Annotated in this window: 118 protein-coding genes and 1 other annotated feature (1 of these 119 running past the window's edge); of the genes, 102 read left to right on the top strand and 16 right to left on the bottom strand. The window is 42.0% G+C overall.

The window, feature by feature from the left end; genetic code table 11:
• Positions 1-98, top strand: partial view of a YlaH-like family protein gene (locus BMZ22_RS07590; protein WP_090083838.1) — the 3' portion only. It extends 208 nt beyond the left edge of the window; only the last 98 of its 306 coding nucleotides appear in the window; its start codon lies beyond the left edge, outside the window; the stop codon is at positions 96-98.
• Positions 99-123: 25 nt separating this feature from the next.
• Here the strand turns inward: BMZ22_RS07590 and BMZ22_RS07585 are convergent, their stop codons facing one another.
• A complete protein-coding gene (locus tag BMZ22_RS07585; RefSeq protein WP_090083836.1) occupies positions 124-327 on the bottom strand; it encodes a YlaI family protein in 204 nt (67 codons plus the stop codon).
• A 135-nt stretch (positions 328-462) separates the two neighbouring features.
• Between BMZ22_RS07585 and BMZ22_RS07580 the strand changes: the two genes are divergently transcribed.
• Positions 463-774 (top strand): hypothetical protein, encoded by a 312-nt coding sequence (locus BMZ22_RS07580; protein ID WP_090083833.1) that lies wholly within the window; start codon positions 463-465, stop codon positions 772-774.
• 87 nt (positions 775-861) lie between these two features.
• On the opposite strand, the gene BMZ22_RS07575 is transcribed toward BMZ22_RS07580, so the two are convergent.
• Positions 862-1,464, bottom strand: a complete 603-nt coding sequence (locus BMZ22_RS07575) for a YhcN/YlaJ family sporulation lipoprotein (RefSeq protein WP_090083830.1) — start codon at positions 1,462-1,464, stop codon at positions 862-864.
• 170 nt (positions 1,465-1,634) lie between these two features.
• Positions 1,635-2,132 carry a hypothetical protein gene (locus tag BMZ22_RS07570; protein ID WP_342710237.1) on the bottom strand — a complete coding sequence of 166 codons (498 nt, stop codon included), beginning with the start codon at positions 2,130-2,132 and terminating at the stop codon, positions 1,635-1,637.
• A gap of 159 nt (positions 2,133-2,291) precedes the next feature.
• On the opposite strand from BMZ22_RS07570, the gene BMZ22_RS07565 reads away from it, so the two are divergent.
• The 3 genes from BMZ22_RS07565 (at position 2,292) to pyc (ending at position 7,379) form a co-directional block, all read left to right on the top strand.
• Complete coding sequence (locus BMZ22_RS07565; protein WP_090083824.1) at positions 2,292-2,576, top strand: Fpa/YlaN family protein; 285 nt, start codon at positions 2,292-2,294, stop codon at positions 2,574-2,576.
• A 187-nt stretch (positions 2,577-2,763) separates the two neighbouring features.
• A complete protein-coding gene (gene ftsW / locus BMZ22_RS07560; RefSeq protein WP_090083822.1) occupies positions 2,764-3,969 on the top strand; it encodes a putative lipid II flippase FtsW in 1,206 nt (401 codons plus the stop codon).
• Positions 3,936-7,379 (top strand): pyruvate carboxylase, encoded by a 3,444-nt coding sequence (pyc, locus tag BMZ22_RS07555; RefSeq protein ID WP_090083819.1) that lies wholly within the window; start codon positions 3,936-3,938, stop codon positions 7,377-7,379. The genes ftsW and pyc overlap by 34 nt, the downstream gene beginning before the upstream one ends.
• Before the next feature lie 45 nt (positions 7,380-7,424).
• Here the strand turns inward: pyc and BMZ22_RS07550 are convergent, their stop codons facing one another.
• Positions 7,425-8,342 carry a COX15/CtaA family protein gene (locus BMZ22_RS07550; protein WP_090083816.1) on the bottom strand — a complete coding sequence of 306 codons (918 nt, stop codon included), beginning with the start codon at positions 8,340-8,342 and terminating at the stop codon, positions 7,425-7,427.
• 503 nt (positions 8,343-8,845) lie between these two features.
• Between BMZ22_RS07550 and cyoE the strand changes: the two genes are divergently transcribed.
• The 7 genes from cyoE to BMZ22_RS07515 all read left to right on the top strand — a co-directional run bounded on the left by cyoE (position 8,846) and on the right by BMZ22_RS07515 (position 15,462).
• A complete protein-coding gene (gene cyoE / locus BMZ22_RS07545; protein ID WP_090083814.1) occupies positions 8,846-9,787 on the top strand; it encodes a heme o synthase in 942 nt (313 codons plus the stop codon).
• Positions 9,788-9,849: 62 nt separating this feature from the next.
• A complete protein-coding gene (gene coxB, locus BMZ22_RS07540) occupies positions 9,850-10,905 on the top strand; it encodes a cytochrome c oxidase subunit II (protein WP_090083811.1) in 1,056 nt (351 codons plus the stop codon).
• Positions 10,906-10,938: 33 nt separating this feature from the next.
• Entirely contained in the window at positions 10,939-12,792 is a 1,854-nt protein-coding gene (gene ctaD / locus BMZ22_RS07535) for a cytochrome c oxidase subunit I (protein WP_090083808.1), read from the top strand.
• A gap of 1 nt (position 12,793) precedes the next feature.
• Entirely contained in the window at positions 12,794-13,417 is a 624-nt protein-coding gene (locus tag BMZ22_RS07530; RefSeq protein ID WP_090083805.1) for a cytochrome (ubi)quinol oxidase subunit III, read from the top strand.
• 3 nt (positions 13,418-13,420) lie between these two features.
• Positions 13,421-13,744 carry a cytochrome c oxidase subunit IVB gene (gene ctaF / locus BMZ22_RS07525; protein WP_090083802.1) on the top strand — a complete coding sequence of 108 codons (324 nt, stop codon included), beginning with the start codon at positions 13,421-13,423 and terminating at the stop codon, positions 13,742-13,744.
• Between the two features lie 221 nt (positions 13,745-13,965).
• Positions 13,966-14,871, top strand: coding sequence for a cytochrome c oxidase assembly factor CtaG (ctaG, locus tag BMZ22_RS07520; RefSeq protein WP_090083800.1), 906 nt, complete (start codon positions 13,966-13,968; stop codon positions 14,869-14,871).
• Positions 14,872-15,006: 135 nt separating this feature from the next.
• The gene (locus tag BMZ22_RS07515; RefSeq protein WP_090083797.1) at positions 15,007-15,462 is read left to right on the top strand and encodes a DUF420 domain-containing protein; all 456 of its coding nucleotides are present in this window, start codon (positions 15,007-15,009) and stop codon (positions 15,460-15,462) included.
• A gap of 26 nt (positions 15,463-15,488) precedes the next feature.
• On the opposite strand, the gene ytvI is transcribed toward BMZ22_RS07515, so the two are convergent.
• A complete protein-coding gene (gene ytvI / locus BMZ22_RS07510) occupies positions 15,489-16,547 on the bottom strand; it encodes a sporulation integral membrane protein YtvI (protein ID WP_090083795.1) in 1,059 nt (352 codons plus the stop codon).
• Positions 16,548-16,753: 206 nt separating this feature from the next.
• A complete protein-coding gene (locus tag BMZ22_RS07505) occupies positions 16,754-17,119 on the bottom strand; it encodes a YugN family protein (RefSeq protein WP_090083792.1) in 366 nt (121 codons plus the stop codon).
• A gap of 147 nt (positions 17,120-17,266) precedes the next feature.
• Here BMZ22_RS07505 and BMZ22_RS07500 point away from each other — a divergent pair, with 147 nt between their 5' ends.
• The 6 genes from BMZ22_RS07500 (at position 17,267) to BMZ22_RS07470 (ending at position 20,964) form a co-directional block, all read left to right on the top strand.
• Positions 17,267-17,695, top strand: a complete 429-nt coding sequence (locus BMZ22_RS07500) for a CBS domain-containing protein (RefSeq protein ID WP_090083789.1) — start codon at positions 17,267-17,269, stop codon at positions 17,693-17,695.
• A gap of 122 nt (positions 17,696-17,817) precedes the next feature.
• Positions 17,818-18,885 carry a CAP domain-containing protein gene (locus tag BMZ22_RS07495; RefSeq protein ID WP_245745258.1) on the top strand — a complete coding sequence of 356 codons (1,068 nt, stop codon included), beginning with the start codon at positions 17,818-17,820 and terminating at the stop codon, positions 18,883-18,885.
• A 614-nt stretch (positions 18,886-19,499) separates the two neighbouring features.
• Positions 19,500-19,895 (top strand): YlbD family protein, encoded by a 396-nt coding sequence (gene ylbD, locus BMZ22_RS07485; RefSeq protein WP_090083784.1) that lies wholly within the window; start codon positions 19,500-19,502, stop codon positions 19,893-19,895.
• Between the two features lie 10 nt (positions 19,896-19,905).
• Complete coding sequence (locus BMZ22_RS07480; RefSeq protein WP_090083781.1) at positions 19,906-20,139, top strand: YlbE-like family protein; 234 nt, start codon at positions 19,906-19,908, stop codon at positions 20,137-20,139.
• Between the two features lie 58 nt (positions 20,140-20,197).
• Entirely contained in the window at positions 20,198-20,632 is a 435-nt protein-coding gene (locus BMZ22_RS07475; RefSeq protein WP_090083778.1) for a YlbF/YmcA family competence regulator, read from the top strand.
• 56 nt (positions 20,633-20,688) lie between these two features.
• On the top strand, positions 20,689-20,964 hold the full coding sequence (locus BMZ22_RS07470; RefSeq protein WP_090083775.1) for a YlbG family protein: 276 nt from the start codon (positions 20,689-20,691) through the stop codon (positions 20,962-20,964).
• Positions 20,965-20,982: 18 nt separating this feature from the next.
• Here the strand turns inward: BMZ22_RS07470 and BMZ22_RS17095 are convergent, their stop codons facing one another.
• Positions 20,983-21,189 (bottom strand): hypothetical protein, encoded by a 207-nt coding sequence (locus BMZ22_RS17095; RefSeq protein WP_218144027.1) that lies wholly within the window; start codon positions 21,187-21,189, stop codon positions 20,983-20,985.
• A gap of 113 nt (positions 21,190-21,302) precedes the next feature.
• Between BMZ22_RS17095 and rsmD the strand changes: the two genes are divergently transcribed.
• Positions 21,303-21,869, top strand: coding sequence for a 16S rRNA (guanine(966)-N(2))-methyltransferase RsmD (gene rsmD, locus BMZ22_RS07465; protein ID WP_090083773.1), 567 nt, complete (start codon positions 21,303-21,305; stop codon positions 21,867-21,869).
• On the top strand, positions 21,870-22,352 hold the full coding sequence (gene coaD / locus BMZ22_RS07460) for a pantetheine-phosphate adenylyltransferase (RefSeq protein WP_090083770.1): 483 nt from the start codon (positions 21,870-21,872) through the stop codon (positions 22,350-22,352).
• A 122-nt stretch (positions 22,353-22,474) separates the two neighbouring features.
• Here coaD and ylbJ read toward each other — a convergent pair whose 3' ends face one another.
• Entirely contained in the window at positions 22,475-23,683 is a 1,209-nt protein-coding gene (gene ylbJ / locus BMZ22_RS07455) for a sporulation integral membrane protein YlbJ (protein ID WP_090083767.1), read from the bottom strand.
• 232 nt (positions 23,684-23,915) lie between these two features.
• Here ylbJ and BMZ22_RS07450 point away from each other — a divergent pair, with 232 nt between their 5' ends.
• Positions 23,916-24,944: a SepM family pheromone-processing serine protease gene (locus BMZ22_RS07450; RefSeq protein WP_090083765.1), complete on the top strand. Its 1,029-nt coding sequence runs from the start codon at positions 23,916-23,918 to the stop codon at positions 24,942-24,944.
• Between the two features lie 267 nt (positions 24,945-25,211).
• Here BMZ22_RS07450 and BMZ22_RS07445 read toward each other — a convergent pair whose 3' ends face one another.
• Positions 25,212-26,423 (bottom strand): nucleotidyltransferase, encoded by a 1,212-nt coding sequence (locus BMZ22_RS07445; protein ID WP_090083762.1) that lies wholly within the window; start codon positions 26,421-26,423, stop codon positions 25,212-25,214.
• Between the two features lie 171 nt (positions 26,424-26,594).
• Here BMZ22_RS07445 and BMZ22_RS07440 point away from each other — a divergent pair, with 171 nt between their 5' ends.
• From BMZ22_RS07440 to BMZ22_RS07425, 4 genes are all read left to right on the top strand, one after another.
• Positions 26,595-27,119, top strand: coding sequence for a YceD family protein (locus BMZ22_RS07440; RefSeq protein WP_090083759.1), 525 nt, complete (start codon positions 26,595-26,597; stop codon positions 27,117-27,119).
• A 30-nt stretch (positions 27,120-27,149) separates the two neighbouring features.
• The gene (gene rpmF, locus BMZ22_RS07435) at positions 27,150-27,326 is read left to right on the top strand and encodes a 50S ribosomal protein L32 (protein ID WP_090083756.1); all 177 of its coding nucleotides are present in this window, start codon (positions 27,150-27,152) and stop codon (positions 27,324-27,326) included.
• Between the two features lie 158 nt (positions 27,327-27,484).
• On the top strand, positions 27,485-28,246 hold the full coding sequence (locus BMZ22_RS07430) for an enoyl-CoA hydratase/isomerase family protein (RefSeq protein ID WP_090083754.1): 762 nt from the start codon (positions 27,485-27,487) through the stop codon (positions 28,244-28,246).
• A gap of 97 nt (positions 28,247-28,343) precedes the next feature.
• The gene (locus BMZ22_RS07425) at positions 28,344-28,826 is read left to right on the top strand and encodes an RsfA family transcriptional regulator (protein WP_090083752.1); all 483 of its coding nucleotides are present in this window, start codon (positions 28,344-28,346) and stop codon (positions 28,824-28,826) included.
• A 76-nt stretch (positions 28,827-28,902) separates the two neighbouring features.
• On the opposite strand, the gene BMZ22_RS07420 is transcribed toward BMZ22_RS07425, so the two are convergent.
• The gene (locus tag BMZ22_RS07420; RefSeq protein WP_090083749.1) at positions 28,903-29,391 is read right to left on the bottom strand and encodes an N-acetyltransferase; all 489 of its coding nucleotides are present in this window, start codon (positions 29,389-29,391) and stop codon (positions 28,903-28,905) included.
• A gap of 178 nt (positions 29,392-29,569) precedes the next feature.
• Between BMZ22_RS07420 and BMZ22_RS07415 the strand changes: the two genes are divergently transcribed.
• From BMZ22_RS07415 to BMZ22_RS07230, 38 genes are all read left to right on the top strand, one after another.
• Complete coding sequence (locus BMZ22_RS07415) at positions 29,570-29,950, top strand: DUF3397 domain-containing protein (protein WP_090083746.1); 381 nt, start codon at positions 29,570-29,572, stop codon at positions 29,948-29,950.
• 110 nt (positions 29,951-30,060) lie between these two features.
• Positions 30,061-31,686, top strand: a complete 1,626-nt coding sequence (gene bshC / locus BMZ22_RS07410; protein WP_090083743.1) for a bacillithiol biosynthesis cysteine-adding enzyme BshC — start codon at positions 30,061-30,063, stop codon at positions 31,684-31,686.
• Between the two features lie 225 nt (positions 31,687-31,911).
• Positions 31,912-32,343, top strand: coding sequence for a division/cell wall cluster transcriptional repressor MraZ (mraZ, locus tag BMZ22_RS07405; protein ID WP_090083741.1), 432 nt, complete (start codon positions 31,912-31,914; stop codon positions 32,341-32,343).
• 42 nt (positions 32,344-32,385) lie between these two features.
• Positions 32,386-33,366: a 16S rRNA (cytosine(1402)-N(4))-methyltransferase RsmH gene (rsmH, locus tag BMZ22_RS07400; protein ID WP_090083738.1), complete on the top strand. Its 981-nt coding sequence runs from the start codon at positions 32,386-32,388 to the stop codon at positions 33,364-33,366.
• Complete coding sequence (ftsL, locus tag BMZ22_RS07395; RefSeq protein WP_090083736.1) at positions 33,363-33,740, top strand: cell division protein FtsL; 378 nt, start codon at positions 33,363-33,365, stop codon at positions 33,738-33,740. Before rsmH ends, ftsL begins: the two co-directional genes overlap by 4 nt.
• A gap of 16 nt (positions 33,741-33,756) precedes the next feature.
• A complete protein-coding gene (locus tag BMZ22_RS07390; protein WP_090083733.1) occupies positions 33,757-35,955 on the top strand; it encodes a penicillin-binding protein in 2,199 nt (732 codons plus the stop codon).
• Between the two features lie 133 nt (positions 35,956-36,088).
• Positions 36,089-38,017, top strand: a complete 1,929-nt coding sequence (locus tag BMZ22_RS07385; RefSeq protein ID WP_090083730.1) for a stage V sporulation protein D — start codon at positions 36,089-36,091, stop codon at positions 38,015-38,017.
• Positions 38,018-38,174: 157 nt separating this feature from the next.
• The gene (locus tag BMZ22_RS07380; RefSeq protein ID WP_090083727.1) at positions 38,175-39,644 is read left to right on the top strand and encodes a UDP-N-acetylmuramoyl-L-alanyl-D-glutamate--2,6-diaminopimelate ligase; all 1,470 of its coding nucleotides are present in this window, start codon (positions 38,175-38,177) and stop codon (positions 39,642-39,644) included.
• Between the two features lie 95 nt (positions 39,645-39,739).
• Complete coding sequence (locus BMZ22_RS07375; protein ID WP_090083723.1) at positions 39,740-41,104, top strand: UDP-N-acetylmuramoyl-tripeptide--D-alanyl-D-alanine ligase; 1,365 nt, start codon at positions 39,740-39,742, stop codon at positions 41,102-41,104.
• 51 nt (positions 41,105-41,155) lie between these two features.
• A complete protein-coding gene (gene mraY / locus BMZ22_RS07370) occupies positions 41,156-42,124 on the top strand; it encodes a phospho-N-acetylmuramoyl-pentapeptide-transferase (RefSeq protein ID WP_425434274.1) in 969 nt (322 codons plus the stop codon).
• Positions 42,121-43,470 carry a UDP-N-acetylmuramoyl-L-alanine--D-glutamate ligase gene (gene murD / locus BMZ22_RS07365; protein ID WP_090083718.1) on the top strand — a complete coding sequence of 450 codons (1,350 nt, stop codon included), beginning with the start codon at positions 42,121-42,123 and terminating at the stop codon, positions 43,468-43,470. The genes mraY and murD overlap by 4 nt, the downstream gene beginning before the upstream one ends.
• A gap of 166 nt (positions 43,471-43,636) precedes the next feature.
• Positions 43,637-44,746 carry a stage V sporulation protein E gene (gene spoVE / locus BMZ22_RS07360; protein WP_425434271.1) on the top strand — a complete coding sequence of 370 codons (1,110 nt, stop codon included), beginning with the start codon at positions 43,637-43,639 and terminating at the stop codon, positions 44,744-44,746.
• A gap of 496 nt (positions 44,747-45,242) precedes the next feature.
• Complete coding sequence (locus BMZ22_RS07355; RefSeq protein ID WP_245745254.1) at positions 45,243-46,088, top strand: cell division protein FtsQ/DivIB; 846 nt, start codon at positions 45,243-45,245, stop codon at positions 46,086-46,088.
• Positions 46,089-46,303: 215 nt separating this feature from the next.
• Entirely contained in the window at positions 46,304-47,584 is a 1,281-nt protein-coding gene (gene ftsA / locus BMZ22_RS07350) for a cell division protein FtsA (protein WP_090083709.1), read from the top strand.
• Positions 47,585-47,680: 96 nt separating this feature from the next.
• Positions 47,681-48,820 carry a cell division protein FtsZ gene (ftsZ, locus tag BMZ22_RS07345; protein WP_090083707.1) on the top strand — a complete coding sequence of 380 codons (1,140 nt, stop codon included), beginning with the start codon at positions 47,681-47,683 and terminating at the stop codon, positions 48,818-48,820.
• Positions 48,821-49,054: 234 nt separating this feature from the next.
• On the top strand, positions 49,055-49,975 hold the full coding sequence (gene spoIIGA / locus BMZ22_RS07340) for a sigma-E processing peptidase SpoIIGA (protein WP_090083704.1): 921 nt from the start codon (positions 49,055-49,057) through the stop codon (positions 49,973-49,975).
• A gap of 43 nt (positions 49,976-50,018) precedes the next feature.
• Positions 50,019-50,738: an RNA polymerase sporulation sigma factor SigE gene (sigE, locus tag BMZ22_RS07335; RefSeq protein WP_090083702.1), complete on the top strand. Its 720-nt coding sequence runs from the start codon at positions 50,019-50,021 to the stop codon at positions 50,736-50,738.
• Between the two features lie 119 nt (positions 50,739-50,857).
• Positions 50,858-51,637 (top strand): RNA polymerase sporulation sigma factor SigG, encoded by a 780-nt coding sequence (gene sigG, locus BMZ22_RS07330; protein ID WP_090083701.1) that lies wholly within the window; start codon positions 50,858-50,860, stop codon positions 51,635-51,637.
• 890 nt (positions 51,638-52,527) lie between these two features.
• The gene (locus BMZ22_RS07325; protein ID WP_090083699.1) at positions 52,528-52,800 is read left to right on the top strand and encodes a YlmC/YmxH family sporulation protein; all 273 of its coding nucleotides are present in this window, start codon (positions 52,528-52,530) and stop codon (positions 52,798-52,800) included.
• A 56-nt stretch (positions 52,801-52,856) separates the two neighbouring features.
• Positions 52,857-53,666, top strand: a complete 810-nt coding sequence (gene pgeF / locus BMZ22_RS07320) for a peptidoglycan editing factor PgeF (RefSeq protein ID WP_090083696.1) — start codon at positions 52,857-52,859, stop codon at positions 53,664-53,666.
• A gap of 26 nt (positions 53,667-53,692) precedes the next feature.
• Positions 53,693-54,364: a YggS family pyridoxal phosphate-dependent enzyme gene (locus BMZ22_RS07315; protein ID WP_177183371.1), complete on the top strand. Its 672-nt coding sequence runs from the start codon at positions 53,693-53,695 to the stop codon at positions 54,362-54,364.
• A 17-nt stretch (positions 54,365-54,381) separates the two neighbouring features.
• Positions 54,382-54,816 (top strand): cell division protein SepF, encoded by a 435-nt coding sequence (locus tag BMZ22_RS07310; protein WP_090083694.1) that lies wholly within the window; start codon positions 54,382-54,384, stop codon positions 54,814-54,816.
• A 6-nt stretch (positions 54,817-54,822) separates the two neighbouring features.
• Positions 54,823-55,086 (top strand): YggT family protein, encoded by a 264-nt coding sequence (locus BMZ22_RS07305; protein WP_090083693.1) that lies wholly within the window; start codon positions 54,823-54,825, stop codon positions 55,084-55,086.
• A gap of 13 nt (positions 55,087-55,099) precedes the next feature.
• Positions 55,100-55,876 (top strand): YlmH family RNA-binding protein, encoded by a 777-nt coding sequence (locus BMZ22_RS07300; RefSeq protein WP_090083690.1) that lies wholly within the window; start codon positions 55,100-55,102, stop codon positions 55,874-55,876.
• 112 nt (positions 55,877-55,988) lie between these two features.
• Positions 55,989-56,516 carry a DivIVA domain-containing protein gene (locus BMZ22_RS07295; protein WP_090083688.1) on the top strand — a complete coding sequence of 176 codons (528 nt, stop codon included), beginning with the start codon at positions 55,989-55,991 and terminating at the stop codon, positions 56,514-56,516.
• A gap of 47 nt (positions 56,517-56,563) precedes the next feature.
• Positions 56,564-56,790, top strand: a binding site (T-box leader).
• A gap of 110 nt (positions 56,791-56,900) precedes the next feature.
• Positions 56,901-59,657 carry an isoleucine--tRNA ligase gene (gene ileS, locus BMZ22_RS07290; protein ID WP_090083685.1) on the top strand — a complete coding sequence of 919 codons (2,757 nt, stop codon included), beginning with the start codon at positions 56,901-56,903 and terminating at the stop codon, positions 59,655-59,657.
• 625 nt (positions 59,658-60,282) lie between these two features.
• Positions 60,283-60,777, top strand: coding sequence for a signal peptidase II (gene lspA / locus BMZ22_RS07285; RefSeq protein ID WP_090083684.1), 495 nt, complete (start codon positions 60,283-60,285; stop codon positions 60,775-60,777).
• Positions 60,746-61,648 (top strand): RluA family pseudouridine synthase, encoded by a 903-nt coding sequence (locus BMZ22_RS07280; protein ID WP_090083682.1) that lies wholly within the window; start codon positions 60,746-60,748, stop codon positions 61,646-61,648. Before lspA ends, BMZ22_RS07280 begins: the two co-directional genes overlap by 32 nt.
• A gap of 172 nt (positions 61,649-61,820) precedes the next feature.
• Positions 61,821-62,363: a bifunctional pyr operon transcriptional regulator/uracil phosphoribosyltransferase PyrR gene (gene pyrR / locus BMZ22_RS07275; RefSeq protein ID WP_090083983.1), complete on the top strand. Its 543-nt coding sequence runs from the start codon at positions 61,821-61,823 to the stop codon at positions 62,361-62,363.
• 158 nt (positions 62,364-62,521) lie between these two features.
• Positions 62,522-63,910 (top strand): uracil-xanthine permease family protein, encoded by a 1,389-nt coding sequence (locus BMZ22_RS07270; RefSeq protein WP_090083681.1) that lies wholly within the window; start codon positions 62,522-62,524, stop codon positions 63,908-63,910.
• A 33-nt stretch (positions 63,911-63,943) separates the two neighbouring features.
• Positions 63,944-64,864, top strand: a complete 921-nt coding sequence (locus tag BMZ22_RS07265) for an aspartate carbamoyltransferase catalytic subunit (protein WP_090083679.1) — start codon at positions 63,944-63,946, stop codon at positions 64,862-64,864.
• Positions 64,824-66,125, top strand: a complete 1,302-nt coding sequence (locus BMZ22_RS07260; protein WP_090083678.1) for a dihydroorotase — start codon at positions 64,824-64,826, stop codon at positions 66,123-66,125. Before BMZ22_RS07265 ends, BMZ22_RS07260 begins: the two co-directional genes overlap by 41 nt.
• A gap of 105 nt (positions 66,126-66,230) precedes the next feature.
• On the top strand, positions 66,231-66,983 hold the full coding sequence (locus BMZ22_RS07255; protein WP_090083676.1) for a dihydroorotate dehydrogenase electron transfer subunit: 753 nt from the start codon (positions 66,231-66,233) through the stop codon (positions 66,981-66,983).
• The gene (locus BMZ22_RS07250) at positions 66,980-67,891 is read left to right on the top strand and encodes a dihydroorotate dehydrogenase (RefSeq protein ID WP_090083675.1); all 912 of its coding nucleotides are present in this window, start codon (positions 66,980-66,982) and stop codon (positions 67,889-67,891) included. Before BMZ22_RS07255 ends, BMZ22_RS07250 begins: the two co-directional genes overlap by 4 nt.
• Positions 67,891-68,607: an orotidine-5'-phosphate decarboxylase gene (pyrF, locus tag BMZ22_RS07245; protein ID WP_090083673.1), complete on the top strand. Its 717-nt coding sequence runs from the start codon at positions 67,891-67,893 to the stop codon at positions 68,605-68,607. Before BMZ22_RS07250 ends, pyrF begins: the two co-directional genes overlap by 1 nt.
• On the top strand, positions 68,591-69,205 hold the full coding sequence (gene pyrE, locus BMZ22_RS07240) for an orotate phosphoribosyltransferase (protein ID WP_090083671.1): 615 nt from the start codon (positions 68,591-68,593) through the stop codon (positions 69,203-69,205). The genes pyrF and pyrE overlap by 17 nt, the downstream gene beginning before the upstream one ends.
• A gap of 123 nt (positions 69,206-69,328) precedes the next feature.
• Positions 69,329-70,189: a LysR family transcriptional regulator gene (locus BMZ22_RS07235; RefSeq protein ID WP_090083670.1), complete on the top strand. Its 861-nt coding sequence runs from the start codon at positions 69,329-69,331 to the stop codon at positions 70,187-70,189.
• A gap of 61 nt (positions 70,190-70,250) precedes the next feature.
• Positions 70,251-70,682: an organic hydroperoxide resistance protein gene (locus tag BMZ22_RS07230; protein WP_090083668.1), complete on the top strand. Its 432-nt coding sequence runs from the start codon at positions 70,251-70,253 to the stop codon at positions 70,680-70,682.
• Positions 70,683-70,775: 93 nt separating this feature from the next.
• On the opposite strand, the gene BMZ22_RS07225 is transcribed toward BMZ22_RS07230, so the two are convergent.
• Positions 70,776-72,482, bottom strand: a complete 1,707-nt coding sequence (locus BMZ22_RS07225; RefSeq protein ID WP_090083667.1) for an Rqc2 family fibronectin-binding protein — start codon at positions 72,480-72,482, stop codon at positions 70,776-70,778.
• Between the two features lie 202 nt (positions 72,483-72,684).
• Here BMZ22_RS07225 and BMZ22_RS07220 point away from each other — a divergent pair, with 202 nt between their 5' ends.
• The 4 genes from BMZ22_RS07220 to rpoZ all read left to right on the top strand — a co-directional run bounded on the left by BMZ22_RS07220 (position 72,685) and on the right by rpoZ (position 76,638).
• Complete coding sequence (locus BMZ22_RS07220; protein WP_090083665.1) at positions 72,685-75,339, top strand: cation-translocating P-type ATPase; 2,655 nt, start codon at positions 72,685-72,687, stop codon at positions 75,337-75,339.
• A 193-nt stretch (positions 75,340-75,532) separates the two neighbouring features.
• Positions 75,533-75,799: an extracellular matrix/biofilm regulator RemA gene (gene remA / locus BMZ22_RS07215; protein ID WP_090083663.1), complete on the top strand. Its 267-nt coding sequence runs from the start codon at positions 75,533-75,535 to the stop codon at positions 75,797-75,799.
• A gap of 11 nt (positions 75,800-75,810) precedes the next feature.
• Positions 75,811-76,425, top strand: coding sequence for a guanylate kinase (gene gmk, locus BMZ22_RS07210; RefSeq protein ID WP_090083662.1), 615 nt, complete (start codon positions 75,811-75,813; stop codon positions 76,423-76,425).
• A gap of 9 nt (positions 76,426-76,434) precedes the next feature.
• Positions 76,435-76,638, top strand: coding sequence for a DNA-directed RNA polymerase subunit omega (gene rpoZ / locus BMZ22_RS07205; protein WP_090083980.1), 204 nt, complete (start codon positions 76,435-76,437; stop codon positions 76,636-76,638).
• A gap of 106 nt (positions 76,639-76,744) precedes the next feature.
• On the opposite strand, the gene BMZ22_RS17090 is transcribed toward rpoZ, so the two are convergent.
• A complete protein-coding gene (locus BMZ22_RS17090) occupies positions 76,745-76,945 on the bottom strand; it encodes a hypothetical protein (RefSeq protein WP_218144026.1) in 201 nt (66 codons plus the stop codon).
• Positions 76,946-77,003: 58 nt separating this feature from the next.
• On the opposite strand from BMZ22_RS17090, the gene BMZ22_RS17250 reads away from it, so the two are divergent.
• Genes BMZ22_RS17250 through BMZ22_RS17085 form a run of 12 tightly spaced genes read left to right on the top strand, consistent with a single transcriptional unit; the run spans position 77,004 to position 88,580 of the window.
• Complete coding sequence (locus BMZ22_RS17250) at positions 77,004-77,207, top strand: hypothetical protein (protein ID WP_245745264.1); 204 nt, start codon at positions 77,004-77,006, stop codon at positions 77,205-77,207.
• 38 nt (positions 77,208-77,245) lie between these two features.
• Positions 77,246-78,454, top strand: coding sequence for a bifunctional phosphopantothenoylcysteine decarboxylase/phosphopantothenate--cysteine ligase CoaBC (coaBC, locus tag BMZ22_RS07200; protein ID WP_090083660.1), 1,209 nt, complete (start codon positions 77,246-77,248; stop codon positions 78,452-78,454).
• The gene (gene priA / locus BMZ22_RS07195) at positions 78,451-80,859 is read left to right on the top strand and encodes a primosomal protein N' (protein ID WP_090083659.1); all 2,409 of its coding nucleotides are present in this window, start codon (positions 78,451-78,453) and stop codon (positions 80,857-80,859) included. Before coaBC ends, priA begins: the two co-directional genes overlap by 4 nt.
• Positions 80,860-80,891: 32 nt before the next feature.
• The gene (fmt, locus tag BMZ22_RS07190) at positions 80,892-81,833 is read left to right on the top strand and encodes a methionyl-tRNA formyltransferase (RefSeq protein WP_090083657.1); all 942 of its coding nucleotides are present in this window, start codon (positions 80,892-80,894) and stop codon (positions 81,831-81,833) included.
• Positions 81,834-83,180: a 16S rRNA (cytosine(967)-C(5))-methyltransferase RsmB gene (gene rsmB / locus BMZ22_RS07185; RefSeq protein ID WP_090083656.1), complete on the top strand. Its 1,347-nt coding sequence runs from the start codon at positions 81,834-81,836 to the stop codon at positions 83,178-83,180. It begins immediately after the preceding gene.
• Between the two features lie 45 nt (positions 83,181-83,225).
• A complete protein-coding gene (locus BMZ22_RS07180; protein ID WP_090083977.1) occupies positions 83,226-83,981 on the top strand; it encodes a Stp1/IreP family PP2C-type Ser/Thr phosphatase in 756 nt (251 codons plus the stop codon).
• Positions 83,981-86,011: a Stk1 family PASTA domain-containing Ser/Thr kinase gene (gene pknB / locus BMZ22_RS07175; protein ID WP_090083654.1), complete on the top strand. Its 2,031-nt coding sequence runs from the start codon at positions 83,981-83,983 to the stop codon at positions 86,009-86,011. The genes BMZ22_RS07180 and pknB overlap by 1 nt, the downstream gene beginning before the upstream one ends.
• Complete coding sequence (gene rsgA / locus BMZ22_RS07170) at positions 86,012-86,893, top strand: ribosome small subunit-dependent GTPase A (protein WP_090083650.1); 882 nt, start codon at positions 86,012-86,014, stop codon at positions 86,891-86,893.
• Between the two features lies 1 nt (position 86,894).
• Positions 86,895-87,557 carry a ribulose-phosphate 3-epimerase gene (gene rpe / locus BMZ22_RS07165; RefSeq protein ID WP_090083646.1) on the top strand — a complete coding sequence of 221 codons (663 nt, stop codon included), beginning with the start codon at positions 86,895-86,897 and terminating at the stop codon, positions 87,555-87,557.
• Entirely contained in the window at positions 87,466-88,209 is a 744-nt protein-coding gene (locus BMZ22_RS07160) for a thiamine diphosphokinase (protein ID WP_090083644.1), read from the top strand. The genes rpe and BMZ22_RS07160 overlap by 92 nt, the downstream gene beginning before the upstream one ends.
• Before the next feature lie 47 nt (positions 88,210-88,256).
• A complete protein-coding gene (gene spoVM / locus BMZ22_RS07155; protein ID WP_010530495.1) occupies positions 88,257-88,340 on the top strand; it encodes a stage V sporulation protein SpoVM in 84 nt (27 codons plus the stop codon).
• Positions 88,341-88,367: 27 nt separating this feature from the next.
• The gene (locus tag BMZ22_RS17085) at positions 88,368-88,580 is read left to right on the top strand and encodes a hypothetical protein (RefSeq protein ID WP_218144025.1); all 213 of its coding nucleotides are present in this window, start codon (positions 88,368-88,370) and stop codon (positions 88,578-88,580) included.
• Positions 88,581-89,033: 453 nt separating this feature from the next.
• Here the strand turns inward: BMZ22_RS17085 and rpmB are convergent, their stop codons facing one another.
• On the bottom strand, positions 89,034-89,222 hold the full coding sequence (gene rpmB, locus BMZ22_RS07145; protein ID WP_068440940.1) for a 50S ribosomal protein L28: 189 nt from the start codon (positions 89,220-89,222) through the stop codon (positions 89,034-89,036).
• Positions 89,223-89,461: 239 nt separating this feature from the next.
• On the opposite strand from rpmB, the gene BMZ22_RS07140 reads away from it, so the two are divergent.
• On the top strand, positions 89,462-89,824 hold the full coding sequence (locus BMZ22_RS07140; protein ID WP_090083638.1) for an Asp23/Gls24 family envelope stress response protein: 363 nt from the start codon (positions 89,462-89,464) through the stop codon (positions 89,822-89,824).
• A 57-nt stretch (positions 89,825-89,881) separates the two neighbouring features.
• On the top strand, positions 89,882-91,546 hold the full coding sequence (locus tag BMZ22_RS07135; protein WP_090083635.1) for a DAK2 domain-containing protein: 1,665 nt from the start codon (positions 89,882-89,884) through the stop codon (positions 91,544-91,546).
• 38 nt (positions 91,547-91,584) lie between these two features.
• Here BMZ22_RS07135 and BMZ22_RS07130 read toward each other — a convergent pair whose 3' ends face one another.
• On the bottom strand, positions 91,585-92,868 hold the full coding sequence (locus BMZ22_RS07130) for an NCS2 family permease (RefSeq protein ID WP_090083632.1): 1,284 nt from the start codon (positions 92,866-92,868) through the stop codon (positions 91,585-91,587).
• A gap of 143 nt (positions 92,869-93,011) precedes the next feature.
• Here BMZ22_RS07130 and sdaAB point away from each other — a divergent pair, with 143 nt between their 5' ends.
• The 9 genes from sdaAB to rnc all read left to right on the top strand — a co-directional run bounded on the left by sdaAB (position 93,012) and on the right by rnc (position 101,494).
• Entirely contained in the window at positions 93,012-93,674 is a 663-nt protein-coding gene (gene sdaAB, locus BMZ22_RS07125; protein ID WP_090083630.1) for an L-serine ammonia-lyase, iron-sulfur-dependent subunit beta, read from the top strand.
• 136 nt (positions 93,675-93,810) lie between these two features.
• Positions 93,811-94,686: an L-serine ammonia-lyase, iron-sulfur-dependent, subunit alpha gene (sdaAA, locus tag BMZ22_RS07120; protein WP_090083626.1), complete on the top strand. Its 876-nt coding sequence runs from the start codon at positions 93,811-93,813 to the stop codon at positions 94,684-94,686.
• A gap of 33 nt (positions 94,687-94,719) precedes the next feature.
• Positions 94,720-96,753: an ATP-dependent DNA helicase RecG gene (gene recG, locus BMZ22_RS07115; protein WP_090083624.1), complete on the top strand. Its 2,034-nt coding sequence runs from the start codon at positions 94,720-94,722 to the stop codon at positions 96,751-96,753.
• Positions 96,754-96,932: 179 nt separating this feature from the next.
• Complete coding sequence (fapR, locus tag BMZ22_RS07110; RefSeq protein ID WP_090083621.1) at positions 96,933-97,526, top strand: transcription factor FapR; 594 nt, start codon at positions 96,933-96,935, stop codon at positions 97,524-97,526.
• Positions 97,510-98,514, top strand: coding sequence for a phosphate acyltransferase PlsX (gene plsX, locus BMZ22_RS07105; protein ID WP_090083618.1), 1,005 nt, complete (start codon positions 97,510-97,512; stop codon positions 98,512-98,514). Before fapR ends, plsX begins: the two co-directional genes overlap by 17 nt.
• 1 nt (position 98,515) lies before the next feature.
• Positions 98,516-99,457, top strand: a complete 942-nt coding sequence (fabD, locus tag BMZ22_RS07100) for an ACP S-malonyltransferase (protein WP_090083615.1) — start codon at positions 98,516-98,518, stop codon at positions 99,455-99,457.
• Positions 99,457-100,197 carry a 3-oxoacyl-[acyl-carrier-protein] reductase gene (gene fabG, locus BMZ22_RS07095; protein WP_090083612.1) on the top strand — a complete coding sequence of 247 codons (741 nt, stop codon included), beginning with the start codon at positions 99,457-99,459 and terminating at the stop codon, positions 100,195-100,197. The genes fabD and fabG overlap by 1 nt, the downstream gene beginning before the upstream one ends.
• A 78-nt stretch (positions 100,198-100,275) precedes the next feature.
• Positions 100,276-100,512, top strand: a complete 237-nt coding sequence (gene acpP, locus BMZ22_RS07090) for an acyl carrier protein (protein ID WP_090083611.1) — start codon at positions 100,276-100,278, stop codon at positions 100,510-100,512.
• A gap of 298 nt (positions 100,513-100,810) precedes the next feature.
• Positions 100,811-101,494, top strand: coding sequence for a ribonuclease III (gene rnc / locus BMZ22_RS07085; RefSeq protein WP_090083608.1), 684 nt, complete (start codon positions 100,811-100,813; stop codon positions 101,492-101,494).
• Positions 101,495-101,625: 131 nt separating this feature from the next.
• Here the strand turns inward: rnc and BMZ22_RS07080 are convergent, their stop codons facing one another.
• Positions 101,626-101,850: a DUF1128 domain-containing protein gene (locus BMZ22_RS07080; RefSeq protein ID WP_090083605.1), complete on the bottom strand. Its 225-nt coding sequence runs from the start codon at positions 101,848-101,850 to the stop codon at positions 101,626-101,628.
• A 151-nt stretch (positions 101,851-102,001) separates the two neighbouring features.
• Between BMZ22_RS07080 and smc the strand changes: the two genes are divergently transcribed.
• From smc to ylqF, 12 genes are all read left to right on the top strand, one after another.
• Positions 102,002-105,568 (top strand): chromosome segregation protein SMC, encoded by a 3,567-nt coding sequence (gene smc, locus BMZ22_RS07075; protein WP_090083603.1) that lies wholly within the window; start codon positions 102,002-102,004, stop codon positions 105,566-105,568.
• Between the two features lie 15 nt (positions 105,569-105,583).
• Positions 105,584-106,585, top strand: coding sequence for a signal recognition particle-docking protein FtsY (gene ftsY, locus BMZ22_RS07070; protein WP_090083600.1), 1,002 nt, complete (start codon positions 105,584-105,586; stop codon positions 106,583-106,585).
• Positions 106,586-106,652: 67 nt separating this feature from the next.
• Positions 106,653-106,970, top strand: coding sequence for a putative DNA-binding protein (locus BMZ22_RS07065; protein ID WP_090083597.1), 318 nt, complete (start codon positions 106,653-106,655; stop codon positions 106,968-106,970).
• Between the two features lie 13 nt (positions 106,971-106,983).
• Positions 106,984-108,327, top strand: coding sequence for a signal recognition particle protein (gene ffh / locus BMZ22_RS07060; protein ID WP_090083594.1), 1,344 nt, complete (start codon positions 106,984-106,986; stop codon positions 108,325-108,327).
• Positions 108,328-108,445: 118 nt separating this feature from the next.
• On the top strand, positions 108,446-108,712 hold the full coding sequence (rpsP, locus tag BMZ22_RS07055) for a 30S ribosomal protein S16 (protein ID WP_090083592.1): 267 nt from the start codon (positions 108,446-108,448) through the stop codon (positions 108,710-108,712).
• Between the two features lie 20 nt (positions 108,713-108,732).
• Positions 108,733-108,960 carry a KH domain-containing protein gene (locus BMZ22_RS07050; RefSeq protein ID WP_090083589.1) on the top strand — a complete coding sequence of 76 codons (228 nt, stop codon included), beginning with the start codon at positions 108,733-108,735 and terminating at the stop codon, positions 108,958-108,960.
• Positions 108,961-109,038: 78 nt separating this feature from the next.
• Positions 109,039-109,428, top strand: coding sequence for a YlqD family protein (locus tag BMZ22_RS07045; protein ID WP_090083586.1), 390 nt, complete (start codon positions 109,039-109,041; stop codon positions 109,426-109,428).
• A gap of 11 nt (positions 109,429-109,439) precedes the next feature.
• Positions 109,440-109,952 carry a ribosome maturation factor RimM gene (gene rimM / locus BMZ22_RS07040; RefSeq protein ID WP_090083583.1) on the top strand — a complete coding sequence of 171 codons (513 nt, stop codon included), beginning with the start codon at positions 109,440-109,442 and terminating at the stop codon, positions 109,950-109,952.
• Positions 109,952-110,674: a tRNA (guanosine(37)-N1)-methyltransferase TrmD gene (gene trmD / locus BMZ22_RS07035; RefSeq protein ID WP_090083579.1), complete on the top strand. Its 723-nt coding sequence runs from the start codon at positions 109,952-109,954 to the stop codon at positions 110,672-110,674. Before rimM ends, trmD begins: the two co-directional genes overlap by 1 nt.
• 124 nt (positions 110,675-110,798) lie before the next feature.
• Positions 110,799-111,143 (top strand): 50S ribosomal protein L19, encoded by a 345-nt coding sequence (gene rplS / locus BMZ22_RS07030; RefSeq protein WP_090083576.1) that lies wholly within the window; start codon positions 110,799-110,801, stop codon positions 111,141-111,143.
• Between the two features lie 134 nt (positions 111,144-111,277).
• Positions 111,278-111,838, top strand: coding sequence for a signal peptidase I (gene lepB / locus BMZ22_RS07025; RefSeq protein ID WP_090083574.1), 561 nt, complete (start codon positions 111,278-111,280; stop codon positions 111,836-111,838).
• 11 nt (positions 111,839-111,849) lie between these two features.
• A complete protein-coding gene (ylqF, locus tag BMZ22_RS07020) occupies positions 111,850-112,704 on the top strand; it encodes a ribosome biogenesis GTPase YlqF (protein ID WP_090083571.1) in 855 nt (284 codons plus the stop codon).
• 80 nt (positions 112,705-112,784) lie between these two features.
• On the opposite strand, the gene BMZ22_RS07015 is transcribed toward ylqF, so the two are convergent.
• Positions 112,785-114,647 carry a DUF2207 domain-containing protein gene (locus BMZ22_RS07015; RefSeq protein WP_090083569.1) on the bottom strand — a complete coding sequence of 621 codons (1,863 nt, stop codon included), beginning with the start codon at positions 114,645-114,647 and terminating at the stop codon, positions 112,785-112,787.
• Between the last annotated feature and the right edge of the window lie 696 nt (positions 114,648-115,343).

The raw sequence follows: 115,343 nt of genomic DNA, 5'->3' as shown, positions 1-115,343 counted from the left end.
TTGGTTATCCAATCACTGACAGTTTAATCGTGATTTGTTTTGTCCTTGGCATATATCGTTTCAGGCTCCATCGGCAGCGAAAATCACAACACGCCTAAAAAAACTCCCGAAAATGGGAGTTTTTTAAATTAGATCACGTTTTTTCTTTTTTGTGTCATATAAGTGAAAGCTTCCAGTGGCATGTCTCTTTTTTGTATTATTATCGATGCGTTCATAACATTCAGGGCAGAGGTACATCCGGATTCTGCGGTTTCTGAGACGTTTAGCTTGGAGTGAATTATCTTCTATATCGTTAATCTCGTCACATAATACACATTGGACTTTCATATTTTCACCTCAGTACATAGGCTTATTCAACAATAATCATAACATAATGGAAATGTGCAGGAAAGATGATGTTTTACGACAATCCTTATGGGGAAAAGATTTTTAATACTACAATTAGCAGGAAAGGACGATTTGATGAGAAAACGTTATATAGCCTCGGCAGCGGCCGGAGCAGCTGGCGCGAGTATTGCGGGGTATTTTCTGAGAAACAAGGAAAACCGTGATAAAGTTAAATATCAATTAAAGACTGCCGCAGATAAGGTAAGGAATGGAAAGAATCAGGAAGATCTTGATTCGACTTTCGAAGATGCGGGCGCACCGGGCCAGACTGATAAAAAAGATAGAACGCAAATGGAAAATTCAAAAATGGTGTCAGAAGGATCTCAGTTTGGCGTTCACTATTATAATGATGTAAAAGAAGAAGCAAACGAAAAAATGAACAGTTGATGCACATGATGAGGGTGCCTCCCAAGTAATGCGGGAGCCACCCTTCAATTTTGAAAACGGGCAACGATAGCTTTTTTAGTGCCATGATTATTCTTTGTTATGGTGATTTGATTGTTCTTCTTCGATATCATCCAGTTTCTGCTCATCTTCTTCTGGGATTGATTCTTTATTTTGATCGCCTTCTTTTGGCCGATCTTCATTGATTGGAAAGTCCGGCATATATCTGCCTACGATAGCTGATAGTTCATCCACTACACCCTGCACCGGATAACCCTGGGCCATTTTATCTGCCATTGACCTTATTCGCTCTACCACGTCGCCATCAGCTACAACAACCGCTGTTTTACCATATGGGTCCTTTTGCAATGCCTCAAGCACGGTATACTTGATGCTGCCGACTCGGGACCGATCCAAATCTTGATCAACGTCAATGCCAACCACCGCATACGGTCCCGCTACAACTGATGTGGCGTTCTTGACATCGGGAACATCTGCGGCAACATTTGATAGATGAGCTGCAATCTCAGTGTTGGATAAACGTTGCTGTTCAACCGGGTCGGAGTCTTCAACCTGCATGAGCCGGCCATTTTCCTCTGTTTCTTCCGGAAGTGATTGTTCCTTATCGTTTTGCTGGCAGCCGATTAATAGCGCCATACTTAAAAAAGACAGTATAATGAAGCGTAACAGCATGTCTATTCCTCCTTTGTTATAAACACGAAAAGGATTGTTTGTTTAGTTTGTTTAACTAGATAGAAATTATACGAAAAAGGCAGTACACATTTTAGCGTGAACTGCCTTTTTCGTGACAAGGGCATGCATGCTAATGGGCGCTTATCTACTGTCCGCCTTTACCATCACCATTACTCAATAATAATTTTATTAATGCCTTTAATAGGCGCGTCACGGTTCGATCCGTCACGATATAACAAGTGCACAGGACCGTCTTCTTTCAATGGCTTGCCGTTTAAAGCAAATAACAGATAGCTGTCTTCAAGTGCTTTTAAAGAGATAATTTCCTCATTGTTATCTGTTACAAGTACAGCTTTTTGAGCATCCTCTTTAACACCGGCATTGCTTAGAAAGTTTTCGATAGGCATAACGTAGGAATTTTCAAGGATTTCTTTTCCTTCACTTTTAGTGATGTTTTTATTTCCCGCCAGCAATTGTTTCTCTGCATTTACTGCGCGATCCCATCTTTCTGAAGCTTTTTTTAAGTCATCGTTTTCCTCTTCTTTTTGGCTGTCGTGGGTAAATGCTTTTTCGAGCAAAATTTTTCGGTTATCAAAAATCCAAACCGTTGGATCTAAGGTTATGGTATATGCAACATTACCAGTAATTGGAAGAATCAAGATTATCACCTCAAAAAGTTATGTATGTTAAACAAGGATAGCAGATTTTATACTTTTTTTCATTTCCCCGCATTTAATGTTGTACGGATTTGCTGAATTTTATTTGCATTTTTATAAGACAAACGATAATATAAAGTATAAGGAAGTGGTTTATATGGAGGGATATTTTTGATTCCAGAGGTGAGTGAAACCCATCGCGAAAAAGCTTATGCCCTTCTGAAGGCTGATGCTGCTAAGATACTTAAACTTATAGAGGTACAAATCGATAATCTGACGATGCCGCAATGTCCTTTATATGAAGAGGTTCTCGATACACAAATGTTTGGTCTCTCAAGAGAGATTGATTTTGCTGTACGTTTAAATTTGATCGATGAGGAGGAAGGGAAAGCACTCCTCGATAATTTAGAAAGGCAGCTTAATAAATTGCATGAGGCAGCACAGAATTCTGTGTAAAACTGGTTTGATGCAGTAAAAACTTTGCCTGATAGTACAGCGCAAGGTTTTTTTATTTAAGCCACTCAATGATTTAGTGTGGCAAAGGACGGGGTTAATGTGATATACTATTCAAAATATATGACATCCTCAATGCGAAATTTGTTTTCATCTGCTGCCATGATTACATACTCTGGGGAGAAATAGAATGATAAAGAAATTAAAAGATTATGATTTTACCCTAATGATTACACCAGTTCTTTTAACGGCGTTTGGAATTGTCATGATCTATAGTGCGAGCATGGTCTTAGCAGTCGTGGAAGGGCTTGAAAGCACACACTATCTGGTGCGGCAGCTTCAATGGTTTTTTTTAGCACTGACAGGATTTGTTTTGACGAGTATTTTTCCATATAAGTATTATCAGAAAATGATTAAACTGATAATTATACTTATACTTGCTATGTTAGGCTTAGTACTTGTATTCGGAACTACCGTTAATAACGCCAGGTCGTGGTTCGACTTTGGACCTGTCAGCCTTCAGCCGGCAGAATTTGCAAAATTGGGTTTAATTATTTACCTTGCTTCTGTCTATTCAAAAAAGCAAGCCTATATTAGCGAGTTTAACAGGGGTGTGTTACCCCCGCTAATTTTGACTGCCGTCATCTTAGCATTAATCGTTCAGCAGCCTGATATTGGAACAGCAGCTATTATTTTCTTGATTGCTTGTTCTGTCATATTCAGTTCTGGAATCCGTTTCAAACATTTGTTTATTCTAATTTTTGTTGGGCTCTCTATGGTTGCATTTGCTATCCCCAGCATGACAACAGATGAACGCATAAGCAGGTTTGCAGGTGCTTTTCAGCCATTTGAGGATCCGGCCGGTGATGGGTATCATTTAATTCAGTCCTATCTGGCCATTGGAAGTGGCGGGTTAACCGGTGAAGGTCTGGGAGCCAGTGTCCAAAAACTCGGGTTTCTGCTGGAGCCGCATACAGACTTTATTATGGCAGTTATTGCCGAAGAACTGGGATTTATCGGGGTAGTTATTGTTGTCGGAATGCTATCAACGATAGTGTTACGAGGCTTATTTATAGCCCGGAAGTGTTCTGATGGTTTCGGAGCATTGCTTGCCATAGGTATATCATCTATGGTAGGTATTCAAGCCTTCGTCAATTTAGGTGCTATCAGTGGTCTTCTCCCAATAACAGGCGTACCGCTGCCATTTGTGAGTTACGGCGGCTCATCGTTATTGGTTATGATGATAGCTATGGGGATTATGAATAATATTGCAAAATCCGTTAAACAGAACGAGGGAGAACCAGAACCTTACAGTAAAGAAAATTCCGACAGCAATAAAAACAACACGCGAGGAGGAAAAACATGGGAGAAACAAACCAAATCAATAAAATCTTAGTCGCAAATCGTGGTGAAATCGCTATACGCGTTTTTCGCGCCTGTACAGAGCTGAATATTCGTACAGTCGCGGTTTATTCACAGGAAGACATTGGTTCATATCATCGCTATAAAGCTGATGAAGCGTATTTGATCGGTGAAGGCAAAAAGCCAATTGATGCCTACCTGGATATTGAGGGAATCATTGAACTTGCTAAAAAAGTTGACGTCGATGCGATTCATCCAGGGTATGGTTTCTTATCTGAGAATATTGAGTTCGCCCGACGCTGTGAAGAAGAGGGAATTATCTTTATTGGCCCAACAAGTGAACATTTAAACATGTTCGGTGACAAGGTTAAAGCGAGAACGCAAGCCGTAAATGCCGGCTTACCGGTAATCCCCGGAACGGATGGCCCTGTTTCTTCATTGGCTGAGGTAAAAGCATTTGGCAAGGAACACGGGTTTCCGATCATCATTAAAGCTTCACTCGGTGGCGGCGGCCGCGGTATGCGGATTGTTCGTAATGAAGAATCGCTGGATGAAGCGTTTGACAGAGCCAAATCCGAAGCAAGGGCTGCTTTTGGCAGTGAAGAAGTGTATGTTGAAAGATTAATAGAAAACCCGAAACATATTGAGGTTCAAATTATAGGCGACACACACGGTAATATCGTTCATCTGCATGAACGTGACTGTTCTGTACAGCGTCGTCACCAAAAGGTAGTTGAAGCTGCACCGAGTGTTTCACTCCCGGAAAATCTCAGGGAAGAAATGTGTCAGGCTGCCGTTGATCTGATGAAAAATGTTGGCTATATAAACGCCGGGACTGTTGAATTTCTTGTAACAGAGGATGATTATTACTTTATTGAAGTTAATCCGCGGGTCCAAGTTGAACATACCATCACCGAAATGATTACTGGTATCGACATCGTTCAAACCCAGATTAAAGTCGCTGGTGGCGAGAATATTCACGATCATTCAATTGGTATTCCACAGCAAGAAGGTATTACAACGTTGGGTTATGCTATTCAGTCGCGTGTAACGACTGAAGATCCGCTCAATAACTTTATGCCGGATACCGGAAAGATCATGGCTTATCGGACAGGCGGTGGTTTTGGTGTCAGACTTGATGCCGGCAATGGTTTCCAGGGAGCGGTTATTTCGCCGCATTATGATTCCTTGCTCGTTAAAGTTTCAACATGGGCGCTTTCCTTCGAGCAGGCCGCACAAAAAATGGTCAGAAACTTGAAAGAATTCCGGATACGCGGCATTAAGACGAATATTCCATTTTTGGCAAACGTCATTTCACACGAAGAGTTTTTATCGGGGGCGTACACGACGACCTTTATTGATCAGTCGCCGGAGTTATTCGTATTCCCGAAACGAAAAGACCGTGGAACTAAAATGCTGACCTATATCGGCCATACAACTGTAAATGGTTTCGAAGGATTGCCAAATAGAGAAAAACCTTCAATGATTACACCACCAATCCCGGAATTTGACCCGGAGGCAAGTATTCCTGATGGGACAAAGCAGATTTTGGATAATTATGGGCCGGAATATTTAGCTAAGTGGCTTAAAGATAAAGAAAACGTCATGCTTACTGATACAACTTTTCGTGACGCTCATCAGTCACTGTTGGCAACACGTATCAGAACAAAAGATCTTGTAGGTATCGCTGAACCAACAGCACGTATGCTTCCAGAGCTGTTTTCTGTGGAGATGTGGGGAGGAGCGACATTTGATGTGGCTTATCGTTTCCTTAAGGAAAATCCATGGGAGCGTCTCTTGAAAATGCGTGAAAAAATGCCGAATGTATTGCTGCAAATGCTTCTGCGCGCGAGCAACGCAGTCGGTTACAAAAACTATCCGGATAATTTGATTAATGAATTTGTGGAGAAGAGTGCCACAGCAGGTATTGATGTTTTCCGCGTTTTCGACAGTCTTAACTGGGTTGAGGGCATGACGCCGGCAATCCAATCTGTAAGGGAAAATAATAAAATTGCCGAAGCAGCGATGTGCTATACCGGTAATATTCTCGATGTTGGCAGATCGAAATATGATCTTACTTACTATCAAAACCTGGCTAAGGAGCTTGAACAAGCAGGCGCACATATTCTCGGCATCAAAGATATGGCAGGGCTGCTAAAACCTGAAGCTGCTTATCAGCTAATTTCGACACTTAAAGAAACAGTTGATGTCCCGGTTCATTTGCATACACATGATACAAGCGGCAATGGCATTCATATGTATTCAAGGGCAATTGATGCAGGTGTGGATGCAGTTGATGTTGCAAACGCACCGATGGCTGGCATGACTTCACAACCGAGTGCTCAGACATTGTATCACGCACTGGAAGGAACGAGTCGTCAGCCTCAGGTTAATATCGATGCATATGAACAGCTTGGCCATTACTGGGAAGGAATTCGTAACCATTATCAGGATTTCGAAAGCGGCCTGAAAGCCCCGCATTCTGAAATATACTTCCATGAGATGCCGGGCGGTCAATACAGCAATCTGCAGCAGCAAGCCAAAGCGGTTGGTCTTGAAGCACGCTGGAACGAAGTGAAGTCTATGTTTAGACGGGTTAATGATATGTTTGGTGATATTATTAAGGTAACACCTTCATCTAAGATTGTTGGTGACATGGCGCTGTTTATGGTACAAAATGATTTAAATGAAGATGATATTTATGAACGCGGCGAATCAATCGATTTTCCTGAATCCGTCATTGAATTTGCACAAGGCTTGATTGGACAGCCATATCAAGGTTTTCCAAAAGAACTGCAGCGGATCATTCTAAAAGGAAAAGAACCTATTACGGTACGTCCGGGCGAATTGCTCGAGCCGATTGATTTCACGCAAATGCGTGATTCGCTGTTCAAATCCCTTGATCGGCAAATAACTGATTTTGACTTGATTTCTTACGCACTATATCCAAAAGTGTTTATGGATCATCATAAATTCCAGGAAACGTATGGTGATGTATCGGTACTCGATACGTTAACATTCTTTTACGGTATGAAATTGGACGAAGAAATTGAAGTGGAAATCGAACAGGGTAAAACATTACATGTCAAACTGATGTCAATTTCAGAACCACGTGCAGATGGCACACGGGTCATATATTTCGAATTAAATGGCCAGGCCAGACAAGTGGTTGTGAAAGATGAGAATGTGAAATCGGAAGTGGATGTCCGACCGAAAGTTGACCAAGATGACGAGAAGCATATAGGTGCAACCATGCCGGGCACGGTCGTTAAGGTTATCTGCAACAAGGGAGAAAAAGTTCAAAAAGGTGACCACTTGCTGATAAATGAAGCAATGAAAATGGAAACAACTGTTCAAGCACCGTTTTCAGGTGTCATTAAAGACGTTTATGTAAAAGATGGCGATACAATTGCGGTTAATGATTTGTTGATCGAAATGGAATAAAGGGGGAACAAAGGAAAAAGAAAAAGGGTAACGGTCTTTATGCCGTTACCCTTTTTCATAATGGGCACTTCTGGATGAAAGCAATACGAAATAAGTCAGCATTGCAAAGTAGAGTGAGATGATAAGTGCGTGCATCAAAGCAATACCAAGGTTAAGCATGGTAAATATAATCATGGCACCGAAAAACACCTGTAGTGCTATGAGTGAAGCCGTTACTATCCAGCCCCAGTACATAATGTGGTGATCACGGTAGTGCCTGACAAGCCTGATGGCGAGAATTATAGTCCAAACAAATAGCAACGCCGCTGCTAACCTGTGTCCCATTTGGATCCATTGTTCAACGCTATAGTTTGAAAATGCCAATGGCGCGTTATTATTGCAAAATGGCCAGCCACCGCAGACCAAATTAGCTTCAACGTGCCGCACCAGAGCACCTGTGTAAACAACAGCCATTGTATAGATCGTGATGGCATATATCTCAACCCGGTGTTTCTTGTGAATAATTAGTGACGGTGCGTCAAACTTTTTATCGATTTCAAAAATTATCAGCATCAGCAAAAATACCGCCGCAAAAGAGATAAGCGATATCCCGAAGTGGGTTGCCATTACAATGTCGGACTGATTCCACATGACAGCTGCTGCCCCAATCAATGCTTGCAGAATCAGAAAAAATGAAGACATGAATGACAGGAATTTTACTTCACGCACATGTCCGAAGACAATCCATGACAAAATTGATAATGCCAGAACGACGACGCCCATTGTGGCTGATACAAGACGGTGGCTCAATTCTATTACGAGTTCAGGTGTAATATTTTTCGGCAAAAACTGCCCTTCGCATAGCGGCCAGCTTTCCCCGCACCCTAAACCGGAGCCGGTTTTTGTCACAAGAGCTCCCCCAATTAAAACAAACACCATCCCCAAGGAAGCAACTACAGAGAGCCACTTTAAAATTCTAATCATAACAATTGCCTCGCTTTATTTCGAGTTATCCTCCACGTATATATCATAATATGCGTATTTAAATGCTTCAACTAAAATTTATTAACGTTTAATGACGTTTAATCTGTTTTCACTATTGAAATGTAAAAAACCCTTGCATTGTTGTGCGTTGTTTGCTAGAAATATTGTAGGGGATATTTGCTGGCATTCATGCCTTAAAACCCGAAGTCATGGAGGCCTGTATACATTAAATGTGATTTTTTGCAAAGGCTTTTTAGCCTTTCATTTTATTTTCGGCAACTTTTTCACAAATTTGTCACATTTACTTTGTGGAAACTTACTAATGTGACAAGTGCAACATGAGGATCGTGAAAAATGTGATAAAATAGAATGTAATTTTAATCCATGTTACAATTGGGTTAGTGTGCAGGATACTTTCGGGCGCTACGAGGTATGATAAGCAGTATGCAAGTGATTTATTACCAGGAGCCTTTTGATTGGGATAAAAAGGGGGGATGAAGGAAATGGATAAAGTGGAGACTACCTCTTCACCAATTATTGATAAACCCGATGTCAGTAAGAGTAAGGCTGCGACATTTTTTGCAGATCTTAAGGCATTAACAAAAGTCGGGATTGTAAATTCAAATTTAATTACAACATTCGCCGGTTTCTGGCTGGCGATACACTTTATAAATGCCTCTTTTATTGCTAATTGGGATATCTTCCTCTTGACGATGGCAGGGACTGCTCTGGTTGTTTCAGGCGGGTGTATTATGAATAATTGGTATGATGCTGATATCGATCCTGTTATGTCACGGACAAAAAAACGTCCGACCGTAACCGGAAGCATATCTTTGAATCGTGCTCTTACAATGGGGATTTTATCAACCGCCCTCGGTTTGGTCCTCTTGACGCTGACCACGATTGAAGCAGCTTTAATTGCTTTTTCAGGCTGGTTTATTTATGTTGTTTTCTACACCATATGGTCCAAACGGAGGTATACACTAAACACAGCAGTCGGCAGTTTTTCAGGGGCTGTCCCGCCTGTTATTGGATGGGCGGCAGTTGATCCCGGGCTCCACACGACAGCTTTTGTGCTATTTTTAATTATGTTTATATGGCAGACACCTCATTTTCTGGCACTTGCTATGAAAAAAACCGATGAGTATAAAGCTGCTGCTATACCAATGCTGCCTGCAGTCCATGGCTTTGGGATGACCAAACGACAAATCGTCGTGTATATTGCATGTTTACTGCCACTCCCATTTTTTATGGCGTCACTGGGTACAGCTTTTTTAATCATTGCAATGATCCTGAATGCTGGTTGGCTGGTATTAGGTATCAGCGGTTTTTTCACTAAGAATGATCTGAAATGGGCAAACCGGATATTTATTTATTCATTGAACTATTTAACGATTTTATTCTTGACGATGGTACTTGTGACACTTGAATTCCCCTTTGGTTAAGCTGAGTCAAATGATTACAAAAATCTATAATAATTCATCAAAAGAAAGAGAGGTAAGAACATATGAAAGGTTGGATGGGAAAACTCCGGGCTTTTGCATTATTAGGTTTAACAGCAATTGTTCTTTCTGCATGCGGTAAAGAGAATCTTACAGCCCTGGATCCAAAAGGCTATGGGGCTGACCAATCACTATACTTAATCATCCTGACTACCGTTATCATGCTGTTTGTACTGGCTATCGTAATGATTGTTTATACAATTGTCCTGATCCGTTATCGTAAAAAGAAAGGTCAGGAAGACTTTATTCCAAAGCAAGTTGAAGGTAATAAAACGTTGGAAACAGTCTGGACAATTATTCCAATCATTTTACTTTTAATCATTGCAGTGCCTACGATAACGGCCACATTTGATTTAGCAGATGAATCTGCTGCAAGCGACAGCCTTAATGTTGAAGTGACCGGTAATCAGTATTGGTGGCACTTTAACTACGAAGGTCAAGAAATACAAACAAGTCAGGACTTATATGTCCCGGTTGGTGAAAGAGTCTACTTAAATATGATGTCTTCCGATGTTATTCACTCATTCTGGGTGCCTACGATTGCAGGTAAAATGGATGTGAACCCGGAAAACGAAAACACGATGTATATTGAAGCACAAGAAGAGGGTGTCTATTGGGGTAAATGCGCAGAATTCTGCGGTCCTTCTCACTCACTTATGGACTTTAAAGTCATTGCTGTAAGCCAGGAAGAATTTGATCAGTGGGTAGAGGATATGCAGAACGTTGACCCTGAAGCTGAGCCAGAGAGCACAGTCGCACAGGAAGGCCAGTCTTTATTCCAGGAGAATAATTGTATGTCCTGTCATGCGATTGGTTCGTCACCGGCACAAATTGGCCCGAACCTAACTAACTTTGGTGATCGGTCAACGCTTGCAGGGGTTGAGGATATGACAAAAGAAAATCTGGTTCAATGGATTATGGATCCTGAATCAATGAAGCCGGGGAACAAAATGACCGGCAACTATCCTGAAGTATCTGAGGATGACGCGGGTAAAATTGCGGAATACTTGATGCAATTGGAACCGTCGGAAATCACGCCTGAGAGTGCAGGCACTGAATAAAAGGGTGGAAAATTATAAAGGGAGGTTAATATTTTGAGTACAGTAGCTTCTCAAAAAAGAGGTTTCGGCGAAGTATTGTGGGATTACCTGACAACAGTCGACCATAAAAAAATTGCGCATTTGTACCTCATAGGCGGTGGTTTTTTCTTCCTGCTTGGCGGACTCGAAGCCATGGCTATTCGTATCCAATTGATAAAGCCTGAAAATGACTTTGTCAGTGCAGGTTTTTATAACGAGCTTTTAACAATGCATGGTACCACCATGATATTTCTGGCAGCCATGCCGCTCATATTTGCTTTAATGAATGCGGTTGTGCCGCTTCAAATTGGTGCCAGGGATGTTGCGTTCCCGTTCTTGAATGCATTAGGGGTATGGTTGTTTATACTTGGCGGTATACTATTGAACCTAAGCTGGTTTCTGGGAGGAGCACCTGATGCGGGGTGGACAGCTTACACACCGTTATCGGTGACATCTCCGGGCCACGGGGTTGACTTCTATGTACTTGGACTCCAGATTACCGGGGCCGGAACACTGATGTCAGGGATTAACTTTCTGGTGACCATTATTAACATGCGGGCGCCTGGTATGACATACATGCGTATGCCATTGTTTTCATGGACAACGTTTGTAACAAGCACACTGATTTTGTTTGCATTTCCGGCATTAACAATTGGTTTGTTCTTGTTAATGTTTGACCGTATGTTTGGTTCAGCATTTTTTGATGTTGGTTTAGGTGGTAACTCCATTATCTGGCAGCATTTATTCTGGATATTTGGACACCCGGAAGTTTATATTTTGATTTTACCGGCTTTTGGTATATTCAGTGATGTTATCGCAACGTATTCCAAGAAACGGTTGTTCGGTTATACAGCAATGGTATTTGCAACGATTTTGATTGCATTCCTAGGCTTCATGGTCTGGGCTCACCATATGTTTACAGTTGGTCTCGGCCCTGTAGCGAACTCAATCTTTGCCATTGCCACAATGGCAATTGCGGTGCCAACAGGTATTAAAATCTTTAACTGGCTGGCCACGATGTGGGGCGGTCGGATTGAAATTAATTCGGCAATGCTCTGGGCACTTGGGTTTATTCCTTCATTTACAATCGGGGGGATGACCGGTGTTATGGTTGCATCAGTTGTTGCTGACTACCAGTACCATGATACGTATTTCGTTGTAGCACACTTCCACTACGTTATTGTTGGTGGTGTTGTATTTGGTATTTTGGCAGGTCTTCATTACTGGTGGCCGAAGATGTTCGGACGTGTCCTGCATGAAGGTATGGGTAAGTTGACATTCTGGACGTTCTTTATCGGTTTCCACCTGACGTTCTTTATTCAGCATTTCCTCGGCTTGATGGGTATGCCGCGTCGTTACTGGGTATTCCTGGAAGGTCAAGGACTTGATACTGGAAACTTAATTAGTACAATTGGCGCTTTCTTTATGGCGTTTGGTGTCATTGTAATGCTTGTTAACGTTGTTTATACCGCTGTTAAAGGTGAGAAAGCGGTGGCTGATCCTTGGGATGGCCGTACACTTGAGTGGACGATTGCTTCCCCGCCTCCGCATTATAACTTTAAACAGACACCGCTTGTCAGAGGACTTGATCCGCTTTGGATCGAGAAAACAGAAGGAAAAGGCCATGTCACACCTGCAGAACCGCTGGATGACATTCATATGCCTAACTCATCAATCCTGCCATTTTTGATGTCAGTTGGTTTGTTTATCGCCGGTTTCGGTTTCATTTATCAGGTTGACTATAACTGGGCGTACATTTTATTGTTTGGCGGAATGGCCATGACATTAGTATGTATGCTGATCCGGTCATTGAAAGATGACCACGGCTATCATATACCAAAAGTCGAACTGGAAAGGGAGGCTGACTAATATGAGTCATGATCATTCCTTGAACCCTGAAACAATGCCAAATGAACCTGAAAAAGCCACCTTGGAAGGCAAAAACAAATTTCTGGGTTTTTGGTTCTTCCTCGGTGGTGAAACGGTTCTTTTCGCAAGTTTGTTTGGTACTTACATTGCACTGCGAAATTCGACAGCTGATGGTCCGACTGCGAATGAACTGTTTGGGCTGGAACTTGTATTCATTATGACGATGCTCCTTTTAACAAGTTCTTTAACAAGTGTTTATGCAATGTACCATATGAAAAGTAATGATTTTAAAAAGATGCAATTATGGCTGGGAATAACTGCTATCCTTGGGTTTGCATTCCTGGCACTTGAGATCTATGAGTTCACGCATTATATTGTTGACTATGATTTCACGTTCCGCTCATCTGCATTTGGCTCTGCTTTCTATACGTTAGTTGGATTCCATGGTGGTCACGTAACCTTTGGTCTGGCTTGGTTGATTGCGATTATGGTCCGTAATGCAAAGCGTGGTTTAAACTTGTATAATGCTCCGAAGTTCTATACATTCAGTTTGTACTGGCACTTTATCGATGTTATTTGGGTATTCATCTTCACTGTTGTATACCTGATGGGAAAGGTGGGTTAATCAATGGCAGATAACACCAATTCCAATAAAGCTGATTCATTCCAAAAGCAAAAAAATAAAGAAGAGATGCAAAAACAGCTCATAACCTTTGCATTAATGATTTTGTTTACAATTATTGCTTTTGTTATCGTAGCGACAGGCGTGATGGACGCCATGTTCGTCATTCCTATCATCATTGTATTGGCGCTTGTTCAAGTAGGTTTTCAGTTATACTATTTCATGCATATGAAAGACAAAGGTCACGATATGCCTGCTGTGATGATGTACGGCGGTATATGGGCTGCCGTATTGACACTTGCTGGACTTGGTGTCATTTCGTGGTGGTAATTATTTAAGAAGACCGGGTCGGTACCGTGCCGACCCGGTCTTTTTTGATTTGCACTTGTTGTTTATTTTTGTTTCGCATTCTACTGGAAATATCATTAGGTATGCCTCCAGCGGGCAGGGATTTGTTTTTAATTTGTCACATATGATTATGTGCAGTAGTGCTAAATGCGTTATAATATAGAATGAAATATAATTTGTATAAGTATATGGAGTGGGTTTTTATGTGGCTCGAACTTCAAATATTCGGATTTCGTGCATTATGGAGTCCCTATTATCTTTTATTTGTTTTAGGGATTGCTTTGTTATATTTTATGATCACTGGACCCTATCGTCATAAGTTTGGGGGAAAAGGAGAAGCCGGTCCTACTGGGCTGCAGCAGTTCTTTTTCTATGGAGGACTTGTCATTCTTTATGCAGTTAAAGGCGGCCCCGTCGATTTATTATCACATATAATGCTGACGGCACACATGATTCAAATGGCACTGTACTACATTGTGTTTCCGATCTTTATTATAAAAGGTATTCCAACTTGGCTATGGAAGAAAATGGTGTACCGTCCGGTTGTCCAGCCGGTTCTGAAGTTTCTTTCTATACCGCTCATCTCTTTATTATTATTTAATACACTTTTTTCGCTCTATCATTTGCCGGCGATTTTTGATTTTGCTAAGTCGTCGCAAGCAGCGCATTCTTCCATATCCGTCATTATATTGATTGCCGCTTTTATTGTATGGTGGCCAATCTTGACGCCTCTAAAGGAATTTGATCGTATTTCGCCTTTGGGTAAAATATTTTATATTTTTGCCAACAGTGTACTTATAACGCCTGCGTGTGTTTTGATTATTTTTGCAGATACACCGGTTTATGCAGCTTACACGCAGGATGGGGCGTGGCTTCAAGCGCTGGCGCTTTGTGTGCCTACAGGTGTTTTGCAAGGGTTGACACCAGCTATTTCTGGACCGGAGATGTTCTCTCCTATGTCCACACTGGAGGATCAGCAATTAGGCGGTATAATTATGAAAATAATGCAGGAAATCACATATGGCATCATATTGGGACGTGTTTTCTTTAAATGGTTTACATCAGAAAGTTTGCGTGTAGATCCACTGCCTGCAAATTCAAGCGAATAAAATTATAAAAATATAGCGGGGTCCTTAAGAAAGGAGGAGCCCCTGTTTTTTATCATTCATTAGGTTATGAATTAACGGATGCCTTAATATGGTTGGTTATAGACTAGACGAAGAGAAAGGAAAGGAATTTTTCATATGCCGTTACTCCCCACAATAAGTACGCTATTTATCATAATAAGTGCCGTTCTGGTGGCAGTCGGTTGGCGCTTTATTATGAAAGGGAAAGCATCAGCACATAAGAAAACGATGATTTCTGCAGCAATTAGTGCTCTGCTATTTTTTATCATTTATGTATCCAGAACTGTATTTATTGGCAACACAAGCTTTGGCGGTCCGGAAGACCTGAAAATCTACTACACAATATTTTTGATTTTCCATATCACCTTAGCTACCACAGGTGCCATATTCGGGGTTGTGACAATCACATTGGCACTCAAACGGAAAATAAGAATTCATCAAAAAATTGGTCCTGCCACCGCCATCATTTGGTTTTTTAGTGCAGTGACTGGTGTTATGGTTTATCTGTTCCTATACGTCTTTTTTGACAGTGGCCAAACAACCAGCATGATAAAGGCAATATTGGGAGGTTAAAAAAAGTGTGCGGTTATCCGCACACTTTAAAATTTTATATTGAGTTTTATAATGCCCGCTTCTCTGGCTGAATTAAATGCGATCAGCAGCAGTGGGCCTAGAATAAAGCCAAGCAGGCCGAGCAACTTAATCCCTAGAAACATTGCAATCAACGTGGCAAGCGGTGACAGGCCAATGTGCTGTCCCATTACCTTTGGTTCAACAGTCCTGCGAATAGCGAGTAATATGATTGCCAGTACTGCCAACTGTATGCCCAGTATGAGGTCTCCTGCAATGAGTGCAAAAACAGCCCATGGTCCAAGAACTGCAATCGACCCGATAATCGGAATGAAGTCGACCACCCAAATAATAATCGACATAATTATTGCAACGTCAGGTGTGAAGAGCAACAGACCGATCAGTGTGACGATAAAGATAATGATACTCACTAGAAACTGTGCTTTAAAGAATCCTAAAATGACCTCGGCCAAACGTTTGTTCATAAACGAAACTTTTTCGGCTGTTTCTTTTGTCATAAAATTATATAGTTTCGATTTCAGTATAGGAAGCTCCAGCATAAATAAAAATAATGCAATTAAGTAAACGATAAAACTGATTAAATATTGAGGGATCCCCGCTACAAATTGCGCAATTCTGTCAATTGTAATGGTTTCTTTTAATGTTTCACTCATTGATGTCAGTTGTGATTCAATTGTGCTGGTTACTTGTTCATAAAATTCATCAGGAATATTTTCTGTATATTGCTGAAAATCGGATTCCCAGTTAGCATAAATTGAATTTAATTCAGTCACGTAAGAGGGGATTTCCTCAACAAAATTAACGACTTGGGTAACAGCCTTCGTTACAACAAATGTGCCACTGATACCTAAAAAAACCATAAATAAAAGGAAAACAATAATGACTGATGCCTTTCTGCTTAAGTTTATCTTTTTCTGAGTAAGCCGAACGAGCGGGTTAAGAATCCATGCAGTTATTAGTGCAATGACCAACGGCACCGATATAGGCAATATAAAGAAAAAGATAATCAGCAGAAAAATGGCCAGAAAAATAAGAGTCCATTGGCGCTTAGTAATTGACCTAAACAAGATAAGTGGAAGTCTCCTTTCGATATATACCCGAAAAATAACGATATAAGTTAGAAAGATATAGGTAAGTATCTATGGTAGTTGCAGATTAAGATTAGCATTTTTCGTTTAATGTTTAAAAATAAGAGGAGATCATTTATTTTTCTGCAGAAAAAGCCAACTACTTTTTTCACCGGTTAAAGCAGTTGGCTCGGCATTGAAAAACATTATTTTTTATGCTGATTAACCTCATCTTTAACTTTTGAAACAAGGTTCGCAGCCCGATCAACAAGATTTTTCGGAAAATTTTCTTCTTCGCCGTATTCTACACCATGTGGATAATAATGCTTGCCGAGAAGTGGTGTCTTTAACTGAATAACGGCGTTTCCGCGGTCCACATCACCTTCGATGGCGTAACCTTGTATTCGGATGTAATATGTAATGTTTTTTTCTTTCGATTCAATTCTATAGTCATATGTAACACGTTCATAGTCCCATTGCCCGGCACGGATGAAAGCATGGTTTCCCATTAAGCGGTCTAAAGGTTTTAAGTCAATGATCGCTTCTTCAATTCCTGTGTTTTCCAGATACATATTTATCCACCTCACAAAATTATCCTAACATCTTAATAATAGTAAAAATGCATGCAACTTGCAATCGAAAAGGATGTAAAATCCGTATGCAAGATATTTATGTTTTGGGAAAGGTTATAAATGATAGCACTTTAAGGAGGCGATAGTATGAAAAGTATTAAAGAAGTTATGAGTGAAGATGTTGCTGTTTGCCAAAAGGAAGATACACTGTTTGATGCAGCTTCAAAAATGAAAGCCCAGAATGTTGGTGTGATTCCGGTATGTTCCGAAAATAAAGAGCTATTGGGAATGGTAACAGACCGTGATCTGGTTCTGAGGGGTTACGCTGAAAAGAAATCAGATTCTGCAACGGTACAGGAAGTAATGAGTGACAGGCTCTACCATATCTCGGCAGATGCTTCAGTTCAAGAAGCTAGTGATATGATGGCACGCGAACAGATTCGTCGGTTGCCTATTGTGGAAAACGGCAAGCTTGCCGGGATTGTTTCACTTGGGGACTTGTCGTTGGACGATAAGTCAAATGAAGCTGCAGGAAGAGCACTCGAGGATATTTCAGAAAGACCAGAGCTACATTAATGTAGTATAATTAAAGCAGCCAATTTTAAATTGGCTGCTTTTTCGATTGATAATTATCATGTATTTATTTTTTCTTCATATAAATAGTTTACATAACGATTGTTTTAATAGAAGGGAAGAGTATGATGCGGTTTATACCACTATTCGTTATAGTCTCATTAGCACTCACCGGTATTATTTATCTATTTGAAGGAAGTGAGTTATTAGAGAAAGATTCAATAGAGCATCACAGTCAGGCTGTCGAAAAAAGTGGTAACAAGCTCGAATCAAAACTCGCACCGGGAAATCGTCGAACTGTTCCATTTGAAGGCAGCCTTTATCAGTGGATGGATAAATCCACAAGTGAATTGCTGGAAACATTTGGGGAACCTCAAAGAAAAGATGCGAGTCCTTATGGGTATCAGTGGTGGCTTTATACAGATGGGAAAGACCAGTTTATTCAATTTGGTGTGGAGAAGGACAAGGTGGTATCAATTTATGCGCTGGGAGAGAAGTTATCCATTAAGCCTGCAAAAATCGGAATGAGCTATGCCGCTGCTGCGGATGTCTTTTCTATGTTGAATGAAGTAACGTATAACAACGATTTATCTTCTTATACGTTTAAGCTAAGTGATAAGGAATTACTGGAACGTCCCTTGGTAAAGGTTAATGGCAACATTTTTTTACAGCTCTATTTTGATACAATCACTCAGAAACTCTCAGCTGTTCGTGTGCTGACAGCCGATAAGCTGCTGCAGCATCAGCCGTATGAAATGCATTACCGGGGCGAACTGCCTGGAACTCAAGAGCTGACAGATGCACAATGGGAAAAAGTAGAAGACGGGGCGGAAAAGCAAATATTTCATATGACAAATGTGATCCGCAGCCAATATGGTCAACCTGAGCTGAAGTGGGAGGACAAAGCCAGTGAGGTGGCATATCTGCATAGTGCGGATATGGCTCAAAATAACTATTTTTCACATTATACTCAAAATGGTGATGGCTTAAAAGACCGACTGCAAGCAAAAGATGTATTTTTTCAATCTGCCGGGGAAAATATAGCCGCCCAGTACCCTGATGCACAGGCTGCGCTTCATGGATGGCTGAATAGTGAAGGACACCGCGAAGCTTTGCTGAAAGAAGACTTTACACATTTAGGGGCCGGTGTTTACCGTTATCATTATACCCAAAACTTTCTTAAAAAAGAGTAGTCATTTCTTTAAAACTATTTTCGCATAGCTTGTTATTATCTGTCTCGAACTGGATGTAAACTGCGAACCAGTTAAAATTCTTCCTTCTTAATTTCGGTAAGCATTAAAAGCCGCTCCGGCAATATACTTCGCTTTCCATGGGCACGGCCTCAACCTCCTCAGAAAGCAAAGACCGCTTTCTTGCGGGGTCTTCGGACACGTGCTGTTCCCATAGGAGTCTGCGTATATTGCCTACGCTAAAAAGTGCTTACTGTAGTTTTGTCTGTTTAACGAGTAATGCAACGTTATTTAAACACTCACGTAAGCAGCTGGAATATGCGAGACTCCTGTGGGACAGCGAGCCTAAGAGACCCCGCAGTGAGCGGTTTTTGCTCACGAGGAGGCTCGTGGGGAGCCCACGGAAAGCGAGTATATTCCAGCTGCGTCTCAAGAAAGTTTCCCAAACGATCCAATCAAACTTTACGTCGCAGTTTATGGATATTACGAAGATTACAAAGCAACAAAGTTTACAAAATGAGCCTTTATTAACGACGCTAGATTTGCTGGTGATTCACAATGAGTGCCTAATTTTCATAAATTATTAGTAAGCGTTATTGTTTACTGAGGTGAAAAAAATGAGTGATAACCTCCATCCAAGTGTGAAAGAGTTTAAAGCTTTTTTGCAGAGGCATCCGGAGCTGGTTAAAGAGGCAAGAAAACATGGAAAAGGGTTTCAGACGTACTATGAAAAATGGGCTCTGCTCGGCGAGGATGATCCATTTTGGGATCAATATAAAGGTAAGGACAACGGAACTACTTCGGATAATAAAAATGATGGCAAAAAAGAAATAATAGAGCGGCTTGTCAGAATGTCTGAGAATATTGACATGGAAAAACTTCAAAAGCAAATGGATAATGTTAATCAAACAATCTCAACGGTCCAGGGGCTTCTTGGACAGTTTCAATCGTCTCAACATCAGTCTAAACCGCCATTTAGAAACCATCACCTGTTTGACAGTTTTAAGGATTAGAGGTGGTTTGATGCAGGCATCAGTACACAATTATCTACAGCAAAACCCAAAATACGCCCATTTTGTCCGACTTAATCCGATTTGGTATCGTTACTTGACCAGAGAGCCATCCAGGGTCAATGAGCTTGAAAAGGCGTCAAGATATTTTTATGGTGAAACGTTCTCTCAGAAAGTAGATAAAATCGGCAGTCACGTACAAATGCTCAACATGCTGATTAATTTCACCGAAATCATGAAAGACTAGCTCTGCTCCTATTTTAATCTTCATGATTACATGATAAGATAGGAGTGGAGGTGAGACAATGATAGGAACATTGGAATATGCCGATATTCTTGATCATTCGGAAGTCGTCAGTAAGATGGTCCTGAAATCTGATGTCATGGAATCCTATCAAGGTGCACGGAAAGCTCTTGATGAAGATGCAGAAGCACAAAAGCTGATTAAAGCTTTTAATGATATAAAAGAACAGCACGAAGAAGTTCAGCGATTCGGGAGATACCATCCTGATTATAACGAGATCATGAAAAAAGTGCGCACGACAAAACGTGAGATGGACATGAATGAAAAAGTAGCTGAGTTTAAAATAGCCGAGCGCAACTTACAGAAAATGCTCGATGATATAAGCGAATATATTGCTTTCAGCGTCAGCGATGAAATTAAAGCACCAAAAGACGGTGCGGCTTTAACCGATGTTGGTTGCGGTCATGGCGGAAAATGCGGATGCAGTGCATCTTGATGGACGGCTGATATTCTGATAAACTGACTGAAAAATCATGTTAGTGAGGATAAGCAATGAGAACGAAACGTCAAGGTTTGATTGTTTGGTTTCAACATATGAAGAATATTAGGCACATTAAGCGTTATGGACACTTGATTTATTCATCGAAAAAACTGAAATATGCGGTCATTTATGTGGATCAGGCTATTCTTGAAACGGTGGAAACCAAATTATTGAAATTGCCATTTGTTTCAAAAGTAGACCGTTCGTATAAGCCTTATTTGCAGACAAATTTCGAGAACGCCAAGCCTGATAAAGCAAAACAATATGACTACAAAATGGGAATTTGACCTTTGCAGCATTACATATTATAGCTGCAAAGGCTTTTTCTGTTTTATACCGCCTTTTTTATAGCATAGAAAAAAACCTGCAGAATATTTTTCTGCAGGTCCCTTTGTTTTCTTGTAAGAAAACAAAAAGGCAAAGGGAGAGGAGAAACCGGAGGAAGAACTTATGGGGAAGTGTAAGTCTTCTCCGTGTTTTAGAAACAGCCAAGCAATTTTGTGCTGTTTCATTATGTTATTATGGACAGTGGAACGTTTTATATACATAAATTCTCTAAATGATTTGCGGCAGATACTTGCGAATTTATAAAGATACGCTTATTATAACTTATTGAGGTGGTTGTATGCGTGTGGTTGCCGGTATACATAAAGGGCGTCAGCTGGCATCAGTTCCGGGAAAAACAACAAGACCTACTTCGGATAAAGTGAAAGAGGCAGTATTCCAGGTTCTGGGGCCTTTCTTTAATGGTGGAGACTGTCTTGATTTGTTCGCCGGAAGCGGGGCACTTGGAATAGAAGGATTAAGCAGGGGGATGAACAAAGGCATATTCGTGGACAAGCATCCGAAAGCTATACATACCATTCATAAAAATCTTAAGGCACTGAAGTTGAACCATCGTGCCGAGGTATTTCGTACAGATGCCTTTCGCGCTTTAAACGCTGCCTTTAAAAGAGGGTTGGCTTTTGATTTAATATTGCTGGACCCGCCTTATCAACTGGTAAGTTACAAGGAGTTGCTTGACTTAATTTATGATCTCCGGTTACTAAAAGAGGGCGGCCTGATTTATTGCGAACACAATAGCTTAGAGCAACTACCCGTAACACCCGGCCAGTTTTCAAAAGTGAAACAGGAAGCGTATAATGACACAACGGGAATCACCATCTATCAAAATGCAAAGGGGAGCGTTTGAATGAACCGATTGGCGATTTGTCCGGGCAGTTTTGACCCGGTTACATATGGACATTTAGATATCATTGAACGAGGATCCAAAATTTTTGATGAATTGATTGTTGCTGTATTTAATAACCAATCCAAGGCGCCTTTATTCACAGTTGACGAGCGAGTTGAACTTTTGGAGGAAAGCACACGGTATCTTCCAAATGTCTCTGTTGATACGAGTGATGGACTTTTAATTGATTATGCGCGTGAGCATAAGGCTGATGCTATATTACGCGGGTTGCGTGCTGTGAGCGATTTTGAATATGAAATGCAAATTACAGCCATGAACCGGAAGTTGGACGATAACATCGAAACACTTTTTATGATGACGAACAACCAGTACTCCTTTTTAAGTTCGAGTATTGTTAAAGAGGTTGCCAAATATAAAGCAGATGTTGCCGACCTGGTGCCGGGTCCAGTTGAGAAAGCATTGAGGTCTAAATATAACAAATGATCAAAGAGGTTGGGAAATAACAAAAAAGAGCATTGGGAAAGATGAACGCCGGGCGTATTTATGGAGCGGGTGATTTGCACTTAATTCGGATTTTTCCATGTATCTTTTTTATCCCGACCTCTTTAAATTTTTTTAATCCTGTTTAACAAAATTAATCCGGCTAAAGCGAGAGCGACCAATGTTATAAAAGGTCCTAAATCAGCCAGGCGGTGTAAGACAGCAAGCCACGATTCTTCGTCAGCACCATTTGAGACAGGCACCCCTTTAAAGTCAAAAGAGGTTCGATTTAAATATAAAGGTGTGTAAAACAACGCTGTCAAAATTGCCGCAAATATGCCGTGGAGAATTCTTGCAAAAAAGTATGGGGCAAATCGAATATCGGTTGGTGCAAGAATGCTTGCTACCTGAGCTTGGACCGACAGACCGTTAAATCCCAGTATAAAGCTGACAACGATGATTTTCTCCAGTAAATTGGCGGATTTCTCCTGGGAAATTAAATTCGCACCGAGTGTAATCTCAAATAACCCTGAAAATAAAGGCAAAGCTAAATCAACCGGCAGCATGAAAATTTGTAGCAAATACTGAAACAGGGTTGCAATAATTGGCGAAATGCCGGCAATATATAAAAGTTTTGTAAAAACAGAGAACAAAATAATAAAACCGCCGACCATCACTAATGTTTGAATTGAATTCAGCACGGCATCACCGACGATTTTACCAAAGGGCCGAGGGTCGTTAATTCTAGTACGATGCATTTCACGGAACGCTCGAATAATGGATGCTGACGGTTTCTTTGATTTTGGTACTTTCAGTTCAGCCCGTCTGCCGTAAAACCGCATACATACTCCGACAAGCGCATTCCCAATATAATGAGAGGCAGCCAGTACAATCCCCAGCTTAACATCATAAAAAAAACCAACTGAAACAGCTCCGAATATAAAAAGAGGACTTGATGCATTTGTGAAGGAGACAAGACGCTCAGCTTCTATTTGGGTTAATTGGCCTTCCTCGCGGAGACGCGCTGATATTTTTGCCCCGGTGGGATAACCGCTTGCCATCCCCATTGCCCAAGCAAAACTCCCTGATCCAGGAACATTGAATAGTGGGCGCATAATTGGTTCAAACAGCACACCAATAAATTTCACAAAACCGAAACCAATCAGCAGTTCGGCGGTTATAAAAAATGGCAAGAGGGAAGGGAATACGATTTCCCACCACATGTTCAATCCCCTGATACTCGCCTCTAATGATTGATCGGGATATTTAATCAGGCAAAATGCAATAAATGTTGTCACGCCTGACAAGAGCAATGTTTTCAATTTTTGTACCATTGAGCAGCCCCCTGTAGAATCTGTGAATCCTGTACTTCTTAATTGACAAGTAGTAAAATAATGCTAGTTCTATATTTTTTTACACTCAATTAGCGTCAGCATTTAAACGTGAGTGGTCGTTTCGATTGGTTGTACGAGTCTATATCAATATACGCACATACAATATGTTTTTATGACATACACTTTTGCGACACGACCTTTTGAATGCTTTGGGACGGAAAGGTGATTATTCTTGAGATTTACAAAAAAACATATTATTTATCTGATTTTAGTGGTTGCTATCGCATTATTTATATCCGCATACAAACTCCCTTTTTATGTCTATAAACCGGGAGGCGCCGATGCACTTAATGCAATAGTTGAAGTAGCGGAAGGGCATCAGAGCGAAGGTGATATGCACCTCGTTACGATTCGCGGAGGACAAGCTACTCCTGTTCAATATATAATGGCTAAAGTTATGCCCCATCAGGAGATAATGCCGCTGCGTGAAGTCAGACCAGAAGGCGTATCAGAAGACGAATACTTTCATGCTCAGCTGCAAATGATGGAAAGTTCTCAGGAAGCTTCAACCGTTGTAGCTTATGAAGCGGCCGGAGAAGACATTACGATCGATTATAAGGGTGTCTATGTTGTCTCAGTTATTGACGGAATGCCGGCAGATGGTGTCTTACAAACAGGAGACAGGATTACGGCTATTGATGGAAACGAAATCGATGAGTCAAATGATTTAATTGATTATGTTGATAACAAACAGGCGGGGGACACGATTACAGTAAAAGTCGAACGTGAGCAGGAGGTAATTGAGAAGCGTATTCAACTAAAAGCTTTTCCGGATATGGATGAGAGAGCGGGTGTCGGCATCCAGCTTGTAACCGACCGCAATGTGGAAGTTGACCCTGAAGTGAACTTTTCCAGCGGCAGCATCGGAGGTCCGAGCGCTGGTTTAATGTTTTCTTTGGAAATATATGATCAGTTGACTGAAGAAGACCTAACAAAAGGGTATGAAATCGCCGGGACCGGCGAGGTGGATTATCAAGGAAATGTGCATCAGATTGGCGGTGTCGATAAAAAGGTGATTGCTGCAGACAGGGAAGGCTGTGATGTCTTTTTTGCTTCCGATAACAAGGAGGCTGAAGATTCGAACTATGAGAATGCTGTAAAAACAGCTGAAGAGATCGGTACCGATATGAAAATTGTTCCTGTTAATACGTTTCAAGACGCCTTGGATTATTTGCAAAACCTTGAACCTGCCCAAACATAAACCACTAGGTGCCAAAAAGAGGTTGGGACATAACTTATATATCCAATATAAAAGACGAACGATAATGAAGCTTAGCGGAGGAAATATGCGTAGACTCCTGCGGGAAGAGAGGCATAGGTGAGACAAGGAAGTGCCTTGGCACGAGTTGGCTCACCAGCCGCCCGCGGAAAGCGAAGCATATTTCCGGAGCGGTGTATCCCGCTTCCTTTCCTAATAATCGTTCGTCTTTTCCTTTACTTTCAAACCTTTTGTCCCAGCCTCTTTAAATTAAATCATAATCGGCGGCTGAAGTTCTTGCCGTCGAAATTCATTTCGCTTACGAGGTGGCAGTATACTGTAATAAGCGCTGCTTGCTTTTTCCTCTGTTTGAGCCATTGTGTCGTTCGTTTGGTTAAGTGCTGTGATCAGTGGCACATCCATTTGTTTCTTTCGGGAATTTAAATATTCCTGACCTTTTTTGGTCATGCCAAGAAGTCTCACATAAGGAACTGATGGGTCAGCTTTTACTTGGCTCATCTCTGCTTTAGCAGTATTGGTTAAAATATGAGCGAAAACACGTTGCAATCTGGTCCATGTGTAACGTTTGGTTTTAATGGCACGCATCCATTCATGAAAGGATGTGACGTTGTTTGCGTATTTTTTAATCCGATATTCAAGTCCTTCATCTACACCATGGATGGCCGCAAGTTCTCCAGTTGACATCGTCATTACGCGATATTGCACTAAGCCGAAATACTGCTCCCACGAATGCCAGCTATTTGCCATTTGTTTATAATGCAGCAGCTGGGAGATGGTTTCTTCCGGAAGTGCACTCTGCGCTTGCTTTGTCAGCTCACCTGAGTTTAAAAGCTCTTCACGGATGCTTGTTGCACTTGCGATAGATCCAGTGATCGTTTGGTCATGGTAATTGCTTTTTATCCGGTTAATGGTTAAGGGTTCGATTGGCAGCTCATTATCCATTATTGATTTCACATAGCCGAATCCAAGGATGTTGTTTGGTTTTGCCAAATCCATCTTGTCGGTGGTTAATCCAACTTGTTTATAAGCCAGGCGGCTGGCTTCAGGGAACGATGTGCCCTTATCGAGTTGTTCATGCAGTGCCGTTTGATAAGTTGCCTGATTATTTTTAAGTGCGTGATAGCCATGAATGAAATAAGAGATATCACCAGACTCACTGCCGAAACAGATGGTTGAAACACCTGCCTTATAGAGTGTCTTGACAGCCCCCTCAGCGAATAAATCACTGCTCTGGACAGCGTAGAGGTAAGGCAGCTCAAGTACAACATCAACCCCGGCTGATAACGCAGCTTTCGTCCGGTGAAACTTATCAATGATAGCTGGCTCACCACGCTGCAGAAACGAGCCACTCATAACAGCTATGATACAATCAGCGCCGGATGTTTTCCTGGATTCTTGTATATGATAAGCATGACCATTATGAAATGGATTATATTCAACTATTAAGCCACAAGCTTGCATGGTCTCAGCCCCTCTTTCAAGTTGCTATTAATTGTACCAAAAAAGGATGTATATGCATAATTGGTTAAGAACTAAAAGGGTAGACTCATTATAAGCTGGCGTGTAAAGAAAAAATGTTGACAAAACTGCTTTTTCCTTTTAAAATTACTCTTGTTGCCTTGAGGTGATAATATGAAAATTTCGTTAGGACAAATTAAAAAAAATTCAGGGAACGAACCTTTTACGTTCGATGAACAGGTTGATGTTTCAGAACTGGAATCAATGAATAATGATATCCGGCAAATCGGTTCGGTCCACGTACATGGAAATGCGTCAGATCAGGGTGAAGAAATTATATTCACCTTAAATATTGACGGCAGGATGATTCTTCCTTGTGCCCGCACATTGGCCGATGTGCCTTATACATTTGATATCAATACAGTCGAAGTGTTTTCTGAGTCACCTTATGAGGATGATGACTCCGATGACGAAATTCATCCAATCGATGGGGAGGTACTTGACTTAACTCCCTTGATCAAGGAAAATATTTTATTGGATGTTCCGTATCGTGTATTTTCGGATGACGCCAATGCAAAAAAACAAGCCCCTACAGAAGGGGAAGGCTGGGAGTTTGTATCTGAGGAGCAAAAGGAATCAAAACCAGACCCGCGTTTAAAGAAACTGGAATCTTTATTGGATGATAAAGAAGAAAAGTAGAAATGGTTTCATTTGAAGGAGGTGTAAGTGATGGCAGTACCAAAAAGAAGAACGTCAAAAAAGGTGAAAAACCAACGTCGCACGCATAAAAAATTGCACACGCCCGGCCTGGTTGAATGCTCAAATTGCGGTGAACTTACAAAACCGCATCATGTTTGCAAATCTTGCGGGCATTATGATGGAAAAGAAGTCGCAGCAAATGACTAATCACAAATTAAAGCTTCTCTGAAACAGATCACTGAATTAAGTGATCTGTTTTTATATACGCTGCTTTTCTCTGTGTGAATGTGGAGCCCGCAATTTGTACGATCACGATTGTATTGTATGATAGATATAACGATGAACAGGAAAGGGAGAATGAGCAGATGTCCGAATTAGTCACATACCGATATGATGAGCAAGGTTATGGCGAGATAACGCTGAACCGGCCGGAAAAAATGAATGCAATTTCAAATGAGATGACCCAATCCTTCAGTGAAGCGCTCAATAAGGCAAAACAGCAATCAATCAAATTTCTGATTATCACAGCTTCCGGTGACCGGATGTTTTGTGCGGGTGGAGATCTAACCGATTTGCATGGCGATTTGGATACTGAAGAGGCGTTTTCAGTGTTATATCCAATGAAAGAGGTACTCTACAAAATCGCATCATTTCCCGTCCCGGTTATATGTTTATTAAATGGTGATGCAAGGGGCGGTGGCTGTGAAATTGCCACTGCGTGCGATTTTCGTATTGCAAGAAGCGGGACCCGTTTTGGCTTTGTGCAGACAAAGCTTGGTATCACACCCGGATGGGGTGGCGGGAGACTGTTATATGAAAAAGTTGCGTCTGTTTTTGCGTTTCAATGGCTTATGGAAGCAAAAATTTATGAAGCGGAATACTTGCGGACTAAGGGCTGGGTCCACAGTATAGCTTCTGAAGATGAATGGAAAGACAGGGGAATCTTATTAAAACCGTATCTTGCTAAATCAGTTGAACAGATGAAGGTACTGAAAAACCAATATTTACGTCAAATTTCTATTTTACCGCTTTCTGCTCAAATGGATGAAGAGGTGAGAAATTGTGCTAATCTATGGGAAACTGCCGAACACAAGGAAGCAGTTAAGCAGTTTTTCTCACGCAAATAAGCATTTCCGATCTATCATGAAAATTTTGTGTCTGAACAAGTCTATTACCCCTATCTTTTGCATACATTGATAGCAAAAGTGTTAGGAGGGGTGTGTTATGAATGCAACACGGCAGGATGCATGGACACAAGATGAAGATATATTATTGGCAGAAACTGTCCTACGTCATATAAGGGAAGGTAAGACGCAGCTTGAAGCGTTTAAAGAGGTAGCGGAAAGGTTATCAAGAACATCAGCAGCATGTGGCTTCCGCTGGAACGCCTCCATCAGAAAACATTACGAGGAGGCTATTGAAAGTGCTAAAGAAGACAGAAAGCGTAATAACCGCCAAAAAACATTAACGCATTACGAGTCAAAAACTGTAGCTGCCGAAGACCCGCTTGCGGCTGCTATCTCGCTTCTTGAAAAAATACGCACAAGCCCATCGGTGGAAGACCCCGTATTACCGGAAAGTCTTGAGGCAGCACATAAAAAGCTGGTTCAGGAAAATGAAGCGTTGAAGAAACAGCTGACACGATACGAGCAGGCTTGGGAAGAAATGGGGAAGCTATGGAATTGGGTTAATGAACAAGAAAAATAAAAAAAGAGACATGAATGCCAGTTAATCCGCCATTCATGTCTTTATTATGTTATAGTCATGATACTTTACGATTATATTATTGACCGGTGTCTTTTTCTTCAACACCTTCAGGCATCCAGATAAGAGGATTCTCGCCCCGGTCCCTTTCCATGTCATATTGAGCTTTTTGGAAGCCCATTTTTTCCCAAAAATTATGTGAGTTGATTCGCGGGTTTGTTTTAATCGGCAGCTCGAAGCTTTTGGCAAAATCAACGAGAGCTTTTCCATAATATCTCCCCCGATAATCAGGTAACACTTCAAGCTTCCACAGTTCCAGATAATCCTGAGGTGGGTCGAAGTAATTATCATATTTGGCGCGGACTCTATATAAACTCATGCGTGCTATTAAATTATGGCCGATATAAATCCCGTAAAATGGTGATTCACTATTGTTTTCAATAATATTGTTCTGAAAGTCTTCCAGCATTGAAAGCTCCTGGTTGCCATATTCTTTGAAACGTTTAAACTGCTCCAATGTTTTATAATTAATTAGGAGTCTTTCAACTTGTATATTATTATTCGTCATTTTTTCAGCCCCCCAAAACAAAGGTATTTAGAATTCCTCCATTATTAATTATAATATAAAAAGACTGGGAATGGAATGAAAGCGAATAATAATTATGCGTTTTCAGCAATAAATTCCTTTCTCTGTGTTGGACACTTTAGAAAAATACGGATTTGCAGAAGGGAATTAATGACCGAATATGATATGGGATATAATTGTTTATATTATGGGCATCCTCATTACCATACCTTTTATGGCAACCGCTGCTGTTTATTTTGCCAGCAAAAAACTGAATAGGAATGAACGTAGAGCCGTTCATGCTGCTGTGAATTGGACAACACTTTTTTACATTATTGCAGTGCTCGCAATGTTGGAGACAATTGTTGGCAGATCGTTCCTAAGCTATATCATTGTACTGCTGCTAAGTATGTTTACTGTTATTGTGGTGTTTCAGTGGAAAAGATATACTGAAGTTGTTTTTAATAGGGTGTTTAAAGTCTTTTGGCGTGCCTGCTTTTTAATTTTTCTTTTGCTTTATGTTCTTCTGGTTTTAATTGGTGTTTTTGTATACATAATATAACATCTTCAACTTCGAAGTAAGCGTTAATAAACAGAATGGGTGCAAACCTATACTGATTTATGTACAATCATAATGGATAGTTTTGATTACGGTAAAAGGAGCATAGACATATGCACATCACACCAATTAAATTACAAAAGCAAAATGCACTAATCGATGATTATCGAAGGCAGGATTCAACTATTTTAGAGCATTTTGACTATGATCCATATTCTGAGGAAACGTATCTAACCAGAAGGCAGCAACTCAAGCAAAAGCAAATCGACCGTGACCAGCTTGCAGAGGTGTTGACCAATATGAATAAGCGGTGGAATGCGCCACAGCATACATATCAAAATATTGAACGTCTTAAAGATGAAAACAGTGTTGTAGTGATCGGGGGTCAGCAGGCGGGACTTCTCACCGGGCCAATGTATACGATTAACAAGATTATATCAATTATCCAGATGGCTGAGCAGCAGGAGGAGAAACTTGAAGTTCCTGTTATACCCGTTTTTTGGGTCGCCGGTGAAGATCATGATTTTGATGAAATTAACCATATTCATGTTCAAAACGAGAATGGTTTCACGAAACATATATTGAGTCAAAAAGTCACCGATAAAACCTCCGTTTCAGATGTTGAGATTGATAAGGATGCTGCGGTTCAATGGATTGATGAGTTATTTCAACAGCTTACCGAAACTGAACACACCAAAACTTTATATGAGACGGTTTGCAATTGTTTAGATCGTTCTTCTTCATATGTTGATTTTTTTGTGCAAGTGGTTTATCAATTGTTCGGTGAAGAAGGAATAATTCTGGTTGATTCCGGTGCTGAGGAACTGCGTGACATCGAACGCGACCATTTTATAACGTTGATTGAAAATCAGCAGGAAATCAGTCGCGGCGTCTATACATCGATACAACAGCTGAATCAAAAAGGTTACACGATTTCGCTTGAAGCAGCACCTGACGAAGCACATCTTTTCTACCACAAAGACAATGATCGGGTATTAATGGTACGACACTCTGATGGTGATTGGTCAGGGAAACAGAACGAAATCAGCATGACCACTGAAGAAATGAAAGAAACAGCCAGACATCACCCGGGACTCTTAAGCAACAATGTTGTGACAAGACCGGTTATGCAGGAGCTTTTATTTCCTACGCTTGCATTTATCGGGGGACCAGGCGAAGTGGGTTATTGGTCAGCTTTAAAGTCAGCCTTCCATGCGATCGGTCTGGAAATGCCGCCGGTTCTGCCCCGGCTTTCCCTGACGTTTATCGACCGCCATATCGATAAATCAATGCAAAAATACGGCATATCCGCTGAGGAAGCGATTAACCAGGGAACCGACGCGTTCAAAACAAAATGGCTCGCTTCTCAAAGCAGCGCACCTATCCATCAGGTAGCCTCAGAAGTGCGACGGGCTGTTGGCAATGTGCACGAGCCATTACGGGAACTTGCCCGGGAAACACGTTCTGATTTAGGGGATTTAGCAGATAAAAATTTATATTATTTAAACGAGAATATTTCTTATCTCGAAAACCGTATTATAAAAACGATTGAAGAAGATTACAGTAAACAGCTGCTTGAATTTGACCAGGTCCATCAAGCGGTGCATCCTTATAATGGATTGCAGGAACGTATCTGGAATCCATTGTTTTGGCTCAATGCTAATGGTATTGATTTTATAAAAAAGATCGTCCGGGAACCGTGTTCTTTCCAGGATGATCATCATGCAGTTTATTTATGATGGTGAACCCTCCACCTTCTACCACATTTATTCAATATGTGGCAGAAGGTGGTTTTTTTTATGCCGAAAAACAGTCTGTTGCGCTTGTGAAACACATCTGGCCGATAATATTTAACTTACAAAGAGTGAACCAGTTTGAAATGTTTTATACAAAATTTTAAAGTTTTGGTGGTGAATAGTGGGGGAATGTGGTAACATGTGTTATAAGAAAGTGGGGCGGACTTTATGTTCATGGGTGAATTCCAGCACAATATCGATACCAAAGGAAGAATTATTGTGCCCGCCAAGTTTCGGGAGGAGCTTGGAGACAATTTTGTTGTCACCCGTGGACTGGACAAATGTTTGTTCGCCTATCCAATGGATGAATGGAAAATACTTGAAGAAAAGTTAAAAAAACTCCCGCTTACGAAAAAAGACGCCCGTGCATTTACAAGATTTTTCTTCTCTGGAGCCGTTGAATGTGAAGTAGATAAGCAGGGGAGAATAAACATACCCCAGCCACTGAGGAATTATGCTGCTTTGGATAAGGAATGTGTTGTCATAGGCGTGTCCAATCGGGTTGAATTCTGGGCTGACGAAAACTGGCAAGACTATTTCAATGACTCAGAAGAATCATTCGGTGAAATTGCCGAGAACCTGATGGATTTTGATATTTGATTGATAGTAGGTAAATGAAAAGACAGAAACCAGGTGTAATTAATGTTCGATCACTACAGCGTATTAGAAGAAGAAGTCATCGATGGGCTGGCAATCAAGTCTGATGGTACATATGTTGATTGCACAGTTGGCGGCGGCGGTCATGCAGAACGCATTGTGTCCCAATTAAGCGAGGCGGGTTTGCTCGTTGCTATGGATCAGGATCATGAAGCTTTGGATGCTGCACGGAAAAAGTTACAGCAGCATCATGACCGGACGCTTTTTGTTCAGGCAAATTTCAGGCAGCTGGAAGAAACATTCGTGACGCATCAAATCACTAAAGCTGATGGTATTTTGTTCGATCTTGGTGTTTCTTCGCCCCAGCTGGACCGTGGAGAAAGAGGGTTCAGCTATCAGCACGATGCGAAGCTGGATATGCGCATGAATCAGGCTCAGCATCTTGACGCACATAAAATTGTAAATGAGTGGCCGTATAATCAGTTAGTAAAAGTATTTTTCGGTTACGGTGAGGAAAAATTTTCTAAACAAATCGCCCGAGAAATTGAAAACGCGAGAAAAAACCAATCGATCGATACAACATTTCAGCTGGTTGAAATTATAAAAAAGGCTATCCCGGCGCCGGCGCGTCGAAAGGGCGGACACCCGGCAAAGCGAATATTTCAGGCGTTACGAATTACTGTCAATGACGAATTAGCGGCATTCAATGACGCACTTCATCAAGCAGCAAGAAACATTGGAATTAATGGAAGAATCGCCGTTATAACATTCCATTCACTGGAAGACAGGATCTGCAAGCAAGCATTCCGAAAATGGACAACTGCCAAACCGGTCCCGCGTAACTTGCCAATAATACCGGATGATCATCAGGCGCCGTTTAAACTGGTAAATAAAAAACCGATTGTACCAAGCGAGGATGAACTCGATGAAAATCGCCGCTCACGGTCAGCCAAGCTAAGGATTGTCGAAAAAACAGGAGAATGGCATGAAGATTTCACATTTGAAGAAGGGTGGAAAAAGTCATGAACGAGAATCTGGCACGAAGCTGGGAAAAATCGTATGCGTCAAATGTACAAGAGCAAGACCAACAGCAATTAGTTAAAGTCCGGAAGAAAAGCTGGATAACAAAGGGTGAGAAGGTCTTGTATTCGCTGACAGCTTTTATGCTGATAGCGGTCTGTATTTATGTCGTAACATTTGCTTCCGCAACAGATGCACTGAACAGGGATGTGGAGTCACTTAATCAAAAAGTCGAGCAGCAGGAAGTTGCCAATGAAGGACTTGTTTATGAAAAAAAGCAATTAGAGCGACCTGAAAGAATTATTCGAATCGCTAAAGAAAATGGCTTGAAAATACAAGATGCCCAAGTTAAACAGGCAACAGCTTTTAACACTAACTAAACAAGGCGGATGAGTCATGAAGAAAAACAGGAACACCAACATCATGACCGGGATTCTGATTGTGTTGTTTGTTGGCATATTTTTACTCATATCAGGGAGGTTTCTTTATATTCAGGCAACTGGTGAAATTGATGGCGTGTCTTTAGAACAGTTGGCTGAAGAGAAGCGAACTGCATCCTACACCCTTGATGCGGAACGCGGTGAGATTTATGATCGAAATGGTATGACATTAGCTTATGATCGCCCTACATACCGCATTCAGGCAATTACCAGCGAATCGTATACACAGGATGAAGAGGAGCCATTGCATGTCGTTGACCCGGAAAAAACTGCGGAAAAGCTGGCTCCTTTGTTGAATGCCGATAAACAATATTTACTTGAACAGCTGAATGAAGGCATTAATAATGACCAATTTCAAGTGGAGTTCGGGAATGCAGGGAAAGAAATCTCACAGGATACTAAGGAAGAGATTGAGGCATTGGACCTGCCCGGTATTGAATTTACTGAAGAGCCTATTCGTTATTACCCAAACGGCATGTTTGCTTCCCAAATCATCGGCTTTGCACAAAAGAATGAAAACACCATCAGTGGTGTAACTGGGATTGAAAACGAAATGAATGAGCTGCTAAGCGGGGAAAATGGGTCTATTTCGTACGAACGTGATCAATATAATACGAAGTTGCTGAACCCAAATGAAGTGGTTAAGCAGCCGGAAAATGGCGGAAATGTTTATTTGACAATTGATCAGAAAGTCCAGACGCTTCTCGAAGATGTCATGACGCAAATGGATAAAGAATATAGCCCCGAGCGAATGACCGCTATTGTTATGGATCCAAAAACCGGTGAAGTGCTGGCGATGAGTAACAGGCCAAGCTATAATCCGAATGAATTGGAAAGCGTCGAGAATTGGTACAATGATGCAATTTCCACACCTGTTGAACCTGGCTCCACTGTAAAGATGTTCACGTGGGCGGCTGCGATTGAAGAGGGTGTGTATAAAGGTGATGAATGGTTTGAATCGGGCAAGTATAAAATCAGTGACCGCGTGAGTGCAGTCAGAGACCATAATGGCGGTGAAGGCTGGGGTTCGATAACATATGATGAAGGGTTTGCCCGCTCTTCAAATGTGGCAGCTTCTAAGCTTGTATGGGAAAAAATCGGTACAGAGACCTACCTGGATTACTGGAACGCATTTGATTTTGATGAAAAAACGGGCATTGATTTGCCGGGAGAAGAAGCTGGACAGCTTGTTTATAACTACCCGCGGGATAAAATCACAACATCCTTTGGTCAAGCAAGCACCGTTACGCCAATTCAGCAAATGAAAGCTGCAACAGCGATAGCAAATGACGGGAAAATGGTTAAACCGTATGTTATTTCAAAAACAGAAAACCCAAATTCTGGTAAACCAATACAAGAAAAATCGCCTGAGGTTATTTCGGAACCAATTTCAGAAGAGACATCCGATCAAGTGATGGATTTGCTGGGCTCAGTCATTACATCTGAACATGGAACCGGCAAAGAATACAATCTTGAAGACTATTCAGTTGCAGGCAAAACGGGAACAGCCCAAATCTCTGAAAATGGAAGCTACCTGTCGGGCCATGGCAATCACATGTACTCATTTCTTGGCATGGCGCCGAAAGAAGACCCGCAGCTGATGATGTATGTATCCGTTAAAAAGCCTGACATCGAGGCAACCGAAACCGGTTCGGCTCCTCTTTCATTCATATTCAAAAATGTCATGAAAAACAGCTTGCAATATCTCAATATCGAACCTGATAAAGAAGCTTCTGAACAAGTAGATTATGTAGAATTACCGCAAATCATTGATCAAAAAACAGCTGAGGTTAAGAAAAAATTAGCCGACAGTGGCATAAAGGTTTCAGTTATAGGTTCGGGAAATACGATTAAAAAAGCGAGTGCAGCTAAAGGTGAAAAACTGCTGCCTGGAGACAGACTTATTCTGGTAACAGATGCACCGGAAATGGTGAACATCATTGGTTGGTCACTGCGGGACGTTCTTGAATTATCAGATTTGGTTGGGTTGAAGGTTGAACCAATGGGGTATGGTTACGTTAAGACACAAAGTATTGAAGAAGGTACACCGCTCAAACAAGGTGATTATTTAGGGGTTGAACTGGAACCGCCAAATGCTGAGACAGAAACCACAGATGAAGAAACAGAAGAGGAATCCAATGATTCAACCGACTAATTAACAGGAACAGAAGCGTGCCAAACTTTGCGGAAGTTGGCACGCTTTTGCTGTTACAGTCATGTTCTATTCTTTTTTTTGTGTTCATATAGTGGATACAAGCCTATGTATGAATACGAAAAGGGGAAAGAAAATGAAACGTGTATCTTCAGTTACTGTACGAAAGCGAATCATCACGGTTTTTTTGATTGGTCTGTTGTTTTTTACAATTATTGACGTGCGGCTCGGGTATGTCCAATTTGTAATAGGCGATGATCTGATGAAACTTGCCGATGAATCATGGAGCAGGGATATAACGTTTGAGCCCGAACGTGGCAAAATATTGGACAGGGAGGGAGAAGTGCTGGCAGAAAATGTGTCTGCTCCTTCAGTTATTGTTGTTCCCCAACAAGTGAAAGACCCCCAGAAGACAGCAAATGACATCGCGGATGTATTGAATATATCTGAACAAGTTGCCTATGATTATGTCACTGAAGATGCTGTCTACACACGTATTCACCCCGAAGGCCGAAAGATAACGGAAGAACAGGAATCGGCTTTCAGAAGATTAAATTTGGATGGTGTTTATCTTGCGAAGGATTCGAAACGCCATTATCCTTTTGATGATTATTTATCACATGTTTTAGGGTTTGCCGGAATTGATAATCAAGGACTAACGGGGCTTGAGCTGTTTTATAATGATCGTTTGAGCGGAGAGGAAGGAAGTTTATCTTTTTACTCTGATGCTAAGGGTAAAGAGCTGGAACAATTGGCAGATGATTATAAGTCACCCGAAGATGGGCTAAATTTGAAAACGACGATTGATTCCAGAGTCCAAACGATAATGGAGCGCGAACTGGACCTTGCTGAGTCGCGTTATAATCCCGATGGTGCTATGGCAATTGCTGTAGATCCTGACACGGGTGGTGTTATGGGGATGGCTTCACGTCCTAATTTTCATCCTGAAGATTATCAAAATGTGAACTCAGAGATATACGACCGGAATTTGCCAATATGGAGTACCTTTGAGCCAGGATCCACATTTAAAATTATTACATTGGCATCTGCCTTGGAAGAGAACACGGTGGACCTTGAAAATGATCATTTTCATGATGATGGCGATATTTCAGTAGGCGGAACGGAATTGCACTGCTGGAAAAGCGGCGGACATGGTCACCAAAGTTATCTGGAAGTGGTTCAAAATTCGTGTAACCCTGGTTTTGTAGAGATGGGTACCGAGCTTGGTAAAGAAAAGTTATTCAGTTACATTGAAGACTTCGGGTTTGGCCAGAAAACCGGGATTGATCTTCGTGGCGAAGAAAATGGGATTTTATTTGAACCAGATAACATCGGTCCGGTTGAGCTTGGTACAACATCGTTCGGGCAGGGTGTTTCGGTGACGCCAATACAACAAGTGATGGCTGTAGCCGCTGCCGTTAACGGCGGTGAGTTATATGAACCTTATATTGCCAAAGAATGGGTGGACCCAAAGACCAGTGAAGTGGTTGATGAAGTTAAGCCAACATTAAAAGAAAATGTGATATCTGAATCCACTTCCGAAGAAATTCGCTATGCGCTTGAGAGTGTTGTGGCAAAAGGGACCGGACGACCGGCCTACGTGGATGGTTATCGCGTTGGCGGCAAAACAGGTACAGCCCAAAAAGTCGGCCCTGACGGCAATTATATGGCGAATAATTACGTCGTATCTTTTATGGGATTCGCTCCTGCTGATGACCCGGAAATTGTCGTTTATGTTGCCATTGATAACCCGAAAGACACCGTACAGTTTGGCGGTGTAGTTGCCGCACCAATTGTCGGAACAATCATAGGAGACAGTCTGCGTGCTATGGGGGTAGAGCCGAGCGAGGAAGGTCCTGATAAAGACTATGTTTGGCCTGAACAGCCAAAAGTTGAAGTTCCGGATTTGACTGGACTGAAGACTAAGGAACTGACTGAGTACCAGACGACACTATCGATTGAATCGAGCGGTTCCGGTGATTATATTATCGACCAGGCGCCAAGCCCTGGCACAAAGCTCGAACAAGGGGAAACAGTCAGAATATATCTATCCGATAAAAATTGATCGTGAACAAGTTATAAATCTGCTATAATACATTCAGTGGTGTGGTTTAATTTGCTGAGTGTGACTCCAACAATCCCGGACCCGAGAGTCAGTTTAGATGTGACTTAAAGGGGAACATGTTGACAGTTGAAGTATAAATTAGAATAGGGTGTTTGTAATGAATTTATCGAAGTTACTATCAGTGCTGCCATTTTATAACGTGTCAGCATCTATTGAGGACATATCAATTAATCAAATCGAAGCAGATTCCAGAGAAATTGATGAAGGAAGCTTATTTATTTGTATTGAAGGTTTTACAGTTGATGGCCATGAGTTTGTCACTCAGGCCGTGGACAATGGCGCTGTGGCCATTCTTGCGGAAAAAGATATAAATGCCCAAGTGCCGGTTATACGTGTTGCTGATACTACTAAATCAATGGCGATGCTTGCTGCAAAGTTTTATGGTTATCCCACACATGACATGCCGCTAATCGGTGTGACCGGCACGAACGGGAAGACAACTACAACTTATTTACTTGAATCAATTTTTAACCAATATAATCGAAAAACAGGAGTAATCGGGACCATCCAGATGAAAATCGGCGATGAGGCATACCCTGTTCATAATACGACGCCCGATGCACTGAGTTTACAAAGGTCATTTTTTAAGATGAAAGAGGAAGAAGTTGAAACTGCTATCATGGAAGTTTCCTCACATGCGCTTGATATGGGGAGATCCGATGGGTGTGAGTTTGATATTGCTGTATTCACTAACTTATCCCAGGACCATTTGGACTATCATGCAGACATGAAAGAATATCTGCATGCAAAAAGTCTTTTGTTTGCCCAGTTAGGGAATAATTATAATGATGAGCGTACGAAATTTGCAGTCATTAATCACGATGACCCGCATCATTTATTCCTGGAAAAAAGCACTGCACAGCATGTTATCACGTATGGCCTTCAACGTGATGCACAGGTAAAGGCTGTAAACATTAACCTTGAAGTAACGAAAACAGCGTTTACAATGGAGACGCCGGTTGGATCAATTGATATAACCAGTACGCTTATCGGTAAATTTAATGTCTATAATATGCTTGCTGCAGGGGCAGCTGCTGTCAGCGCAGGTGTGCCACTCGACACAATCAAGACGGCATTTGAATCAATTGAAGGTGTTGATGGCCGTTTTCAGCCGGTTGATGATGAACAGGAATTTGCCACACTCGTGGACTATGCTCATACACCTGATTCTTTGGAAAACGTTATGCAGACGATTAAAGAATTTGCCGAAAACAACGTGTATGTTGTGGTTGGCTGTGGCGGTGACCGTGACACATCAAAACGCCCACTTATGGCTTCCATTGCCATGCAGTACGCTGATGAGGCCATTTTCACTTCCGATAATCCGCGTACAGAAGACCCGCATGCTATTTTAAACGATATGATAAATGGCCTTGAAGAGGACCATTACAAAGTGATTGAAAATCGCCGGGATGCTATTTTTTATGCGGTCGATAAGGCTGAAAAAGGCGATATCATTTTAATTGCCGGAAAAGGGCATGAACCCTATCAGGAAATCGGTCAAACGCGGTATGATTTTGATGATCGCTTAGTAGCAAAAGAAGCAATTAAGCAAAAAGATTCGTAAAAAGGCGGAAAACATCCGGTCCGGTGGCGTTCCTTTTGGCAAAACACTGGATCGTGATCGCTTTTTAAGCCAGGAACATTAAGGAGAATCAGGGAATGTTATTTACGACAAAATGGCTCGGTGCTATTTTTGATAATGTTAATGAACATGCAAGTGATTCAATCTATATAAATGAAGTAACGACTGACAGCCGAAAAAAAACAGATAAGTCACTCTTTATACCGATAATTGGTGAGAAGTTTGATGGTCATCATTATATGGAAGAGGCATATAACCAGGGAGCGGTTGCGGCCATATGGGATAAACGAAAAGCGGTGCCTGATTTTTTGCCGGATGATTTTCCGTTGTTTTATGTTAATGACACGCTGGCTGCCATGCAGCAGCTTGCGCAATCCTATCGTGAAAGCGTCGCCCCGACGGTGATTGGTGTGACGGGATCCAATGGCAAGACAACGACTAAGGATTTGATTGCCGCCGTCCTTTCGCCATCGATTAAAACGCATTATACGAAAGGCAATTTAAATAATCATATCGGTGTGCCATTGACCATTCTATCGATGCCCTCTGATACAAAAGTTTTAGTAGTGGAGATGGGCATGAATCATCCCGGTGAAATTGAATCCCTAAGTAAATTAGCAAAACCGGATTATGCCGTCATTACGAATATCGGCGAATCACACATCGAAAATTTAGGTTCAAGAGAGGGCATTGCTGAGGCAAAGCTGGAAATTGCTCAGGGAATGAACAATGATGGACACTTATTAATTGATGGCGACGAAATACTATTGAGGCAGTGCCGTCATCAGAAGCATGTTATTACCTGTGGTTTTGAATATACGAACGATGTCCACATAAAAAATGTTAAACTTTTTCAGGATTCTACACAATTTCAGCTTGCAACCGGTGAGGAATATAAACTCCCATTGCTGGGAAGTCATCATGCGCTGAATGCCGCCTTCGCAGTCACCATTGCAAAACGCTTAGGAATTGAAATAACAAAAATTAAACAAGCGCTGACCGAACTGGAATTAACTTCAATGCGGTTTGAAATGATCGATGGGAAGAATGGAGCGTCAATCATCAACGACGCCTATAACGCATCACCGACCTCAATGAAAGCGAGTGTTGATGTTGTTAAAACACTCGATGGTTTCAAGCAAAAGGTACTTGTTTTGGGTGATATGTTTGAACTGGGTGATCAATCGAAATCCCTTCATCAAACTGTCGCCGAAAGCATTGATGACTCGGTGGATGCAGTGTTTACCATTGGGGAAGACTCGCGGGAGATTACATCACGTGTGAAAACGCAGCATCAATCAATTGATTGCAGACATTTTACTTCCAGAGAAGAATTATCCGCAGCTTTAAAAGACTATATTAATGAGGGAACATTAATCTTATTCAAAGCTTCGAGGGGTATGAAGCTTGAAACATTTGTGAATGAAGCTTCTGCAAATTAGGCATGGACGGTTGCTGTAAGAGGAGGAAAATTAGTGAATATATACGTTCTAATGTTGACAATTGCAATAGCATTTCTGATTACCGTCCTTTTGTCACCAATTTTCATTCCATTTTTACGTCGTTTGAAGTTTGGTCAAAGCATTCGGGAAGAGGGTCCAAAGTCACATATTAAAAAGACAGGAACACCGACGATGGGCGGCATCATGATTGTTATAAGCGTCATTATTACGACAATTATTATGACGGGCAAATATAATACTGAATCAATGGGCTATGAAATGTGGCTCCTTATTTTTGTGATGGCAGGGTACGGTATTTTGGGTTTTTTAGATGATTTTATTAAAGTTGCTATGAAACGTAATCTTGGATTAACGTCAAAACAAAAAATGATCGGTCAATTGGGGATAGCACTTGTTTTTTATTTTATTTTGCATGTTAATGATTATGCCACTTATATTCAAATCCCTGGAACATCCATTCAATGGGAGTTGGGATGGGGCTACGCTTTGCTGACCATTCTTATGCTCGTGGGAGCTTCCAACGCCGTGAACTTGACTGATGGACTGGATGGGCTGCTCGCAGGCACTGCAGCGATAGCATTCGGAGCGTTTGGTATATTAGCCTGGTATGGATTCCCGCAAAGCGAAGTTATGATCTTTTCATTGGCAGCAGTCGGAGCACTGCTAGGCTTTTTAGTGTTCAATGCACATCCTGCTAAAGTATTCATGGGAGATACTGGTTCACTGGCGCTCGGTGGTGCACTTGCTGCGATCGCCATTTTGACAAAACTCGAAATAATATTGGTTGTTATCGGTGGGGTATTTGTAATTGAAACATTGTCGGTCATTATACAGGTTATATCTTACAAGACAAGAGGCAAACGTGTATTTAAAATGAGCCCGTTACACCATCACTATGAATTATTGGGATGGTCAGAGTGGCGTGTGGTGGCAACTTTCTGGCTGATAGGCCTGATTTTTGCAGCGCTCGGGGTTTATATTGAGGTGTGGATAGCTTGAAGGAACTAATAAATTTTCCCTATCGTCATGTACTCGTATTAGGATTGGCGAAAAGCGGATCTGCCGCTGCCAAACTTTTGTTGCAAAACGGAAAATACGTACGGGTGAATGATAAAAATACAAGTCAAACCGATGATGATGCCCGGGAGTTAATGGTACTCGGGGCAGAAGTGATCACCGGTTCTCATCCGCTATCAGTACTGGATGACATTGAAATCATCGTAAAGAATCCGGGCATCCCTTATGAGATGCCTCTGTTGGAAGAAGCGCTTAGGCGGAAAATTCCAATTATAACGGAGGTTGAACTTGCCGGTAATCTATCAACGTCGGACATGATTGGGATAACAGGATCGAACGGAAAGACAACAACGACAACGTTGACAGCTGAAATGCTGAATGAAAGTCAAAAGCCAGCAAAAATTGCAGGAAATATAGGTTATGCAGCTACAGAAATTGTGCAGTCGCTGGAAAAAGATGAGCGAATGGTGCTCGAGTTGTCCTCATTTCAATTGCTGGGAGTCCAAACGTTTAAACCCCGCATTGCTGTCCTGCTGAATATTTTTGAGGCTCATCTTGATTATCATAAAACATTTGAAAACTATAAAAATGCTAAGTGCAACATATTTATAAATCAGACCGAAGACGATTTCCTAATTTATAATGCGGATAACACCACTGTTTCAGAAGCTGTTAAAGAAGCGAAATCAGCCAAAGTACCATTTTCGCTGAAAAAAAGTGTTACAAATGGTGCATGGACAGACGATACAAGTGTTTATTTTAAAAACGAAAAGCTCATCGAGAAAAAAAATATCGTGCTTCCGGGAGCGCACAATTTAGAAAATATTCTTGCCGCCATCTGTGCAGCTAAATTGAGCGGTGTTTCCAATCAAGCTATTTTCAATGTGTTAACGACATTTAAGGGAGTGCATCACAGACTTCAGTTTGTCACCAGTGTCAATGGTCGATTGTTTTATAACGATTCGAAAGCAACGAATGTGCTGGCTACCCAAAAAGCATTATCTTCATTCAAACAACCTATTGTACTGATTGCCGGCGGGCTTGACCGGGGCAATGTATTTGATGATTTGAAACCGTATATGGAAAATGTAAAAGGTGCGGTTCTTATCGGTGAAACACAGGCAAAATTGACCCGTGCGGCTCGCGAAGCAGGTGTTTCGGTTATCGAAACTGCAGAAAGTATGAAAGATGCTGTTGAAAAGGCATATCATCTCTCGGATGTTGATGATGTTGTTTTACTGTCCCCCGCATGTGCGAGCTGGGATCAATACAGCACCTTCGAACAAAGAGGTGACATGTTTATACAAGCCGTGCATACATTATTGTAGGGGCTTGTATAAGTAATGAAATCGCACAGGGTACTGAATTGACCGGCAGAATAAGTTACTGGCTGAAAATTAGTGAACCTGGATTCGGACAAACTCAATGGTGATAAGCGATATAAAAGCAAAAAAGCCCCTATTCCAAAACAAACTGGATGTGGGGTGTTTTTTGTTGCAACGTTTATTTAAATCCAAAAATATACCGGATTTAGTACTGGCCGCAGTGATTCTATCATTACTGGTGGTTGGTGCAGTGATGGTTTACAGTTCGTCGTATGTGTGGGCTGAATATAAATACGGAGATCAATTTTTTTATCTTAAGCGTCAGTTGTTATTTTGTGGTGTCGGTTTAATAGGGATGCTCTTTTTTACTGTCCTCCCCTATAACACATGGAAAAAATACAGCAAACTGCTTTTACTTGCCTGTTTCTTGCTGCTGCTTATTGTGCTTATTCCAGGTATTGGTATGGAACGCGGCGGGGCTCAAAGCTGGATAGGAATCGGTGCATTTAGTATCCAGCCATCTGAATTTATGAAATTGGGTTTAATTATTTACTTATCAGTCTATCTTTCAGTCAATCAAAAATATATCACTTCATTTAAAAACGGCTTTCTCCCGTCACTCGTTCTAGTTTTTGCTGCATTCGGGCTGATTATGCTGCAGCCTGACCTTGGAACTGGGGTAGTTCTTGCCGCGACATGTATGGTGATGATTTTTACTGCAGGGGCCAGGCTGAGTCACTTTTTAGGGCTTGCCGTCATTGGACTCATCGGCTTTCTGTTTTTAATCGTGTCGGCACCATATCGGATAAGCCGGATAACGGCCTTTATTAATCCGTGGGAAGATCCATTGGGAGATGGTTTTCAGATTATCCAGTCACTCTATGCGGTCGGTCCTGGAGGTCTGATGGGTTTAGGGCTTGGCGATAGTATTCAAAAATATTTTTATTTGCCGGAACCGCAAAACGATTTTATATTCTCGATTGTTGCTGAAGAACTTGGTTTTCTAGGCGGTACGTTTGTAATTAGTTTATTTGCACTGCTGTTCTGGCGCGGGATAAAAGTGGCGCTGGAAGCACCAGACGTGTACGGAAAATTTCTGGCGCTTGGTATCGTGTCAATGCTTTCGATACAGGTGATGATTAATATTAGTGTGGTTATCGGTTTGATTCCCGTAACAGGAATTACGCTTCCATTTTTGAGCTATGGCGGTTCCTCATTAACATTAACACTTTGCTCTGCCGGTATTTTACTGAATATCAGTAGATTCTCAAGATTGTAGGTTAAAGGCGGAAAAGTGAATTCCGCCTTTAATTGAAGTTTCACTTTACCCCGCATATAATGGTCAGTAACTCGCCGGAAAACGGCGAGTAACTGTCCCTAAATGCCCGATTCTGTTCAACTAACAATCAGTGGGGAAGAGCACCCCACTGATTGAAGTTTCACTTTACCCCGCATATAATGGTCAGTAACTCGCCGGAAAACGGCGAGTAACTGTCCCTAAATGCCCGATTCTGATCAACTAACATTCAGCGGGGAAAACCATCCCGCTGAATGAAGTTTCACTTTATGTAATATTTTTAATCAAATTGTTAGATGTTTACTACGTATAACATTTAAATATATGATATAATTCAACTACCTATTGATAGCGGCATGGGATAATGCCGTTTTATCCCGCATGTAATGGACAGTAATCCGCCGAAGAACGGCGGATAACTGTCCCTAAATGTCCGATTCTGTTCAACTAACATCCAGCGGGAAAAGCATCCCGCTGAATGAAGTTTCACTTTATTGTTTGCAATTATATTGATAAGACAAAGGAAGAAATAGAAATGGGGAAAAAAAATGTCGTTTCAATTGAAGATCGGATACCAAAGTTAAAACAGGAGCGGAAAAAGAAGGCAAACCGTCGCCTGATTTTTTATCTTTCTATTTTTTTCTTTTTAATTTCCATCATTGTCTACCTTCAATCACCATTAAGCTATGTTAGGACGATTGAAGTTTCAGGAAATTCCTTTGTTGAGGATGATGTGATAATTGAAGCGAGCACGATTGGAAAAAAAACAAATATCTGGTCGGTAAGTGAGTCAGAGGTTAGCCAGGCAATTAGTGAAAACCCGGTCATTCAAAAAGCAGAAGTCAACCGGAATTTACCCTGGACAATTGATATTAACGTCAGTGAATTCAGTCATGTTGGTTATATCAAACGAGATGACCGCTATTCCCCTGTTTTAGGAGATGGCAAGGTGCTTGAAAATGTAAAACAGCGTACTGTTGATGGCAACGCACCGCTTCTCATGGGATTTTCAGAGACAAGCTATTTAAATCAAATGTCTGAGGAGCTGAAAAAGCTGCCGGAAAGTGTTTTGCAGCTGATCTCAGAGATACACTGGCAGCCAAGTGAAAAAAATGAGCATAAAATATTACTCTATATGAATGATGGTTACATGGTAGATGGGACTATCAGAAATTTCGCTGATAAGATGCGTGTTTATCCTTCAATTGTTTCGCAGCTTGACCCTGAAAGCAAGGGAGTAATACATATTGGTGCGGGTGTTTACTTTGAGGAATTTAACGCGGATACGGATAATCAGGAATCCAGTAATGAATCAGCGCAGTAAGGAAAAATTTCCACTATTAAAATAGATTAAATTAAAGGATTTTCCTCTTTTATTGTAGAATTAACCTATATATATTTTCTTTTATGGCAAATTGCTTTAAAATTAATGATTATAGACGAAAACAATATCTAGAAATCTTGAAAACTAAATTGACAAACCATCTGATTGATCAAAGGCAAACTATCAGATGCTTCTGAGCCGGGAGGTGCCTTTCTTTGAACAACAGCGAAATACTAGTAAGTCTTGATATAGGAACATCAAAGATTAAAGTAATAATTGGAGAAGTGTTAAACGATTCCCTCAACATTATAGGCGTTGGCACTGCTGAATCAAATGGTATGAAAAAAGGAGCAATTATTGACATTGATCAAACTGTTCAGTCAATCAGAAGTGCAGTAGAACAGGCTGAGCGAATGGTTGGTATGCAAATTGACAGTGTAGTAGTCGGGGTCAACGGCAAACACGTACAATTACAGCCTTGTCACGGTGTTGTTGCCGTCCAGAGTGATAACCGTGAAATCGGTGATGAGGATATTAAACGGGTGATTGACGGGGCACAAGTCGTGTCAATTCCACCTGAAAGTGAAATTATTGACGTTATTCCAAAACAATTTATCGTGGATGGGCTGGACGAAATAACTGACCCGCGGGGAATGATTGGCGTAAGACTTGAAATGGAAGGAACAATTATCACATGTTCCAAAACGGTACTGCATAACTTGCTTAAATGTGTTGAACGTGCAGGATTGCAAATTTCCGATATTTGTTTGCAGCCACTTGCGGCAGGGACAGTTGCTTTATCCAAAGACGAAAAGAACTTGGGCGTCACTTTAATTGATGTGGGCGGCGGCTCCACAACTGTTTCTGTGTTTGAAAATGATCATCTGGCGGGTACAAGTGTAATTCCATTAGGCGGGGACAACATTACAAAAGATTTATCCATCGGTCTAAGGACATCAACAGAGGAATCCGAAGATATTAAATTGAATTATGGCCATGCATTTTATGATGACGCGCGGGAAGATGAAACATTCCAAGTATCTGTTATAGGCAGCAATCAAAGTGAAACGTATAATCAGCTGCAGATTTCTGATATGATAGAAGCCAGAATGGAAGAAATATATGCATATGCTGAACGCGAAATCAGACGAATGGGTTACCAGCAATTACCTGGGGGATATGTGCTGACAGGTGGTACAATGAAAATGCCAGGGGCGATGGAGCTTGCCCAAGATTTGTTCCAGTCGAATGTTCGTATTGCTATTCCTGATTACATAGGTGTAAGAGAACCCCAGTTTACTGCGGGTGTTGGCATCTTGCAATTTGCTTATCGTAATGCGAAAATACAAGGAAAAGAACTATTACCGTCTGTTGCCGGCAACAGCAGTGAGATGAAGTCAAAACGACCGAAAAATCCGGAGAACTCTGACGCCCCGGCTAAAGCAGAGAAAAAGGAATCAAAGATTGCAAATTTATTTAAATATTTCTTTGATTAAAATTGGTTTAATGCCGGGGGGACCCGGGTATTCCCAATGATTGGCATAATTAAAATCTAAAGCGTTGTAATTCAGCATATTAGGAGGAACGGATGTATGTTAGAGTTTGAAACAAATATGGACCAGCTTGCGACGATAAAAGTAATTGGTGTCGGCGGTGGTGGCAGCAATGCAGTCAACCGCATGATTGAACATGGTGTGGAAGGTGTTGAATTCATTGCTGTCAACACCGATGCACAGGCATTAAATTTGGCAAAGGCAGAAACCAAATTACAAATAGGCGGAAAGTTAACACGCGGGTTAGGCGCCGGAGCAAACCCTGAAGTCGGAAGAAAAGCCGCTGAAGAAAATAAGGAACAATTGGAAGAGGCGCTTCAAGGTGCTGATATGATATTCGTAACTGCCGGGATGGGCGGCGGCACGGGAACAGGTGCAGCTTCTGTTATTGCGCAAATAGGTAAAGAGCTTGGTGCGCTCACAGTGGGTGTGGTTACACGACCGTTTACATTTGAAGGAAAACGAAGATCAACACAAGCTGTGTCAGGTATTGACTCTCTAAAATCGAGTGTCGATACGTTAATCGTCATTCCGAATGATCGTCTTCTTGAAATTGTTGATAAAAATACCCCAATGCTTGAGGCGTTCCGCGAAGCCGATAATGTATTGCGTCAAGGTGTCCAGGGTATCTCCGACCTTATTGCAAAACCAGGCTTAATTAACGTTGACTTTGCTGATGTGAAGACAATTATGTTTGATAAAGGTTCAGCATTGATGGGAATCGGTATTGCGACTGGAGAAAATCGCGCAACTGAAGCAGCTAAAAAAGCTATTTCGTCACCACTTCTCGAAACATCAATTGACGGCGCTCACGGTATTTTGATGAATATAACCGGCGGCAGTAACTTGAGTCTCTATGAAGTTCAAGAAGCTGCTGACTTAGTGACATCAGCTGCCGATAACGAAGTGAATGTGATTTTCGGATCTGTTATTAATGAAAACTTGAAAGATGAAATCATTGTGACCGTTATAGCCACTGGTTTTGATGAAAGTAAAAAAGAAGAAACTCAGCCGCGTCAGCGCCCGGCTATTAATCATAATCAGCAGGCAGCTGCAAGACCTTCTGATGAAGCACCTCGGGAACAAGAACAGAGCATGAACAAGCAAAGTCGCCCAAATCAGCAGGAAGACGAACTTGACATTCCTACCTTCTTGCGTAATCGGAATCGGAATCGTTAAAACAGCGGCAGCAAGCTAATGTTGAAAAAGGGCAACCAGATTTTTAAATCTGGTTGCCCTTTTTGTTGTGTGATTACATCCTGCCGGCCCTCCGGAAGAAATCATTTACAATGTGACAAACAAGCTGATAAGTCGTTAAAATTAGCCCCCTTCATTTTTCATGATGTGACAGACTTTGCTCTTTGTTAGCACTATACTTCCTGTAAGGGATTTTTAAAGGAGGAAGAAATAAGTGTGACGATTTATCTTGATGCTGTCTGGCTTTTAAATTTTTTCCTGGATTTGATGCTTCTTATGCTGACACAGACTTTAGCAAAGGACAGCACAAGAAAGCTCAGAATTGTAGTTGGAGCTTTTATTGCTTCATTGGCGGTTCCGCTGACCATTTATTATCCCGATTCGTTTATTGCGAGTTTGATAGGTAAACTGATGTTTTCGATCATCATTATTGTTTGCAGTTTTCATATCCGTTCACTCTATCAGATGATTAAGTTACTGCTCTTATTCTATTTTGTAACTTTCACTATAGGGGGTGGATTGATTGCAATACATTTTCTATTTCAAAGTCCGTTCAGTATAACTGCAAATGGCATTTTGACAGTTAGCAGCGGTTATGGTGATCCGGTAAGCTGGCTATTCGTCGTGATTGGTTTTCCGGTTGTCTGGTACTTTACGAAAATGCGGATGGACAAGCACGCCACCGAAAAAATTCGTTATGATCAATTGTGCCAAGTGACGATTCAAATTGAGCAGGTAAGCAAAACGACTACTGCATATATTGACAGCGGCAATCAGCTCACAGATCCTATCTCAAACAAACCCGTTATTATATGTGATGAATATTTTCTAAAACAATGGTTTACAGACGACGAATGGGATATGTTGAAGCAGGCTCACACGCATCTGGATTTTGAAAAGCTGCCGGCCGGCTGGGAAAAAAGAATACAGATTGTTCCTTTTCAAGGAGTGGAAGGCAATCGTACGTTTATGATGGCTATCAAACCGGATAATGTCTCCATCGTTTACAACACTGAAGAAATTATGACGCGTAAAGTATTGATCGGTATCCAGTTTGCGGTGCTAACGAAAGATCAATCTTATCACTGTTTGCTTCATCCTAAAATTATAAAAATGGCAACTAAGGTTTCGGCATAATTGAAGCACATTGAAAAACTATTTATAAAAGGGGCGAGTTGATGTGAAATTTGTTAGACTTCGTTTGCGTTTGTGGTGGTATAAGCTGCTCTTCAAGCTCGGTCTGAAAACGGATGAAATTTATTACATAGGCGGCAGTGAAGCGCTTCCACCACCGCTTTCGAAAGATGAAGAAAAACGGTTGCTTGAATTGCTTTCAGAAGGTGATAAATCGGCAAGAGCCGTATTAATCGAACGAAATTTGCGCTTGGTTGTATACATTGCACGAAAATTTGAAAATACTGGCATTAATATTGAAGATCTCATCAGCATTGGAACAATTGGTCTTATTAAAGCGGTTAACACCTTTAATCCTGAAAAGAAAATCAAACTTGCGACATACGCTTCACGATGTATTGAGAATGAAATATTAATGTATTTGAGAAGGAATAATAAACTAAAGTCGGAAATTTCATTTGATGAACCGTTAAATATCGACTGGGATGGAAACGAGCTATTACTCTCAGATGTACTCGGAACTGACGAAGATATTATAACGCGGGATATTGAAACCAATGTTGATAAACATTTATTGAAAAATGCGCTTTCTCAGTTGAACCCACGGGAAAAACAAATTATGGAACTTCGATTCGGCCTTGTTGGTAAAGAGGAAAAGACCCAAAAAGATGTAGCAGATATGCTAGGCATTTCCCAGTCTTATATTTCCCGACTGGAGAAGAAAATAATACGCCGCCTTAAAAAAGAATTTAATAAAATGGTATAAGCCGCTATAGCATATTTTCAACCCAATTTTGCATAATAATATCCCAATCCTCTCTGCATAAAAAACCTCCTACGGGGAGATACTGCTCATGAACAGCATCTCCATCAGGAGGGTAGAACATGACAAAGCATAAAGTTGAAATATGTGGAGTAGATACATCAAAATTACCAGTACTAAAAAATGACGAAATGCGTGAGTTATTTAAACAAATGCAGGCTGGCGATATAACCGCCAGAGAAAAGTTGGTAAATGGCAATTTGCGTCTTGTTCTAAGTGTGATCCAGCGTTTCAATAATCGTGGTGAATACGGTGACGATTTATTCCAGGTCGGCTGCATTGGATTAATGAAATCAATTGATAATTTTGATTTAGGTCATAATGTTAAATTCTCCACTTATGCGGTGCCAATGATAATTGGGGAAATAAGAAGGTATCTACGGGATAATAATCCAATCAGGGTCTCAAGATCCCTCCGTGACACGGCATACAAAGCTTTGCAAGTTAGGGAAAAACTGATCAGTAAAACATCCAAAGAGCCGACAGCCGCAGAAATAGCTGATGAAATGGGAGTCGAGCACTCAGATATTGTCTTTGCGATGGATGCGATTCAAGATCCTGTATCATTATTTGAACCGATTTATAATGATGGAGGAGACCCCATTTATGTTATGGATCAGTTAAGTGATGACAAAGACAAAGATTCAATGTGGGTAGATAAACTTTCTCTGAAGGAGGGCATGTATCAGCTCAACGACCGGGAAAAAATGATTCTCAACAAACGCTTTTTTCAAGGGAAAACACAGATGGAAGTTGCTGACGAGATTGGTATATCGCAAGCACAAGTATCCAGACTGGAAAAGGCAGCCATTGATCAAATGAATAAGGAAATGTTTGAATGAATAAATCAGTTGGTGAATGACAACGGCTGGTATTTTCAGAGCGAAAGAATCGGAAGTAAACAGACAACGCACTTATCAATTTAAAATTCAGCGTTCAGCTTTATGAAATGGAGGGGATAGTTGCTTCGTTATCAAAAAAATCACATATTACAAAAGCTCGAATCGACGCCAAATCTAATTTGATTTGGCGTCGATTTTTATTATTCAGAAAAGTTCACTATACCATCCTACTCATTAAGAAACCCTTTCGCAGTTGATGTAAAGTGCGAACCAGTGAAAACTCTTCCTTCTTAAGTTCGATAAGCATTAAAAGCCGCTCCGGCAATATACTTCGCTTTCCATGGGCACGGCCTCAGCCATCTTGAAAAGCAAAGACCGCTTTTCAAGGTGTCTTCGGACACGTGCTGTTCCCATAGGAGTCTGCGTATATTGCCTGCGCTAAAAAATGCTTACTGTAGTTTTGTCTGTTTAACGAGTAACGCAACGTTATTTAAACACTCACGTAAGCAGCTGGAATATGCGAGACTCCTGTGGGACAGCGAGCCTAAGAGACCCCGCAGTGAGCGGTTTTTGCTCACGAGGAGGCTCGTGGTGAGCCCACGGAAAGCGACGAGCAAATCTTCCACCGAATCCGCTGCGAGTTGCGAGGAGTGCTGCGTCACAGAAGAGCATGCAACACGACGAGCACCATGTATATTCCAGCTGCGTCGCTAGAAAGTTACCCCAAACGATCCAACGAAACTTTACGCCGCAGTTTATGGGTTTCAGGTCATAATATTAAATGTTTTTGGCTCGATTTATTCATGCAGCAAATTTGAGGGCCTTGAAAAGAAGGATAATATTTCTGGCATATGGCTGCATATAAATTTATATAAGGCAGGTGAACTAACGTGATTACATTATCTGAATTACAGATAAAGGAAGTTATCGTCATTAATGACGGCAGGCGACTTGGTCATATTTCCGATTTGGAAATTGATGGCAGAACTGGGAAAATAACGGCGTTGGTGCTCGATATGAAAGAGAAAAAGTCGGGCCTGTTCGGTAAAGCGGATGAACTTGTTATCCCTTGGGGACATATTGAGGTAATAGGGTCTGATGTTATATTAGTCAGAGAGGTCACTATCCCTGCATTATATCCTGACCAGCAATTACTCGAATAATCGCCAAAATATGATAAGATGGTACATGAGCAAGATGGAGTTAAGGAGGCCAGCGTATGTCTGAACCATTTCAAAAGCTAACAGAAACTAACTTAGTTATCGAAAGTTGGCAACGGGTTAATCCTGAATTGCAAGCTGGCTTTTCGACACGTAACGACGGGGTCAGTGAGGCTCCGTTTGATACATTGAACCTCGGCTTACATGTACAGGATGCTTCTGAAGATGTGATTGCCAACAGAGAAAAGCTTGCTGAGGCTGTTCAAATCCCACTCGATTCATGGGTTTCGGGGGAACAAACGCATCAGACTAATATTCATATTGTGCGTGATGAGGATAAAGGGAAGGGATCACTTGCACACGAGACATCCATAAAAAAGATTGATGGACTGATTACTGACCGAAGAGGCATATTATGTACGGCTTTTTTTGCGGATTGTGTGCCCCTATTTTTCTTTGATCCATCAACCGGCTGGATAGGAATTGCGCATGCCGGCTGGAAAGGAACTGTAAGCAGAATCAGCCAGAAGATGGTTGATGCCTTACAATCAGCAGGAGTTAAACCGTCTGAATTATTGGTCATAATCGGGCCTTGTATATCTTCTGATTATTATGAGGTTGACGAACGGGTTGTCAGTCAGATACCGGCAGAATTACGCAACCAATCTGTTGTTTCACTTGAAGATAAACGGTTTCTGCTTGATTTAAAACAATTAAATAAGGAAATCCTTTTACAACATGGTATTTTAAGTCATAATATAGAGGTAACAAATTATTGCACATTCCGCGATGAATCATTGTTTTTTTCACATCGGCGTGATCAGGGCAATACAGGCAGAATGCTCGGTTACATTGGTTATAATATATGATTATATTGGGGGAGGACGATGGTATAATGGATGTAGCAACAAACTTGCGGCATATAAGACAGAATATTGAACAAGCCTGTGAAAAAAGTAATCGAAATCCGGACGATATTACCATAATCGGGGTCACAAAATATGTTACAATAGAACGAACGAAAGAACTTATTAACGCGGGCATTAAAAATCTTGGCGAAAATCGTCTTGACGGTTTTCTCCAAAAGCATGAATACATACAAGATAATGCAACATGGCATTTTATTGGTACGTTGCAGTCCCGAAAAGTAAAAGAAGTAATTGGAAAAGTAGATGCCGTTCATTCGTTGGACAGAAAATCGCTTGCCAAAGAAATCAATAAACGTGCTGCAAACCCGGTGGACTGTTTTGTTCAAGTAAATGTAAGCGGTGAAGAATCCAAACATGGTATTATGCCGGAAGAAACCTTAGCTTTTATTAAGGATATGGAAGGCTTTGCCAATATAAGAGTCATAGGTTTAATGACAATGGCGCCGCATATTGAGGATGAAAATGAACTCCGACAAGTCTTCAGAAGGTTGGCTTCGCTGAGAGACAGCATCAAGTCCGAGCAATTGCCCCATGCTCCGTGTCAATATTTGTCCATGGGGATGAGCAATGATTACCACCTTGCTGTTGAAGAAGGTGCAACCCACGTCCGGATCGGCTCCAGCCTTGTTGGGTCCTAAAAAAGAGGGGTGTAAGAATGAGTTTGAAAAATAAAATTAAAACATTTTTTACGTTGGAAGATGATTACGAGTATGTAGAGGAGCAGGAAGAAATGAATACGTATGAAACATCATCAGCTGCAAGCGGCAAAAATGGAAACGTCGTTAATCTGACAACAATGCAGGGTCCGTCTTCCAAAGTCGTCTTATATGAGCCGCGTAATTACAGTGAAGCACAGGAAATTGCTGACAATGTCGTCAATAAGCGGGCGGTGGTTATTAATCTTCAGCGCGTTGATCATCAGCAGGCTAAACGTATTGTTGATTTCCTGAGCGGCACTGTTTATGCGATTAAGGGTGACATCCAGAAACTTGGCGACGGAACATTCCTGTGTACGCCTGATAATGTTGAAGTATCAGGTTCCATAACGGATTCCTTCGTAGAGAATGATGAATACAGTAAAGGATGGTAGCAATTTATGCAATCGTTACTTAGTTTTTTATATCTTGCATTAGAGCTATATAGTTTTGCTCTGATTATTTATATATTTATGTCCTGGTTCCCGGGAGCGCGTGAGTCTTCATTTGGCGTCTTTTTAGCAAAAATATGCGAACCTTACCTGGAGCCATTCCGAAAAATAATTCCACCAATTGGCATGATGGATATTTCACCAATTGTTGCAATTTTTGTTCTCTATTTTGCCAGGGTCTTCGGTTTGCCTGTTCTGTTCAGCTGGTTCTAAGAGGTGGTAGCTGATGGATATATACCAGCATTTCAGGCAGGATGAACATCCATTTATTGATCAAGTATTATCCTGGATTGACAATGTTGAAAAAACCTACCAAATGAAGATTACTGATTTTCTTGATCCGAGAGAACAACAGATTGTGGATATGTTGACCGGGACTAGTCTGGAAGAATTGAAAGTATTTAAACATGGTGGCAGCAAAAATGCTGAACGAAAGCGGGTTATTATCGCCCCGTTTTACGAACAAGTCAGCGAAGACGATTTTCAGCTCGCTTTACTTCAAGGCTCGTACCACGCTAAATTTATATCGCTCAGCCATCGAGATGTGATGGGAGCGTTTCTGTCTCAAGGAATTAAACGTGGGAAACTTGGCGATATTCTCGTAGAAGATGGTCTGATACAAATTATCATGGCGAGTGAAATCGCTCCTTATGTTCTGACAAATTTAACTTCCATCAAGCAGGCGAGAATCAAGCTGGAAGAACAGCAGCTTTCATCCGTTGTAGAGAAAGAAACCACTTGGGTTGAATCTAATTATATTGTCTCATCCATGCGATTGGACACAGTGGTAAAGGCCATCTACAGGCTGTCGCGAAAAGATGCGGGAGAATTGATCAAAAAAGGGCTTGTCAAAGTGAATTATAAAGTGGCCGATAATCGTAAATTGATTTTGGACGAAGGTGACATGCTTTCACTAAGGGGAAAAGGCCGCAGTAAAATAATTCAAATAAACGCCCGTACAAAAAAGGACAACTTAAGTATTACAGCAGGGCTTTTAAAATGATGCAAATGAAGTTGCAGGATTTTTTGTTTTTGTGTCGAAATAATGTATAATATGGAGTCATCAAAGTCATTTTTGTTATTAAACGGTTGTACCACTTAAGGAGGTGGCCTGTGTGGCATTAACACCATTGGATATTCATAATAAAGAGTTTACAAGAAGCTTTCGCGGATACGACGAAGATGAAGTCAATGAATTTCTGGATCAGGTAATCAAGGATTACGAGATGACAATCCGCGAAAAAAAAGATCTGCAGGAAAAAGTTGAGCAATTGAATGAAAAACTCGGTCATTTTACTAATATTGAAAGCACTTTAAACAATTCAATTCTGATTGCACAGGAAACAGCAGAAGAGTTAAAAGGTAATGCTCAAAAAGAGTCTAAATTAATAATAAAAGAAGCAGAAAAAAATGCTGACCGTATTGTTAACGAAGCGTTAACGAAATCCCGCCGAATTGAAATGGATATTGAAGAACTGAAAAAGCAAGCCAAAGTTTTCCGCACACGATTGAAAATGTTGGTTGAGGCACAGCTGGATGTAATTGATGCCAATGATTGGGAAGGACTATTTGAAGAAGAAAGTGATGAAGAAACAGAAGACAATGTAAGTGAGGTGCCTGATTACGCTGAGTCAAGGGCATAGAACTTGACGTCTGTCAGCAATTTACATATAATGCTCATATATTAATATGTTTTATGATGACGGAGCCAGTAGGAATGGATGACTGTTTAAGCGAATCAGGGGTGGTGCGAGCCTGGTACAGCAAAACATTCTGAATATCACTCCCGAGTATCCATTCTGAATTAAAGTAGGAGTGGACGGTTTATTCACGTTACGAATGTCGAGTGGATTTAAATGAGTCGATTGATGATTTTAAATTTATGAGGGTGGTACCGCGAGTCTTCTCGTCCCTTTTGGGATGGGGAGGCTTTTTTATTCGGGCAGTAAAGCCCTTAAAAAAACCCGTATTTCAATAAACAATCATATTTGCAAAGTTTCATTTTGAAATGAATAGGAGGAAACAGATTGGATTATAAAGAGACCTTATTGATGCCAAAGACAAAATTTCCGATGCGTGGCAATTTGCCGAATAAAGAGCCTGAGCGCCAAAAAAAATGGGAGGAAAACCGTATTTATGAAAAAGGGCAGGAACGCACGAAAGGACGCCCGCTTTTCATATTGCATGACGGCCCCCCGTATGCGAATGGTGATTTGCATATTGGGCATGCCCTTAATAAGATACTGAAAGATTTCATCACACGCTACAGATCAATGAGCGGATACCACGCACCATATGTGCCTGGTTGGGATACACATGGTCTCCCTGTTGAAACAGCACTGACTAAGAAGAAAAAAGTCGACCGCAAAAAAATGAGTGTGGCAGAATTTAGACAAAAGTGTGCTGAATACGCGATGGGGCAGCTTGATAATCAGCGCGAACAATTTAAGAAATTTGGCATTCGCGGTGATTGGGATAACCCTTATATTACGTTGACGAAAGACTATGAAGCTGCTCAAATCAAAGTTTTCGGTGAGATGGCTAAAAAGGGCTATATTTACAGAGGACTTAAGCCTGTGTACTGGTCACCATCCTCTGAGTCGGCACTGGCAGAAGCAGAAATCGAATATCATGACAAACGCTCACCGTCCATCTATGTGGCATTTGATGTGACTGACGGCAAAGATGTCCTCGAAGGTGATGAGAAAATCATTATCTGGACAACAACGCCGTGGACGATTCCTGCCAACCTTGGAATTGCCCTGCACCCTGAACTGGAATATGCAGTTGTGAATGTGAATGGTGAAAAATATGTGATTGCTCACGAGCTTGTCGAGACGATTACAGAAGAGCTGGAATGGGAAAACCCGGAAGTTGTCAAAACATTTAAAGGCACAGAAGCAGATAGAATTGTTGCAAAGCATCCTTTTTATGATCGTGATTCGCTTGTGATGCTGGGCGAGCATGTGACGACAGATGCAGGTACAGGCTGTGTTCACACAGCGCCGGGACACGGTGAAGATGACTTTTATATGTCGCGTGAATACGGTATTGAACCGCTGTCCCCAGTAGATAATCAAGGGTATTTTACCAGTGAAGCGCCTGGTTTAGAAGGCGAGTTTTACGATAAAGCGAATAAAACAATAACGGAAAAGTTGGATGAGACAGGAACACTCCTTAAGCTGTCGTTTATAACGCATTCATATCCACATGACTGGCGAACGAAAAAGCCGACGATATTCCGTGCAACGTCCCAATGGTTCGCATCGATTAAGGATTTTCGTGATGATATCCTTGAAGAAATCAATCGAATCAATTGGTATCCTGCCTGGGGCGAAACACGGTTATACAATATGGTGCGTGACCGTGAAGATTGGTGTATTTCGCGGCAGCGGACATGGGGTGTACCAATCCCTGTTTTTTATGCCGAAGATGGAACCCCGATTATTACGAATGAAACGATTGAACATGTATCCAAGCTATTTGAAGAGCATGGTTCAAATGTGTGGTTCGAACGGGAAGCAAAAGATCTGCTGCCGGAAGGATTTGAATCTGAACATAGCCCTAACGGTAAGTTTACGAAAGAAACGGATATCATGGATGTCTGGTTCGATTCCGGCTCATCGCATGAAGCGGTTTTAATGGGACGTGAAGATCACAAACGCCCGGCCGATGTTTATCTGGAAGGAAGTGACCAGTACCGCGGCTGGTTCAACTCATCGATCTCAACAGCGGTTGCTGTCACAGGCAGAGCGCCATATGAAACAATTGTAAGCCACGGTTTCACGCTTGATGGGAACGGACGCAAAATGAGCAAGTCGCTTGGCAATGTTATGGACCCATTAAAAATACAAAAGCAGCTAGGTATTGATATACTGCGTTTGTGGGTGGCTTCGGTTGACTATCAGGCTGACGTTCGTATTTCACAGGAAATTCTGAAGCAAATTTCAGAAGTTTACCGAAAAATTCGTAACACGATCCGGTTTATGCTTGGCAACCTTGCTGATTTCAATCCGGAAACAGATGCGGTCCCTGAAGCAGAGATGGGTGAAGTTGATCGTTATATGCTTCACCGTTTGCAGAGCTTAACGGAGGATGTCAGAAACAGTTATGACGTCTATGAATACTCACCAATCTACTCGCGTATTCATAACTTCTGCACGATTGACTTGAGTTCATTCTATCTTGATTTCGCTAAAGATATTTTATACATTGAACCAGCAAATAGTCATAATCGCAGGAGTATCCAAACGGCTTATTATGAAATTGTAACGACATTGGTTAAATTGTTGACACCAATCATTCCGCACACAGCTGACGAAATGTGGGAGTACATCCCTCATGTTGAAGAAGAAAGTGTGCAGCTGACAGATATCCCAGAACCGAGAAACATTACCGGTTTTGATCAATTGAATGAAAAGTGGGATCATTTCATGCATGTGCGTGATGATGTATTGAAAGCATTGGAAGAAGCGCGTGAAGACAAAGTTATTGGCAAGTCGCTCGAAGCCAAAATAACGGTCGTTCCGAAAGATGAGAAGACGAAAGAAGTGCTTGAAGGCATCAATGATATTCACCAGTTGTTTATCGTTTCAGAAGCAGACGTTACTGATCACGCCTCTGATGCAACTGAGTACAGATATGTGGATGTTAAGGTCCAAAAACATCCAGCTGAGAAATGTGCGCGCTGCTGGACGGCTTCAGAAACCGTCGGCAGTGATGAGGAACACCCGGATCTATGTTCACGTTGCGCCGGCATCGTGAGCGAACATTACAGTGCATAAAATAAAAAGCGCCTGTCCTTTCATTAGGAAAAGGCGCTTTTTAACTTTTTGTGGTAAACTATCACCACACCCTTTAAAATGTGGAATAGAGTGTTTCTCATTTTGTCATGACACAAAACCCATAAACTGCGAACTAACTTTCAATTTGGGTGGGTTGTAGTCCACCGCTCCGGAAATACACGCCGCTTTCCGCGGGCGGCTGGTGAGCCTCCTCGGGCTACGCCCTGCGGGGTCTCACCTATGCCTATGCTCCCGCTGGAGTCGGCGTGTATTTCCTTCGCTGACAATTGCTAATTGAAGTTTTACAGAGTTAATCAGATATGAGATTAACACACTCACACCAGCAGCTGGAATATGCGAGACTCCTGTGGGACAGGCAGGCTAAGTTCGCGACGTCCTGTCGCAACGCCTGCACTAGCACGTCCTGTGCGTCGGAGCAAAGAGACCCCACAGTGAGCGGTCTTTGCGAGCGAGGAGGCTCGTGGTGAGCCCACGGAAAGCGAGTATATTCCAGCTGCGTCGCTCGAGAGGCTAATTAATTTTCACTGTGTCGCAGTTTACATCAATTGTGAAAATAGACACTTTTTCTGTAGCAATAAGGGTTAAGATAAACGGAGGAAATGGTATGTTTTTATATTACATATTAGCAATTGTAGTGATTGCAATTGACCAGCTGTCCAAATGGCTTATTGCCAGTACAATGGAAATTGGTCAACAAATAACAATTATAGGGAATTTTTTCGCGTTAACATCACATCGTAACAGCGGAGCAGCCTGGGGCATACTGCAAGGGCAAATGGGATTTTTTTATATTATTACGATAATTGTCGTTGCTGGTCTCGTGTATTACATGCAAAAATACGCGCGTGACAACCAATTGCTGGCAATAGCTCTGAGCCTTATACTTGGCGGGGCAATAGGGAATTTTATAGACAGACTGTTCAGGAAAGAAGTGGTTGATTTTTTTGATTTTGTTATTTTTGGATATGACTTTCCCATATTCAATATAGCCGATTCAGCCTTATCCATAGGGGTTATTTTAGTGATCATTATAACCATCATCGATGAAAGAAAGGAAAAGCTTAAACATGACTCAACAGCACAAAGTAACCGAAATTGAGCAAAATATGCGCATCGATAAATTGCTGGCTCTGAAGGTCGCCGATGTTTCACGTTCTGAGATTCAAACGTGGATTGCTGATTCATATGTCTATGTGAATGGTAAACAAGTAAAAGCAAATTATAAATGTCAAAAAGGTGATGACATCAAATGGAAAAAGCCTGAACAGTCCGCATTAAGAATAGAAGCGGAGAATATTCCACTTTCAATTGTTTATGAGGATGAAGATCTTTTAGTTGTTAACAAGCCAAGAGGAATGGTTGTTCATCCATCTGCAGGTCATCAGCATGGTACTCTCGTGAACGCTTTGCTTTATCACTGCGAAAGTTTGTCCCAAATTAATGGCGACCATCGGCCTGGCATTGTTCACCGAATTGATAAAGATACAAGCGGGCTGCTGGTAGTTGCCAAAAATGATAAAGCCCATACGGTTCTTGCTGGTCAATTGTCCGAAAAGTCCATCGAGCGGCGCTATGAGACGATCGTCCACGGTGTTATTGAACATGAAACAGGTCTGATTGATGCACCGATTGGCAGAGATCCAAACGACCGGAAGAAAATGGGAGTCACCGACAATGGTAAACCTGCTGTCACTCATTTCCGGGTTTTAAAACGTTTTGCTGAATTTACGCATGTGGAATGTAAGCTGGAAACGGGCCGAACGCATCAGATTCGCGTTCACATGAAGTATATTGCGTTTCCGATCGCAGGCGATCCAAAATACGGCAGACGGAAAACATTGGATATTGGCGGGCAGGCATTACACGCGAAATCAATTGCTTTTAGGCATCCCGCAACAAATGAAACAATGCAATTTGAAGTTGAACCACCCTCTTATTTTAAAAATCTCCTGGCACAACTTGAAAAATGAATTGACAGCTGATTGAAAATCTGACATAATTAACTGAAATGAATAGAGATCCTTTAAAATAGTCCAGAGAGGCTAAGAAGGTAACGGAATGACGATTAATATGATTGTCGTATGTTCAAATTCCTTTTTCCCTCTGTGGCAAAAGGGATTTTTTACTATCAGGGGTGATAAGGTGAAGAAAAAAACGGTTCTGCTGGATGATGCAGCAATGGGACGAGCAATAACAAGGATAGCTCATGAAATCGTCGAAAAAAACAAAGGTGGTGAGGATCTTGTTCTCATAGGCATCAAAACAAGAGGCATTCCACTGACCAAACGCCTACAGGAAAAAATCAGTCAGATAGAAGGCATCTCAATACCAACTGGCGAATTGGATATCACCTTATATCGCGATGATCTGGAAAAGGTTACAACTGATGAAGATCCAGAAATAAAGGGGTCATCTATCAATGTCGACTTGAAGAAAAAGAAGGTTGTTTTGATTGATGATGTGCTCTACACAGGCAGAACAGTACGCGCAGCAATGGATGCTGTCATGGATATTGGCAGACCATCCCAGATTCAGCTGGGTGTCCTTGTTGATAGAGGCCACCGGGAACTGCCGATACGAGCGGATTATGTTGGCAAGAACATTCCGACGTCTGAAGAGGAAATTGTTGTTGTTCATTTGCAGGAGTCAGATGACGAAGAAGAAGTAAGCTTATATGAAAAATGAATAAACGGACCTTTAATTAAATCCGGAGAGGTTTGAAAGGTCGCTTTAGGAATTCGTGTTTTGTATGGCAAGAGACACGTGTACCTCTTTGCGGCTTTTCGCAAAGAGGTTTTTTTATGGTTATGGTGCACTAATAAAAAAATTGGAGGCAGATCGAAATGGATAAACACGAAATGGTATTGGACGTACAAGAAAAACCGAAGCTGCAAAAATGGATTGTACTAAGCTTGCAGCATTTATTTGCAATGTTTGGTGCTACAATTTTAGTCCCGTTTCTGACCGGATTATCACCTGCTGTCGCATTGATCTCCAGTGGTCTTGGAACACTGTCTTATCTATTGATTACAAAAGGTAAAATTCCTGCTTATCTAGGTTCAAGTTTCGCATTTATTGCGCCGATTATCGGAGCCAGTTCGGCTGGGGGACCCGCCGGAGCGATGGTAGGTACATTTTTGGCCGGGGTTGTGTATGGTGTTGTTGCTTTGCTAATCCGATTTTTAGGTCTGAATTGGCTCATGCGTATCTTACCTCCGATCGTGGTCGGTCCTGTAATTATGGTTATCGGGCTTGGTCTTGCTTCAACAGCAATCGACATGGCCATGTATGTGCCTGGTCTTGATGAAGATGTTTACAGTGGCACACACTTCAGTGTTGCGTTATTCACATTGGCGGTGACGGTTATCGCATCGATCTTCTTCAAAGGATTATTTAGCTTGATCCCCATCTTGATCGGTATCGTTTCAGGCTATGTGTTTGCTCTTTTCCAAGGAGTGGTGGATACATCAGGAATAAAAGCAGAATGGGCTTCAATCATTTCAGCTGGTTCGGTTGGTGAATTTTTTACCGCAATCTTTAAATCACCTGACTTTGTTGTACCATTTGTTCACTACTCGCCGGTTGAAATTTTAAGCGGTGAAATCGTCTTGTTAATGGTGCCTGTTGCGCTTGTCACGATTGCTGAACATATCGGTGACCAAATGGTTTTATCAAAAGTCGTCGGACGAAACTTCCTTAAACAGCCAGGACTGCATCGGTCAATTCTCGGCGACGGGGCAGCAACCATGATTGCATCTTTTCTCGGAGGGCCACCGAATACTACCTACGGGGAAAACATCGGTGTACTTTCGATTACCCGAGTATTCAGCGTGTTTGTAATCGGGGGTGCCGCTATCATAGCAATCTGTTTCGGTTTTGTCGGTGTTATCACAGCTGCGATAAGCTCGATTCCATCTGCAGTTATGGGCGGCGTATCAATTCTGCTGTTCGGTATCATTGCTTCTAACGGGCTGCGCATGTTAATTGATAACCAAATCGACTTAAGTGATAAACGAAACCTTGTTATATCATCTGTCATTCTCGTGATTGGTGTTGGGGGCGCTTTTATTCAGGTTACCGACAACTTGCAAATTGCAGGGATGGCATTATCGGCTATCATCGGCGTGTTGTTAAATCTTGTCCTGCCCGGCAAGGAAAGCGGTTATGGCAATGGAGCGATGTTTGAAGACAGTGAGGTTCAGAAAAGCAAGAAACGCAGTGACGTAGCTTAGATCGATAGCTGAATTTAAGGAGGATGATAAACGATGCATCATTTCATATCAACGCGTGAACTTTCTTTTGCTTCAATTTATCGTATTCTAGAGACAGCGCAGGCTTTGCAAACTAAACAAACGCGAACGATACAACATGGTTGGTTTGCTGCCAATCTGTTTTTTGAACCAAGTACACGAACAAAAACAAGTTTTCAAGTTGCCGAGAGAAAATTAGGAATGGATGCACTGGATTTCCATATGGAGAGTTCGAGCGTGGCTAAAGGTGAATCACTTTATGATACCGCACGGACCTATGAAGCGATTGGTGCTGACCTGTTAGTAGTACGGCATGCTTCTGACCATTGGTATGACGAATTGGCCGGAATTTCGATCCCGATCATCAACGCAGGCGCAGGTAAAGGGGAGCATCCGACCCAAGCCATTCTCGATCTATTAACAATCTATCAGGAGTTTGGTTCGTTTAATGATTTGACCGTCGTCATAGCAGGTGACATCAAGCATAGCCGAGTGGCTCGTTCCAATGCCTATGCTTTGCTTACCCTTGGAGCAAACGTTTTTTTTGCGGCAACCCCCGGATTTGAAGATTATTCATTTGATGTGCCATATATATCGATGGATGAAGCTGTCGAAATGTGTGATGTGCTGATGATGCTAAGGGTTCAGCATGAACGTCATAAGTCAACGTATCAAACGAAATCATACCTTCATGATTACGGCCTTACAATGGAACGTGAACGAAAAATGCAGGATCATGCCATCGTGTTGCACCCGGCACCTGTTAACCGGGGAGTGGAAATTGATACAAGGCTTGTAGAGTGCAAACGATCACGGATTTTCCGGCAAATGGAAAATGGGGTGTATGCACGAATGGCTATTTTATTAAGCTTGTTAAACGGAAAGGATGCTGTTTATGAAAATTTTACTAAAGAACGCCAGACGATTGCTACATGACACTCAAACGAAGGATTGTGACATTTTAATCGATAAAGGAACAATCAGTAAAATAGCGGCCGAAATAAACGAAGATGCTGATCAGCGAATCGATTGTAAAAATTATATGGTGTTTCCGGGTTTTATCGATGTTCACGTTCATTTGCGTGAACCGGGTGGAGAACATAAAGAGACGATTAAAACGGGATCAGAATCGGCTGCACGGGGCGGGTTTACAACGATATGTGCCATGCCAAATACAAATCCTGTACCGGATAATACTGAGGCACTCCAAGAATTGAAAAACAAAATTGATGCAGATGCATGTGTGCGTGTCCTGCCATATGCGTCAATTACAAAAGGTTTAAAAGGTAACGAGCTAACTGATATTTCGCGCCTTGTTGACGATGGTATATTTGCTTTTACCGATGACGGCGTGGGCATTCAGACGGCTGATCTCATGTTCCGGGCGATGCAGAAAGCAGCGGCTCAAAATAAGCCGGTAGTGGCACATTGCGAAGATAATTCACTTGTGTATGAGGGCGTTCTCCATAATGGCGAGGTGAGTGAGCGGCTTGGACTGCCCGGAATCCCTTCTATCAGTGAATCGGTACAGATTGCACGGGATGTGCTGCTGGCTGAAGCGGCCGGTTGTCACTATCACGTCTGTCATGTAAGTACAAAAGAGTCCGTAAGAATTATCCGTAATGCAAAAAAAGCAGGCATTCATGTAACGGCCGAAGTAACACCTCATCACTTATTGTTGTATGAAGAAGCAGTCCGGGACGATAATGCTGATTTTAAAATGAACCCGCCGTTGCGCAGTAAAGCAGACCAGCAGGCGTTAATCGATGGTCTTCTGGACGGTACAATCGATTTTATCGCAACAGATCATGCACCACATGCAGCAGAAGAAAAAGCAGCAGGTTTTGGGCAGGCACCGTTTGGCATTGTTGGACTGGAGACTGCATTTCCATTGTTATATACATATTTGGTCAAAACGAATAAGGCGACTTTGAAAGAATTAATCGATTGGATAACTGTAAAACCGGCCAACGCTTTTCAATTGCCTTATGGCGTGTTGCACGAAGGTGCCGTAGCAGACTTGACGGTTGTAGATTTGAATAAAAGTGCCCGTGTTGATAAAGCGACGTTTTTATCAAAAGGGAGAAACACACCTTTTCACGGTTGGGAAGTGGAAGGTATTCCTGTGTTAACACTTTCGGAAGGAAAAGTGGTTTATCAGAACACCAATGAAGATAATGCCATAACTACTAATTGATATTTATTTTTAAAAACGTATAAGGAGGCATCATCATATGCTTAAGCGTCTGCTTACAGCTACGTACAATGCACAGCCGATGATCGATAAACAGGCGGTTTTAATATGAAAAAGTGTACCGATATGCTGGTGAAATCAGTGCATGAAATTGCTTTGGAAACGGTTGAAATGACATTAGCGGATGCCTTTATCACCAAAGAGGCTGCGCCTGGTCAATTTTTGCATCTGCTGGTGGATGGTCATTCTCTCCGCAGACCGATTTCCATCACAGATATCGATCGCAATAATGAGACGGTGACCATTTTATTTAAAAAGACAGGTGAAGGGACCAGACGCTTAGCATCCTTGCAGCCCGGTTCAACAGTAAATGCCATCGGACCGGCGGGTAACGGGTTCTCATATGATTCATCAATCAGAACTGCACTCTTGATTGGCGGCGGCATCGGCATCCCACCTTTATATTGTTTGGGGAGAGAACTCCTGCAAAACGGCATTAATGTCAAAGCTGTGCTCGGCTTTCAGACAAAGCAACATGTTTTTTACGAAGAAAAGTTTAAAATGCTTGGAGGCACATATGTCGTAACCGATGACGGCAGTTACGGGCATAAGGGCTTTGTGACGGACGGGCTGGACTTCGCAGGACATTTTGATCATTATTATTCCTGCGGGCCGATTCCAATGCTTCGTGCAGTAACGAATGAGCTGACTTACCGGCCGGGGTCTATTTCACTTGAAGAACGTTTGGGATGCGGTATTGGTGCTTGCTTTGCCTGTGTCATTCAAACAGATAATGCAGGTGGCTACCGGAAGATATGCTCTGACGGCCCGGTTTTTGCAGCAGGTGAGGTGGTATTATGACATGTCTATCTGTTGAGTTGCCCGGTTTAAATTTGAATAATCCTGTCATGCCTGCTTCAGGATGTTTTGGGTTTGGTCGGGAATACAGTGAATTTTATGCTCTGAATAAGCTTGGAGCAGTCATCATGAAAGCCGCGACAGGCGGTGAACGCTATGGAAATCAGACACCCCGGGTCGCTGAAACACCGTCAGGCATGCTGAATGCCATTGGACTCCAAAATCCAGGCGTAGATGCGATCATAGCAAATGAGGTGCCTTTCCTTGAGGAACAAGATGTACCGGTTATTGCCAATATAGCTGGAAGTACAGTTGAAGAGTATGACGCGGTAGCTTCTGCCTTCAACAACGTACTATCAGTGAAAGCATTGGAATTGAATATTTCGTGCCCGAACGTGAAAGAAGGGGGCATCCAATTCGGAACCGATCCACGCATGGCGGCTGAAGTAACCAAAAAGGTTAAAGCGGCCAGCAGACTCCCGGTCTATGTCAAGCTCTCACCCAATACATCTAATATTGTCGAGATGGCAAAGGCGGTGGAAGCAGCAGGCGCTGACGGCTTGTCAATGATAAATACGATAACCGGAATGCAACTTAATCTGACAACGATGCGCCCTGTACTGGCCAATAATACGGGCGGGCTGTCGGGAAACGCCATTAAACCGATTGCCATCCGAATGATTTATGAAGTGAAGCAGCATGTTTCCATTCCTATTATCGGAATGGGGGGCATTTCAAACGCTGAAGATGTATTGGAATTTTTACTTGCAGGAGCCAGTGCTGTTGCAGTCGGCACCGCCAACTTTCATAATCCGTATGCGTGTCCTGAAATTATTGAAAACTTGCCGGACATTTTGCAGCAATACGGATTTGCTTCGGTTAAGGATGCTGTCGGGAAGGGGCATGATTAATGAAGGGAAGCGTATTTCTGGCACTGGATTTTCCGGTGTTGGAGCAAGCAAAGGATTTTATTGAACAGAATGAATTACAGGGTGTGCCTGTCAAAGTAGGTATGGAATTATTTTACCGCGAAGGCCTGCCATTAATAGATTGGTTGAAGCGTAACAATCATGAAATTTTTCTTGACCTTAAACTTCATGACATTCAGACAACTGTTAAAAGAGCTATGAAAAATCTTGCCGTGCTCGGCGTTGATATGGTTAATGTCCACGCGCTTGGCGGCAGTGATATGATAAAGGCAGCTCGTGAGGGGTTAGCGGCTGGTTCAGCAGCTGGGCATAATCCTAAATTGATTGCTGTAACCATTCTGACTTCCATGGAGAATCACGTTATGAACAATGAACTGGGTTTACAGGGGAGTATACAAAATAATACCGTTCACTTATCGAACCTCGCCTATGAAAGTGGGGCTGATGGTGTTGTCTGTGCTGTTCATGAAGCCGGAGCAATCAAAAAAGTTTGCGGTCCATCATTCTTGACAGTTACACCCGGCATTCGTTTATTAAACGCTGCAGGCGATGATCAAAAAAGAATCGCCACCCCCGCCGTTGCCCGAAAGAACGGATCAGATATTCTGGTTGTTGGGCGGACTGTTACGAATGCTCAGAATCCAAAAATTGCATATGAAGAAGTAAAAAAGGAGTGGTCGCATGGGGAAAAGTCGTGACATAGCTAAAGAACTGCTTGATATAAAGGCTGTGCAAATCAGCCCTGCTGATTATTTCACCTGGACTTCCGGGATTAAATCACCTATTTACTGTGACAATCGGCTGACGATGTCGGACCCAGGTGTGCGTACTAAAATTGCAGACGCGTTTATTGAGCAAATTGAACAGCTGGGGTGGATGCCTGATGTTATTGCCGGGTGTGCAACGGCGGGTATTCCGCATGCTGCCTGGCTGGCTGGAAAACTTAATTTGCCACTGGTCTATGTGCGATCGAAGCCAAAAGGCCACGGGAAAGAAAACCAGATTGAAGGCAGGGTTGAAGCAGGTCAAAAAGTGGTGGTTATTGAAGATTTGATATCAACTGGCGGTTCTTCGATTGAAGCTGCTAATGTGTTAAAACAGGAGGATGCAAATGTACTTGGCGTGCTAGCTATTTTTACATATGGTCTTAGAGTAGCTGAACAGCGGTTTTGTGAAGCACAATTAGCGTACCGGACAATTACTGATTATAACGAAGTTCTGGCATTGTTAGCCGATGATGGAATGATCAGCAGAGAGGTGCAAAAAGATTTGGCAGAATGGCGTCATAATGTTTAACATATCATACTTTAGGGATGCACCGTAAAATTGGACCGCATGATTACATTAGATGCAATAAGTTAAAAATACCCTTATAATAAAATTAAATAACCATCACTTATCAAAATGAGGTATTGACTTATGAAAATAGAGGACTATGAATTACTTTTGAAATTAAAGGAAGTCGGAACAATTCGCGGTACGGCCAAAGCGATCTTAATTTCGCAGCCTGCTGTAACCCAGCGTCTGAAATATATTGAAGAATATTTCGGCCATCCAATATTTATCCGGACATCAAAAAGTTTGGTGCTCACTCCTGCAGGGGAGCTGATCCTGGATCATGCGAGCAACGTTATTAAGAAAGAAAAGACGATTAAAAATACGCTTGCCCAATCCAGTGGAGAAGTCCAAGGATCTTTATCGATAGCGTGTTCATCTCTGGTGAGTCAGCGATTTTTGCCTTTAATACTCGGTGATTATACAAGTGCCTATCCAAAAGTAGCAATAGATCTTGTGACGGGTATCAGTGAAGATATTAAGCGCGAGCATAAAAATTATCATGTATGTATCATACGCGGTGAGAGATTGAAAGAAACAGTAAGTGAATTATTGTTTGAGGATCCGCTATATATGTTTGATACAGAGCCATTTCCTGAAAATCAATTGAAGGAACGACCATTAATTTCGTTCAAGAGTGATGATAGTATGCACGAGTTGGTGGATAATTGGCTTTACCACCACCAGGAAGCGATTCAGCCGATAAAAATGTTGCATGTTGACCAGATTGAGACGTGCAAACAATTTATGCAGCAGGGACTCGGTATGGCTGTTCTCCCAAAAAGTGTTTCGCATGGCTTGATGGACGATTACCCGCACATAGCGCTTCAGCTGGACGGAAAGCCTGTTACCCGCGATACATGGGTGTGTTATCAGGAAGGTGTGCGCAAGTTACCGCAAGTTGACCAATTTTTATCCTCACTTCTGAGTAGAGAATTTCTTTAAATGTTTAACATTCTTTAAAGAAAGGAACATGTCTGTACCGTTAATTAAGGAGTGATTACACATGAGTGAAGTTATTTTCACATCTAAAGCAACCGCGAAAAACGGCCGTGACGGCCATGTTAAGTCGTCTGACGGCATAATTGATTTAGAACTGGTTAATCCGGCGGAAAATAACGATGATAAAGGTTCCAATCCGGAGCAATTGTTTGCTGCGGCATACTCAGGATGTTTTGATAGTGCGGTAAACCTTGTGGCATCACAACAAAATAAAAAAATTGATTCGGAAACAACAGCTGAGGTAAGTCTTATAAAGGATCCGGAAGATGACGGATTTAAAATTGGCGTGACGTTGAACGTCAAAATTGACGGTCTCAATCCGGAAGAAGCCGAAGAAATTGTCCAGTCTGCTCACCAGGTGTGCCCCTATTCCAAGGCCACACGCGGCAATATAGAAGTGAATCTTAATGCTAAGCCATCAGATGAACCCAGCTAATGTAACAATTGGCAGTAAATTGGATAGCAACCGTATATAGACCGTGAACGTTTTCCCCTCTGAGCGAAAAAAGACGGATGATCTGCAATTTGATCATCCGTCTTTTAATTTTTCAGTTAAATCTTTTTCAGGTGTCACAAATAATGTTTTTTGGTTATCGTAAGTGACAAAACCGGGTTTTGCACCATTAGGCTTTTTAACGTGCCTGATTGTGGTGTAATCCACCGGAACCGATGAAGATTGATGCGATTTGCTGAATAACGCAGCTAATTGTGCTGCTTCAACCAAGGTCTCCTCGCTGGGATTTTGCGCTCGGATTATAACATGTGAACCTGGAATGTCCTTCGTATGGAGCCAGACATCATCACGATTTGCGAGCTTCATCGTGACATATTCGTTTTGCTTATTATTTTTGCCTACCAGGATTGGGGTGCCGTCTGAAGACAGAAATTTTTCAGGTTGCGGCTTTGTCGGCTTCTTTTTATTTTTGCCTTGTTTTTGTTTTTTAAGATAGCCTTGCTCTCTTAATTCCTCGCGAATTTCCTCAATATCAGACTCCCGTGCTGTATCAATTTGCTGCAGCAATTGTTCAAGATAGTTAACCTCACGGTTCGTTTTCTTAATTTCCTGTTGAACTTTTTCATTGGATGTTTTTAGCTTTTGATACGTTTTAAAGAAAGCCTGTGCATTTTCGCTTGGGCTTTTATTCGGGTTCAGTTCAATCGTAATTTCATTTTGCCCGGGATCATAATAATCAATTACCGTCGCAGTGTCGTCACCGTGGTTTACCTGATGAATATTAGCTGTTAAGAGTTCACCGAGCCGCTGGTATTTTACCGCGTTCTTTGCCTTTTGAAGTGTTTTGTCATGTTTCTTCAGCTTGCGTTCATTTTTTTCTTTTTCGTTTTTAATAAATTGATAGAGGTCCTTGGCTTGCTGTTTGATCCGGTCGCGTTCGGCTTTCCCTGAATAAAAGGCATCAAGCATTTGATTTGTTGCCGTAAATACTTCCGTTCGTCCGCCTGTGTGGGTGATCGGAAGTACATGAAAATCTTCTCTGCCATTTCGATAAATACTCGGGGAAAAACGACGCTCTTTCAACAGTGTCTGTAATTCAGAAAACTTTTCCTGGTACGTTTCAATTGAACCTAACTTAGACCGGTAAACGATCTCTTTAGCGAGAAAAGGTGAGAACCCTACCAGTATATTAACAATTTGCTGGGCCAATTTGCCGGTGTTAAAGTCCAGCTTCTGTATAAATGCATTACTGTCAATTTCAAGCGGATTACGTTTGTTCTGGCTTGGCGGAAGTTTATAAACATGCCCCGGCAACACGGTCCGATAGCGATTTTGTGCTGGAGAAACGTGTTTCAGACTATCCAGGATATGTTCTTTTTCCCCGTCGATCAGCATCACATTACTATGTTTGCCCATCAATTCAATAATTAGCTTTTTAGTTGTGATATCCCCGATTTCATTACGGGATTGGACTGAAAACGTAACGATTCTTTCCATGCCATACTGTTCGATTGAATCAATGACAGCGCCTGACAGGTGTTTTCTAAGAAGCATACAAAACATCGGTGGTTGCTTTGGATTTTTATAGTTGTCGTCTGTTAGATGCATCCGTGCGTACACAGGATGTATTGATAACAGAAGCGAATGGTTGTGTCCGTGGCTTCGTATTGTAAAAACCAGTTCCGTGTCTGTCGGCTGGTGAATTTTTGCAATCTTACCCGGGGTAATTTTTTCATTAAGCTCCTGTATGACCGCCCGGGTCACAATTCCGTCAAATGGCATATAATCACTTCTCCTCTAAAAAGCGGCACATCTCCGATTATTCAATTCTGCAATACAGTAAAAAAGCATTATTCATGTTTAACGTCATTATAGCATTTTTTAGGACAGGTCTGCATAGGTATTGGTGTATAAGAGGAAGTTCTGTGCGAAGTCAATTACTGCGTATTATTGCTTTTCAAGATGAATCTGGAGGGAATGCTGGATGAAATGGTATCAGATGGATACAGATGTCGTCGAACAAAAATTACATGTCTCATCAAAACAAGGGTTAACAGCTAAGCAAGTGGAGCAGCGCCGCAAACAATATGGAACGAACCAGCTGGAATCGGCTCCAAAAACCTCCAGATGGCTCGTGTTTTTGAAGCAATTTCAGGATTTCATGGTTCTGGTTTTGCTTGCCGCGACATTGATAGCAGGTTTGCTTGGAGAATATATTGATGCTGTTGCGATAATGATTATTGTGCTAGTAAATGGTTTTCTTGGTTATTTTCAAGAGCAAAAAGCTGAAAACTCACTGGCAAAATTAAAGGAAATGTCAGCGCCGACCGCTACTGTTTTAAGAGAGGGCGAATGGGTAAAAATTCCTTCCCGGGAAGTAGTTGTAGGGGATGTTGTCAGAATAAACAGTGGTGATCGCATCCCGGCAGATATGCGGATTGTTAAATCAAATAGCCTGGAAACAGAAGAGTCAGCACTGACAGGAGAATCTCTTCCGGTATTAAAGCACGCCACACGACTATCTGCTGATGCACTTGAAGCCCAGGATCAAGCGAACATGGGCTTTATGAGCACATTAGTTACACGAGGTTCTGCAACAGGTATCGCAGTTGGCACGGGGATGAACACTGTAATGGGGCAAATTGCTTCGCTGATGGTGAAAACAGAGAAAACAACCACACCGCTTGAACATAAATTGGCGGAACTTGGCAAAGTATTAATTGCTGTAGCATTATTATTAACAGCTCTGGTCGTATTGGCAGGGGTTTACCAGGGTCATCCCGTCTATAATATGTTCCTTGCTGGCGTATCACTTGCAGTCGCTGCAATTCCTGAAGGCCTTCCCGCTATCGTAACTGTTGCACTCTCGCTGGGTGTTCAACGGATGATCAGGAAAAAAGCGCTTGTTCGAAAATTGTCAGCAGTTGAGACATTAGGCTGCGCTTCAGTCATTTGCTCAGATAAGACAGGGACCATGACAGAAAATAAAATGACCGTAAAAGAGGTTTATTTAAATGGGGAGATATTACAAGTTTCCGGCGATGGATATGAGGCGAACGGCAGCGTTTTTTTAAATGAAACTGAAGTTGACAGAGATTATCCCAATCTTGAATCGATGTTTTTATATGGCATGTTATGTAACAAAGCTGCCCTTATGGTGAGAAAAGGAAAATACTTCGTTGATGGCGATCCAACTGAAGGTTCTCTGCTCATTGCCGCACGAAAAATTGGACTGACGAACCAATTGAGCGACAATTATCGGATCATTAAAGAATTGCCATTTGATTCTGAACGTAAGCGGATGAGCATTGTCATTGAAGATGAAAACAAAATGCGTTTTCTGATTTCAAAGGGCGCCCCTGATGTGCTCCTGCCACGGTCAAATTATATAATGAAAAAACAGGGGAGGCAGCAGATTCACAAAGAAGATAAAGCCGGTATCGATCAAGCAGTTGATAATATGGCGAATAAAGCACTGCGTACGCTGGCAATCGGCATGAAACCATTATCAAAAGATGATTCAATGAATCCTGCATCTCTGGAAAAAGATTTGACACTGATAGGTCTATACGGCATGACTGACCCGCCACGAAAAGAAGTGAAAGAAGCCATCGAGGAATCACGGGAAGCCGGTATAAAATCGGTGATGATAACTGGGGACCATGAAAAAACAGCCCGGGCAATCGCAACTCAGTTGAATTTACTTCCTGAAAATGGAATGGTGCTTAACGGCTATCAGCTGAATACGATGTCAGTTTCAGATCTGCGGGAAATTATTGATCAAGTCTATGTATTTGCGCGCGTAACACCTGAACATAAGCTAAAAATTGTACAAGCATTTCAGGAAGAGGGACATATTGTCGCGATGACTGGGGATGGTGTCAACGATGCACCTGCCATTAAAGCAAGTGATATTGGGATCAGCATGGGAGAAAGCGGAACAGACGTGACGAAAGAAGCGTCCTCACTTGTTTTAATGGATGATAACTTTGCTACCATAAAAACGGCTATTATCGAAGGTCGAAACATCTATGAAAACATCCGGAAATTCATACGTTATTTACTGGCCTCAAATGTCGGTGAAATTTTAGTCATGCTGCTGGCGATGCTAATGGGAATGCCGCTGCCGCTCGTTCCCGTACAAATATTGTGGGTTAATTTGGTGACGGATGGGCTCCCTGCGATGGCCCTTGGTCTTGACCAGTCAGAAGATGATGTGATGAAAAGGGGGCCGCGTCACCCTAAGGAAGGTGTATTCGCCCGTGGTCTTGGTTTTAAAATTGTAAGCCGCGGTATCTTAATCGGTTTTGCAACTTTAATAGCGTTTATATTAGCTTATCAGGGAAATCCGGACAATCTGATTTATGCACAGACAATTGCTTTTACCACATTAGTGATAGCTCAGTTGATTCATGTATTTGATTGTCGCAGCGACCATTCAATTTTTTCACGCAATCCATTTGAGAATAAATATTTAGTTATGGCGGTCTTATCATCTGTTCTATTATTGCTCATTGTTGTCTACTGGGGGCCGCTCCAACCAATTTTTCATACGACAGCTTTAAGTATATTGGACTGGATGCTGGTTCTTGCGCTGAGTTTTCTGCCGAGTGTATTTTTCGGTTTCTCAAAAAAATAATACGAGCAGCCCTTCTGCCAAAGAAGGGTTTTTATTTTGGAAACGAATTGCTATAATGGGTGAGGATTTAAGCGTTCAAACAAAGGATAGGCGTAAATTAAGGAGTAAATCCTTGTATTTTGGCGATTATTTAATCTATAATGGATTTTATAGCTACATAGATTTGAAACGGATTTTTTAAGGGGGAGCCAATTTGAGTTTACGATTGATAAATATAGGGTTCGGTAATGTTGTTTCGGCAAATCGGGTCATTTCGATTGTGTCGCCCGAATCAGCACCAATTAAACGAATTATAACGGTAGCGCGTGACAATAATAAACTGGTCGATGCAACTTATGGACGGCGCACCCGTGCTGTTATTATAACCGACAGTGATTATGTTGTGCTATCAGCTGTACAGCCCGAAACAGTCGGTCAGCGAGTCATCAGTAATGAAGATGATGCAGATGAGAATAGCTAGGAGGAAATGATTTGATTGATGAAAAAGGCATTTTATTCATTTTATCCGGGCCTTCAGGCGTAGGTAAAGGCACTGTGAGAAAAGAGCTTTTTAATCGTGCAAACGACCTGGCTTATTCAATCTCAATGACGACCAGGGAGAAACGTTCCGGAGAAAAAGAAGGTATTGATTACTTCTTTAAAACAAATGAAGAATTTGAGAATATGGTCGAAGCGGGTCAGCTTTTGGAATATGCTCGTTTTGTCAATAATTATTACGGAACACCACGGAAATATGTGGAGGATACGCTTGCATCAGGCAAGGATGTATTTCTCGAGATTGAAGTACAGGGTGCTATGCAAGTGAAAGAAAATTTCCCGGAAGGTGTTTTTATCTTTTTATTCCCGCCCAGCCTGGAGGAATTAAAAAACCGTATCGTTGATAGGGGCACGGAATCCGAGGATTTAGTGTTTGAACGGCTGAAAGAAGCGCGAAATGAAATTCACATGATGGATGCATATGATTATGTCGTTGTCAATGATGATGTTAATTCTGCCGTTACCAAAATTCAATCAATTATTCAAAGTGAACATTGCAGGCGCGAGCGAATTGCAAGTCAATACAAACAATTATTGAAGGAGGAATAAAATATGTCAATGTTGGAGCCGTCCATCGACGATCTGCAAACAAAAATTAAATCCAAATACACGCTTGTCACAATCGCCGCCAGGAGGGCACGTCAAATCAGGGAAGAAAATAAAAAAGTGTTGGTTGACAACCCTAAATCAAATAAATACGTCGGGTTGGCGCTTGAAGAGATTATGGCCGATAAGCTGCATGTAAAAAATGATAGCAATTAAACCTGATGACCCTCGCTTCTTATCTGCGAGGGTCAGATTTTTAGATAAACCAAATCTGTCATTAACCAGGAATGTTTTCGCATAGATAGCTGTTATCCGCTCCGTACTAGATGTAAAGTGCGAACCAGTGAAAATTCTTCCTTCTGATTGTCGTTAAGTTCTGAAATCGCTCCGGCAATATACTTCGCTTTCCATGGGCACGGCCTCGGGCCAACACGATGTTGGTCACAAAGGCGTTGGCTATTGACGTGGCGGTCTTAGCCTTTGAACCTTTCTTGCGGGGTCTTCGGACGCGTGCTGTTCCCATTGGAGTCTTCGTATATTGCCTGCGCTGGAAATGTTTACTGTCTCTGTGGTGCAGTACAATCAAGACAACCTTAGCGGAGGAAACACATGCCGACTCCTGCGGGAGCAAAGGCATAGGTGAGACCCCGCAGGGCATAGCCCGAGGAGGCTCACCAGCCGCCCGCGGAAAGCGGCATGTATTTCCGGAGCGGCGGAACACGCCCAACCTCAATCTCAAACTTAGTTCGCAGTTTATGGAAAATGCGAAGGTTAAAAAGTTATGAAAAGAGTCTTAATCATAAAAAAAATCGGGGGCTTGAAAATGGTTTTAAATAAAAATATACTTCTTGGTGTTTCAGGCGGTATCGCTGCATATAAGGCGTGTGCGTTAACCAGTAAATTAACTCAGCAGGGCGCGGATGTGAAAGTGATTATGACAGAAAATGCTGCAAAATTTGTTTCCCCGCTGACATTTCAGGCACTGTCGCGAAACCCGGTGCATATTGACACATTCGATGAAAAAGATCCTGCTAAAGTCGCGCATATTGACTTGGCTGATTGGGCGGATATTACAATTCTGGCTCCGGCAACTGCAAATTTAATTGGTAAGGTGGCTAACGGCATTGCTGATGATATGCTGACAACTGTGCTCTTGGCCACACAGTCAAGTGTCTATATAGCACCAGCAATGAATGTACACATGTATGCGCACCCCGGTGTGATGGAAAATATGCAACGGCTGGATACTTGGGGTTACCACTTTATTGAGCCGGGCGATGGGTATTTGGCGTGTGGCTATGTGGGAAAAGGGCGACTGGAAGAACCTGAAACCATAATTGAAGCTGTTAAAACGCACCAAAACAATAGAGCTGAATTAAGCGGGAAGAAAGTGTTAATTTCTGCCGGGCCAACACAGGAGAAGGTAGACCCTATCCGCTTTTTCACCAATCACTCCTCAGGAAAAATGGGATTCGCGCTTGCTGAGGAAGCGGCAAAACTAGGGGCAGAAGTCACGCTTGTAACAGGCCCCGTCAGTGTTGAAACGCAGAATAAACAGATCAAGCGGGTCGACGTCGTTTCCGCTGCAGATATGTATGAGACGATGCATAAACATTATCCTTCAAGCGATATCGTCATTAAAGCGGCTGCTGTTGCGGATTACCGTCCGAAGCAAACATTCAGTGAAAAGATGAAAAAACAATCCGGTGGGTGGCGTGTTGAAATGGAACGTACACAGGACATTCTGCAATCGCTTGGCGAACAAAAAACACATCAATTTTTGGCGGGCTTTGCAGCGGAGACAACCAACCCGATTGAATATGGGTTTAATAAACTGAAGAAAAAAAATCTTGATGCAATCATTATTAACGATGTGGCAGCAGAAGGAGCGGGTTTTGCAGGTGATACCAACGCAGTGACTTATGTGAATAAAACGGAAGAAACTAAAGATATAACGCTGCGGTCCAAACACGACATCGCTAAAGAAATTTTATTGCTTATCTCCCGTGATATGAAGGATGACATGAATTGAATATTGCAAAAGTAATTGTCGACGTTCCGGCAAGTTCGATAAACCAAACGTTTGATTATGTAATTCCTGAACGATTCCTTGAAATATTGAAACCCGGTATGCGCGTTATTGTGCCGTTTGGTCCCAGAAAGATAATGGGCTATGTGGTGGACTGGACAAATGATTCTGATTTTAACAACCTGAAAGAAATTAATGATGTGCTTGATTTAACTCCCGTACTGACTCCTGAACTGCTGGAGCTTGGCAAATGGCTGGCAGAGTATACCTTAAGTTTATACATTACCGCTTTTCAGGCCATGCTGCCTCAAGTATTGAAAGCAAACTATAAAAAAGAACTCGAACGCATTTCAAATGAGCCGCTTTCAGACCAGCTTGAAGCATTTTTTGCCGGCAGGGACAGTGTGTCATATGAGGAGCTGGAAAACACCTCAGTAAGCTTTTCCCAAATTCAGAGAGCGATTCAGGATGGTGCTATTGCCGTTCGTTATCTCGTTAAGTCACGCGTTACAAAGAAGCATGTGGCGTTTGTACGACCGGCTGTGGAAACACAACTTCTTACAGAAGCTTTTGAAGATATATCAGACAGAGCCAAAAAACAAAAAGAAATTATTGATTACTTTATTGATCACCCTGAGGAAATAGAGTTAAACCAGCTTATTAAATTGTTTAAGACTACCCGTTCGACGATTAATGCGTTACAGGACAAAGGTTTGATCGTGTCATTTAAGAAAGAAGTTTACAGGAATCCATATAATGATGATGCGTTTGAATCCACAACCGCTCTTGAATTAACGAATGAGCAGCGGAGAGCTATTGAGCCGATAAAACAACACATAAAAAATGATGAGCACGATGTGTTCCTTTTGCATGGCGTGACAGGAAGCGGAAAAACTGAAATATATTTGCAGGCTATCCAGGATGTGATAAATAAAGGTGAAGAGGCAATTGTGCTTGTCCCTGAAATATCTTTGACACCACAAATGGTTAATCGGTTTAAAGGACGTTTTGGTTCCAACGTTGCTGTTTTACATAGTGCTTTATCTTATGGTGAAAAATATGATGAATGGCGGCGCGTTCATAGAAAAGAAGTTCAGGTCGTAGTAGGCGCGCGATCTGCTGTTTTTGCCCCCTTTGAAAACCTCGGTATTATTATCATTGACGAAGAGCATGAAAACAGTTATAAACAGGAGGATCAGCCACGTTATCATGCCCGTGATGCAGCCATTCGCCGCGGTGAAAATCATCGATGCCCGGTTATACTTGGAAGTGCGACACCAACATTGGAATCTTATGCGAGAGCCCAAAAAGGTGTCTACAAGCTGGCTGTACTCGAGAAGCGAACAAATGAAAAAGCGATGCCTGAAGTTGACATCGTTGATATGCGGGAAGAATTGCATGCAGGGAATCGTTCGATGTTTTCAAGAAGACTTAAAGAGACTATTGACCAGCGTATCAACCGTGGTGAACAAGCTGTTCTTCTCCTCAACCGGCGCGGCTACTCAACGTTTGTCATGTGCCGGGACTGCGGTCATGTTAAGGAGTGCCCGCATTGTGATATCGCGCTTACGTTTCACAAACTTCATAATCAGCTTAAATGTCATTACTGCTCCTACGAGGAACCAATGCCAATGTACTGCCCTTCATGCAGCAGCGATTTGATCCGCTTTTTCGGAACAGGGACACAGCGAATAGAAGAAGCGTTGACACAGCTCGTTCCGGAAGCCCGCGTTCTGCGGATGGATGTTGACACAACAAGACGAAAAGGGTCACATGAAAAGCTGTTGAATCAATTTGCCAATAAAGAAGCAGATATATTGCTCGGCACCCAGATGATCGCAAAAGGGCTCGATTTTGAAAATGTAACATTGGTGGGCGTATTGACAGCTGATTCGATGTTGCACCTGCCTGATTTCAGGTCTGCAGAAAAAACTTTTCAGCTTTTAACACAGGTCAGCGGACGGGCGGGCAGACACGAACTCCCCGGTGAGGTAATTGTTCAAACGTATACACCGGAGCATTACAGTATTGAACTTGCGAGTCAATATGATTATATGGCGTTTTATAAACAGGAAATGCAAATCCGCAAAAAATTTCAGTATCCGCCATATGTCTTTCTCGCGTTAATAACAGTCTCCCATAAAAATCATATAACAGCTGTAAAGTCGACGCAGCAAATTGTGCAAGCGTTATGGCCGCTTCTTCAGCACGATAGTGTTATTTTAGGTCCAACACCATCTCCGATTACACGGGTGAAAGATAGATATCGTTATCAATGCATGATAAAATACAGGCATGAGCCCGAACTTAGGACATTGATTAATAAGATTGTTCAACAATTTGATGAGGACGTGCGAAAAAACGATTTACTGATCTCTGTAGATATGCAGCCATACCAATTAATGTAAAACAAGACGAGACTAAAAAGGAGTGCTCTCCGATGAAACGAATCGTTTTTATGGGAACACCGGACTTTTCAGTGCCTATATTAGAAGCGCTGATTAAGACAGACTATAATGTCGTATTGACCGTCACGCAGCCTGACCGGCCTAAAGGCAGGAAGAAGGTTATGACACCTCCGCCTGTGAAAAAAACGGCCGATGAGCACCAAATTCCGGTGTTGCAGCCTGAAAAGGTACGGGATGAATACAAAAAAATACTGGCTTATGAACCCGATATCATTATCACAGCTGCTTATGGACAAATTTTGCCGAAAGAATTACTGGATACACCTGAATTTGGCTGTGTGAATGTTCACGCTTCATTGTTGCCGGAACTTAGAGGCGGAGCTCCCATCCATCATGCCATTCTGCAAGGAAAAAAAGAAACTGGTATTACAATTATGTATATGGTTGAAAAGCTGGATGCCGGCGACATTATTGCAAAAGAGACCGTCCCGATTGCCCACAGCGATCATGTGGGAACGCTTCATGATAAATTATCAATTACAGGTGCACAACTTTTAACCAGGACATTGCCGGCTATTTTTGCAGAGCGAGTCACTCCTGAAAAACAAGATGAAACCCTGGCCACTTTTGCTTCGAACATTAAACGGAATCAGGAAAAAATAGACTGGCAAAATGCAAACGACGTTATCTACAATCATATAAGAGGGCTGTACCCCTGGCCGGTGGCGTATACGACTTATAAGGGAGACGTCATGAAACTATGGTGGGCTGAAATCGATGATCATCATTACAAAGGTAGACCCGGAGAGATTGTTCAAATAATTGACAACGAAGCGTTTATTGTTGTCTGCGGTAACCAAAAGGGCATTAAAGTGGAAGAGATACAGCCCGCCGGCAAGAAACGAATGACGGTGAAGCAATATTTGCAAGGTTCGCCGGACAGAATTAAAAAGGGCGATATGATGGGTGATTAAATGAAAAGTTTTCAGTTAAGAGAAGCTATCGTTGATTTGCTTGTAAGAATTGAACAGGATAGTGGTTACAGCCATTTACTGATAGACCACGAAATAAGAACACGTGACATATCACCAAAAGATGAAGCACTGATGACAGAGATCGTTTATGGCACTATCCAGCACAAGTTAACAATCGACTACTATTTAGAAAGCTTCGTGGACAGAAAGAAAAAGTTGAAGCTGTGGGTGCGAATGCTTCTGCGAATGTCGCTCTATCAGATGCAATTCCTCGATAAAGTGCCGGATCACGCGATTATTCATGAAGCAGTCGAAATTGCGAAGCATCGTGGACATAAAGGAATTGCTTCCTTGGTAAACGGTGTGCTGAGAAGCGTGCAGCGCAAAGGTGTTCCTGATACTGCTAAGATTAAAGATGACACAAAGCGGCTTGCTATTGAGACCAGTCATCCAGAATGGCTTGTCAAACGCTGGAAGAACATGTACGGTTTCCAATTAACCCGCAGCATGTGCTATGCCAACCTTGAACGAAAACCACTCTCTGTGCGTGTTCAGCCGCTTAAAATCTCACGTGAAGCTATTATGGAAGAACTTGCAGAGCTAGGGTTTGAAACAAGGAAATCAGATTTCTCTGAGCAAGGGGTTATCGTTGATGAAGGAAATATTTTACATACACGGCTTTTTGAGGAAGGTTATGTAACGATTCAGGATCAGAGTTCAATGTTGGTAACTGAAATGCTTAATGCTGATTCTGGTATGACTGTTTTAGATGCGTGCAGTGCTCCTGGCGGTAAGGTGACACATACAGCTGAAAAAATGCGGGATGAAGGAACAATTGTGGCGTACGATCTTCATGCCAAAAAAGCAAAACAAATTCAAAAAAAGGCAGATCAGCTCGATCTTACTATTATTAATGCCAAAGCAGCCGACGCCCGGGAATTGCAGGAATTGCATGATAAGGAAACGTTCGACCGTATTTTAATCGATGCGCCATGCAGTGGTTTCGGTGTTATACGAGGCAAACCCGATATTAAATACAACAAGCAGGAAGAAGATATTGAGCATCTTGCAAAAATTCAAGCAGAAATATTGAATTCGGTCGCTCCTTTATTAAAAAAGGACGGTCTATTGATATATAGTACATGTACTGTGGATAAAATGGAAAATGAGGATCTGGTTAAAAGGTTCTTAGCGAATAACCCTGAATTCCAGGTTGATAACACGTTCTTTGAAGAATTGCCTGATAAAGTTCAGACTTCACCAGGCGTTTCTGAAATTGGTTTGCAGTTATTCCCGCATAGTTTTTCCACAGATGGTTTTTTTCTGACAAGGCTAAAACGCGTATGAATAGTTGATACAATTTAAAAGGTTGTATAAATGCGAGGTGAAAAGATGAAGGGTTATTTTCAGACGGATCCCGGGAAAGTCAGAAGTCATAATGAAGATTCAGGCGGCGTATTTTATAATCAAACCGGACAAATGCTGGCGGTGATTGCAGATGGAATGGGCGGTCATCAGGCAGGGGATGTTGCCAGCAGATTAGCAACATCATTTATGCAGGAGAGATGGGAAAAAACGGATGCTTTTTCATTACCTGATTCAGCTGAAAGTTGGCTGAGAACAAGTCTTCACGAAATGAATGTGGTTGTCCTGGATTATTCCCGAACACATGAGGAATGTGCAGGTATGGGGACGACTGTTGTAGCTGTCATCTGCACTGAGACGTTTTTTTCTGTTGCACATATTGGTGACAGCCGTTGTTATATATTGAATGACAAGGGTTTCAGGCAAATAACGACCGACCATTCACTGGTGAATGAACTCGTTAAAACTGGGCAAATCAGTAAAGAAGACGCTGAAGAGCACCCGCGGAAGAATGTATTATTAAAAGCAGTCGGAACCGAACAAAATATAACAGCAGATGTTCAAACTGCACAGTGGAACTCTGATAACAGGTTGTTGTTGTGTTCTGATGGACTGACTGACAAAATAAAAGATGACGAACTATCAACTATTCTTAACAAACCCACTGACATTGCAGCCATTTGCAATGAGATGGTAGAACTGGCCAATGCCCGAGGCGGCGAAGACAATATATCCATCATTGTTGTGCATCATAGAGCTGCAGCTGAAGAGGGGGATGGATAATGTTGAATGGCCGTTTGCTGAATGAGCGTTACAAAATAAAGCAAACGATCGGCGGCGGAGGTATGGCTGACGTTTATTTAGCAACTGATTTGATTTTGGATCGTGATGTGGCCATTAAGGCATTACGCATGGATTATGCTGATGATGAAGAGTTTATTGCACGTTTTGATCGGGAAGCCCAATCAGCAGCGAGTCTGGCTCATCCTAATATCGTTAACATATATGATGTCGGGGAAGATGACCGGGTATTGTTTATGGCCATGGAATATGTGAGAGGCATGACTTTGAAAGAATACATACAACGTTTTGCCCCGCTTGATATTCAAGAAGCTTTGGATATTATGAAGCAAATCGCATCGGCTATCGGGCATGCACATGCGAACGACATTATCCATCGTGACATCAAGCCTCAAAATATTTTGATCGATAATGATGGTCAAGTAAAAGTTACCGATTTCGGCATTGCTATGGCTTTAAGTGCTACACAGCTTACACAGACCAATTCAATTCTTGGATCGGTTCATTACTTGTCTCCTGAGCAGGCACGAGGCGGCACTGCAACGAAAATTTCTGATATATATTCGCTCGGGATTGTATTATTCGAATTGCTGACGGGAGAGATGCCCTTTTCAGGTCAATCACCCGTTTCAATTGCGTTAAAGCATTTGCAGAATGAGACACCATCCGTTAATCAATTTAACCCCGAGGTCCCGCAAAGCGTGGAAAATATCGTTTTAAAAGCGACTGCAAAGGATCCTTTCCATCGTTATGATTCAGTTTACAGCATGGAAGAAGATTTGGCCACAGCCCTTGATCCGGACCGGCTTAATGAAGAAAAATTTATACCGCCGGCTCAGGAGGGTGAAGAGACAAAAGCCATTCCGATTATAACCGACGATCAATTGCAACAGCACACAGGCGAAGATACAATCATCCCTCAGACAAATGGCGAAACAATGGCTTATACGAACAACAATGGAACTGATCAAGACGGCGCCAAAAACAATCAAAAGAAAACCAAGAATGGAAAACAAAAAAAGCGAAAAAAATGGCCAATCTTGCTCACTGCGTTTTTGTTATTGCTGGCAGCAGCAGCAGTTTCACTGTTTGTACTGCCTGGCTGGCTTCAGCCGGATGAGGTTGAAATCCCTGATATCAGCGACATGCAATATGAAGAGGCTATAAATGAATTACATGAGTTAAATTTGCAAACAGAGCGGGAAGATATCTACTCGGATGAAGTGGAGGAAAATGTAGTTATTCAATCTGAACCTGAAGCAGGACGGACTGTAAAAGAAGAAGACACTGTCACATTAATCGTCAGTCAGGGAAAAGAAGCCGTAGCTTTTGATGATTATGTCGGCGAGAATTATGATCAAGTGCGAAGGATTTTGGGTAACCGAGGGTTTGACAATATATCAGCCGAAGAAGAGCACTCAAATGAGTATGAAGCAGGACAGATTATTTCGCAAATTTATCCTTCCCCGGGAACAGAGGTCGTACCGGATGAAACCGAAGTCATTTTTGATGTCAGCTTAGGACCTGCTCCGGTAAATTTAAGCAACTTGACAGGGATGAATGAACAGCAGGCAATTGATACACTGGAAAGCCAAGGACTTACGCATGAAATTCGGGAAGAAAACTCTGAAAATACCTCTGAAGGTAATGTTATCCGTCAGGAACCGGGGCCGGGAACTGAGATGGAATCAGGCGAAAAGGTGAATGTGTATATCTCGACAGGACCAGAGGAAAAGCCGCCCGTAAGTCATGAGGAGACATTTGACGTTTCCTACAACCCAAGTCAGGAAAATACTTCTGAAGAACCTGTGGAACAGACCGTTAAAGTTTATATTGGTGACAATAACCGTTCGCTGTCAGAAGTGCATGAAGAATATACCATAACAGAAGACAGAGAATTTACAATCACATTGATGATAGCGCCGGACAGTGTGGCTAACTACCGGGTGATGCGCGATGATGAAGTGGTTATCGATAAATCAATACCATACGAAGAAGCGGCAGGTGACTAGATGACTGAAGGCAGAATTATAAAAGCATTAAGCGGATTTTATTATGTGAAATCAGGAGACGATATTTTTCAGTGCCGTGGGAGGGGGAACTTCCGCAAACAAAATATTACACCGCTTGTAGGGGATTTTGTAGAGTTTGACAGCCAGAATCCTGATGAAGGCTATATACTTTCCATTAAAAAAAGGCGTAATATGCTCATTCGGCCGCCGGTAGCAAATATTGATCAGGCGATTATTGTCAGTTCTGCGGCCAAGCCCGATTTTAATCCGTTACTGCTGGACCGTTTTCTTGTCATGATTGAGTCAAAAGGAATCGAACCGATTATTTTGATTACGAAAAAAGATTTGAAGGATGAAAGCGAACTGGCGTCTATTTACCACTACCAGAGAATATATGAAAACATTGGGTATTCGGTTAAATTGATATCTGCACTGCAATCAGAAGAGTCAGGCGGATTAAAACACGAACTTGCCGGACGCGTATCCGTCATTGCCGGACAGTCGGGTGTTGGAAAGTCATCACTTTTAAACGCTTTAAATACATCGTTGAAGCTAAAAACGGATGATATTTCAGCAAGCTTGGGCAGAGGGAAACATACAACCAGACATGTTGAGCTCGTCGAAGTTGGTGGCGGACTTGTGGCCGACACACCAGGTTTCAGCACACTCGATTTTGATGATATTATGCTTGATGAGCTCCCGGACTGCTTCCCTGAAATAAGCGAACGGAAGGCCGACTGTAAATTTCGCGGCTGCTTTCATAATAAGGAGCCAAAATGTGCAGTCAAACAAGCGGTAGCGGAAGGGGAAATCGCCCAAAGCCGCTATAATCATTATCTTCGTTTTATGAATGAAATACAATCACGAAAGCCGAGGTATTAATATGACTAAAATAGCACCTTCCATATTATCCGCTGATTTTTCGAAACTGAAAGAAGAAATTCAGGACGTTGAGCGAGGTGGGGCCGATTATATACATGTAGATGTCATGGATGGTCATTTTGTTCCGAATATTACCATTGGCCCTTTGATTGTGGAAGCCATAAGACCGCACACAAAATTGCCATTGGACGTCCATTTGATGATTGAAAATCCTGACAAATATATACCGGCATTTGCTGAAAACGGTGCCTCAATTATTACGGTCCACCAAGAGGCTTGCCCGCATCTTCATAGAACGATTCAGCTTATAAAGCACCATGGTGCGAAAGCCGGAGTCGTTATCAATCCAGCAACACCTGCTGAGATGATTCGCCACATTTTGCCGGAGGTCGACCTTGTACTGCTAATGACCGTCAATCCTGGGTTCGGAGGCCAGGCATTTATTCCGGAAGTTCTAAATAAAGTAGAACAAATAGCTGAGTGGCGTAAAGAACGTCAACTGGACTTTGAGATCGAAGTGGATGGCGGGGTTGATCAAAAAACAGCAAAAACCTGCGCAGAAGCCGGTGCAGATGTCCTGGTTGCCGGAAGTGCGGTTTATAAACGGGAAAACCGCAGCCAAGCAATTGAAGAAATTGTGCTTGCAGCAGAAAAGGCCGAGTAATACCGTGAGCCGCGTCGCAATTATGGGCAACGGTCCACAAGAATTATTACCCGATCTCTCCCGTTATGAGACAATGGTTGATGTGTGGATTGGTGCAGACCGGGGTGCTTTGACATTATTGGAAAATAACATAACGCCGGATTACGCTGTGGGGGATTTTGATTCCATGCCTGCTGCTGACATAGATAAGGTCAGAAAGAGTGCAGAAGTTTTTAATCAATTTCCTTCTGAGAAAGACGAAACAGACATGGAGATAGCACTTAAACAAGCCTATAGATTAGAGCCTGATAAAGTGTTTTTGTTAGGTGTAACAGGCGGCCGTCTTGATCATGCCCTAATTAACATCCAATTACTCTATTCGATAGTGGGACAGGGTATATCAGGTATTATTGTTGATTGCCAAAATATTGTTGAGATAACAGGCCCGGGCACACATACAATCAAGCATGACCCGGATTATTCTGCGGTTTCTTTCATACCTTTCACCCGTTTTGTGAAGGGACTGACTTTGGACGGGTTTTATTATAAATTAGCTGATCAAACAGTTTCCTGGGGTTCAACACTTTGTATTTCAAATAAGCTTATTTCAGATTTTGGTACTTTTTCATACGATGAAGGCATATTATTAGTAATAAAGAGCCGAGATATCTGATTAGGTGATTGAAAGCTTTGTTTGGATACAGAGGAGGCGGAGAACTCATGAAATTTTATACTATTAAACTCCCAAGATTTATCGGCGGTTTTGTAAGGGTCATTGCGGGTGTGTTTAAAAAAGATAAATGATTATCTCTATTTGGCTTTTGTCATTAAATGGCAGAAGCTATTTTTTTTACAAATGAAAACAAAGGCTCTTTTCGTAAACATTGTTGCTTTGTAACCTTCACAGTTCCCATAAACTGCGACAAAGTGCTTGTTGATTTCCGTTCCAGGCAGTCGCTTTCCGCGGGCAACGCTTCAGCCTCGGGCCAACACGATGTTGGTCATAAAGGCGTTGCCACAGGACGTGGCGTTCTTAGCCTTTGAACCTTAGCGCTTCCTGTGGGGTCTTCAGCCGTTGCTTCGACGAACACGATGTTCTAGTATCGGCGTTGGTCACAGGACGTGATCGCATTTAGCCGACGACCGCAGGAGTCGACTGTCTTCCACTCCAATCAACATTCACACGTGATTTTTGTTAGTACCAAGCAAGTAGATTATAGAGTGCAACGCCAGCGTAGGAAATACACGCCGACTCCTGCGGGAGCATAGGCATAGGTGAGACTCCGCAGGGCGCAGCCCGAGGAGGCTTACCAGCCGCCCGCGGAAAGCGGCGTGTATTTCCGGAGCGGTGTCATAGAACTAACTGGCATCAGAAGGAAGAATTTTCACAAGGTCGCAGTTTACATCGGGGGCGAAGTAAATGACAACAATCTATGCGAAAACAGCCTAAATAAAAAAGCATCCTATGACTGGGATGCTTTTTCGGGTACTTTATGATTACACACGCTGTACTTTGCCTGATTTTAAGGCACGGGCAGATACATAAACACGTTTTGGCTTGCCATCTACCATAATACGAACCTTCTGCACATTTGATTTAAAATTGCGTTTTGTCGCGTTCATAGCGTGAGAACGATTATTTCCTGTGCGGGTTTTACGTCCGGTTACAGTGCATTTTTTAGCCATGATGATCCCTCCTGTTACACTTGTTTCCAATAATCACTAATTCAATTTAACACAGATACGCGCCAAACGCAATTATTACTGTGTTTAAAGAAAAATAACTTGACAGATATATTTAAATCGTTCATCGTTATAAGGGATTATCATCCGATTACGCAGTGAATGCTTTTAATATGGGCGTCGTTATAGTAAAATATTGATATAAATGTTCAAAAAGAGCGTTTTATCAGAGGAGGATCATTATGTCCATAGAATTGAATACGAGCGATGGTATGGTAACCATTACAAATGAAGTAATATCTACGATTGCCGGTGGGGCGGCTGTAGAATGCTATGGAATAGTCGGCATGGCATCTAAAAGTCAAATCAGAGACGGAATAGCTGAAATTCTCAGAAAAGAGAACTTTTCAAAAGGTGTTATCGTCAGACAGGAAGAAGACCACCTCCATATTGATATGTATATTATCGTCAGTTATGGCACAAAAATTTCAGAAATCGCCCATAATGTTCAGTCGCAGGTTAAATATACGCTTAGTAAATCGTTAGGACTGGAAATTGATTCAGTTAATATCTACATACAGGGTGTCCGCGTGTCTAAAGACTAATTTATATATATATGGACCCTGTTTCGGCTTATTGTTGTTATGAGGGAGGAAAGTATTGTGGCGTCAGAAGAATTAAACGGCAAGATGTTTACACAAATGGTGCTCTCAGGGGCTCAGCATTTGAAAAATAATGCAGAAAAAATTGATACATTGAATGTTTTCCCTGTCCCTGACGGTGACACCGGGACAAACATGAATTTATCCATTACTTCCGGTGCGGATGAGGTCAAAAGACTGAGCAGCGACAACATATCAGAAGTTGCCAACGCCTTTTCCAAAGGATTGTTAATGGGCGCACGGGGAAATTCAGGTGTTATACTATCGCAGTTGTTTCGTGGATTTGCCAAAGGCATGGGGAAGAAAGAGACATTAACAGCAGAAGACTTGGCGAATGCTTTTGACAGTGGGGTTGCTACGGCTTATAAAGCGGTTATGAAACCTGTGGAAGGCACGATTTTAACAGTTGCCAAAGATGCCGCAGAATTGGCAGTGGTTGAATCGGAAACAGAAAAAAATGTAATCGCTTTAATGGAAAAGGTCGTCAGTGAGGCAAAAGCATCTTTGAAGCGTACACCGGACCTTCTGCCTGTTCTTAAAGAAGTTGGTGTTGTCGACTCGGGCGGTCAAGGTCTTGTAACAATTTATGAAGGTTTTCTGGCTGCGCTTAAAGGGGAAGAAGTGCCTGCAGCGGATGCAGACGACATTGAGATGGGTGAAATGGTTAATGCTGAACACCATAAGATTGCTCAGGACTATATGGATACTTCTGAAATCGAGTACGGCTACTGCACGGAGTTTATGGTGCGGTTTGAAGACGAGAAACTCAAAGAACACCCTTTTGATGAAGAGACTTTTCGTAACGAATTGAGCAAGCATGGTGATTCATTGCTTGTTGTTTCCGATGAGGATCTTGTAAAGGTGCACGTTCATGCTGAATACCCCGGTGAGGTTATGACGCTTGGCCAGCGTTTTGGTTCCTTGACCAATATGAAAATCGAAAACATGCGTGATCAGCATACAGCCATTGTAGGTGATGATAAAAAACAGCCGGTTCAGACCGAGCGAACGAAATATGGCGTTATAACGGTGGCAATGGGTTCGGGGATCAAAGAAATGTTTGAAAGTCTTGGGGCGACTGTTGTTATTGAAGGTGGGCAAACCATGAACCCAAGCACGCAAGATATTACCGAAGCAATCACCGAAGCAAATGCGGATAATGTGCTGATCCTGCCGAATAATAAAAACATTATCATGGCGGCTGAGCAGGCTGCTGATTTAGCGGCTGTAGATGTTGCCGTGGTACCTACCAAAACAATACCACAAGGCATCAGCGCAATGCTGGCTTTTCATCCGGACGCAACAATAAATGGAAACCAAGAGCGTATGGAAGCTGCCGGCAAAGAGGTTAAGTCAGGACAAGTTACATATGCAGTCCGTGACACCCAAATCGACGGCATTACAATTGAAAAGGATCATTTTATGGGGCTGGCGGACGGTGAAATTAAAGCGTCCAATAAAGAGCAGCTTGAAACGGTTAAATCTTTGCTCGATGAACTTATTTCTGAAGATGATGAGATTCTGACCATCTTAGAAGGTGAGGATGCCAGCTCAAAAGATGCTGAACTGATAACGAAATACGTTGAAGATCGGTTCGAGGATCTCGAGATTGAGCACCATAAGGGCAACCAGCCAATTTATTCATTTATTTTCTCAGTGGAATAATAACCAAAAAAAGACCCTCCTTAATAGGAAGGTCTTTTTTAAATCCCTGCAATTTTCATCACAAAGTACAATAGAAATAATGCAGAAATAACAATGAGCACAGGTGAGAGGCCTTTATGTTTTTTCATAGCAATTTTAACGATGGGATAGGCAATAAACCCGAAGGCCATTCCGTCAGCGATACTGTAAGTAAATGGAATCATCGCTGTTATCAGAAATGCGGGGAGCGCTTCTGATAAATCATCCAATGGGATATTCCGCAAGTTCTGAGCCATCAATACACCGACAATCACCAGGATTGGGCTGATAGCTGAATTGGGAATCATTGAAATCCAAGGTATAATAAATAATGTTGCCAGAAACAATAAACCGGCAGTCAGAGCAGCTTTCTCAGTTTTTCCTTCTGAATTTATCACAGCTGCATTTTCAGCTGCTGAAACAGTAGGAGAAGTTCCAAAAAACGCACTTAATAAAGTTGAGAAAGCCGTAGCCTGATACGCTTTATTGTAACTGTTTTGCCGCCTCAGCATGTGGAGCTGTCCGTGCAGTAATCCCATATTTTCAAAAATAAGAATGAGGGTTAACGGAAAGACGGCCAGCCAAAATTCAAAATCTCCAGCCGCGGTAAAAGATGGAATGAATAGCACATCATTGGAATTCATATCAATGGAACGCTGGCTCATATCCACCAGCCCAAACAAATAAGCAATAAATGTTCCGGCGACCATTGTAACGAGAAAGTTAGCCGGGATATTTTTCATAAATAAAAATATAGCCACAAAAAGTGTCAGCAGGCTGGCTATAAACTCGGGTGAGGTGAAATCACCAATCGCAATAATTGTTTGTTCGCCGCTGACGACCAGGCCGCTTTTTTCCAGGCCAATGAGGATTAGAAAGAAGCCGAGTCCGACTGTGATAGCGTGCTTCAATGATTCAGGGATTGCTTCTTTTAATATAACACCAATTTTAGTGAACGCTGTGATAAGAAACAGCAAGGCGGCTACGAAAACCACTGCCAGTCCTTCCTGGAAAGTCAGCTCGGTGCTTCCGACGATTGAAAATGCAAACAGAGCATTTATGCCCATCCCAGGTATGAGAATGAGAGGCAGTTTTGCATATAGTCCCATCAAAAGCGTGCCCGAGAAACTGGCAAGAATGGTTGCAATCATGCCGGTTTCAAGAGAAACTCCTGCTTCGCTCAGAATCGACCCATTTACGGCCACAATATACACCGTCGTCAAGTAACCAATTAGCCCGGCAAGTATCTCTTTAGGCCATGCTCCCCCGTTGCTTTGCAATTTCGTGTTGTTGTGATAAGACATGTTAATTCCTCGATAATTTAATATCCCTCTCCCGCCCGATTATACATTTGTTTTCCGTACAATCCACAAGTGATTATTATAGCGTTTTTTGTTATAATTAGCAAAGATAAAGATACTATACATCCTGAAAGGGAGAGTGTATTGTGAAATATAATTCTGTATTTGATATAATTGGTCCGGTTATGATAGGTCCGTCGAGTTCGCATACGGCAGGGGCTGCACGGATTGGAAAGGCCGCACGCAATTTATTGGGAAAAGAACCTGAATGGGCTAAAATTCATTTATATGAATCATTTGCAAAAACGTATAAAGGTCATGGGACTGACTTTGCTATAGCAGGCGGGTTATTAGGGTTTGAAACCGATGATCCGCGTATGAATCGTGCCCTTGAAATTGCTGATGAGCGCGGGTTGGAAATTGAATTCATTGAAGACAGTGCGGGTGTGGACCACCCGAACACTGCAAGGCTTATTATAGGTGATGACAACGATAAGATAGAATTAGTCGGTATCTCAATTGGCGGAGGCAAGGTTGAAATCATTGAATTAAATGGTTTTGAGCTTCGTTTATCTGGTAATCATCCTGCGATTTTAATTATGCATAATGATCGATTTGGAGCAATCGCGTCGGTTACGAAAATACTGGCCAAACATGAAATTAATATTGGTCATATGGAAGTGAATCGTAAGGATGTCGGCAAAGAGGCATTGATGGTTATTGAAGTTGATCAGAACGTTGAAGATCATGTACTTGAAGAACTTGAAGGTGCTGACCATATCGAGAACATTTCTAAGATTGTTAGCTGACTTTGTTTTGAAACAGATGGCCTGATATTGTCGCGCGAATCTGTGATTTATGTACAGATGGCCTGGCAGCTACTTTTACCGGGCGTCTTAGAGCTGTTGCTTTTAATAACGGTACAATTGGAGAGGAGCACCCTATATGTTTCGTACAGTTGCTGAATTAGTGGAAACAGCTGAAAATGAGAATATATTAATCTCAGAAGTAATGATTCGACAAGAGATGGATATGAAAGAGAAAACGCGTGAAGAAGTTTTTTCCGAAATGGAAAGAAATCTCGATGTTATGGAAAAAGCTGTTGAGGACAGTCTGAAAGGGGTAGAATCTGTTACGGGTTTAACCGGTGGTGACGCAGTGAAAGTTCAGGAATACATGAAATCAAATACACCACTGTCAGGCAACCTGATGATGGATGCGGTCAGCAAAGCGATGGGTACGAATGAAGTGAACGCTGCAATGGGAACAATTTGTGCGACCCCGACAGCAGGAAGTGCCGGATGTGTTCCCGGAACATTATTTGCCGTTAAAAACCAGCTTAACCCGTCGCGTGAACAAATGGTCCGTTATTTGTTCACCTCAGGTGCATTCGGCTTTGTTGTTGCCAATAATTCATTTATCTCCGGTGCAGCCGGCGGTTGTCAGGCAGAAGTTGGTTCGGCGGGTGCCATGGCGTCCGCAGCCATTGTGGAAATGGCAGGCGGTACACCGCAGCAGTCAGCGGAAGCATTTGCCATGACGCTAAAAAATATGCTCGGACTTGTTTGCGACCCTGTTGCCGGGCTTGTTGAAGTCCCTTGTGTTAAACGAAATGCGGGAGGTTCTTCGCTAGCTATTGTTTCCGCTGATATGGCACTGGCCGGTGTTACAAGTACAATTCCGTGTGATGAAGTGATTGGCGCTATGTACCGGATTGGAAAACAAATGCCATCCAGTTTGCGTGAGACAGGGGAAGGCGGACTTGCAGATACACCTACCGGCCGTCTTTTGAAAGACAAAATATTTGGAATGTCAGTTTGACCTGTACCAATCATACTAGGAAGAGTGATTAACGTGATTACGGATCCTGTAACAGCAATTAAGGGTGTCGGCGATAAATTTGCCTCAGATTTGGCAGAAATGGGACTTCATACAGTGAAAGATTTGCTTAATTATTTTCCCTATCGCTATGACGTGTTTGAAATTAAGCCCCTTGACGAGTTGATTCATGAAGATAAGGTTACGATTGAGGGAAAGGTTCTTCATAAGCCTTCCCTCAACTTTTATGGTAAGAAGAAATCCAGATTGTCTTTTAACGTTGAAGTGGAAGGCGTTGCCGTAAAAGCTGTCATGTTTAACAGAGCATTTGCCCAAAAACAGCTGGATACTGGTGATATTGTAACATTGACAGGCAAATGGGATGCACACAGACTGCAAATCACAGTCAGCAATTATAAAAAAGGACCTGCAAATGAACAAACTGCGATTCAGCCAATGTATTCATTGAAAGGTGATGTCACAAATTATAAATTAAAGAAAGCGATCAGCAGTTCGTTGGATGCTTATCGCAACGATATAGAGGAAATTCTTCCGGAACGTTATCTTAAGGCTTATAAACTGCCGGACAGAGCTTCTGCTGTCAGCATCATGCATTTTCCTAAAAGCAGAATTGACTTAAAACATGCCCGGCGGCGTTTTATATATGAAGAATTTCTGTTGTTTCAGCTAAAAATGCAAATGCTGAGAAAGATAAAGCGGGAATCAACCAGCGGAAATGCTCAGCATTTTAATGCCCAAAGGCTGAATGCGTTTATAGACAGTTTTCCTTTTTCGTTCACAACAGCACAGCAAAGATCGTTGAATCAAATTTTAGCCGATATGAAATCACCATATCGAATGAGCCGCCTTCTACAGGGAGACGTCGGCTCAGGTAAAACAGCGGTTGCTGAGGTGTGTCTTTACGCTTCGATCAGCGCCGGCAAGCAAGGTGCATTCATGGTCCCGACTGAAATACTTGCTGAGCAACATTTTCAGTCACTTAAGGAAACGTTTGCTGATAAAGCTACGATTGCTTTATTGACTGGATCTGTTAAGGGGAAAAAGCGAAAAGAAACGCTTGCAGCAATTGAAAAACATGACGTCGATATTGTCGTCGGCACGCATGCTTTGATTCAGGACGACGTCTTTTTTAATGACTTAGGATTTGTGATTGTGGATGAGCAGCATCGGTTTGGTGTCGCACAACGGCGCGCCTTGCGTGAAAAAGGTCTTGATCCGGACGTGCTGTTCATGACCGCAACGCCTATTCCTAGAACTTTGGCAATTACGGCATTCGGGGACATGGACGTCTCTGTAATTGACGAAATGCCATCAGGACGCAAAGCAATTGAAACACATTGGGCTAAAGCAAATACATTTGAGCGGATATTGCAGTTTATCGCCAAACGGGTGGAGCAAGGTGAGCAAGCTTATGTCATTTGCCCTTTAATCGAGGAATCGGACAAGCTTGATATACAGAATGCTGTTGACTTATACCAGCAGCTCGAGGATTTTTATGGTGGTTCACTGAATGTAGGCTTGATGCATGGAAGGCTTGCCACCGATGAAAAAGATAACATGATGAAGCAATTCGCAAGTGGTGAGGTGGACGTCCTTGTGTCCACTACAGTTGTAGAAGTCGGTGTGAATGTCACGAATGCCACAATTATGGTCATATATGATGCAGAACGGTTTGGGCTTTCTCAGTTACACCAGCTAAGAGGGCGTGTTGGCCGCGGGAAAAAGCAAAGCTATTGCATTCTGATTGCAGATCCAAAAGGGGAAACTGGAAAAGAACGCATGCGGATCATGACCGAAACGAATAACGGCTTCGAACTTTCCGAACAGGATTTAAAACTCCGTGGACCTGGTGACTTTTTTGGTAAGAAACAGAGTGGTCTCCCCGAATTTAAAGTGGCTGACATGATCCACGATTACCGGGCTTTGGAAACAGCCCGTCAGGACGCAGAAGAGATTATTGAGAATAATTGGCTGGATAATGACCCTTCTTTCAGGCAATTGTACACGCAATTGCAAGAGGATGCCGTTTTCCATGAAAAATTAGACTAAACGTATCATCCAAATAATCCGATATAATGAGAGATGGTTTGCATAACCAGACGTGGTATTATATATTACTATTAGTACCAAGTCATAGGATTATACACATATTAATTATAAGGAAAACACAGCCGTCAGAATTATACCCGGCTTAAGAAGTTTTTCCTACTGGATGGTGCTGTGAAAAAATGAAAATCAGTAAAGTGAAGCGGCAGCGGTTATTAAGAGAGACGATTGAAGCCACACCATTTATAACGGATGAAAAATTAGCAGAAAAATTTAATGTCAGTATTCAGACGATAAGACTTGATCGCATGGAACTTTCCATACCGGAGCTTCGCGTGAGGATTAAATCGGTTGCTGCAGATCAATGGAAGGAGACGGTCAAAGCACTTCCGCTGGATGAAGTCATAGGCGAGATTATTGATCTTGATCTTGATAGGCGTGCTATATCAATACTGGAGATTAAAGAAGAGCATGTTTTCTCCCGGAATAAGATAGCCCGCGGCCACCATCTGTTTGCCCAGGCAAATTCATTGGCAGTGGCAGTGATAAATGATGAACTTGCATTGACGGCGAAATCCGAAATTAAGTTCACAAGACAAGTCAAGGCTGGTGAACGTGTCGTAGCAAAAGCTTATGTCGAAGAAGTAAGCACAAAAGGCTTAACGACCGTTCGGGTTGATAGTTTTGTTGATAATGAAAAAGTGTTTACTGGATTATTCCATATGTATCGTTCAAACGATTCAAAAGGGGACATAAGACATGAAGATAGCAATTGACGCCATGGGAGGCGATCATGCGCCCGAGGCAATTGTTAAAGGTGCAGAAGAGGCAATATCCCACATTGATGATTTAGACATTACACTGGTTGGCGATGAAAAGAAGGTTAAACAATATCTATCCGGTTCAAATAACCGAATTAATATCATTCATACCGAAGAGGTTATCACAGCTGAGGATGAGCCGGTAAGGGCCGTCAGAAGCAAAAAAAATTCATCGTTGGTCCTGATGGCGAAAGAAGTAAAAGAAGGCCGGGCTGATGCCTGTATATCAGCAGGTAATACTGGGGCGCTAATGAGTGCAGGATTATTTGTTGTTGGGAGAATACGTGGCATTGACCGCCCGGCATTAAGTCCGACGTTGCCTACTACTGATGGGAAAGGCTTTCTGTTGCTTGACGTCGGGGCCAACGTTGATGCTAAGGCTCATAATCTTGTGCAGTATGCGATTATGGGATCTATTTACACGGAACAGGTTCGATCAATCCACCGCCCGACTGTTGGTCTGTTAAACGTTGGAACTGAAGAGGGAAAAGGGAATGAACTGACGAAAAAGGCTTTTAACCAGTTGAAGGAAGCGCCGGTTAATTTTATCGGGAATGTAGAGGCCCGTGATATTCTGTCAGGTGCAGCTGATGTTGTTGTGACTGATGGGTTCAGTGGCAATATTGCATTGAAGACGATTGAAGGAACCGCTATGACAATGTTTTCAATGCTTAAAGAGACACTGATGTCTTCAGTTAAAACAAAGGTTGCAGCAGGAATGGTAAAACCTGATTTAAAAACGCTACAGAGCAAGCTCGATTATTCAGAATATGGCGGAGCAGGGCTTTTTGGCCTCAAGTCCCCGGTGATAAAAGCACATGGTTCGTCCAACAGCCGTGCGATCTACAACGCGATTCAGCAAGCAGCTCACATGGTTGAATACGATGTAAGCGAAACAATAAAAACAACCGTCGAATCGATTGAACAAAACAAGGGGGGTTAATATGAAGCGAGTGGCATTTTTATTTCCCGGCCAGGGCTCACAGGCAGTCGGTATGAGTAAAGCCTTTTATGACGACTATGACGAAGTGAAGAAGTTATTTCAACAGGCAGATGAGCTTTTGGGAAACGAACTGACCCAAATGATGTTTAATGGCCCGAAAGAAAAACTGACTGAAACAGAAAACGCTCAGCCCGCACTATTGCTTGCCGGTATTGCTGTTCAGCGGTTACTACAAAAGGAAGATATCCACCCGGTAACAACTGCTGGTCATAGTCTTGGTGAATACAGTGCTTTAGTAGCTGCCGAAGCGCTATCGACCGAAGAAGCATTGCCGCTGGTGGCAAAACGCGGGAAACTAATGGAAGAAGCTTTTCCGAAAGGTCAGGGCTCGATGGCTGCTGTACTGGGCATGAATCAATCGGAAATTGAACAAACACTTCAGCAGCTGAAAGATGAGGAAGTTGTTGATATTGCCAATCTTAACTGTCCGGGCCAGATCGTTATTTCCGGATCTAAAGCGGGAATCGATGCAGCCGTACCGCTTTTGAAGGAAAATGGTGCCAAACGGGTGATGCCGCTGAATGTGAGCGGTCCGTTCCATTCAAGACTAATGAAGTCGGCTAATGAACAGTTTGCAAAGGAACTTGATCGTATCACATTCAGCGATGCAAGTATCCCTGTTTATGCCAATGTAACGGCTGCCCCTGTTACAGAAAGAAGTACTATTAAAGAACTGCTGGTCAGACAGTTATATTCTCCCGTACGCTTTGAAGAATCCATCCGCAATATGATGGATGAGGACGTGGACGCTTTCGTGGAATTGGGAACAGGGAAAGTACTGAGCGGGCTTGTCCGGAAAATTGACCGCAAGGCTAAAACATTTGCTATTCAAGATCCGGATTCACTTGCTGAATTTATAACATGGTATAGGGAGGAATCCTGATGCTTTCAGGAAAAAGTGCATTGGTTACGGGCGCCTCGCGCGGCATTGGTCGCGCCATAGCTCTTGAGTTGGCAAAACAAGGGGCAAATGTAGCCGTGAATTATGCTGGCAGCGAAGATAAGGCACAAGCTGTTGTTGAAGAAATAAAACAATTCGGTGTAAAATCGTTTAAGATACAGGCAAACGTGGCAGATGAAAAGGAAACAAAAGCCATGGTGAAAGAAGTTGTAAGCGAATTTGACAGTGTTGATATTTTAGTGAATAATGCGGGTATTAACCGGGATAATTTAATAATGCGAATGAAAGAAGATGAATTTGATCAGGTTATTGATACCAACCTGAAAGGTGTCTTCCAATGTATTAAAGCTGTTTCGAGACAAATGATGAAGCAAAGAGGCGGCCGTATCATTAATGTTTCATCGGTTGTTGGTGTGAGCGGGAATGCCGGTCAGGCAAACTATACGGCCGCGAAAGCAGGGGTCATCGGGTTGACAAAGTCGACTGCTAAGGAATTTGCTTCCCGTAACATTCTGGTTAATGCAGTTGCGCCAGGTTTTATTACAACCGACATGACCGATGAGTTGACGCATGAACAAAAAGAGGGCATGCTCAGCATGATTCCATTGGAGAAATTGGGCGAGCCGGAAGACGTGGCACGTGTTGTCCGCTTCCTCGCTTCTGAGGATGCAAAATATATCACCGGTCAGACGATTAACATTGATGGCGGAATGGTAATGTAGGCAAGCTCTGCCGGTTATCGGTTGTCTCTATCCGCGGAGCTCTTCAATTATAATTTTCTTGAAAGGAGGTGACGAACAATGGCAGACGTATTTGATAAAGTAAAAGAAATTATTGTAGATAAACTTGAAGTTGAAGAATCGCAAGTGACCATGGAGGCATCATTTAAAGATGATCTTGAAGCAGATTCACTTGATGTGGTAGAACTTGTCATGGAACTGGAAGATGAGTTTGATATGGAAATTGCGGATGAAGAAGCTGAAAAAATTAATACAGTTGGTGATGCTGTAAACTACATAAACAGCAGCCAATCCTGACTCCAAATAACCCGAGGAGGCTGGGACATAACTTATATATCTTATATAAAAGACGAACGATAATGTAGGTTAGCGGAGGAAATATGCGTAGACTCCTGCGGGAAGAGAGGCATAGGTGAGACAACGAAGTGCCTTGGCACAAGTTGGCTCACCAGCCGCCCGCGGAAAGCGAAGCATATTTCCAGAGCGGTGTATCCCGCTTCCCCCCTAATAACCGTTCGTTCTTTCATTTTATCTTTAAACCTTTTGTCCCAGTCTCTTACATTCTAATTTTAAACGTTAAGTGGTGAATAGTGGCATGAATCTTTCCCAATTGGAAAATCAACTGGATGTTGCGTTTAGTGATCATGACCTACTTAAGCAAGCATTTACACATTCATCTTATGTGAATGAGCATCGGGATCAAAATATTTCGGATAATGAACGTTTGGAATTTTTGGGGGACGCTGTACTTGAATTGGGGGTATCCCAATATTTGTATAAGCATCAAGAACGTTTGGAAGAAGGCGACTTGACTAAGCTCCGTGCTTCAATTGTGTGTGAGCCATCGCTTGCTGAGTTTTCCCGTGAATTAAATTTTGGGGATTACTTGCTATTGGGGCGAGGAGAAGAACAGTCGGGAGGCCGTGAACGACCAGCAATTTTGGCAGATGTATTCGAAGCCTTCCTTGGCGGATTGTATTTAGATCAAGGGTATGATGCTGTTATCCAGTTTCTCAAAAAGCATGTTTATCCGAAAATAACCACAGGTGCTTTTTCGCATGCGATGGATTACAAAAGCAAGCTGCAGGAACAAGTTCAGCAGCATCGCAACTATAGCATTGACTATGTAATTGCAGACGAAAAAGGACCATCTCATGACAAAGAATTTGCTGCAGAAGTAATTATAAACGGCAATGTAGCCGGAACAGGTAATGGTCATACGAAAAAAGAAGCAGAGCAGCGCGCCGCAAAACAGGCACTGGATAACTTTGAAGCATAACGGTGAAACCAATTTTCATGGAAACAATCCTAGCAGTGAAATCAATTGTCCGAACAGCTGCTGATTATGAGAAACTCTTGAGAAAAAACTGGCCATCTACTAGGAGGCCAGTTTTTTGTACTGTTTACATGCTAAGATTTCCGTACAGATCTCAGTTCAGCAATAAAAGCCTGTGTCTCAGACGGGCTCAGCTGACCCTTCTGTTTAACCATTTCATACATGTCTTTAATATCTTCGTATTTGTCTAAATCATAATCGTCCGCATCCATCACTTCACGATTGACGACACCCAATTGATCAGCCAGTTCATCCAGCATAAATTTCATATTTTCTGTGCTAGCTGTTTCCAGATTCATTTGAACACTCCTTTTTAAATAATCCCCAAACTCTTATGTATTGGAGTTAAGCCTTCTTTTGAGCTTCTCTTTATGATAAAATAAATGCGTTAAAATGCCAACCCTGGCTGACATAATTGAACGATTCATGAAAGAAACTAGGAGAATGTTTATGTATTTGAAACGATTGGAAAGTGTAGGGTTTAAGTCTTTTGCTGAGCGAATCAGTTTAGATTTTGTGCCGGGTGTCACCTCCGTTGTCGGCCCGAATGGGAGTGGAAAAAGCAATATAACCGATGCTATCAGATGGGTATTGGGTGAGCAGTCCGCACGCTCCTTGCGCGGCTCAAAAATGGAGGACGTTATTTTCCAGGGCAGTGATACAAGGCGGGCGCTTAATGTTGCTGAAGTGACACTCGTTCTGGATAACAGCGATAAAGAATTGCCGCTCGACTATGATGAAATCAGTGTCAAAAGACGCGTCTATCGCTCAGGTGAGAGTGAATTTTACATTAATCAACAATCCTGCCGGCTGAAAGATATTATCGATCTTTTCATGGATTCGGGGCTGGGACGTGAAGCATTCTCAATTATTAGTCAGGGTAAAGTCGAAGAAATACTCAGTTCCAAAGCAGAGGAACGGCGTGCGATATTTGAAGAAGCGGCCGGTGTCCTGAAATATAAGCAACGGAAAAAGAAATCAGAGTATAAACTGGCCGAGACACAAGAAAACTTAAATCGAGTAGAAGATATTATCCATGAAATCGAGCAACAAATTGCCCCTTTAGAAAAACAGGCAGAAACTGCACAAAAATTTCTCGATAAAAAAGAACAATTAAAGCAGCATGAAATTTCGTTGCTCGTGACGGAAATTGAACAGCTTAATGAAGAATGGAGAGCTTTGCTCGGAGAACTGGATAAAGAAAAGAATGAAGAAATAAACCGTAAAACGGCAATTCAGAAAAAGGAAGCTGAACTTGAATCTGAACGTCAGCAGCTGCAAAAACTTGATGAGGCTATTGAACAGTATCAGGCAAGTCTTCTCTCGACTACGGAACAGCTTGAACAATATGAAGGCAAAAGGCAAGTCTTTAATGAACGAACAAAACATCTTGCTGAAAATAAAGCGAAATTAAAAGCACAAAAAAGTGAAACGGCAGAGCGTATTGAATTACTGAAGTATGAACTAGATCAGGAAAAGGAAAAATTGTCCTCGCTAAAGAAAAAGCGGAATGAGACGAAAGACCAGGTTAATGAGCTGGAAACGAAACTGACGATCGACCATGACGAAATCACCAATCAGATTGAAGAACTGAAATCCGATTATATTGAGTTCCTGAACGAACAAGCTGCCAAACGCAACGAAAAAAAATCGATTCAGCAACAGCTTAACCAAATTTCCGGTAAGAAAGAAAAGCAAACAGAGAAATTTGATGATTTGTTGAAAGAAAGAGAAAAAATCAGTAGCAGGACGGAAAAGTTGAAATCTGATTACACCAAACAAGAAACCTCGTATCAGACGAAAACCCGTGCCATTCAAGAGATGAAAGCTGATCTTTCGGAGAAACGGAACGCATTTCAGGATTCTCAGACCAAATTGTACCAAGGCTATCAATATATCGAAAAGCTGAAGTCAAAAAAAGAAATGCTTGACGATATGAAAGAAGATTTTCAAGGCTTTTTCCAAGGCGTTAAAGCAGTTCTCAAAGCCCGTGAAGATAATAAGCTGACAGGTATACACGGGGCTGTGATTGAATTGATTGATGTTCCTAAAAAATATATCACGGCTATTGAAACAGTATTAGGAGCCCAGGCACAGCATGTTGTTGTCAATGACGACCAATCAGCGCGCGAAGCAATCAGCTGGCTGAAAAAAACAAACAGCGGCCGTGCTACTTTTTTGCCGCTTGGTTCAATTCAAACACGTTTTATTCCTGAAGGTCTGCTGCAAAATGCAAAAACGCATCCCGGGTTTATCGGCGTCGCCGGCGATCTTATATATTCAACTTCAACGTTTCAAAAGGCAGTACGTCATTTAATGGGCCATGTCCTGGTGGCCGATACATTAAAAGATGCCAATGAAATTGCAAGTCTTGTCAATCGAAAACATCGAGTCGTTACCCTTGAGGGCGACGTTGTGAATCCTGGCGGGGCTATGTCCGGAGGCGCTCAGAAAAAATCGAAGCAATCACTGTTTTCAAGAGAAAAAGATTTACAGGAAGTGACTGAAAAACTGGAAAGCTTTCAACAAAAAGCAGAGGCCTTTAAACAACAGGTTGATAAGCAAAGCCGGCAAATAAGTGAACTGGAAGGTGAAATAACTGCTGAAGAGCAAAGTCTCAGCGATGAACAGGAAAAGCTCCAGGAAATACATACTTCTTTCAAAGAAGCTGAAACGAAACTGAACGCACTTAATGATAATCTTCAGCTGTATGATCAGGACAAGCAGCAATTCGAGCAGGATGTGGATGAATTAAAAACACGTGACAACGAATTGGCGCGGGACCTTACAGCGATTTCTGAAAAAGTTGAATCTACCCAGAAGGAGATTGATAAGCTGACGAAAGAGGCTTCTCTGTTCAAGGAAAATCAGGATCAGCTTAAGGAAGCGTTTCAGAAGGCTCAAGTCACGTTGGCAGAGCAAGAGGAACGGCTGAAAAACCAACGTGAAAAAACCAATAGTCTTCAGACACAACTGAGTGATTATGAAGAGCAATATGAAATTTATTCGAATGATTTAAATGAACTGGTGGAGATTGAAAATTCACAGGAAACAAAGGAAAAAGTGGAAGAAAATATTACCGAAACCAAAGCAAGAAAAGATGAACTGACAATAAAAATTCAAAACATGCGCGCTGACCGTTCAAATCGCACCCTGGATCTCCAGGATCAGGACAGGGAGCTGAAAGAAAGACATAAACAGCACCAACTGTTTAAGGAAGCAATTCAGGAAAAAGAAGTTAAAGCGAACCGGCTCGATGTCGAGCTGGAAAATCGACTGTCAAAGCTTCAAACTGAATATACCATAACATTTGAAAAAGCTAAGCAGGATTATGCTGGAACCAGTGATGTTCAAGAAGCCCAATCAATTGTAGCGCAGATTAAACAGTCCATTGATCAGTTGGGCACTGTTAACCTTGGAGCGATTGAAGAATACGAACGAATTTCGGAGCGATATGACTTTCTCTCTGAACAGCAAAGTGATCTCATCGAGGCAAAGCAAACATTGCATTCCGTTATTTCGGAAATGGATGAAGAAATGGAAAAACGTTTTGGTGAAACATTCAACGCTATTAAAAATGAATTCTCGGTCGTGTTTCAACAATTGTTTGGCGGGGGTAAAGCAGAGCTCAAACTCACTGATCCTAAAAACTTACTTGATACAGGTGTGGAAATAATCGCGCAGCCACCTGGGAAAAAACTTCAGCATCTCGGGTTGCTTTCAGGTGGTGAACGTGCACTGACGGCAATTGCTTTACTCTTTTCGATATTGCGCGTTCGTCCGGTGCCATTTTGTGTTCTTGACGAAGTGGAAGCTGCGCTGGATGAAGCCAACGTCGTCAGGTTTGCCAAATATTTGAAAATATACAGTGATGATACGCAATTTATTGTCATTACCCATCGTAAAGGGACAATGGAAGAATCGGACGTGCTCTACGGTGTGACGATGCAGGAATCAGGCGTGTCAAGACTCGTTTCAGTCCGTCTGGAGGAAACAGAGGAACTCATTAACACATAGGGAGGTATTTATTAAATGGGATTCATGGACAAATTGAAAAATAAGTTCAAACAAACTGAGGAAGAAACAGATGATATATCGACTAAATACAAAGAAGGGATGGCAAAAACCCGAAATTCATTTTCCGGCAAAATTAATGATTTGATCGCACGGTATCGTAAAGTTGATGAAGATTTTTTTGAAGAACTTGAAGAAGTGCTGATTGAAGCTGATGTGGGCGTCAATACAGTTATGGACCTTGTTGACGAATTAAAAATGGAAGTGAAACGTCAAAATATTAAAGACACAAGCCAAATAAAAGACGTCATATCGGAAAAACTGGTAGAGATTTACTATGGCGATGATAATGAGGAAATGGAAAAACTGAATATCCGGCAAGACGAGCTATCCATCATCCTTGTTGTTGGCGTTAATGGCGTGGGCAAAACAACGTCAATTGGAAAACTTGCGCATCAATTAAAAGAAGAAGGTAAACATGTCATGCTTGCTGCAGGTGATACGTTCCGGGCAGGGGCAATCGAGCAGCTGGATATCTGGGGTGAACGCGCCGGTGTTGATGTGATTAAACAAAGTGAAGGGAGTGATCCGGCAGCGGTTATCTTTGATGGCATAAAAGCAGCAAAGTCCCGGAATGCAGACGTTCTCATCTGCGATACAGCCGGCAGGTTGCAGAATAAAGTTAATTTAATGAACGAACTTGCCAAAGTTAACCGTGTGATTGAACGCGAAGTACCTGAAGCCCCGCATGACGTTTTGCTCGTGCTTGATGCCACGACAGGCCAAAATGCTTTGAGCCAGGCTAAAACTTTTTCTGAAGCGACCGACGTCTCAGGTATTATCCTGACGAAACTCGATGGCACAGCAAAAGGTGGCATTGTGCTGGCAATCCGGAATGAACTGCAAATCCCTGTTAAATTTGCCGGTCTTGGAGAAGGAATTGAAGATTTACAGGAATTTGATGCGCATGCATTCGTTTATGGATTATTTGCTGACCTTCTTGAAGATGAAGACGAATGATGATAAACTTTTGTAAAGGGATTTCACTTAACAATAGTGTCAATGGTTATAGCAAGGGGTGGATGGATTGCTGGAAAAAACTACGCGAGTCAATTATTTATTCGACTTTTATCAGCCGCTGCTGACCCCTAAACAACAAAATTACATGGATATGTACTACCGGGAAGATTACTCGCTTGGTGAGATTTCCGATTTATTGAATGTTTCACGCCAGGCAGTTTACGATAATATCAGACGAACCGAATCGATGCTTGAATCGTATGAAAAGAAGTTAGGATTATATGATAAATTCCAAAAGCGAACGAACATTTTGGACCGAATGGATGAAGCCGCGGAAAATACTGATCTGCGGAGTCTCATCGAACAATTAAAAGAATTAGAGTAGGGGGACACCTTCTATGGCATTTGAAGGATTAGCTGAACGGCTCCAGGGCACAATGAAAAAAATAACCGGCAAAGGGAAGGTTTCCGAGCAGGATGTTAAAGAAATGACCCGGGAAGTACGGCTCGCCTTGCTGGAAGCTGACGTTAACTTTAAAGTTGTTAAAGATTTAATCAAGCGTATTAAAGAGCGCGCCGTCGGGCAGGAAGTAATGGAAAGTCTGACACCGGGACAGCAAGTCATTAAAGTGGTGAAGGAAGAATTATCTGAGTTAATGGGTGGTGAACAAAGCAAGATTGCTGTTGCCGATCGACCGCCTACCGTGATTATGATGGCGGGCCTCCAAGGTGCCGGAAAGACGACAACAAGCGGGAAGCTGGCAAACCATTTACGCAAAAAACACAAACGCCAACCGCTGCTGGTGGCTGCTGATGTCTATAGACCGGCAGCTGTCGATCAGCTTGAAACCGTCGGTCAGCAGCTGGAGATGCCTGTGTTTTCCAAAGGCACAGATGCCAATCCGGTCGACATAGCCAAAGAGGCAGTGGAGCAGGCAAAAGCTGAGCATCACGACTACGTTATCATTGATACAGCTGGCCGGCTCCATGTAGATGAAAATCTCATGGGTGAACTTGAAGAGATTAAAACAGCCGTCAATCCGGATGAAATATTCCTGGTTGTGGATGCCATGACCGGTCAGGATGCCGTTAATGTAGCAGAAAGTTTTAATGAGCAGCTGGGCCTTTCAGGCGTTGTTTTGACAAAGCTTGACGGTGATACGCGCGGTGGAGCAGCACTTTCCATCAGAGCTGTAACAGGCACGCCGATTAAATTTGCGGGTATGGGTGAAAAACTCGACCAGCTTGAACCGTTTCGACCTGAAGGTATGGCTTCACGAATCCTCGGCATGGGTGATGTTTTAAGCCTCATTGATAAAGCTGAAACGAACGTCAACGAAAAACAGGCGAAAGAACTTGAAGAAAAAATGCGCACGATGTCCTTTACATTTGATGATTTTCTGGAACAAATGGGTCAAGTGAAAAACATGGGCCCGCTGGAAGACTTAATGTCCATGATTCCAGGCGCGAACAAAATGAAAGGACTTAAAAATGCGCAAATTGATGAAAAGCAACTGGTGTATGTCGAAGCGATTATCCAATCGATGACGAAAGAAGAACGGCAGGATCCGAACTTAATGAACGCGAGCCGAAAAAAACGGATTGCCAAGGGTTCTGGTACCTCTGTTTCCCAAGTGAACCGTCTGTTAAAACAGTTTAATGAAATGAAAAAAATGATGAAACAAATGACCAACATGCCAAAAGGCAAAAAAGGCAAAGGCATGAACATGCCATTTATGTAAGCTAACGCGGTTTATTTTTAAAAAAGCATTAACGTCTGTAATGTAAAAAGACTTTACAGAGATGAATTCATCTGTTAGAATTTTAAATTGTGATATTAGAGTTATTGGAGGTGACATTATGGCAGTAAAAATCCGCATGAAACGTATGGGCGCAAAGCGTAACCCATTTTATCGTATTGTTGTAGCTGATTCTCGTTCCCCGAGGGACGGTCGTTTTATTGAACAGATCGGAACTTATAACCCGGTGGCAAATCCAATTGAAGTAAAAATTGATGAGGACAAAGCTATGGATTGGATGACACATGGCGCACAGCCAAGTGATACAGTCCGTAACCTTTTCTCAAAACAAGGCATCATGAAAAAATTTCACGAACAGAAAAATTAACTGTAAAGTAGTGTGATATCATGAAAGCCCTGATTGAAACGATTGTAACACCTTTAGTCGATCACCCTGAAGACATCGTCGTGACGGAAACAGAAGAAGAGACAAAAATTGTCTACCATTTGACCGTGAACCAAAACGATGTCGGCAAGGTGATCGGAAAAAACGGGCGGATTGCAAAAGCAATTCGGACAGTTGTTTATGCTTCAAAATCGGAAACGAACAAACGTATTTATTTAGATATTATGTGAGGGAGAGGGGCCACCTTTCCCTTTTTTACAAATGTACAGGTAATCTCTATTCTGAAGTTTAGAGAGCGGGGAACGATTATGCAAATTATAAAAAAAGTCTTGATAAAGCAGGTTGTTACTGAAAAAAGCAAGGAAAAGTTACGGTTCAGTTTTAATGATCACAGAATGCGGCTTGAACAAGAGTGTCAACAATTAAGATTTGAACAACGTAAACTTGAAAATAAAAAAAGTATGTCAAAACAGGAACTCTCCCAGCGGTTCCAGCAGGAAATTAAAAATCGAAAAGAGAAAATTAAACTTGTTGAGTTTAAAATTGAACAGCTTGATATTCTGGAAATTGGCAGTGAAATTACTGAAAAAGAAGTTGAAGCTCTTGTTGAAGTGAGTGAAGGAATGCATTGGGATGAAATAATGGAAGAGTCAGCCATCGTCATAAAAGATGATGTCGTTGTTCGAATTGATAAATAGCAGGTGATGACATGGCAAATATGTTTAATGTTGGCAAAATCGTAAATACGCATGGCATAAAAGGCGAAGTTAAAGTTCAGCGCATAACCGATTTTGAAGACCGCTTTCAAATTGGCCGGAAACTATTTTTAGAGAAGGAAGATGAAAAGCTTCTGGAGCTGAAAATTGATGGTCACCGCGTACATAAGGGGTTTGACTTGGTTCATTTTGCTGATTTTAATGATATAAATGACGTCGAATCATTTAAAGGTCTCCACTTGAAAATTGATGAGAAACAACTGACTGACCTTGAGGAAAATGAATTCTATTTTCATGAAATTATTGGATGTGTCGTTTATCTCTCAAACGGTGATAAATTAGGTGTTATCACCGAAATTCTTACACCTGGGGCAAATGATGTTTGGGTTGTGAGCCGTGAAAACGATAAAGACGTCTTAATACCTTACATTGAAGATATCGTGAAAGATGTGGATAAATCTGAGCAAAAAGTCATCATTGAACCAATGGAAGGATTGCTTGACTGATGCACATTGATATATTGACGCTTTTTCCGGAAATGGTATCAGGTGTTTTTGATGCTTCTATTTTAAAAAAAGCACACGAAAAAGAAAAATACAGTTATAATCTGGTGAATTTTCGTGATTATTCAACTAACAAACATATGAAAGTGGATGACTACCCGTATGGGGGCGGTGCAGGTATGGTACTTACGCCGCAGCCGGTCTTCGATGCAACAGAAGCGGTCATCAAACAGCGCCACACGAAACCGCGCATTATCTTAATGTCTCCACAGGGTGCACCATATAACCAGCAAAAAGCAGAAGAACTGGCAAAGGAGGACCACCTTATATTTATTTGTGGCCACTATGAGGGCTACGATGAGCGAATCAGGAAGCATCTGGTCACTGATGAAATCTCTATCGGTGACTATGTTCTAACTGGCGGTGAACTTGGCGCAATGGTGGTAATAGACAGTGTTGTCAGACTATTGCCCGATGTGCTCGGCAATACGGAATCGGCTCCGGAGGATTCATTTTCCACCGGCCTCCTTGAACATCCGCATTACACACGACCTGCCGATTTTCGAGGGATGAAGGTACCGGATGTATTGTTATCAGGAAACCATGCAAAAATAGCCGAATGGCGAAGAAAACAATCACTTAAACGCACTTTTGAAAGACGAAAAGATTTAATTGATGATGCGGCTTTAACGGATAAAGAAAAAAAGCAGTTGGATGAAAAATAGTGTTGAACTCAGCTTTTTGTTATGGTATATTTATTATTGTGCTTAAGTCCGGTTAAGCGCGTTAAAACGATGTTCCGCTGTCCTTAGCGTGATAAGAGCATTAGTTTGGAAGGAGTGAACCAGGATGCAAAACATTATCGAAGAAGTAACGAAAGATCAACTTCGCACAGATCATCCTGATTTCCGCCCAGGTGATACTGTGAAAGTTCATGTTAAAGTTGTCGAAGGCACACGTGAACGTATTCAGGTATTCGAAGGTGTTGTCATCAAACGTCAAGGTGGCGGAATCAGTGAAACGTTTACTGTAAGAAAAATATCTTACGGTATCGGTGTAGAGCGTACATTTCCGCTTCATTCACCACGTGTTGCGAAAATTGAAGTTTCCCGCCGTGGTATTGTTCGCCGTGCGAAACTGTATTATCTTCGTAATCTGCGCGGAAAAGCAGCGCGTATTAAAGAGCGCCGTTAATCCGTTATATGGAACAAATTATTGTAAAGGGGCTTGTTTAAATCACACAAGCTCCTTTTTACATTGAATACATAGATGAAAAGACATGATATAATAAAGGTAGGATTATATATGCTGCAGGCGGTGGGGAATTTATGGAGAAAGTAAAAAGTGAGTGGTTTGACTGGATAAAAGCTTTATTAATAGCCTTCGGACTGTTTTTTATCATTCGAACCTTCTTTTTTGCACCGATTGTTGTTGACGGACCGTCCATGATGCCGACGTTACATAGTGGAGATCAAATGATCGTTAACAAATTTATATATCAGGTACAGGAACCAGACCGCTTTGATATTGTGGTGTTCCACGCATCGGATAGAAAAGATTTTATTAAACGAATTATTGGTTTACCGGGAGAACATGTGGCTGTGGAAAAAGATGAATTGTATATTGATGGGGAAAAAATTGACGAACCTTATTTGAGGGACCGGAAAGACAAAATGCCGTCTTATCAGACTTTAACAGGGGGTTTCCAACTGGAAAATCTTCCCGGAGAACACGAAACAATCCCTGAAAACCACGTCTTAGTACTGGGTGACAACCGTAATAACTCTACTGACAGTCGAATACTAGGTGTGGTTTCGATGGATCAGATTGTAGGAAAAACAAGCTTAATTTATTGGCCGCTTGATCGAATACAGATAATACACGATTAGGATGATTTGAAATGTCAATACAATGGTTTCCTGGACATATGGCTAAAGCTAAGCGGGAAGTTGAAGAAAAGTTGAAATTGGCTGACTTCGTTATGGAACTTGTGGATGCCCGTGCCCCGTTGTCTTCTCAAAATCCGATGCTGCAGGATATCCTGCAGCAAAAACCAAAAATGGTTGTTATGATGAAAAAAGACCTTGCAGACGACAGCCTTACGGAAAATTGGCTGCGTTATTTTAATGATGAAGGAATGTCAGCAATTGCCATCGATGTTAATGATAAATCTGACATGAAAAATGTCATTAAAACGGCCAAAGAACTCGGACGTACTAAAATGGAAAAACTAAAGGAAAAAGGTATTAACCCCCGTCCGGCCCGTGCAATGATTATAGGTATACCAAACGTGGGAAAATCAACGCTGATCAATCGACTCGCAAATAAAAAAATAGCTCAGATTGGAGACAAACCCGGTGTAACGAAGAAACAACAATGGATTAAAGTGAAAAATGATTTTGATTTGCTTGATACACCTGGTATTTTATGGCCTAAGTTTGAAGATGAAATAGTCGGCTACCGCTTGGCGGCCATCGGTACGATTAAAGATCAATTGTTGCCGTTGGAGGATGTCGCGGCTTTTGCTATAGAGTATATGATAGACAATTATCCTTCCCGGTTGGAAGAACGTTACGGGATAACTTCCGAAGAGACTGATATGTGGGATATATTTGTTTCCATTGGAAAGCAGCGCGGGGCGTTGGAAAGCGGTGGTAACGTTAATTTTGATAAAGTTGCAGACCTCTTTATCCAGGACCTGAGAGCAGGAAAACTTGGCAAGATGACATTCGAAACACCTCCGGAGAGCCAATGAGCTGACCGGAGGTGTTTTCATATCTTTTCTAAATCCAGGTTCAGATTTATAAATGCTTGGAAACTAGCCTGATTCTAAGATCAAAAAGCCCCGGCTCCGCCTCCACCAGTAGCAGCAGTTGTATTTGGTGTGTTAACTTGTGTTACGGCTGTGTAAAGTCCTGCATGAGCAGCACTGAATGATGTTGTGGCATAAACAGGATTTTGCAGCAGCGGGTAATTCATTTCGGCAGTGGAAAGCGGTCTTGAAGAATTGCATTGTTCGCCGTATTCTTTACCTGCTCCAAGTATAATAGCGTAGAGGAGCCGCTGCTCTGTTAAATCCGCATCAGCGCCGATTGGATAGTTTTTATGCTTAAATGAAGCATGTGCTTGTTTTATCGCATATTTCAGTTGCCTGATATCCTTTCGCCAGTAATATTCCGGAATAATTAACAGCGTAAGAATTGATAGCCCGTAAAAGAATAATGTCATAATTATAGTAGGCTCAAATGTAAAACTTACTGCTGATAATAGCAGCAAAATAAAATAATAAGCTGAAAGCACCCATTTATTCCGATTAAATAACAGACCGGGCACAGTGATAATCCCGACAATGAGTGGCAAGAGCCATTGCAAAGTTGAGCCAAGTGTATCAATTGTAGTGAAATAATAGAAAAGACTTGAGGAAACTAATAGCAATGGAATTGAAATAAAAGAATACATTTTAAATGGCGTTTTTAACTGCTGATAATTTTCTCGTTCTTTTACTTCGCCTGACCACTCATCGAAATTAGCTCTGAAATCATCCGCTTTTTCTTGTTTAGCCTTATCAGTTTCATCTTCTTGGGCAGTGATTGATTCAAGCAAAAAATAAGGTTCTTTCTTATCCCTTTCAGTGAAAAGCCAGTCTCTCAGTTTTTCATCAGCAGGGTCTGCACTGCTATCTTGGACGCTCCAATTAAACCTGTACGTCTCGCTGCCTTCATTCTGCATTGAAGGAACTTTTTTAAGTGTTACGATGCCCCTTTGCTTTAACGAAAACAATCCGGCAATCAAGCTATCGTCCGGCAAGCGGCCATGTTCTTTTATATATTTGACAAATAGTGGATCTGTGCCTTCAACCAGCCGGTAAAGTGAATCGGGGTCTTTGCTGCCACGGTAACGATTAGGGTGCAGGATAAGTATGATGACAGTACCCGCTGTAAGTATGCCCAGTAGTATGATAACGATTGGTGTCACGGTAGCCATGTTGGCTTCTAAGTTTTCCGCTCGTGCAGCTAGCTCCTGTTCTTCAGCAAGAATCGAATCAACCATAGGTTTATCGCTTGTCAGTTTCATACCGCTTAATTGATTTGAAGGAAATACAAACCGTATTTGTGAATTGCTGTTAGCTTCAAGTCGGGATGTCTGATATTGAATCCCGCTTTCTACCGAAGTCAAGGTTCCCTTTTCGTCTTCATGTAAGAAAAAGTGCTGATTTCCTTCTTCTGTTCCTTCAGGCGGGTGTATATTAATCGTGAGGTTATTTAAATCCGTATCATTTGAGTCATCAAAAAAAGCATACTTTAAATCAGCAACATCAGTGTACTTTTTGACTGAGCCCTCTATTTCATACCGATAGAGCACACGCTTTGTTTCATTGGCTGAATCGGTATATATTTTGTACGTATCATCATCTTCCTCTGTTTCCAACGGGGGAAGGTTTTCCGTTGATGTTAAAGGGTCTTGGCTCTCCGTCAGGTAGGCTTCAAAGTTTTTCTCGTCTGATTCAATGGACCGGGTCATCCCTTCATACGAGCCGTTAAAGTTATAAGTGAATAATTCTCTGACACTGATCGATCCATCTTTGTTAATTTGCGCATCGATTGTTACTTCATCAATTGAGAAAGAACGATCCTCGGAACAAGCAAACAAGGTAATTGTCAGTAAAAACAGAAATAATCCGGTGAACAATTTTTTCATGGATACGCCCTCCTGATTAACGTCTTTATACAGTACGAACAGTCGGCGTATTATGTTTCACAAAACCAAAATCTTTCTCAGCTTGTTCGCTTTTAAACCTCTATTTAACGTTGTAAACTATATATACACCGTCTGTTAATTTTTGATAGTTTGAACCGATATAAATATAAAGGTTATTTTTTAACTTCGCCGTTTCCATAAACTGCGAACTAACTCTAAATGTGAGTTGGAGCGTCGGCTACCGCTCCGGAAATACACGCCGCTTTCCGCGGGCGGCTGGTGAGCCAACTCGTGCCAAGGCACTTCGCTGTCTCACCTATGCCTTTGCTCCCGCAGGAGTCGGCGTGTATTTCCTTCGCTAGGGTTGTTGCATACTCATGTACTGCCATAGAATACACAGTAAGCCTTTTCCAGCGCAGGCAATATACGCAGACTCCAAGGGATGCGCACGCGTCCGAAGACCCCGCAAGAAAGCGGTAAGGTTCAAAGGCTAAGAACGCCACGTCCTGTGGCAACGCCTTTGTGACCAACATCGTGTTGGCCCGAGGCGTGCCCATGGAAAGCGAAGTATATTGCCGGAGCGATTTCAGCACTTAACGACAATCAGAAGGAAGAATTTTCACTAGTTCGCAGTTTACATCGTGTTCGATACTGGTAACAACAATCTATACAAAAACAGTCAATATTAAAGAATGC

The sequence above is a fragment of the Lentibacillus persicus genome (genome assembly GCF_900112705.1).
Classification (GTDB): Bacteria; Bacillota; Bacilli; order Bacillales; family Amphibacillaceae; genus Lentibacillus; species Lentibacillus persicus.
The sequence above is the reverse complement of the archived record's forward strand: the minus strand, read 5'-3'. Positions and strand labels throughout refer to the sequence as shown.

Coding starts and splice junctions, on each gene's coding strand:
- ylbJ (WP_090083767.1), bottom strand. CDS start 23,683: ATGGTACAAAAATTGAAAACATTGCTCTTGTCAGGCGTGACAACATTT.
- coaD (WP_090083770.1), top strand. CDS start 21,870: ATGAACCGATTGGCGATTTGTCCGGGCAGTTTTGACCCGGTTACATAT.
- smc (WP_090083603.1), top strand. CDS start 102,002: ATGTATTTGAAACGATTGGAAAGTGTAGGGTTTAAGTCTTTTGCTGAG.
- BMZ22_RS07390 (WP_090083733.1), top strand. CDS start 33,757: ATGAAGAAAAACAGGAACACCAACATCATGACCGGGATTCTGATTGTG.
- plsX (WP_090083618.1), top strand. CDS start 97,510: ATGAAGATAGCAATTGACGCCATGGGAGGCGATCATGCGCCCGAGGCA.
- BMZ22_RS07225 (WP_090083667.1), bottom strand. CDS start 72,482: ATGCCATTTGACGGAATTGTGACCCGGGCGGTCATACAGGAGCTTAAT.
- BMZ22_RS07380 (WP_090083727.1), top strand. CDS start 38,175: ATGAATTTATCGAAGTTACTATCAGTGCTGCCATTTTATAACGTGTCA.
- acpP (WP_090083611.1), top strand. CDS start 100,276: ATGGCAGACGTATTTGATAAAGTAAAAGAAATTATTGTAGATAAACTT.
- ftsY (WP_090083600.1), top strand. CDS start 105,584: ATGGGATTCATGGACAAATTGAAAAATAAGTTCAAACAAACTGAGGAA.
- BMZ22_RS07265 (WP_090083679.1), top strand. CDS start 63,944: ATGCATCATTTCATATCAACGCGTGAACTTTCTTTTGCTTCAATTTAT.
- BMZ22_RS07495 (WP_245745258.1), top strand. CDS start 17,818: ATGATGCGGTTTATACCACTATTCGTTATAGTCTCATTAGCACTCACC.
- BMZ22_RS17085 (WP_218144025.1), top strand. CDS start 88,368: ATGGCAGAAGCTATTTTTTTTACAAATGAAAACAAAGGCTCTTTTCGT.
- BMZ22_RS07430 (WP_090083754.1), top strand. CDS start 27,485: ATGTCCGAATTAGTCACATACCGATATGATGAGCAAGGTTATGGCGAG.
- fabG (WP_090083612.1), top strand. CDS start 99,457: ATGCTTTCAGGAAAAAGTGCATTGGTTACGGGCGCCTCGCGCGGCATT.
- BMZ22_RS07315 (WP_177183371.1), top strand. CDS start 53,693: ATGGATGTAGCAACAAACTTGCGGCATATAAGACAGAATATTGAACAA.
- BMZ22_RS07305 (WP_090083693.1), top strand. CDS start 54,823: ATGCAATCGTTACTTAGTTTTTTATATCTTGCATTAGAGCTATATAGT.
- BMZ22_RS07505 (WP_090083792.1), bottom strand. CDS start 17,119: ATGTATCTGGAAAACACAGGAATTGAAGAAGCGATCATTGACTTAAAA.
- BMZ22_RS07230 (WP_090083668.1), top strand. CDS start 70,251: ATGAGTGAAGTTATTTTCACATCTAAAGCAACCGCGAAAAACGGCCGT.
- rsmD (WP_090083773.1), top strand. CDS start 21,303: ATGCGTGTGGTTGCCGGTATACATAAAGGGCGTCAGCTGGCATCAGTT.
- ctaG (WP_090083800.1), top strand. CDS start 13,966: ATGTGGCTCGAACTTCAAATATTCGGATTTCGTGCATTATGGAGTCCC.
- cyoE (WP_090083814.1), top strand. CDS start 8,846: ATGGATAAAGTGGAGACTACCTCTTCACCAATTATTGATAAACCCGAT.
- rpsP (WP_090083592.1), top strand. CDS start 108,446: ATGGCAGTAAAAATCCGCATGAAACGTATGGGCGCAAAGCGTAACCCA.
- rimM (WP_090083583.1), top strand. CDS start 109,440: ATGGCAAATATGTTTAATGTTGGCAAAATCGTAAATACGCATGGCATA.
- BMZ22_RS07160 (WP_090083644.1), top strand. CDS start 87,466: ATGTCCTGGTTGCCGGAAGTGCGGTTTATAAACGGGAAAACCGCAGCC.
- BMZ22_RS17095 (WP_218144027.1), bottom strand. CDS start 21,189: ATGAAACAGCACAAAATTGCTTGGCTGTTTCTAAAACACGGAGAAGAC.
- ylbD (WP_090083784.1), top strand. CDS start 19,500: ATGAGTGATAACCTCCATCCAAGTGTGAAAGAGTTTAAAGCTTTTTTG.
- BMZ22_RS07300 (WP_090083690.1), top strand. CDS start 55,100: ATGGATATATACCAGCATTTCAGGCAGGATGAACATCCATTTATTGAT.
- ftsL (WP_090083736.1), top strand. CDS start 33,363: ATGAACGAGAATCTGGCACGAAGCTGGGAAAAATCGTATGCGTCAAAT.
- ffh (WP_090083594.1), top strand. CDS start 106,984: ATGGCATTTGAAGGATTAGCTGAACGGCTCCAGGGCACAATGAAAAAA.
- BMZ22_RS07575 (WP_090083830.1), bottom strand. CDS start 1,464: ATGCTGTTACGCTTCATTATACTGTCTTTTTTAAGTATGGCGCTATTA.
- rplS (WP_090083576.1), top strand. CDS start 110,799: ATGCAAAACATTATCGAAGAAGTAACGAAAGATCAACTTCGCACAGAT.
- pknB (WP_090083654.1), top strand. CDS start 83,981: ATGTTGAATGGCCGTTTGCTGAATGAGCGTTACAAAATAAAGCAAACG.
- mraY (WP_425434274.1), top strand. CDS start 41,156: ATGTTGACAATTGCAATAGCATTTCTGATTACCGTCCTTTTGTCACCA.
- bshC (WP_090083743.1), top strand. CDS start 30,061: ATGCACATCACACCAATTAAATTACAAAAGCAAAATGCACTAATCGAT.
- BMZ22_RS07425 (WP_090083752.1), top strand. CDS start 28,344: ATGAATGCAACACGGCAGGATGCATGGACACAAGATGAAGATATATTA.
- pyrF (WP_090083673.1), top strand. CDS start 67,891: ATGAAGGGAAGCGTATTTCTGGCACTGGATTTTCCGGTGTTGGAGCAA.
- ctaF (WP_090083802.1), top strand. CDS start 13,421: ATGGCAGATAACACCAATTCCAATAAAGCTGATTCATTCCAAAAGCAA.
- ftsW (WP_090083822.1), top strand. CDS start 2,764: ATGATAAAGAAATTAAAAGATTATGATTTTACCCTAATGATTACACCA.
- pyrE (WP_090083671.1), top strand. CDS start 68,591: ATGGGGAAAAGTCGTGACATAGCTAAAGAACTGCTTGATATAAAGGCT.
- BMZ22_RS07220 (WP_090083665.1), top strand. CDS start 72,685: ATGAAATGGTATCAGATGGATACAGATGTCGTCGAACAAAAATTACAT.
- pyc (WP_090083819.1), top strand. CDS start 3,936: ATGGGAGAAACAAACCAAATCAATAAAATCTTAGTCGCAAATCGTGGT.
- BMZ22_RS07550 (WP_090083816.1), bottom strand. CDS start 8,342: ATGATTAGAATTTTAAAGTGGCTCTCTGTAGTTGCTTCCTTGGGGATG.
- coxB (WP_090083811.1), top strand. CDS start 9,850: ATGAAAGGTTGGATGGGAAAACTCCGGGCTTTTGCATTATTAGGTTTA.
- BMZ22_RS07180 (WP_090083977.1), top strand. CDS start 83,226: ATGAAGGGTTATTTTCAGACGGATCCCGGGAAAGTCAGAAGTCATAAT.
- mraZ (WP_090083741.1), top strand. CDS start 31,912: ATGTTCATGGGTGAATTCCAGCACAATATCGATACCAAAGGAAGAATT.
- lspA (WP_090083684.1), top strand. CDS start 60,283: ATGTTTTTATATTACATATTAGCAATTGTAGTGATTGCAATTGACCAG.
- rsmB (WP_090083656.1), top strand. CDS start 81,834: ATGAAAAGTTTTCAGTTAAGAGAAGCTATCGTTGATTTGCTTGTAAGA.
- rpmB (WP_068440940.1), bottom strand. CDS start 89,222: ATGGCTAAAAAATGCACTGTAACCGGACGTAAAACCCGCACAGGAAAT.
- BMZ22_RS17090 (WP_218144026.1), bottom strand. CDS start 76,945: ATGGGAACAGCACGCGTCCGAAGACCCCGCAAGAAAGGTTCAAAGGCT.
- BMZ22_RS07500 (WP_090083789.1), top strand. CDS start 17,267: ATGAAAAGTATTAAAGAAGTTATGAGTGAAGATGTTGCTGTTTGCCAA.
- BMZ22_RS07475 (WP_090083778.1), top strand. CDS start 20,198: ATGATAGGAACATTGGAATATGCCGATATTCTTGATCATTCGGAAGTC.
- BMZ22_RS07045 (WP_090083586.1), top strand. CDS start 109,039: ATGCAAATTATAAAAAAAGTCTTGATAAAGCAGGTTGTTACTGAAAAA.
- BMZ22_RS07255 (WP_090083676.1), top strand. CDS start 66,231: ATGAAAAAGTGTACCGATATGCTGGTGAAATCAGTGCATGAAATTGCT.
- BMZ22_RS07415 (WP_090083746.1), top strand. CDS start 29,570: ATGATATGGGATATAATTGTTTATATTATGGGCATCCTCATTACCATA.
- BMZ22_RS07445 (WP_090083762.1), bottom strand. CDS start 26,423: ATGCAAGCTTGTGGCTTAATAGTTGAATATAATCCATTTCATAATGGT.
- BMZ22_RS07260 (WP_090083678.1), top strand. CDS start 64,824: ATGAAAATTTTACTAAAGAACGCCAGACGATTGCTACATGACACTCAA.
- BMZ22_RS07515 (WP_090083797.1), top strand. CDS start 15,007: ATGCCGTTACTCCCCACAATAAGTACGCTATTTATCATAATAAGTGCC.
- BMZ22_RS07140 (WP_090083638.1), top strand. CDS start 89,462: ATGTCCATAGAATTGAATACGAGCGATGGTATGGTAACCATTACAAAT.
- rpoZ (WP_090083980.1), top strand. CDS start 76,435: ATGTTGGAGCCGTCCATCGACGATCTGCAAACAAAAATTAAATCCAAA.
- BMZ22_RS07235 (WP_090083670.1), top strand. CDS start 69,329: ATGAAAATAGAGGACTATGAATTACTTTTGAAATTAAAGGAAGTCGGA.
- BMZ22_RS07130 (WP_090083632.1), bottom strand. CDS start 92,868: ATGTCTTATCACAACAACACGAAATTGCAAAGCAACGGGGGAGCATGG.
- BMZ22_RS07480 (WP_090083781.1), top strand. CDS start 19,906: ATGCAGGCATCAGTACACAATTATCTACAGCAAAACCCAAAATACGCC.
- spoVM (WP_010530495.1), top strand. CDS start 88,257: ATGAAATTTTATACTATTAAACTCCCAAGATTTATCGGCGGTTTTGTA.
- BMZ22_RS07470 (WP_090083775.1), top strand. CDS start 20,689: ATGAGAACGAAACGTCAAGGTTTGATTGTTTGGTTTCAACATATGAAG.
- rpmF (WP_090083756.1), top strand. CDS start 27,150: ATGGCAGTACCAAAAAGAAGAACGTCAAAAAAGGTGAAAAACCAACGT.
- BMZ22_RS07420 (WP_090083749.1), bottom strand. CDS start 29,391: ATGACGAATAATAATATACAAGTTGAAAGACTCCTAATTAATTATAAA.
- fmt (WP_090083657.1), top strand. CDS start 80,892: ATGAAACGAATCGTTTTTATGGGAACACCGGACTTTTCAGTGCCTATA.
- BMZ22_RS07280 (WP_090083682.1), top strand. CDS start 60,746: ATGACTCAACAGCACAAAGTAACCGAAATTGAGCAAAATATGCGCATC.
- BMZ22_RS07530 (WP_090083805.1), top strand. CDS start 12,794: ATGAGTCATGATCATTCCTTGAACCCTGAAACAATGCCAAATGAACCT.
- BMZ22_RS07250 (WP_090083675.1), top strand. CDS start 66,980: ATGACATGTCTATCTGTTGAGTTGCCCGGTTTAAATTTGAATAATCCT.
- BMZ22_RS07580 (WP_090083833.1), top strand. CDS start 463: ATGAGAAAACGTTATATAGCCTCGGCAGCGGCCGGAGCAGCTGGCGCG.
- BMZ22_RS07310 (WP_090083694.1), top strand. CDS start 54,382: ATGAGTTTGAAAAATAAAATTAAAACATTTTTTACGTTGGAAGATGAT.
- trmD (WP_090083579.1), top strand. CDS start 109,952: ATGCACATTGATATATTGACGCTTTTTCCGGAAATGGTATCAGGTGTT.
- rsgA (WP_090083650.1), top strand. CDS start 86,012: ATGACTGAAGGCAGAATTATAAAAGCATTAAGCGGATTTTATTATGTG.
- rsmH (WP_090083738.1), top strand. CDS start 32,386: ATGTTCGATCACTACAGCGTATTAGAAGAAGAAGTCATCGATGGGCTG.
- fapR (WP_090083621.1), top strand. CDS start 96,933: ATGAAAATCAGTAAAGTGAAGCGGCAGCGGTTATTAAGAGAGACGATT.
- rnc (WP_090083608.1), top strand. CDS start 100,811: ATGAATCTTTCCCAATTGGAAAATCAACTGGATGTTGCGTTTAGTGAT.
- BMZ22_RS07385 (WP_090083730.1), top strand. CDS start 36,089: ATGAAACGTGTATCTTCAGTTACTGTACGAAAGCGAATCATCACGGTT.
- sigG (WP_090083701.1), top strand. CDS start 50,858: ATGACAAAGCATAAAGTTGAAATATGTGGAGTAGATACATCAAAATTA.
- pgeF (WP_090083696.1), top strand. CDS start 52,857: ATGTCTGAACCATTTCAAAAGCTAACAGAAACTAACTTAGTTATCGAA.
- BMZ22_RS07355 (WP_245745254.1), top strand. CDS start 45,243: ATGAAGTTTCACTTTATTGTTTGCAATTATATTGATAAGACAAAGGAA.
- sdaAA (WP_090083626.1), top strand. CDS start 93,811: ATGTTTCGTACAGTTGCTGAATTAGTGGAAACAGCTGAAAATGAGAAT.
- rpe (WP_090083646.1), top strand. CDS start 86,895: ATGACTAAAATAGCACCTTCCATATTATCCGCTGATTTTTCGAAACTG.
- BMZ22_RS07080 (WP_090083605.1), bottom strand. CDS start 101,850: ATGAATCTGGAAACAGCTAGCACAGAAAATATGAAATTTATGCTGGAT.
- BMZ22_RS07050 (WP_090083589.1), top strand. CDS start 108,733: ATGAAAGCCCTGATTGAAACGATTGTAACACCTTTAGTCGATCACCCT.
- BMZ22_RS07270 (WP_090083681.1), top strand. CDS start 62,522: ATGGATAAACACGAAATGGTATTGGACGTACAAGAAAAACCGAAGCTG.
- fabD (WP_090083615.1), top strand. CDS start 98,516: ATGAAGCGAGTGGCATTTTTATTTCCCGGCCAGGGCTCACAGGCAGTC.
- lepB (WP_090083574.1), top strand. CDS start 111,278: ATGGAGAAAGTAAAAAGTGAGTGGTTTGACTGGATAAAAGCTTTATTA.
- BMZ22_RS07015 (WP_090083569.1), bottom strand. CDS start 114,647: ATGAAAAAATTGTTCACCGGATTATTTCTGTTTTTACTGACAATTACC.
- BMZ22_RS07375 (WP_090083723.1), top strand. CDS start 39,740: ATGTTATTTACGACAAAATGGCTCGGTGCTATTTTTGATAATGTTAAT.
- ylqF (WP_090083571.1), top strand. CDS start 111,850: ATGTCAATACAATGGTTTCCTGGACATATGGCTAAAGCTAAGCGGGAA.
- BMZ22_RS07440 (WP_090083759.1), top strand. CDS start 26,595: ATGAAAATTTCGTTAGGACAAATTAAAAAAAATTCAGGGAACGAACCT.
- coaBC (WP_090083660.1), top strand. CDS start 77,246: ATGGTTTTAAATAAAAATATACTTCTTGGTGTTTCAGGCGGTATCGCT.
- BMZ22_RS07585 (WP_090083836.1), bottom strand. CDS start 327: ATGAAAGTCCAATGTGTATTATGTGACGAGATTAACGATATAGAAGAT.
- ftsZ (WP_090083707.1), top strand. CDS start 47,681: ATGTTAGAGTTTGAAACAAATATGGACCAGCTTGCGACGATAAAAGTA.